The organism is Variovorax sp. GW821-FHT10C12 (assembly GCF_059415405.1).
Genome location: NZ_JBWKNE010000001.1, coordinates 610839 through 722298 on the forward strand (window position 1 = coordinate 610839; position 111460 = coordinate 722298).

Here is a 111460-nt window from a genome sequence, read left to right on the forward strand (position 1 = left end):
GCGTACTCGCCCTGCGAGCCCGCGTTGGGCTGCAGGCTGATGCCCGCGTAGCCGGTGGCCTCGCACAGCCAGGCGCGCAGCTGCGCGTCGAGCTGGGCGTAGCCCTGCAGCTGGTCGGCGGGCGCGAAGGGGTGGATGTTGGCGAACTCGGGCCAGGTGATGGGGATCATCTCGCTGGTCGCGTTGAGCTTCATGGTGCAGCTGCCCAGCGGGATCATGCTGCGGTCGAGCGCGAGGTCCTTGTCCGACAGGCTGCGGATGTAGCGCAGCATCGCCGTTTCGCTCTTGTGGGTGTTGAACACCGGGTGCGTGAGGAAGGCGCTGGTGCGGCGCAGGTCCTCGGGAATCAGCGGCGTGGTGTTGGCGGCCAGCTCGTCGAAGCGCGGCATCGCGGTGCCGGCGGGCACGAACAGGGCCCACAGGGTTTCGATGTCGGCGCGCGTGGTGGTCTCGTCCAGCGAGATGCCCAGGTGCTGCTGCAGGCGCTGGCGCAGGTTGACGCCGCCGGCCTGCGCGCGCTCGATGATCGCGGCCGTGTCGTCGCCGGTGCGGATCGTGAGCGAGTCGAAGGCGGTGGTGTTCACCGGCTCGCGGCCCATCTGCGACAGGCCCTTGGCGAGGATGGCAGTGAGCACGGCCACGCGCTGTGCGATGCGCGTGAGGCCGTCGGGGCCGTGGTACACGGCGTACATGCTGGCGACCACGGCCGGCAGCACCTGCGCGGTGCAGATGTTCGAGGTGGCCTTCTCGCGGCGGATGTGCTGCTCGCGCGTCTGCAGCGCGAGGCGGTAGGCGGGCTGGCCGTGCGTGTCGACGCTCACGCCGACGAGGCGGCCGGGCAGCGAGCGCTTGAACGAATCGCGGCAGGCCAGGTAGGCGGCGTGCGGGCCGCCGTTGCACAGCGGCATGCCCAAGCGCTGCGTGGTGCCGCAGACGATGTCGGCATCGAACTCGCCGGGGGCGACCAGCAGCGTCAGCGCCAGCAGGTCGGCCGCGACGATGAAGGCGGCGTCGCACTGGTGCGCGTGGCCCGCGAGCGGGCGCAGGTCGTGCACGTGGCCGGTGGTGGCGGGGTACTGCGCGAGCACGCCGAAGAACTCGCCGCTCACCATCAGGTGCGGCAGCGTTTCCGACACGGTGCTCACCTTGACCTCGATGCCCAGCGGCGCGGCGCGCGTCTTGATGACTTCGATGGTCTGCGGGTGGCAGTCGCCCGACACCAGGAACACGTTGCTCTTGCTCTTCACGCTGCGCTTGGCGAGCGTCATGGCCTCGGCGGCGGCCGTGGCTTCGTCGAGCATCGAGGCGTTGGCGATGGCCATGCCCGTGAGGTCGCACACCATCGTCTGGAAGTTGAGCAGGGCTTCCATGCGGCCCTGCGAGATCTCGGCCTGGTAGGGCGTGTAGGCGGTGTACCAGGCGGGGTTCTCCAGGATGTTGCGCAGGATCACGCCCGGCGTGTGCGTGCCGTAGTAGCCCTGGCCGATGAAGCTCTTGAACACCTTGTTCTTCGACGCCAGCGTCTTCAGCTCGGCCAGCGCGTCGGCTTCGGTGACCGGCGCGGGCAGGCGCATCGGCCGGGCACGGCGGATGGCCGCGGGCACGATGCCGTCGATGAGCTCCGCGCGCGTTTCCGAGCCGATCACCGGCAGCATGCGCGCCTCGTCCGCCGCATCGATGCCGATGTGGCGGGCGAGGAATTCTTCGGCGTTCTCTAGTTCTTGCAAAGAGGGAAGGGCGGGAATCGGCATGGCGGTGAAGGCTCGGGGGAGAAGGAACGAAGGTGCGAGGAAACGGCTGTTCAGCGGATCAGGATTCGGCGGCGAACTTGTCGTAGCTGGCGGCGTCGAGCAGGGCGTCGAGCTGCGCGGGCTCGCTCAGCTTGACCTTGAAGAACCAGCCGGCGGCCAGCGGGTCGCTGTTGGCCAGCGACGGGTCGGCGCGCAGCGCTTCGTTGACTTCGGTGATCTCGCCCGACACGGGCATGAACACATCGGCGGCGGCCTTCACCGACTCGACCACACCGGCGACCTCGCCCTGCGCGAAGGTCTTGCCCACTTCAGGCAGGTCGACGAACACCACGTCGCCCAGCGCGTCCTGCGCATGCACGGTGATGCCGACGGTGGCGGCGCCGCCTTCGGCCGCCACCCATTCGTGGTCCTTGGTGTATTTGATGCTCATGAAAAAACTCCTCGTGGAAAAAATGGAATCGGGGTGCAGAGCCTAGCCGGGTCTGCGGTGTTGAGTTGCGGTTAGCCGCGGTAGTAGCGCGTCGGCACGAAAGGCATCGTCGACACCTCCATCGGCACCGGCTTGCCGCGCACGATGGCCTGCACGCGCGTGCCGGGCTCGGCGAAGGCGGCGGCCACGTAGCCCATGGCCACGCAGCGGTCGGCCGTGGGGCCGAGCAGGCCGCTGGTGACGGTGCCGATGTCGTGGCCTTCGAGCGACTGCAGCAGCGTGCCGTCGCGCACCGGGATGCGTTCGAGTGCCACGAGGCCGACGCGCTTGCGCGTGAGCGTCTTGTGGTCGGTGTGGCCGGCCGCGCCCGAGGCGACGGCGGCCAGCTGGGCCAGCACCTTGGCCGCGCCTGGAAAACCGCCTTCGCGCGCACCGCCGGCGCGGCGCACCTTCTGGATCGCCCAGTTGAGCGAGGCTTCGACCGGGGTGGTGGTGGTGTCGATGTCGTTGCCGTACAGGCACAGGCCGGCTTCGAGCCGTAGCGAGTTGCGTGCGCCCAGGCCGACGGGCTTCACCTCAGGCTGCGCGAGCAGCAGGCGGGCGAGGGCGTCGGCGTCTTTTGCGGCCACCGAGATCTCGAAGCCGTCTTCGCCGGTGTAGCCGCTGCGGGTGACGAAGGCGGCGATGCCGCCGATCTGCACTGCGCCGCCGGTCATGAACACGAAGCGCTCGATGCCGGGCGACAGGCGCGCCAGCGTGGCCGCGGCCTGCGGGCCTTGCAGTGCCAGCAGCGCGTGGTCGGGCAGGGGCTGCACTTCGCAGCGCGCGCCGATCCTGGCCTGGATGTGGGCGATGTCGGCCACCTTGCAGGCGCCGTTCACGATCACGAAGAGCGAACCGTTGCCCTCGTTGAAGAACATCAGGTCGTCGAGGATGCCGCCCTCGTCGTTCAGCAGCAGGCCGTAGCGCTGCTTGCCGGCGGGCAGGTCGACCACGTCGACGGGCATCAGGGTTTCGAAGGCGGCAGCGGCATCGGGGCCGACCAGGCGCAGCTGGCCCATGTGCGAGATGTCGAACAGGCCGGCCGCATCGCGCGTGTGCTTGTGCTCGGCCATGAGGCCGGCGGGGTACTGCACGGGCATGGAATAGCCGGCGAAGGGCACCATGCGGGCGCCGAGCTCCACGTGCAGGTCGTACAGCGGGGTCTTGAGAAGTTGGGCGTCAGAAGCGGAAGAAGCGGCCACGGGGCACTCCAAAGGGGCAGTCGAAATCCATGGCTGCAACGCCACGGGCCACCCCTGCTGTCCGCTTTACCTGAGAGATTCGCCCCACGATCGGGGTTTGCTCCTTCGGTGGGCCGCATGCAATGCCACGGCCTCTCTCCAGCAAGGAAACGCCGGTGGTTGCCGGCGTCTTGTCAGTCCTTTTGCCTGAGCGTTCGGGGAACCCCTGCGCCTTCGGCGGCCCCGTCGCGCGGGGCTCTCTCCTGACCCGGCGAGTGTAGTGGATCGCGGGGCTGGGGCTGGCGGCTCAGTGCACGGTTTCTGCCGGCGGCAGCAGCTTGTCGATGCGCTCGCGCAGCGAGTCGGCGCGCTCGGGGCCGGCGGTCTTCTCGATCTCGGAGAGCATCAGCGCGGCGATGGTCAGCATGGCCTCGCGGTCGCGGGCCTCGCGCAGGGCGTCGCGCATCTGGTTGGCGAAGCGCGGGTCGCGGCGCACGAACATGCGCTCGCAGATGTCGAACAGGAACATGCGCGTGGTGGCCAGCGAGCGCTTGCCGTCGAAGCTGTCGGCCGACGTGGCGACCTGGATCGGCTCGGCGGCGGGGACGGGCGTGGGGGCCGGTGCGGGCGGTGGCGCGACCGGGCGTGCGACCTGCAGGTAGCCGCGCTGCATCAGCCCCTGGATCGCCTGCTCGGCCTCGACGCGGCTGGGGAACAGCGGGCTGAAGTCGGTCAGCGAGCGCCGGCCGTCGGCCATGAGCAGCAGGGCGCGCTCACGCTGGCTGAGCGTGCGCTGCCCGGCCTGGAGTTCGTCGCGTGCCTTCTCGGTCTTGGTGGGGAACATGGCGGCCACAGCTTTCGGAGGTCGAAGGCTGCAGCATCGTTGCAAGTGGTGACATCTTCGTGAACCATTTGCCTTACAGGGACAAGGGGGTGCGCGTCAGTTGCCCGCGCTCTCCTTGCGGATCAGCCAGCGCGGGCCCACGCGCTGCAGCTCGAGCGTCTTGCGGTCGGTCTCGGTGAGCGCGTCGGCGCGGTAGACCTGCCGGAACTGCGCGCTGGCCGAGGTGCCCTGGACGCTGATCACCAGCCCCTCGATGCCCACGCTGATGCGCGACTTGCCCGTGATGCGGGCGCGCCGGTCGGCCTCCCAGCGCTCGCGGGTCTGGCCGCGCGCGGGGGTGAAGTCGGGTGCGTAGGCGGCGAGGTAGCGCTCCACGTCGCGCGCGGACCAGGCGGCGGCCCAGGCGCGCACGGCGCTTTCCACTTCGGCGAGGTGGGTGACGGGATTGGTGGGGTTTGTGGGGGCGGCTGCTGGTGCAACGGCTGCAACGGGCGCGGCGGCCGGCGTGGCCGCGATACCGGCGGTGGCCAGCAAGCCGGCAGCGACAAGGCTGCTGCCCTGGGCGACGATTCGGTGCATGGCGTCCTTCTCTTTCCTTCTTCTTGTCTGTCAGGCTCGACGTCGAAGCTTGCGTCGATTCTGGCAGTGAAAGAGAGCGCGTGCGGCGTGGAATTGCCCACGGATTTCGGTGGTCCTTTGTTCAGGGCGCGTGCACAGGACACCGGGTACTTCCCTCCGCGAATGTCCCCCGCCTTCGGCTCCTCCTTGATTTCGCTGCGGGAAGCACCCAGTGCCCTGTGCACGATGGGCGCTGCCGCTGTGCGGGCACGGAACTCAATTCAAGCCGCCGCAGCCTCACCTGTCATCACCTGTACCGTCCGGTTGCGCAGCCGCAAGGCCAGCACGGTCGCGACGCACAGCACGCACAACACCACCGTGAGCGTCACGCCGAGCCCGCGTGCATCCGACAGCAGGCCGAACAGCGGCGACACCAGTCCGCCGACCGAGAGCGCGAGACCGAGCGTGATGCCGCTGGCGGTGGCCGGGTTGCGCGGCAGGTAGTCCTGCGCGAGCGTCACCTGCGCGGCGAAGGGCAGGAACATGCTCATGCCGAGCCACGCGGTGCAGGCCAGCGCCGCGCCGGGCGTGGAGGCGAGCACGAGGCCCGCCATGGCCGGCAGCGCGAGCAGGTAGCCGCTGCGGATCGTGCCCATGCGCCCGATGCGGTCGCCGAGCCAGCCGCCGGCCAGCGTGCCCACGGCCCCTGCGGCGGTGAAGGCGGTGAGCGCCGCGGCGCCCTGGAAGGTGCTGCCGTGAAGGTCGCGCGTGATGCGCAGCGAAAGCATCGACAGCACCGTGACGTACGGGATCGACCAGCCCACGATGGTCGCCACCAGCAGGCTGAAGGCGCGCCAGTCGTTGTGCGGTTTGAGCACCTGGGCGCGGGCCTGCGCGGCGCGCGCCGCCGTGGCCGCGTGCTGGGCGGCCGCACCGCGCCGCGCGTTGGCCGCGACCCACACCACGCCCATCGCCAGCGCGGGAATGCCCAGCAAGTAGCTGCGCGACAGGCTGCCGCCACCGACCACCGTGGCCGCCAGCACGGGCGCGAACGAGGCGCCGATGGTGCCACCCACCGAGAACACGCTCATCGCCTTCTGCGAAGCGCCGCCGGCCGCGCGCGCGGCCACGGTCGCGGGCGGGTGGTAGGCCGCGATGCCCAGCCCGCACAGCGCAACCGCGATCCAGGTCAGCAGGTAGCTCTGGCTCAGGCCCGCCAGCACCACGCCCAGCGCCGCCACTAGGAAGCCCACGGGCACCAGCCAGGCGCGCGGGTGGCGGTCGGCGTACAGGCCGAACAGCGGCTGCACCACGCTCGACAGCCCGGTGGCCGCCAGCATCAGGCCGCTCACGGCCGTGTAGCTGTAGCCGCGCTCCAGCACCATGAAGGGCAGCAGCGCGGGCACGAGGCCCTGGTAGAGGTCGTTGACGGCGTGGGTGCCGGTGAGCAGCCCGAGTCGGCGCGTGTTCATGCGATGGCTTCTTTCCTGGATGTCCGGTTGGAGAAAAAGAGGGAGAAAAGCCATCGTAGGAAGCCAGGAGAATATGTTCTCGCTACGAATGTGCAAACATCGTCGTGAAATGGACAAACTGAATCTGCGCCCCGACGAGGGCGAATCGACCCCGCGCGCCGTCGCCGTGCTGGCCACCGATCCGGCGGGCGACGCCTTCATTCCGCCGCATGCGCACCGGCGCGGGCAGCTCATCCACGCGATCTCGGGCGTGATGATGGTCGGCGCGGCGGCCGGCAGCTGGGTGGTGCCGCCGGGGCGCGGCGTCTGGGTGCCGCCGGGCATGACGCACCAGATCCGCATGGCGGGCGAGGTGAAGATGCGCACCGTCTTCGTCGAGCCCGGCACGCGCGCCGACCTGGGTGCCGAGTGCCGCGTGATCCATGTGGGCGCGTTGCTGCGCGAGCTGATCGTGGCGGCCGTGTCGCTGCCGCTGGACTACCCGCCGGGCGGGCGCGACGAACGCGTGATGGAGCTGATCCTCGACGAGATCGAGGCCGCGCCCGCGCTGTCGCTGCATGTGCCGATGCCGCGCCATGCGCGCCTGGCCGCGCTGTGCGAGGCGCTGATCCGCGACCCCGCGCAGCCCGCCACGCTCGACGGCTGGGCCGCGCGGCTGCACATGAACGCGCGCACGCTGGCCCGGTTGTTCGAACGCGAGACCGGCATGACCTTCGGCGCGTGGTGCCGCCAGGCGCGGCTGCTGCTGAGCCTGCCGCGGCTGGCCGCGGGCGCGTCAATCCTGGAGGTGGCACTGGCGCACGGCTACGAGAGCCCGAGCGCCTTCACCGCGATGTTCCGCCGCACGCTCGGCGTGCCGCCGAGCCAGTACCTGCACCCGCCGGCCTGAAGCTGGGGGTGCGGGCGGGAGCGGCCCGTGCCGCTACTTGAACCCGAGCGCGCGCGGCAGCCAGGTGCTCAGCATCGGCACGAAGGTCAGCAGGACCAGCACCGCGCCGTGCGCCCACAGGAAGGGCACCAGTTCCTTCACCAGCGCCGACATCGGCACCTTCGACACGTTGCAGGTGACGAACAGCAGCCCGCCCACCGGCGGCGTGATCATGCCCAGCGTGAGGTTGAAGATCACGATCATCGCGAAGTGCACCGGGTCGACGCCCAGCTTGATCGCCACCGGCGCAAGGATCGGCGCCAGCACCATCACGCCCGGCAGCGGCTCGATGAAGATGCCGAACAAGAGCAGGAACACGTTGACGATGATCAGGAACATCCACGGCGAGAGGTTCATGCTGATGAGCCATTCGGCCATCTGCTGCGGAATGCCCTCGATGGTCAGCACCCACGCGAACGAGGCCGACAGCCCGATGATGATCAGCACCGACGCCGACAGCAGGGCCGAGCGCGACAGGATGTCGGGCAGCATCTTCCACTCGAGCGTGCGGTAGATGAACTTGCCGCACACCAGCGCGTAGAACACCGCCACCACCGACGCTTCGGTGGGCGTGAACCAGCCGGCGCGCATGCCGCCCAGGATCACCACCGGCAGCAGGATGGCGGGAATCGCCTTCCATGTCGTGATGAGGATCTCGCGCAGCGGCGGCGTCTGGCCGTCGCCCTTGTAGTTGCGCTTCTTCGAGACGTAGAAGTTCACGACGCACATCGCCACCGCGATCAGGATGCCCGGCACGATGCCGGCCACGAACAGCTGGCCGACCGACACGGTCTCGTCCTGCAGCGCGTAGATGATCATGATGATCGAGGGCGGAATGATCGGCCCCACGATGGCCGTGGAGGCCGTCAGCGCCGCCGCGTACGAGCGGTCGTAGCCGGCCTTGTCCATCATCTTGATGAGCATCGAGCCGGGGCCGGCCGCATCGGCCAGCGCCGAGCCCGAGATGCCCGAGAAGAAGGTCAGCGACACCACGTTGGTGTAGCCCAGCCCGCCGCGGCGGTGGCCGACGAACTGGCCCGCGAAGCGCAGCAGCACCTCGGTGAGCGAGCCGCCGCTCATGAGCTCGGCGGCCAGGATGAAGAAGGGCACGGCCATCAGCGGAAAGCTGTCGATACCGGTGAAGGTTTCCTTCAGCAGCACCATCAGCGGGTAGCTTTCCGCGAGGATCAGGGTGGCGGCCGTGGCCAGGCCGAGCGCGAAGGCCACGGGCACGCCGATGGCCAGGAACACGCAGGCGGAGACGATCAGGACAATGCTGGCATCCATGGTCTTCTCCTTACAGCGAGGCCGACGCGTTGGCGTCGAAATGCGCGTCCGACGCGAACTCGCGGTTCAGCACGTAGCCGCGCACCACCAGCAGCCAGTGCACGATCAGCAGCACGCCGCCGATCAGCATCGCGCTGTAGATGTAGGCGAACGGAATCTGCGTCACGGCGGTGAGCTGGAACATCGTGCGTTCCATGTAGAGCCAGCCGTACCAGACCATGAAGCCGAAGAAGGCGAACAGCAGCCCGGCCACCACGAGGCGCACCGCCACGGCCGCGGGCCGGGGCAGGGCGTCCTGCAGGTTCTCGACGGCGATGTGGCCGCCGTAGCGCAGCACGGGCCCGGCGCCCAGGAAGGTGAGCCAGATCATCATGTGGCGCGACACTTCTTCGGCCCATTCGATCGACTGGTTCGTGGTGTAGCGCAGCACGACGTTGGTGAAGATGATGACGGACATGGCCGCCAGCAGGAGGATCAGCGCCCACCGGTTGGCGGCGAGAAAGTAGCGCTCGAAAGCTTGCACGTTGTGGTTCTCTGTGGTGTCGGAAATGCGAAGCGCCCGGCCCACTGAGGCGGGCCGGGCGCGGTCGGGTCGCAGCAGTCTTACTTGACGTCCGTGATCTTCTTGATGTTGTCGGCGCCGAATTCCTTGGCGTAGCCCACGTAGGCCGGCTTCAGGGCGTCGCGGAAGGCCGCGCCGTCGACGGTGCGCGTGACCTTCATGCCGTCTTTTTCAAGCTGGGCGATGCCGTTGTTCTCGTCGTCGTTGACCTTCTTGCGCTGAGCGATCGAGGCCTTCTTCGCCGCTTCGGTGAACACCTTCTTGTCGGCGTCCGAGAGCTTGTTCCACACCTTGGGCGACAGCAGCAGCAGCGCCGGCGAGTAGACGTGGCCGGTGAGAGACAGGTGCTTTTGCACCTGCGAGAACTTCGAGGACAGGATCACCGGAATCGGGTTTTCCTGGCCGTCGACCGTGCCTTGCTGCAGCGCGCCGAACAGTTCGGGGAAGGCCATCGGCGTGGGCAGGATGCCGAAGGTGCGGTAGCCGTCCATGTGCACCTTGTTTTCCATGGTGCGCATCTTCAGGCCGGCCGCGTCGGTGGGCTTGACGATGTCGCGCTTGCTGTTCGTCATGTGGCGGAAGCCGTTCTCCGTCCAGGCCAGCGCGATGATGCCCTTGCTCGGGAACTTGGTCAGGATGTCCTGGCCGATGGGGCCGTCCATGACCTTGCGGGCGTGGTCGTAGTCGCGGAACAGGAAGGGGATGTCGACGATCTTGACCTCGGGCACGAAGTTGCCCACGGGGCCGGTCGAGGTGTTCAGCAGGTCTTGCGTGCCGAGCTGGATCGCTTCGATCTGCTCGCGCTCGCCGCCCAGCGCCGAGTTGGCGAAGTGCTGGCACTTGAAGCGGTTCTGGGTGTTCTTTTCGACCTCTTCGCAGAACACGGTGGAGCCCACGCCGTAATGCGATTCCTTGGACGTCGCATAGCCGATCTTGAGAACGGTGGGTTGCTGCGCGAAGGCGGCGGTGCCCAGGGCGAGCGAAAGGCAGGCGGCGGCGATGTGGCCGAATTTCATGGTGTCTCCGGGGAGTTGGGGGTCGAAAGCGCGTCAGGCGCAGGTCAGGAAATGACTATGCACCAATAACCAGTTTGACCGCGTCGGGACTTTCACGGACGTAGGCGCGGATCACCGCGTCGAAGCTCTCGTCGGCCGTGAGACCGAGGGCGCGGGCGCGTGGCGTGTCGAAGCGCCCGGGCCAGGTTTTCACGATGCGGCGGATGGCGGCGTCGGGTGTGCGGTCGAGCAGGTCGGTGGCGGCGCGGCCGGCCACGCGTTCGAGCGCGGCGGCCATCTCGCCCACGGTGGTGGCCAGCGAGGGCAGGTTGAGCGCGGTGCGCGGGCCCCAGTCGGCGTCGCTCGCTTCGGCGGCGCGCACGATGCCTTCGATGGTCCGGGCCGGCGAGGCGATGGCCACGGGCGTCTCGTCGGGCACCGGGCAGGCCGCGCGCAGGCCGGCGAGCGGCTCGCGGATCATGCCGCTGAAGAAGCCCGAGGCCGCGCCGTTCGGTTGGCCGGGGCGCACGCTCACCGTCATGAGGCGCACGCTGCGCCCCTGCACGAAGCCCTTGCGGGTGTAGTCGGCCACCAGCTGCTCGCCGATGAATTTCTGGATGCCGTAGCTGGTTTGCGGCGTGGGCAGCGTGTGGTCGTCGATGAGCGCGGGCAGCGGCTGTTCGGGCGAATCGCCGAACACGGCGAGCGAGCTGGAGAACACCAGCACCGGCCGCGTGCCGAGCGCGCGCAGCTTCTCGAGCAGGCCGTGCGTGGCGGCGAAGTTGCTGCGCATGCCCAGGTCGAAGTCGGCCTCGCATTCGCCGCTGACGGCGGCCGCCAGGTGGAACACCGCGTCGGCCTCGCGCCAGAAGGCGGCGCCGTTGTCGGCCAGCTGGGCGTTGAGGTCGCCGGTGGCGGCTGCGATGCGCGGGTTGGCCGCGAGGTCGGGCGGCGGCGGCGCGCGGTCGACCAGCGTGATGCGGGCGATGTCGCGGGCGGGGGCGCCGGCGAGCGACAGCTGGCCCAGGGCCAGGAGGGTGCGCGCCAGGCGCGCGCCGAGAAAGCCGGAGCCGCCGGTGATGACGATGTGCATGGGGTCCTGTCTCCTTGTGTCCTTGTGTCGCGAGGATAGCGTCGGTGGTATCGCACAATTTGCGCATGCCCATGCTGCCCCCCGATCTCCTCGCCACCCTGCGTTTGCCTGTGCTGCAGGACGCCGACCTCGACACCCAGGCCTCCTTCTTCAAGCGGCCGGAGGTCCGTGGGCTCTACTTCGAGGTGGTGGAGGGCTCGGCGAAGGACGAGGTGCTGCGGGCCGCCGTCGCGCAGCTCGGCGAGCTGCATCCGCACCGGGCCGCGTTGCTGGCGGTGTTCTGCGGCGCGCTGGTCGAGAACGGCGCCGATCCGCAGCTCATGTTCGACGCCGTGCGGCAGCTGGCCGGGCGCCTGCTGGCGTCGCTGGCGCCGTACTGCGCGGCGCAGCCGTACGAACCCGATGAGGACGACGAAGAACCGCAGGACGAGGCAGAACTCGCCGCCTGGCAGGCCGCCGAAGCGGCGCTCGCGGCGCTGTCGCCGCAGGCCCGTTTCGAGGTCGATGCGCTGCAGCGCGCGGTCGACCTGCTGGTGCTGCCGCTCATGACCATGGTGGTGCGCGATGTGCGCAACCACCAGTCGCTGGTGGCGGACGCGGGCCTGCTCGCGCAGGTCGAGGCGATGTACGCCAACGACTCGCTGCCCTTCGAGGCCTTGCACTTCCTGCGCGCCGCGGCCCAGCTGTCGTACGAGGACGAGCTGGTGGTCCTGCTGCCGGCGTCGCGCGCGGGCATGGTCGTTCGCGCCCAGGGCATCAACAACAACTTCCACGCCTTCTCGCTGCTGCAGGACCTGATGGAAACGCACGCCCAGACGCTGGGCATCCGGCAGCCGCCGCGCACGCGCCGCGACGAGGACAGCGATGCCGCCGCCTTCCTCTGGCTGCAGGCGACGGCCTTCGCCCAGGGCGAGCTGGTGGATCACATGGCGTGGTCCTGGGGCGAAGGCACGCTGCGCGAGAACGCGCGCCGGCAGGGGCGGCTGGTGCTCGTCGCGCTGGAGACGGACGACAAGCCCGCGCGCGGCTGGAACGGATTCACCCACGTGCTGCATGCCGAGCAGAACCCGCAGGTGTCGCTGGTGCACTTCCTCACGCCCGACGAGGTCGCCGCGTACCTCGCCTGAGCCCCATGAAGAAAGCCCTCCGAAGAGGGCTTTCATGCATCGACGCGGCGGGGCTTACATGCCCACGTAGTTCGGACCGCCGCCGCCTTCGGGCGTGACCCAGACGATGTTCTGCGTCGGGTCCTTGATGTCGCAGGTCTTGCAGTGCACGCAGTTCTGCGCGTTGATCTGCAGGCGTTCCTTGCCGGCGCTGGCTTCGTCAGGCACGAACTCGTACACGCCGGCCGGGCAGTAGCGGCTTTCGGGGCCGGCGAACTTGGCGAGGTTGACGTTGACCGGCACCGACGCGTCCTTCAGCGTCAGGTGGGCGGGCTGCTGCTCTTCATGGTTCGTGTTGCTGATGAACACGCTGGAGAGGCGGTCGAAGGTGAGCTTGCCGTCCGGCTTCGGATAGACGATGGGCTTGCACTCGGCGGCCGGCTTCAGGTACTGGTGGTCGGGCTTGTTGCGGCGCAGGGTCCATGGGATGTGGCCCTTGAGCAGCCACTGCTCGACGCCGTTCATGACCGTGGCGATGCCCAGGCCCTTCTTGAACCAGGCCTTGAAGTTGCGCGCCTTGTTCAGCTCGGTGTAGAGCCAGCTCTTCTCGAACGCGGCCGGGTAGGCCGTGAGTTCGTCGTGCTGGCGGCCGGCCATGACCGCGTCGAAGGCGGCCTCGGCGCACAGCATGCCGGTCTTGATGGCGGCGTGGCTGCCCTTGATGCGGCTCACGTTCAGGTAGCCGGCCTCGCAGCCGACCAGCGCGCCGCCCGGGAACACCGTCTTGGGCAGCGACATCAGGCCGCCGGCCGTGATGGCGCGCGCGCCGTAGCCGATGCGCTTGGCGGGCTTGATGCCCTTGGCTTCGTCGCCCTCGAGGTACCAGCGGATGTTGGGGTGCAGCTTCCAGCGTTGCATTTCCTCGAACGGGCTCAGGTACGGGTTGCTGTAGTCCAGGCCCGTGATGAAGCCCATCGTGACCTTGTTGTCCTCCATGTGATAGAGGAACGCGCCGCCGTAGGTGTTGTTGTCCATCGGCCAGCCGGCCGTGTGCAGCACGAAGCCGGGCTGGTGGCGCTTGGGATCGATTTCCCAGACTTCCTTGACGCCCAGGCCGTAGGTCTGCGGGTCGCGGCCTTCGTCGAGCTTGAACTTGGCGATCAGCTGGCGGCCCAGGTGGCCGCGCGCGCCTTCGGCGAACACCGTGTACTTGCCCAGCAGCTCCATGCCGAGCTGGAAGTTCTCGGTGGGTTCGCCGTCCTTGCCCACGCCCATGTTGCCGGTGGCGACGCCGCGCACCGAGCCGTTCTCGTTGTAGAGCACTTCGGCCGCCGGGAAGCCCGGGAAGATTTCCACGCCCAGGTTCTCGGCCTGCTGCGCCAGCCACTTGGTGAAGGCACCCAGGCTGATGATGTAGTTGCCGTGGTTCTGGAAGCAGGCCGGCAGGAAGGCGTTGGGCGTGCGCAGGCCCGACTTTTCGCTCAGGAACACCATGGCGTCGTCGGTCACCGGCTGGTTCAGCGGGGCGCCGAGTTCCTCCCAGTCGGGCAGCAGCTCGTTGAGCGCGCGCGGGTCCATGATGGCGCCCGACAGGATGTGCGCGCCGGGCTCGGAACCCTTCTCGAGCACCACGACGGAGATTTCCTTCTCCTGCTGGGCGGCGAGCTGCTTGAGGCGGATCGCGGTCGAGAGGCCGGCGGGGCCGCCGCCGACCACGACCACGTCGTATTCCATGGCTTCGCGAGGGCCGAACTGGGCGAGGATTTCGTCGTGCGTCATGTGGGTTGGGTCGATAATGATTTTTAGAGGCGCGGGGGCGTCCCGGTTCGCCGGGCATTTTATGCGGCGTCCGGCGGGGGCCTTGTCGCCCGCGGGCGAGGCGCCTTGCCCGTACTGCGCGTCACCTGCGCGACTCCACAGGATTCAGCTCATGGCTTACAGCATCGATCTCTCCGGCCGCGTGGCTTTCGTCACCGGCGCCTCCAGCGGACTGGGCGCCCAGTTCGCGAAAACACTGGCCCGTGCCGGCGCCGCCGTGGTGCTGGCCAGCCGCCGCGTCGAGAAGCTCAAGGAGCTGCGCGCACGCATCGAAGGCGAGGGCCACGACGCCCACGTGGTCGAACTCGACGTGACCGACATCGGCAGCATCAAGGCCGCCGTGGCGCGCGCCGAAACCGAAGTGGGGCCCATCGACATCCTGGTCAACAACTCGGGCGTGAGCGCGACGCAGCGCCTGCAGGACGTCACGCCCGACGACTACGACTACATCTTCGACACCAACGTGAAAGGCTCCTTCTTCGTTGCGCAAGAGGTCGGCAAGCGCATGCTGGCGCGCGCCCAGGGCACGGCGCCGGGCACCTACATCGGCGGGCGCATCATCAACATTGCCTCGGCGGCGGCGCTGAAGGTCATGCCGCAGATCGGCACCTACTGCATGAGCAAGATCGCCGTGGTGCAGATGACCAAGGCCATGGCGCTGGAGTGGGGCCGCTTCGGCATCAACGTGAACGCGCTGTGCCCGGGCTACATCACGACCGAACTCAACGAAGAGCACTGGAGCACCGAGGGCGGCGCCAAGCTGGTCAACATGCTGCCGCGCAAGCGCGTGGGCAAGCCCGAAGACCTCGACGGCCTGATCGTGCTGCTGGCCAGCGGCGAGAGCCATTTCGTGAACGGCGCCGTCATCGCGGCCGACGACGGGTTCGCGATCTGAGCCCCCGGGCCTGGATCGGCATTGCCGCCGGCCTGGGCGCCGGCGCGCTCTGGGGCCTGGTGTTCGTGGCGCCGCGCATGGTCGGCCACTTCGGCATGGTCGACATCACGGCGGCGCGCTTCGCGGTGTTCGGTGCGGTGTCGGCGCTGGCGGTGTTCGTACGGCCCGCGGCCGTGCGCTGGCCGACGGGCCGGCAGGCGCTCGCGGCGCTCGGCCTGAGCGTGCTGGGCTTCAGCGGCTACTACCTGCTGCTGGCCTTCGGCATCGCGGCGGCGGGCACCGAGGTGCCCAGCCTCATCATCGGCACGATTCCTGTCTGGATGATGCTGCTGGGCCGGCCCGCGGGCCTGCACATGCGGGCCTTGCTGCCCGGCCTGCTGCTCACGGGCGCGGGCATCGCACTGATGATCTGGGGCGCGTGGTCGGCGCAGCATGGCGCGGGCGGTGGTGGCGGTGCGCGCTTCGGCTGGGGCATCGCGCTGGCGCTGTGTTCGATGGTGAGCTGGACGGTCTACGGCCTGCTCAACGCCGCCTGGCTGCAACGGCACCGCGAGGTGCATGCGGCCGACTGGGCCAACTGGCTGGGCATTGCGACCGGCCTGGGCGCCTTGCTGCTGTGGGCGGTGGCGGGCAGCGATGTCGCCACGCTGCAGTCGCAGCCCGACGGCATGCTGTTCATCTGGATCGCGCTGGCGAGCGGCTTCGGCTCGTCGTGGCTCGCGACCATTCTCTGGAACGTCGCAAGCCAGCGCCTCTCGGCCAGCCTGTGCGGCCAACTGATCGTGAGCGAGACGCTGTTCGCCTTGCTCTATTCTTTCCTCTGGGACGGCCGCTGGCCGCAGGCCACCGAGTGGGTGGCGGCGGCGCTGTTCGTCCTGGGCATCCTCGCATCCATCAAGGCCCACCGATGAGAATCGAAATCCCTGAAAAGAAGAAGCTCGTGTACGAGATGTCGATCCCCATCCGCTGGGGCGACATGGACGCCATGGGCCACCTGAACAACGGCACCTACTTCCGCTACCTCGAGACGGCGCGCATCGACTGGATCCGCTCGCTCGGCGTCGAGCCCACGCCGGGTGGGGAGGGCATGGTGATCGTCAACGCCTTCTGCAACTTCTATCGGCAGATCGAGTACCCGGGCAACGTGCGCATCAAGATGTACGTGAGTGACCCGGGGCGCACCACCTTCGAAAGCTGGGCCACCATGGTCCGCGAAGACGCGCCGGACGTGCTCTGCGCGGCCGGCGGCGCGACCACCATCTGGGTCGACTTTCCGAAGCAGAAGGCGCTGGCGCTGCCCGACTGGCTGCGCGAGATCGTCAGCGACTGAAGACGCGCTGACGCGTCGACGCAAAAGGCTCAGGCCGGCCGCAGCACGATGCGCGCCTCGAAGCCGCGCGCCATGCCGGGCGGCGGCGAGGCCAGCTCCAGCGTTGCGTTGTGTTTCTCGACGATGGTGCTCACGATCGACATGCCCAGGCCGTAGCCGGCGCGGTCCGAGCCGTGGCGCACATGGCGATGGTGCAGCGACTGCAGCTGTTCGGGGCTGACACCCGGGCCGGCATCGCGCACCGCGAGCACGCAGGGCGCCGCCACCTCGATCGTCACGCGGCCGTCGCCGCTGTAGCGCAGCGCGTTCTCCACGAGGTTGCGCAGCGCGATCGCCAGCGCATCGACGTCGCCGAAGGCCACGGGCGCCGCGCTGTCGGGCACCTTGAGCTTCAGGCGTTCGTTGATCTGCGGGTCTTGCCAGAACTCCTGCGCCACCGTGCCCGCCAGCTGCACCAGGTCGACCCGCGCCCGCGTGAGCGAGGCGCCCGATTCGGCGCGCGACAGCTGCAGCAGCTTTTCGGCGCGGTGGCTCAGCATCTGCAGCGCCTGCAGCGCGCCTTCGACGTCGGCGCGCTTCAGGTCGTGGTCGAGTGCGGTCTGCAGCCGCAGGCGCGCGGCGGCCAGCGGCGTGCGCAGCTCGTGCGCAGCATTGGCGGCCAGCGCGCGCTCCACGTCCAGCGACTGCGACAGCCGTTGCAGCAGCCGGTTGACATGGTCGCCCACCGCGCGCAGCTCCTGCGGCAGGCCGGGCAGGGTGATCGGGCGCAGGTCGGCGCCGTTGCGCTTCTCGATCTCGCCGGCCAGCTGCTGCAGCACGCGCAGCTCGGTGCGCGCGACCCGGCGCAGCACCAGCGCCAGCAGCGGCAGCACCGCGCCGAGCGGGATGATGAGGCCGAACAGCGTGCGGTTCAGTGCGCGGCGGCGTTCGTCCAGCGGGTCGGCCACCTGGAAGTACAGGCCCAGCGTGGGGTGGCGCACGGTGTAGATGCGCCAGGTCTGGTTGTTGGCGAAGCCGGCGGCCAGCGGCACGTCGAAGGCGTCGTCGGGGGCCTCGGCCGAGCGCAGCAGCACGTGCTCGTGCACGTCGACCACCTGGTACATCACGGCGTCTTCGGAGAACAGCTGCTTGGGCGCGATCAGCGGCGTGTCCTGCTTGCCGTTCTCGTGGTGCAGGCGCAGCTTCTCGAGCTCCTGCACCGCCATGTCGAACATGCGGTGCGACACCTCCACCAGCTCGTTGTCGAAGTTGTGGTTGATCTCGCGGTCCACGTACCAGACCACGGCGAGCACGCACAGCAGCCACACGCCGCCGACCCACAGGATCAGCGTGCGCGTGAGGCGCCCGGCCAGCGAATCGCGGCGGTCGCGCAGCAGGGTGCCGGTCATTCCTCGTCGTCCGCCGAGAACGACAGCCGGTAGCCCAGGCCGCGCAGCGTCTGGATGTGGCTGCGCCCGAGCTTACGCCGCAGCCGGCTGATGAACACCTCGAGCGTGTTGCTGTCGGCCTCGTCGCCGAAACCGTAAAGCGCGTCGGCCAGGTTGTCGCGCGTGTGGATGCGCTCGGGCCGCGTGGCCATCACGCGCAGCAGCGCCCATTCCTTCTGCGTGAGCACGACGGGCACGCCGTCCTTGCGCACGCGGTCGTGGGCCAGGTCGATCTCCAGCGTGCCCAGCTGCAGCACCGGCGAGGTGTTGGCGCTGCGCCGGCGTTCCACGGCGCGCAGCCGCGCCAGCAGCTCGGCCGGGTCGTAGGGCTTGATGAGGTAGTCGTCGGCGCCGGCATCGAGCCCGCGGATGCGGTCGGTGACCTGGTCGCGGGCCGTGAGCACGATGACGATGGGCGGCTCGCGCAGCGCGCGCACCTGCGGCAGCAGAGACAGGCCGTCGCCGTCGCCCAGGTGCAGGTCGAGCAGCACCGCCGCGTACTGCACCGAGAGCAGCGCGCCGCGCGCCTCGGCCAGGCTGGGGGCCACGTCGACGACGAACGCCTTGGCGACCAGGTAACTGCAGACCGCGTCTGCCAACGAACTGTCATCTTCGACCAGCAAGATTCGCACGCGGTGGCCCTTACAAAAACTCGAAGTCTATAGCGCCGCCCCCTGGCCGGGAAACCGAGTCAGGAATCGTTCAGGTCCCTTCAGACTGGGTTCATCCCGCGTGCGTAGGCTCGCGCCAGTCTGTTCCGAGGCCTGTTTTTCTTCATGACCCGTTCCCCGAATCTCCGTCTCGGAGCCCTGACCTTGCTTGCCCTGGCCCTGCTGATGATCTGGGACGCCCTTGGCGGCGACCTGCCGCTGGCCCGCCTGGCCGGCACGCCGATGGGCTTTCCCTGGCGCGAGAACCCTTTCCTGGTGCACGTGATGCACGAGGGCGCGAGAAACCTCAGCTGGCTGCTGGTGTTCGGCCTGTTCGCCGCCATCCGCTGGCCCGTGGGCGTGCTGCGGCGCCTGGACACGGGCGCCCGCGTGCAGCTGGCGCTGACGGTGCTGGCCTCGGTGCTGGCCGTGAGCCTGATCAAGCATGCGAGCGACACCAGCTGCCCCTGGGACCTGAAGGAGTTCGGCGGCGCGGCGCGCTACGTGTCGCACTGGGCCTGGGGCCAGGACGACGGCGGGCCGGGCGGCTGCTTCCCGGCCGGCCATGCCTCGGCCGCCTTTGCCTACCTCGGCGGGTATTTCGTGCTGCGGCGCGTGGCACCGCGCGGGGCTGTCGTGTGGCTGTGCGTGGCGCTGGCCGCCGGCCTCGTGCTCGGCGTGGCGCAGCAGATGCGCGGCGCGCACTACATGAGCCACACGCTGTGGACCGCCTGGGTCTGCTGGAGCGTCGGTTTCCTCATCGATCTGGTGGCGACGCGCCGCCGGACTGTCCCTCCCGTCGAGCGCACCGCGCCGCTGCATGCAAGTCCTTGATTTCGCCCTGTTCAGCTGGATCAACGCCTCGGCCTCGGCGCCGGCGTGGGGCATCCGGTTCGCGGTGTTCGCCTCGAACGTGCTGCCGACGCTGCTGGCACTGTCGATCGCGCTGGCAGCCGCCTTCGACCGCCGCTGGCGCCACGCCTTCTTCACCGCGCTGGTCAGCGTGCTCGTGGTGTGGCTGGTGGTGAACGTGTTCCGCACGCTGCTGCCGTTTCCGCGGCCGGCGTTCTATGGCCTGGGCATCCAGTGGGTGCCGCAGGGCGTGCGACCGGGCTTTCCGAGCCTGCATGCGGCCGGCACCTTTGCCGCGGCCTTTTCGCTGCTGTGGTGCCTGCCGTGGCGCGCACCGGCGTGCGCCGCGCTTGCGGTGGCGGCGCTGGTGGGCTGGAGCCGGCTCTACCTGGGCCTGCACTTCCCGTCCGACATTGCCGGGGCCGCGATCCTCGGGGCGCTCGTCTCGATGGCCGTGGCGCATGCCGTCGCGACCCGGCCGTTCGTGCGCTCGTCGCGCCGGATTCGCCAGGCCCGTTGGCGCGCGCGTGCGCGGCGCGGCGTCTAGGCCGATTTCTCGCCGGAGGGGGAGCGGCGGTTCAGGCTCCCTTCAGATGCGCTTTTTACATTTGGCGCATGTCTCTTTCGCGTATAGAGTCCGCGCCTGTGCCGGGCCACCTCCTGTCTGAAAACCACTCGTCTGCGTTTCCCGACGCGCGCAGCACTTCCGACTCCTTGTGGGCACGCTTCGATCGCTGGATCACGCGGCCCCGCTCGACCCGGCAGGTGATCGTCTGGCTCAGCGTGTACCTCGGCCTCACGGCCAACTGGCCGTTGCTGAACGACCTGGCCCGCCTGGGCGGCGCGCCCAGCACCTACATGCCGACCGTCGCCGCGTTGGGGATGCTCACCTTCTGCGGCACCGTCGCGATGCTGTCGCTCACCGCCTGGTCGCGCTGGATGAAGCCGCTGTGGCTGGCCGTGGTCGTGATCGCCGCGGTGGCGCAGCACTACATGCTCCAGTACCGCGTGGTGATGGACCCGAGCATGATCGCGAACGCGTTCCAGACCGACCCCAACGAGGCGCGCGACCTGCTGAGCTGGCGCATGGCCTTCAACGTGCTCGTGGTCGTGCTGCCCGCGGCCTGGGCGATCTGGCGCGTGCGCATCGTGCGGATGGGGCTGCTGTCGCATTTCTGGCGCAACGCGCTGCTGCTGGCGCTGGCCGCCATCGTGGCCGTGGGCACGGCCGTGGCCATGAACCGGCAGCTCGCGCCGCTCATGCGCAACAACGTGCACCTGCGCTACATGATGAACCCGATCGCCAGCCTGTACTCGGCCAGCGCCGTGGTGCTGCGCCCGATGTTCAAGCGCAGCAGCAAGCTGATTCCCATCACCGCCGGCACCGCGCTCGGCGCGAGCTACGCAGGTCAGGCGCGGCCGCCGCTGTTCATCGTGGTGGTGGGCGAAACCGCGCGCGCCGACCACTTCGGCCTGAACGGCTACGCCCGCGACACCACGCCCGACCTGGCCAAGCGCAAGGTGCTGAGCTACCGCGAGGTGCGCTCGTGCGGCACCAACACGCTGGCCTCGGTGCCGTGCATGTTCTCGCCGCTGGGCAAGGACGGCTACGAGTCGCGCAAGGACGAGTACGAAAACCTCATGGACGTTCTGCAGGCCTCGGGCCTGGCCGTGTTCTGGCTCGACAACCAGGCCGGCTGCAAGGGCGTGTGCGCGCGCATCCCGAACGCCTCGGCCTTCGACGGCCTCGACGCCGCCACCAAGAAAGCGCTGTGCGACGGCGACGAGTGCCTCGACAACGTGATGCTCAAGGGCCTCGATGAACGCATCGCCGCGCTGCCCGCCGAACGCCGCGCCAAGGGCGTCGTGCTCGTCATGCACCAGATGGGCAGCCACGGCCCGGCCTACTACAAGCGTTCGTCGCCCGAACTGAAGCGCTTCACGCCCGAGTGCAAGACCAACGCGCTGGCCGAATGCGCGCATGCCGAGCTGATGAACGTCTACGACAACTCGATCGCCCAGACCGACCACTTCCTCGGCCAGACCATCGACTGGCTCCAGACCCAGTCCAAGCAGTACGACCCGGCACTGCTGTACATCAGCGACCACGGCGAGTCGCTGGGCGAATACGGCCTGTTCCTGCATGGCGTGCCCTACAGCTTCGCGCCCGATGCGCAAAAGCACGTGCCCATGGTCACCTGGTTCGGCGACGGCATGAGCGAGCGCCGCAAGCTCTCGCGCTCGTGCATGGAGGCGGGCCTGGACGCACCGCTCACGCACGACAACCTTTATCACACGGTGCTGGGCCTCATGGACGTGACCACGCCCACCTACAAGCCCGCGCTCGATGCGCTGGCCTCCTGCCGCGGCAAGGGCTGAGCTCGCTACCGCAGCGTCTTACTTCTTTTCGCGTGGCAGACGGCCCATCAGGAAGAACTCCGGGTTCGGCTGCATGCCGCTGAAGCTGGCCAGGCGGTTGCTCAGGCCGAAGAAGGCGGTGATGGCCGCGATGTCCCAGATGTCTTCGTCGTCGAAGCCGTGCGCGTGCAGTGGCCCGAAGTCGCGGTCGTCGATCTCGTGCGAGCGTTCGCAGACCTTCATTGCAAAGTCGAGCATCGCGCGCTGGCGCTGCGTGATGTCGGCCTTGCGGTAGTTCACCGCCACCTGGTCGGCCACCAGCGGTTTCTTCTCGTAGATGCGCAGCAGCGCGCCGTGCGCCACCACGCAGTACAGGCATTGATTGACCGCGCTGGTGGCGGTGACGATCATCTCGCGGTCGCCCTTGGTGAGCGAGCCTTCTTCCTTGAGCATCAGCGCGTCGTGGTACGCGAAGAACGCCCGCCACTCGGCGGGGCGGCGCGCAAGGCCGAGGAACACGTTGGGCACGAAGCCGGCCTTTTCCTGCACGGCAAGGATCGCGGTGCGGATGTCGTCGGGCAGGTCTTTCAGTTCGGCGAGGGGGTAGCGGGGGGCGGTCATCTGCTTGTCTCCTGGGGATCGGTCCCGGGATCATAGGCAACGGCGTGCGGGCCTGCAGCCAGCACCGCCAGGTCGCTCTCGTCCTTGAGCCCCACGCCGCTCAACCCCCGGCGCAGCGATTCGCGCACCAGCCACGCGAGCTTGAAGGCCGCCTGCGCGTACGACAGCCCCTCGGGCCGCACGTTCGAGATGCAGTTGCGTTCGGCGTCGTGCCGGCCCCGGCGGGGCGAATGGGTCAGGTAGATGCCGAGGCTGTCGGGCGAACTGAGGCCCGGGCGCTCGCCGATCAGCATGATCGACAGCGCCGCGCCGACCGCTTCGCCCAGTTCGTCGGCCAGCGCGACGCGCGCCTGCGTGGCGATGAACACGGGCGACAGGCGCGTGCCGGGAGGCAATTGCGGGCGCAGCGCGGCGAGCAGCGGCTCGGCGTGGCGCGCGACCGCCAGCGAGGAAAGGCCGTCGCCGATCACCAGGCAGACGTCGCAGCCGCCTGCAGGCCGATCGTCGCGCAGGCGCGCGGCGTCTTCGGCATCGAGCTGGCGGCCGAGGTCGGGGCGGCGCAGGTAGGTGGTGCGGTCGGGGGCGCGGCTGTGCACGCGGCTCACGTCCCATCGGTCGGCGCGCAGTGCGGCATCGAGCGCGTCGACATCGAGCGCCGCATGGATCGCGTCGCGCGCCATCGCGTGGGCCCAGCCGAAGCGCAGCGTTTCGTCGGTGGGCATGCCGGCGCCCGCGCGGCCCAGCGCGAGCCGCGCGGGCGTGGCGGCGCGCCATTGCGCCCAGGGGTTCGGGGTGACGGGTGAATCGCTCATGGCGCCAGCGCGGACAGCCCGCCCATGTCGCGCAGCAGTCGGTTGGCCGAGGGCGGTGCGAGCCGCCCGGCGGTGTCGGTGATCTGCATGCGCTGCAGCCAGGCCTCGAACTCGGGTGCGCGCTTCAGGCCCAGCGTCTCGCGCAGGAAGAGGGCGTCGTGGAACGAGGTGCTCTGGTAGTTGAGCATCACGTCGTCGGCGCCCGGGATGCCCATGATGAAGTTGATGCCCGCGGTGCCCAGCAGCACGAGCAGCGTGTCCATGTCGTCCTGGTCGGCTTCGGCGTGGTTGGTGTAGCAGATGTCGCAGCCGATCGGCAGGCCCATCAGCTTGCCGCTGAAGTGGTCTTCGAGCCCGGCGCGGATGATCTGCTTGCCGTCGTACAAGTACTCGGGGCCGATGAAGCCGACCACGGTGTTGATGAGCAGCGGCTGGTAGCGCCGCGCCAGCGCATAGGCGCGCACCTCGCAGGTCTGCTGGTCGACGCCGAAGTGGGCGTTGGCCGAGAGCGCGCTGCCCTGGCCGGTCTCGAAGTACATGAGGTTGTTGCCGACGGTGCCGCGCGCAAGCGATTGCGCCGCGGCGTGGGCCTCGTCGAGCAAGGCGGGCGTCACGCCGAACGAGAGGTTCGCTTTCTCGGTGCCGGCGATCGACTGGAACACGAGGTCGACCGGTGCGCCGGCCTCGGCGAGCTTCAGCGTGTTGGTCACGTGCGTGAGCACGCAGCTTTGCGTGGGAATCTCGAAGCGCTGGATCACCTCGTCGAGCATGTGCAGCAGGCGCCCGAGCACCGGCAGGCTGTCGGACACGGGGTTGATGCCGATCACTGCGTCGCCCGCGCCGTACAGCAGGCCGTCGAGCGTGGAGGCGGCCACGCCGCGCAGGTCGTCGGTGGGGTGGTTGGGCTGCAGGCGCACGGCCAGGTGCCCGGGCAGGCCGATGGTGTCGCGAAAGCGCGTGACGACGTGGCACTTCTTCGCGACCGCGACCAGGTCCTGGTTGCGCATGAGCTTGGACACGGCCGCCACCATCTCGGGCGTGAGGCCCGGTGCGAGCGCGGCGAGTGCCTCTGTGGTGGCTTGTTCCGACAGCAGCCAGTTGCGGAAGTCGCCGACCGTGAGGTGCGCGACCGGTGCGAAGGCCTGCGCATCGTGCGTGTCGATGATCAGCCGCGTGATGTTGTCCTGCTCGTAGGGAATCAGCGCCTCGGTGAGGAACTGCTTCAGCGGCGTGTCGGCCAGCACGTGGCGCGCGGCCATGCGCTGCTGCGCGGTCGCCGCGCCAAGGCCCGCGAGGTAGTCGCCCGAGCGCGCGGGGCTGGCGCAGGCGAGCACCTGCCGCAGATCGTCGAAGGCGAACACCTGGCCGGCAATGGTGGTGCGGTAGCGCATCGTGTCGTTGGATCTTTTCAGGGCGTGGACGACAGCATCTCGTCCGGCGCGGCGGCGTCGCGCTGCGCCGAGGTGAGCAGGAAATAGCCGTAGGCGGCCGCCATCAGCATGAGGAAGAGCACCGTCAGCATGGTGTTGAACCAGACCATCGCGCCCAGGCACACCAGACCGAGCCCGAGCGCGATGGCCGGGAACACGGGGTAGAAGGGCGCGCGGTAGGTGCGCAGCAGGTCGGGCTCGGTGCGCCGCAGCTTGAACAGCGCGGCCATCGAGATCAGGTACATCACGATCGCGCCCAACACGGCCATGGTGACGATGTTGGCCGTGAGCGTCTGTCCGCCGAACTGCACCCACTCGTCGCTGAAGATGGCGGCGATGCCGATCATGCCACCGGCCAGCAGCGCGCGGTGCGGCGTGTCGAAGCGCGGACTCAGGCCGGCGAAGTAGCTCGGCAGGTAGCCGGCGCGGGCAAGCGCGAAGATCTGGCGCGAGTAGCCCATGAGGATGCCGTGGAACGACGCGATGAGTCCGAACAGGCCGATCCACACCAGCATGTGCAGCCAGCCGCTGTTGGCACCCACCACCGCCTTCATCGCCTGCGGCAGCGGGTCGTTGATGTTCGCGAGCTGGCGCCAGTCGCCCACGCCGCCCGCGAAGATCATCACGCCGAAGGCCAGCAGCACCAGCGTGACGATGCCGGTGGTGTAGGCCAGCGGAATCGTGCGGTGCGGATCGCGCGCCTCTTCGGCCGCCATGGCCGCGCCCTCGATGGCCAGGAAGAACCAGATCGCGAACGGGATCGACGCGAAGATGCCCGACACCGCCGCGCCGTTCAGCACATTGCCGCCGGCCCATCCGTGGGCCACGAAGTTCGCCATCGACCAGCCCGGCGCGACCACGCCCATGAACACCAGCAGCTCGAAGATCGCGAGCACGGTGACGAACAGCTCGAACGCCGCCGCGATGCCGATGCCGATCCAGTTCAGCCCGATGAAGACCACGTAGGCCCCCACCGCGAACCACTTCGGGTTGATGCCCGGGAACTGCACGTTGAGATACGCGCCGATCGCCAGTGCGATGGCCGGCGGCGCGAAGACGAACTCGATCAGCGTCGCGAAGCCCGCCACGAAACCGCCGCGCGGCCCGAAGGCGCGCCGCGCATAAGCGAAGGGGCCGCCCGCATGCGGGATGGCGGTCGAGAGCTCGGTGAAGCTGAAGATGAAGGTTGTGTACATCGTCGCCACCAGCACCGTGGCGACCAGGAAGCCGAGCGTGCCGGCCGTGTTCCAGCCGTAGCTCCAACCAAAGTACTCACCCGAGATGACGAGGCCGACCGCGATGCCCCACAACTGGACGGGACCGAGGACTTTCTTGAGATGGCCGGTGCCGGCGGCGGGGGCCGGCGAAGCGTCGTTGGCGCGCATGGGGGCTTCCTCTCTGGGCGGATGGTGACAGTGCGCCCGTCCCAAAGCAAGGGCCGTTCCACCGGATACATCGGCGTACAGGTGGCTTCACGGGGGCTGTCCATAATCGGCAGCTTTTCAACCACCGAGGTGTTTCGTGAAGTCATTTGTCTGTGCCGCGCTCGTGTCCGTCTTCGCCATTCCCGCAGCCTTTGCGCAATCCGCCGCCGTGACCACGCCCAGCGGCCTGATCTACCAGTCGCTCAAGGAAGGCACCGGCGCATCGCCCGCCGCCACCGACGTGGTCAAGGTGCACTACCGCGGCACCTTCCCCGACAGCGGCAAGGAGTTCGACAGCTCGTACAAGCGCGGCGAACCCACCGAGTTCCCGCTCAACGGCGTGATCCCGTGCTGGACCGAAGGCGTGCAGAAGATGAAGCCGGGCGGCAAGGCGAAGTTGACCTGCCCGCCTGCGATTGCGTACGGCGCGCGTGGCGCGGGTGGTGTGATTCCGCCGAATGCGACGTTGAATTTCGAAGTCGAGCTGGTGTCGATCACGAAGCGCTGAGGCTTCGTGAAATTCAACCTGGCTGGTACTGATACAGCCAGGTCTCCGTCAACGTCTGGTCCCCGTTCTTCAGATACAGCCGCATGTCGACCGGCTCCGTGCCTTCGGGCGTGAAGTCGAACTGCGCGCGCCAGTGGCCCGGCACGCCATTCGGCACGGCTTCGGCGAAGACGTAGGAGAACTTGCCGCGCGGCGCGGTGAGCACCAGTTCGGGCTTGACGCCGAAGGGCACCGTGGTGAGCGGCTGCCCGATGAACTCCACCATGAACTTGCGCACGCCCTGCGGACGCGGTTGGCCCGGCTGGCCGCCGCGGCCGATGCGGGTGGCGACGCAGCGCGCGAGCGGTGACGGAAAGGGCTCCTGGTCGGTCCAGTGCAGCCGGTATTGCAGGCTGTAGCTTGCCCCGGCTTTTGCATCGGCCTTCGGCACCCAGAAGGCGACAGTGTTGTCGTGGATCTCGTCGTCGGTCGGGATCTCGATGAGTTGCACCGAGCCTTCGCCCCAGTCGCCCAGCGGTTCGATCCACAGGCTGGGGCGCTTCTCGTAGTTGACGCCGTCCTGGTAGTGGTCGAAGTTGCGGTCGCGCTGCAGCAGGCCGAAGCCGCGCGGCCGGGTGTCGGCGAACGCTGACGCGCGCGTCTGCGTGGGGTTGTTGAGCGGGCGCCAGATGCGCTCGCCCGCGCCGTTCCAGATCGCGAGGCCGTCGGAGTCGTGCACCTCGGGACGCCAGTCGATGGCGGTGGGTTTGATGGTCTCCGAGTACCAGTACATCGACGTGAGCGGCACCAGGCCCAGGCGCGACACGTCGCGGCGCAGAAAGATGCGCGCGTCGATGTCCATGATCACGGCCTTGCCGCGCTGCATGACGAACTTGAACACGCCCGTGACGCTCGGCCCCTCGAGCAGTGCGTAGACGGTCATTGCCGTGGTGTTGCCCGCGGCCGGCGTTTCGAAATAGAAGCGCGTGAAGTTCGGAAACTCCTCGGGCTTGTCGGGCACCGCGACGTCGAGCGCGATGCCGCGCGCCGACAGGCCGTACTGGTAGAGCTCGCCGATGGCGCGGAAGTACGAGGCGCCGAGAAAGGCGACCCAGTCGTTCTTCTGCCAGTCGAGCTTGCCCTGGTCGCCCAGGCGGCTTTCCTGCAGGCGAAAGCCCGCGAAGCCGGCGCCTTCGGGCAGCGCGCGCGCGGGGCTGTCGGCGGGCATCGAGAAGTACGACGGGCTGTAGAGCACCTCGCGCGCAAAGCTGTCGCCGCCGGCGTTCTCCAGCACGTGCATGCGCACCGGGGTCTGGAAGAAGCGGCCGAGGTGGAAGAACGTGACCGGAAAGGCGCCGGGCCCGTCGCGGAAGAGGGCGTTGGCGGGGTCGAAGCGGATCTTGCCGTGCGCGTCGTAGTCGATGCGCTCCAGCACCTGCGGCGCCAGCGGCGCGGCGGCGGTGTAGGGGCGGGCGGCCAGGCGCTTGGCCTGCGCGACGAGCGCATCGAAGGAGAAGGGCGCCGGCTGGCTCAGTTGCAGGCCGTTGGCGGCCAGCGCCTCTTCGGGCAGTCCCAGGGCAGCGAGTGCGGCGGCGGCACTGCCGGCGGCGAGGAAGGATCGGCGATCAAGCATGGGTTCTTGAGGGGGCGAAAGCCTTTGGAGGAGAAGGGAAAGGAAGGAGCGTCGGGGAGACGGGAAAAACAACGCCAAGCATGCCCCGGACCACAGGGTAAGGCGCGTCAGCCATTCCGCGCAAACGGGGCCGGACAAGGCCCCGCGCTGTCTTGCGGCAGCGGGTGCCGATCGGGCCCTTTTCGGGGCGTCGCCGGGTATTCTCGCGCCATCGAAAGTGCCAGGAGACCGCGGACATGTACACGGAACAAGGCGGCGAAGGCCCGGACCTGCTGGTGCTGCTGCACGGCATGGGCGCGACAGGCGCGGTGTGGGCGCCGCTGTGCGCGCAGGCGGGTACGCGATGGCGCGGCCGTTGGCTGGCGCGCGACCTGCCTGGGCATGGCACATCGGACCGACAGACCTCTTACGCCATCGGTCAGCACGCGGCGACCGTGGCGCGTGCGGTGCTGCCGCATCTGCAGCCCGAAGGCCGACTCGTGGTGCTCGGACATTCGCTGGGCGGTGTGATCGGCCTTGCGCTCGCGACGGGGTGGTTCGGCGTCGTGCCGCACGCGGTCTTCGCGGCGGGTATCAAGGTCGGATGGAGCGATGAAGAGGTCCGCCGCATGGAGGCGCTGGCGACGCAGCCCGCGAAGAAGTTCGCTACGGAAGAAGAGGCTCGCGACCGCTATCTGAAAGTCTCCGGTCTCGCGGGGATCGTCGATGCGACATCGCTTGTCGTGGCGCGCGGCGTTGCGCAAGATGGCGAGGGATGGCGCCTTGCCATGGACCCGCGCGCCAATGCCGTGGGCAAGCCGCCGCTGTCCGAACTCGTCGGACTGGCGCGCTGCCCGATTCACCTCGGCCAGGGCCGCCACGATGCGTTGGTCACCCTCGAGCAGACCCGCTCCCTCGACCCCGACGCCCGCGACCTGGGCCCGCATGGCCACAACGTGATGGTCGAGGCGCCCGGCGCAGTGTGGGACTGGATGGCCTCGCTCAGCTGAGCCGCTCGTCGGCCCGGCGGATCGGCACGCTCACCCGCACTTCGGCCGCGCGCGCCCGCAGCTGGCCGCAGCCGCCATCGACGTCCTGGCCGGCCGAATAGCGCAGCTTCGTGAGGATGCCGCGTTCGTGCAGCGTGCGGGCCATCTGCTCGCAGCGCTCGCGTGACGGGCGGCCGAAGTCCACGCCCTCCACCGTGTTGAACGGGATCATGTTCAGCACGCCGTACTTGCCCGAGAGCAACCGCACGATGCCTTCGACTTCCTCGGGCCCGTCGTTCACGCCTTCGAGCAGTGTCCACTGGTACTGGATCGGGTAGCCGGTCGCGCGGGCATAGCGCTCGCCTGCGTCGATGAGGGCTTCAGGCGTCAGGTTCGGCGCGCGCGGAAGGAGTTTGCGGCGCAGATCCGCATTGGTCGTGTGCAGCGAGAGCGCCAGCGCGGGCCGCACGCGCGCCTGCAGCAGCCGCTCGAACACGCGCGGATCGCCGACGGTGGAGAACACCAGGTTCTTGTGGCCGATGTTGCCGACCGTGCCGAGCAGCTCGATGGCCTCGATCACGTTGTCCAGGTTGTGCGCCGGTTCGCCCATGCCCATGAACACCACCTTGCGCACCGGCCGGCGCAGGCGCGCGAGCGCGACCTGCGCAATGATCTCGGCGCTTTCGACCTGGCGCAGCAGGCCGTCGCGACCCGTCATGCAGAACTGGCACCCGACGGCGCAGCCGACCTGCGACGAGACGCACAGGCCGTCGCGCGGCAGCAGCACGCTTTCGACGGTCTGGCCGTCGGCCAGCGCAACGAGCAGCCGTTCGGAGCCGTCGGCGCCGGGATGAACCGCGTGGATGCGCGCCAGGCCCGCCAGTTCGGCCTCGATGGCCGGCAGGGCCTCCATCAGCGACGACGGGAAGAAGGTGGCCGGCAGGCGCCTGCCGCTGTTGCGCGGCAGCGCATGCGACCACAGCCGCAGGATGCGCTGCTCGTGGCTGGGGCCGGCCCCGGCCTCGCGGAGTCGTCGTTTCAGTTCGTGGATTCGCATGCGCGGCGTGGGGCAAAGGGGCTCGGGGGAGCACCAATTGTGCACGGCAGGCATGCGAAGGCGCGGCGCGCCGGAGCGGGCGCCGCGCCTGCGGTGCGTGAGAAAGCGTGTGAAGGGGAGGGCCGTTGCCGGCCGCTCCCGCCTTCGGTCAGCCCAGCAGGCCGTGCAGGATGTTCGTCACGGGCGCCAGCGCGGAGCCGGTGCCGCTGTGGTCGAGCAGGCTGGTGATCGGGGCCACGACCTCGCACACCAGCGGCGTGACCGCGTGCTCGACGGTGTTCACCACTTCCGCGACCACCGGGGCGACCGCCGAGCTGGCGCCGGCCAGGATGTCGGCCGCAGGCACCGCGGCGCCGGATGCGGCCTGCGTGGCCCCGGCCGCGACGGGTGCCACGGCATCGCTTGCATGGCCGAGCACCGACGACACCGGCTCGAGGATGTCCGCGACGGGGCTCTTGCCTCCGAGCAGGCCGCCGAGCAGGCTGCCCACGAGGCCGTCTTCACCGACGATGCCGCCGAGCAATCCGCCTTCGCCGCCGCCGAGGACGCCGCCCAGCACGCCGTCTTCACCGAGCACGCCGCCGAGCAGGCCACCGTCGCCGCCGAGGACACCGCCCAGGAGGCCGTCGTCGCCGAGCACGCCGCCGAGCAAACCGCCGTCGCCGCCAAGGACGCCACCCAGCAGACCGTCGTCGCCGAGCACGCCGCCAAGCAAGCCACCGTCGCCGCCGAGAACGCCGCCCAGGAGGCCGTCGTCACCCAGCACACCGCCGAGCAAACCGCCATCGCCGCCGAGGACACCGCCCAGCAGGCCGCCGTCACCGAGCACGCCGCCGAGCAGACCGCCGTCGCCGCCAAGGACGCCACCCAGAAGGCCGTCGCCGCCAAGGACACCACCCAGAAGGCCGTCGTCACCCAGCACACCGCCGAGCAGGCCACCGTCGCCGCCGCCGAGCAGGCTGCCCAACAGGCCTTCATCACCCAGCAAGCCACCGAGCAGGCCACCGTCACCGCCGAGGACGCCACCCAACAGACCGTCGTCACCCAACACGCCGCCAAGCAGGCCACCATCGCCACCGAGGACACCGCCCAGCAAACCGTCATCACCCAGCAATCCGCCCAGCAGACCTCCGTCACCACCGAGCAGACCGCCCAGCAAACCGTCGTCACCCAGCACACCGCCGAGCAGGCCACCGCCGTCGCCGCCGAGGACGCCACCCAACAGGCCGCCGACCGGACCCTCGGCACCGAGGATGCCGTCGTCGCCGAGAACACCGCCCAGCAGACCGTCGTCGCCGAGGAGCCCGCCCAGAAGGCCGTCATCGCCCAGCACGCCGCTCAGCAAGCCGTCTTCGCCGCCGAGCAGGCCGGCCAGCGGGGTGGCGCTCAGCAGGGAGCCGACCGCGCCGTCCGGGCCTAGCAGGCTGTCCACGAGACCATCGCCGCCGAGCAGTCCGCCGGTGAGGCCTTCGCTGCCGAGCAGGCCGGACAGTGCGCCGTCGCCGCCGAGCACGCCGCCCAGGATGCCTTCGTCGCCGAGCAGGCCGTTGACCAGGCCGCCGTCGCCCAGCACACCGCCGAGCAGGCCGCCGTCGCCCAGCACACCGCCGAGCAGGCCGCCGTCGCCACCGAGCAAGCCGCCCAGCAGGCCGTCGTCACCCAGGACGCCACCGAGCAAGCCGCCGTCGCCACCCAGCACGCCGCCGAGCAAGCCACCGTCGCCACCGAGCAGACCACCCAACAGGCCATCGTCACCCAGCACTCCGCCCAGCAAGCCGCCTTCGCCACCAAGGACGCCGCCCAGCAGGCCGTCGTCACCGAGCACACCGCCGAGCAGGCCACCTTCGCCGCCCAGCAAGCCGCCCAGCAGACCACCGTCGCCACCGAGCACGCCTCCCAGCAGGCCGTCGTCACCCAGTACACCGCCGAGCAAGCCACCGTCACCGCCGAGCAGGCCGCCCAGAAGACCATCGTCACCCAGCACACCACCGAGCAGACCGCCGTCGCCACCGAGCACGCCACCCAGCAAGCCACCGTCGCCGAGCACACCACCCAGCAGGCCGTCGTCTCCCAGCAGTTGTCCGATCAAGCCGTCTTCGCCGAGCACGCTGCCCAGCAGGCTGCCATCACCCAGCAACCCGTCGAGCACCCGGCCGACGACACCATCCGTGCCGAGCAGGTCGTCCACGAGGCCGTCCAGGCCCAGCGGAACGGTGATGCCGCCGAGCAGGCCTTCGCTGCCCAGCACGTTCTCGAGCGCGTTGCCCAGCGCGTCGGTCAGGTAGTCGACCTGGCCGATCAGCGAGCCGACCAGCGCATCGGTCAATCCGTTGCCGAGCAGGCCGTCGACCACCGGGGTCAGCACGCCGCCGACGTGGATGGCGATGTTCTCGACCGCGTTGTCCACGGCCTCGAATTCGTTCGGATCGTCGGGCCGGAACTCCTCGCCGGTGACCGGCGAGAGCAGGTCGTCGACCAGATCCGTGAGGCCATCGGCCACGGGCATCAGGGAACCCAGCGTGCCCGACGAGTCGGACGCGCCGCGCGCCGCTGGGTTGCTTGCGCCGCCCAGGCCGAGGGCGTTGTCGAGTGCGCCGAGCAGATGGCCCGCGAGGCCGTCGCCCGGATCGAGCAGGTGGTCTGCGTCGGCATCGGCGTCCGCATCGGCATCCGCATCAGCGTCTGCATCCGAGTCGGCATCGGCATCCGCATCCGCGTCGCTGTCGGCGTCTGCATCCGCGTCGGCATCCGAGTCTGCATCCGCGTCGGTGTCTGAATCGGCGTCCGCATCGCTGTCGCCGATGCCCGAGACGAACAGCGGGAACCCGCCGCTGTCGCCGCCACCACCACCGCTCAGTGCAGCGCCCAGGCCGATGGCGCCCAGCGCGCCGAGTGCGAATTCACCCAGGCCGATGCCGCTGCCGGCCGCGGTCTTCTTGCTCACGGCGAGCGCTGCGGCTTCCGCGTCGCTGTCGGGCGAGGTCACATCGAGGTTGCCCGAGGCCACGTCGACGTTCACCTGCTCCAGGCCGCTGGACAGCTTGGTCGAGGTGATGGTGGCGTCGGTGCCGCTGGCGAACACACCGGACAGCGGCGCCTTGTTGGTGGCCGAGCCGGGGAACAGCACGTTGGCCTGCCCGCCGTCGGGCACGATCACGCGGTCGCCTGCAATGAGGGTCTGGTTGCCGTCCACCGGCATCCGCAGTCCGTCGCGCATGACGACCGTGCCGGGGGTGGCGTTGGACAGCGTGCCCAGGCTGGTCGGCGCGGCGGGTGCGGCCATGGGCGCCGACCCGACGGGGCCCAGGGGCGTGACGCTGGCCTGCGCAAGCACCACGGGAGCGCCGCTTTCGGCGGCGGCGGGGATCGAAGCGATCGGCGATACGGTGGTGGTCATGCGGCCTCCTCGTCAAATAAATGACTACAGAGGGCAACATGCGTGCCGCCTTTGCTTTCAGCCGTCAGCGCGTGGCCGAAAACGCCGTATCTCGTTGATTCGAAAAGACTTTTGTGCGAATGGCCTCATCGGCCTCGTGGTGCAAAAGAGGCAGCTGTCGCCACTCGTTACGTAACACGGCGCAATTTTTTATCGGAACGTCCGCGGCGTTCAGGGGGCTCAGTTGCGCAGCCGGGCCTGCAGGCTTTTCAGGTTCGCGAGCCACGCGAGGTAGTCCTCGTCGTCCTCGCCCAGCTCGGCCCAGGTGTCGTGTCCGTCGGCATCGGGGTCGTCGAGGATGGCCTGCAGGGCGTCGGCGGCGGCATGGCGCAAGGCGGCGGGCGGGGCGGCCTTGCCGGTGCACCAGTCGACCGCGTCCGGGTGCGCATCGGCGCTGCCTTGGCCGGCGAGCAGTGCCAGTATTTCGCCCGCAGCGACGGTGCCTTCCGTCGAACCTGAATCCAGCGTCTCCTGGATGAATGCGAGCGCGTCATCGGCTTCCTGCAGTTCAGCCAGCCAATCGAGTGCCTCGTCGTTGCCGAAGCCTGCCGTGGACCATGTACCCATTCGTTTGACTCCCGTGTGTGGCGTGGCCACGGTTTGCAGATTCAGTGATGCTAGCGGCCCGATGGCGTGATCGCGCGCCCTCTCAGAATTCGTCAGAATGCCGAACGACGCTTCCAAGTAGCATGGCCGCGCCTCTGAAAAAGGGGCGTGATCATCCAGTCCGTGAGCCGCCGGGGACCACCTCCTTCGGGCCGGCATTGCGGCAATGTCCTTCCAGGGCATTCCGCGGTCACGACCGATCTGCCGTGCATTGCCAACGGAAGCACAGGTCGGGCCGCATACCAATTCACATGTCCACGGTTTCAGGGAGAGATTCAGCATGTCATTCGTTTTTTCGTCCTTCACCGATCACCTGGGCGCGCTGCCGCCCGAACGCTCGCGCCACGGCGATGCGTTGCGTGCACGGGTCCAGCAACAGGTGCAGGCGCCGCTGCATGCCGACCTGTCGGGCTTCGCTTTCCTGCCCGACCAGACCGACCACCCCGACCATGTAGACGCACCGCAGGTGTTCGCGCAGGCGGTCGAGCAGATGTACCTGCCCAAGCCCTGGCTGGGCGACGAGATCCCGCTGTTCTTTCTCGGCTACCACGCCATGAACCGGCTCAGCGGCAAGCGCACCTCGCAAGGGCTGCTGCTGACCGACCAGGCCGTGTATGTGCAGGACGACTTCACCGTGCTGTCGGCCGCACCGCCGCCGGCGCAGGGGCATGCCTTGCCGGCGCGTGCGGACGACGCGCCTTCGTTCGTCTCGATGCTGCTCGCCCGTTACAAGGCGTGGAAGGACTGGTCGGGTATCGCCGACGAACCCGAGCCGGTGCTGCTCAAGCGCTGCGGCGAACTGCTGACGCCAGCGGTCGCGGCGGTGCTCGCGTACCACGCGGAGAACGGCAGCCAGCGGCAGGCGCAGCAGCGCGTCTGGACGCTGGCCGAGCTGGTGGCCGACTACGGCGCGGCCGACACCTTGCTCGACCCCGCCAACCCGAAGCTGGCCAAGAAGCTGGGCAAGGTGACGGACAAGTTCCAGATTCCCGCGGGCGAGACGCTGCAGTTCGCGTTGGCCGACTTTCCGCTGTTCGGCGGCCCCTACGGCGTGGCGCTGACTGCGCAGGCCCTGTACGGCAAGGACCTGATGGAGTCGCCGCTGCGCATCGCGCTGGAGCGTGTGGAGGCGCGCGCGCTGCAGATCGGGGAGAAGGGCGACCAGCTGCTGACCGGCTCGACCCCGCCGATGGCGTTGCCCGCGCACATGAAGGAATCGCTGCGCGCACCGTTCCTCGCGTTCCTGCAGCAGGAAGTCGTGCGGCTGCAATCGCGGGCCTGATCGATCTGCCCGCGCGCCATTCAACAAATTTCGGAGGGGTTTTCATGGGGTTCAAGGACACGCTCGCGCACGCGATGCTCGACAACGACAAACTCAAGTTCGACGCCGCCGCGCCGGCGCTTTCCGCGCAGGAGCAATGGCTGGTCACATTGAGCACGCCGCTGTCGGCCTTCAACGGCGACTGCGTGAACGCGGTGCTCACCGGCAAGGACAACGACACCCTGCGCGAGGGCGTCGCGCAGGTGTGGAACGTGACCGATCGCGCGAGCTTCGAGCAGACCGCGCGCTGGCTGACCGAAGAAGGGCAGCGCGCGAAGTACCTGCCGGCCTGGAAGGCCATCGGCGCGATCGATGCGGCGGTGTTGTCCACGCCCGGCGTGCTGCGCCTGGTCATGGACGCGTGGTTTCCTGCGTTCTTCCAGATCAAGGCGCGCGAGCATCTGGACATGCGTGCGCTGTCTGCGCAGACCGGACATTCGAGCGCCGAGCTGAGCCAGTTGATGACGGGCAGCCAGAGCTGGGTCAATGCTCTGCGCAAGCACTTCGGCGTGGCGCCGGCGCAGTTGACCAGCCTGGTGGCCTGGGACGCGGTGCGTCTGGCCAATCTGTCGCGTTGGGCGGTGCAGCTGGGCTACATCGAGCGCGCGGAGTTCGCGGGTTTTGCTGGCGGCCTGGAGTCGCAGGTGCGCGCGGCCCATGCCAACTGGTCGCAGGTGAGTGCCGCGTACATCGCGGGCGGCCTGATCTGGCAGTACTCTGACGCACGCGAAGAGCACCTGCTGCGCACCAACCGCCTGCTGCTGAGCGACACGCGCAGCCCGTGGCGCAGCGTGCCTTTCGCCTGAACAGGCCCTAGTCCTTCGCCTTCAGCGCGTACACGGCGTAGACCGGCACGCCCAGGAAGAACAGCACCATCGGCGCGAACAGCGTGTAGGGCCAGCCGTAGCCTTCCATCACGCGGTAGGTGCCGTCCAGATGCAGGCGCGGATGGGGCTGCGTGAGGTCTTCGTACCGGCGCAGGCCCCAATGGAACTCCGCACCCGTCGCGCGCACGGACGGATGTTGGCGCGCGCGGCCCACGGCCAGCCAGCACATCGCGTCGAAGGCCAGCACCGAGCCCGCAGGCGCGCGTTCGCCGAAGGTGGCGAGCACGGCGTTCACCTGCTCGGGCGTGAGGTACATCAGCACGCCCTCGGTGAACAGGAAGACCGGCTGCGCCTGGCGCTTGCGCGGCAGGCCGAGCTGCTCCCACCAGTCGGGCGCCGTCAGGTCGAGTTCGCGCAGGTCGTGGCGCGGATGGGTTTCGGGCAGCAGCTCGCGGCGCAGCTCGAGCACCTCGGGCAGGTCGGCGTCGGTCATGCGCGACTTGCCGTCGTCCAGCCATTGGAAGTAGTGGCTCAGGCCGCAGCCCATGTTCACGATGCGCGCGCCCGGGTGCAGCTTGAGAAAGTCTTGCGCCAGGCTGCGAAAGCGCCGCGTGCGCGCGAGGATGCCGTAGATGGTCGTGCGGTCGTCGGGCAGGGCGTGGTCGTCGTCGCGGATCTGCTCGAGGATGCCGGCGGCGTAGGCGTCGCGCACGGCCATCTGCGGAAACAGCGCATCGCCCGAGGCCCGCGCGGCCAGCGGAATCCGCAAGGTGGACGGCACGGCCGAGAGCTTGCGCGCGGGTTTGCCGGTGGTCATGAATGCGGGAGCAGGGCCATGCGCAAAGTCTGGCCGGTCCCGCGCGCGCGGGCAAGTCAGTCTTTGGTGTTGCCCGCGGGCGGGCGCTGGCGCGCGAGATGGCGGTACACGGTGGCGCGGTGAACGCCGAGCCGGCGCGCCGCGCGCGCCACGTCGTGGTCGCAGGCGCGCAGCGCTTCGTCGATGGCGTGGCGCGTGATGGTCTGCAGGGGCGCGTTGGGTTGCGACGCCGTGGCTTCGCTGAAGTCGGCGACGGGCGCGGCGTCGTGCAGGTGCGCGGGCAGCGCATCGGCCGTCACCGCGTCGCCCGGGTCGGCCAGCGCGACCAGCGCACGCAGCACGCTGCGCAGCTCGCGCACGTTGCCGGGCCAGCGGTAGGCGGCCAGGCGCTCCAGCGCGTCGTTCTCCAGGCACAGGTGCTTGGCGGCACCGCCCGATTCGAGAAACAGCCGCGCGATCAGCGCACGCCGGTCGGCACGTTCGTGCAGGGCGGGCAGGGCGACGGTGAAACCGGCCACGCGGTACATCAGGTCGGCGCGAAAGCGCCCGGCCTCGACCAGCGCGGGCAGGCCGGCGTGCGTGGCGCAGACCAGATCGAAATCGACCGCCACGCCCTGGCCGCCGCCCAGCGGCGTGACCACGCGGCCTTCGAGCACGCGCAGCAGGCGTGTCTGCAGCGCGAGCGGGATCTCGGCGATCTCGTCGAGAAACAGTACCCCGCCGTGCGCTTCGCGGATGCGCCCCGGCATGCCCTTGCGGCGCGCGCCGGTGAAAGCGCCTTCTTCATAACCAAACAGCTCGGCCTCGATCAGTGTCTCGGGCAGCGAGGCGCAATCGACCGCCACGAAGGGGCCTGCGCTGCGGCGGCTGGCGGCGTGCAGGCGGCGCGAGAACACCTCCTTGCCGCTGCCGGTCTCGCCGTTCACCAGCACCGGCACGCCTTCGTTGAGCACGCGCACGGCGCGCGCCAGCAGCGGGCGCACCACGTCGTCGTTGTCGACAGGGGCGGCGTTGGCGGCCATCACCTGTCGTGCGCCGGTGCGGCCCGTGCCGCTGTTCGCCGTGCCGGTGCGCTCCATGACCGTCGCGATCTGCCGTCCGCCCGGCAGCGTGAGCAGGCTGCGCCGGTGCTCCATGCGCGGCCATTGCGCGCCCAGGAATTCTTCGGCGTCGAGGTCGAGCAGGCCCTCCCATGTGCGGCCGAACAGGTCGAGCGCCACGCGGTTGGCCGCCACGATGCGGCCGCCCTCGATCACCATCAGCCCTTCGCGCGCGGTGCCGATCAGCGCCGGCCGCGCATGGAAGCGCAGCACGTGGCCCGAGGCCTCGGCCAGCAGCATGCGGTGCTCGACCTGCTGCGCCGCCATGCGCACCAGGCCCAGGGCGTGGTGGTTCACGCGCGCGGTCTCGCCCGAGATGTCGAGCGCACCGGCCAGCTCGCCGCGTCCGCTGAAGATGGGCGCCGCCGCGCAGCCCAGCCGGCCGTTCTGCGCCAGGTAGTGCTCGCCGCCCAGCACCATCAGCGCCGCACGCTCGGCCAGCGCGGTGCCGATGGCGTTGGTGCCGCGGTGGCTCTCCGACCATGCCACGCCGGGCTGCAGCGCTACGCGCTGGGCCTTGGGCAGGAAGTCGGGGCTGCCGATTTCTTCGAGGATCAGGCCGGTCGCGTCCGACAGCGCGACGATGCAACCGTTGCCCACCGCATGCTCGGCGAGCCCGTCGAGCTCGGGCTGTGCGCAGCTGAGCAGGCGCATCGCCTGCTCGCGGCGTTCGTTGAGCAGCGAAGGTGCCATCGGCGTGGGGTCGATGCATTGCGGATCGACCGGCCGGCTGCGCTGCCACGAGCGCGAGATGTGCGGCGCGATCCACGGCGCCGGGTCGCGGCCCTGCGCGAAGAACAGCTCACGCGCCTGTGCGACGCTGACCGAAGGTGCGGAGGCTTCACTCATCTTGCGGAACTCCGTTGGCGGGATTGCCGGCGATTCGCCTTGTGCGACATCGTAGTCGCCGTATTCGCGCAAACATGTCGCAGATTGCGAATGGAAACCCTCTGCGCGGGCCGCGCCCCTCTGGCGCGGGGCTTGGGGATTGTCCCGATCCCGACGGGTATGCCGCTTGCGGTGCCTGTGCGGGCCGCCGCATGTCGTGGTGCCGCCCGTTCACACCTTACCCAACGGAGACAACCCATGGACATGCTCGAACCGGGCAAATTCGGTACCGCAGTGCCTTTCAAGGCGCGCTACGGCAACTACATCGGCGGCGAATGGGTCGCGCCGGTGGAGAACCAGTATTTCGGCAACATCACCCCCGTCACCGGCAAGGTCTTCTGCGAAGTGCCGCGCTCCAGCGCCGCCGACATCGAGCGCGCGCTCGACGCCGCCCACAAGGCCAAGGGCGCCTGGGGCCGCACCTCGACCACCGAGCGCGCCAACATCCTGAACCGCATCGCCGACCGCATGCAGGAAAACCTGGCCATGCTGGCCGCGGCCGAGACCTGGGACAACGGCAAGCCGATCCGCGAAACGATGGCCGCCGACCTGCCGCTGGCCATCGACCACTTCCGCTACTTCGCCTCGTGCATCCGCTCGCAGGAAGGCGGCATCAGCGAGATCGACCACGAGACCTTCGCGTACCACTTTCATGAGCCCATCGGCGTGGTCGGCCAGATCATTCCGTGGAACTTCCCGATCCTCATGGCCGTGTGGAAGCTCGCGCCCGCGCTGGCGGCCGGCAACTGCGTGGTGCTCAAGCCCGCCGAGCAGACGCCGGTGTCGATCCTGGTGCTGCTGGAGGTCATCGGCGACCTGCTGCCGCCGGGCGTGCTCAATGTGGTCAACGGCTTCGGCGTGGAGGCGGGCAAGCCGCTGGCGTCGAGCAATCGCATCGGCAAGATCGCTTTCACCGGCGAGACCACCACGGGCCGGCTGATCTCGCAGTACGCGAGCCAGAACCTCATTCCGGTCACGCTGGAGCTGGGCGGCAAGTCGCCCAACATCTTCTTTGCCGACGTGATGGAGCGCGACGACGCCTTCTTCGACAAGGCGCTCGAAGGCTTCACGATGTTCGCGCTGAACCAGGGCGAGGTCTGCACCTGCCCGAGCCGCGCGCTGATCCAGGAGTCGATCTACGACCGCTTCATGGAACGCGCACTGAAGCGCGTGGCCGCCATCAAGCAGGGCAGCCCGCTCGACGCGGCCACCATGATCGGCGCGCAGGCCTCGAGCGAACAGCTGGAAAAGATCCTGTCGTACCTGGACATCGGCCGGCAGGAGGGCGCGCAGGTGCTCATCGGTGGCGAGCGCCAGCAACTCGACGGCGATCTGGCCGACGGCTATTACGTGAAGCCGACCGTCTTCCGCGGCCACAACAAGATGCGCATCTTCCAGGAGGAGATCTTTGGACCGGTCGTGTCGGTCACCACCTTCAAGGACGAGGAGGAAGCGCTGGCGATTGCCAACGACACGCTCTACGGCCTGGGCGCCGGCGTGTGGAGCCGCGACATGAACCGCGCCTTCCGCATGGGCCGCGGCATCCAGGCCGGCCGTGTGTGGACCAACTGCTACCACCAGTACCCGGCGCATGCGGCCTTCGGTGGCTACAAGCAATCGGGCATCGGGCGCGAGAACCACAAGATGATGCTCGACCACTACCAGCAGACCAAGAACCTGCTCGTGAGCTACAGCGAGAACAAGCTGGGCTTCTTCTGATGACCGGCGAGGTCCTGCGCGTCACCGCGACCGATGCGGCGCTCGCGCTCATCGACGACCTCGCCGCCCGGCACGGCCCGCTGATGTTCCATCAGTCGGGCGGCTGCTGCGACGGCAGCGCGCCCATGTGCTACGCGCAGGGCGAGTTCATCGTGGGCGACTACGACCGGCTGCTGGGCCGCATCGGCGGCATGCCGTTCTACATCAGCGGGCCGCAGTTCGAGTACTGGCAGCACACGCAACTGATCATCGACGTGGTGCCGGGACGCGGCGGCATGTTCTCGCTGGAAGGGCCGCTGGGCGTGCGCTTCCTGACGCGCTCGCGGCTGTTCACGGAGGCGGAGTGGGCGGTGCTCGAGGCGGAGGCGGCGGGGTAGGGGCCCGGCCGGTCGTCAGTTCGACGAAGCGAGCAGCTGCCGCACCAGCAACTGCGTCGCCGGCGTCAGCGCCGCGCCCGCCTTCGTCGCCATCAGCAGGCGCCGTGTGGCCCAGGCGTCCTTCAGGTGCACCACCTTCAGGTCGAGCGCGGCCACCTGCGCCTTGCAGGCGGCCAGCGGCACCACGCCGATGCCGAGGTTGGCCGCGATCATGTGACACATCGCATCGAAGCTGCGCACCTGCACGCGCAGGCGCATCGGGATGCCGGCCTGCTCGGCCGCGCGCGAGGTCAGTTCGAGCAGGGAGCTGCTGCGGTTCAGCCCCACGAACTCGTGTGCGAGGCAGGTCTTGAAGTCGACCTGCTTCGCGCGCAGGCGCGCCAGCGGATGTGGCTTGGCGCACAGCACCACGAGCTCGTCGGTCTGGAAGGGCGCGACGTCGAGGCCGTAGGCGGGTGTGTTCTCGGCGAACACGCCGACGTCGGCGAGGCCGTCGACCAGCGCGCGCACGATGTCGCCGCTCAGTTGTTCCTCGACCTCGACGCGGATATCGGGATGCTGTCCCAGGAAAGTCGCCAGCGTGGTCGGCAGGAACTCCGTCAACGCCGACATGTTGGCCCACAGCCGCACATGGCCGCGCACGCCGCTGGCGTAGTCGCCCAGCTCGTTGCTGAACTGCTCGAAGCCCTGGAACAGGCGCATCGCATGCTGCATCGCCACGTGCCCGGCGGGCGTGAGCGCGATGCCTTGGGCGCTGCGTTCGAGCAGCTTCGAGCCCGTGGCCGCTTCGAAGTCGGACAGGCGTCGGCTCGCCGCCGAGAGGGCGAGGTGACACGCCTCCGCGCCCTTGGTGATGCTGCCCGACTGGGCCACAGCGCAGAAGAGGCGCAGCGTCACGAAATCGACACGCGCGGGGTTGATGGTGCTGGCCATCGGCGGATTCTAGAGAGCGCGCCAGTGCCGAAAGTCATGCGCATGGGTTCAAATAATTTTTGACATGTTATGTCGCTGCACCTATAGTGAATCCATCGAAGCATCGTGCGCTTCCCACGGTAGACAACCCCAAGGAGAGGTATGCAATCACTGCTGGATCAACTCGAAGGCCTCGATGTGCTGGCCGGTGCCGCGATGGGCGGACTGCCCGTGCAGTTGCAGCCGATTCCGGGCAGCACGCCGGTGGTCCAGGTGAGCATCGAGGGGCGTGACGAGCTGCCGATCTTCGTCACCAGCTCCGACATGCAGATCATCTGCATCTGCTACCTCTGGACCGAGGAAGACGTGAAGCCCGCGCGGCGCACCGAGCTGCTCGAATCGCTGCTCGACCTCAACCCGTCGGTGCCGCTGTCGTCCTTCGGGCGCGTCGGTGGTCGCTACGTACTCACCGGGGCGCTGGGGCGCAACGCGAGCGTCGAAGACATCGCACGCGAAGTGGCCGTGCTCAGTGACAACGCGCTCGATGCACTCGACGCCTTGTCCGAATTCCTGAATTAAGCGGAGATCATCATGACAGTCATCAAGAAGCTGGTCACCTTGCTGCGCGGCAGCGCCCGCGAAATCGGCGAGAGCGTGATCGACAGCAATGCCACGCGCATCTACGAGCAGGAAATCATCGACGCCAAGCACAGCATCGAGAAGGCCAAGGGCGACCTCACCGGCGTGATGGCCAAGGAGATGCAGTCGGCCCGCGAAATCGAACGCCTGAAGGGCGAGGTCGCGCGCTACGAAGGCCTGGCGCTCGAAGCGCTCAACAAGACCCAGGAAGGCCTCGCACTCGATGTGGCGGCCAAGGTCGGCACGCTCGAGCAGGAGCTCGAGGAGCAGGCCAAGGCCCACGCCTCGTATGCGCTGCAGGTGTCGCGGCTCAAGGACCTGATCAAGTCGGCCGAGGCGCGCATCCGCGAGCACGAGCGCGAGATCGGCATTGCCAAGACCACCGAGAGCGTCTACCGCGCCACGCAGTCGATCTCCGAGAACATCGGTAGCGGCGGCTCGCGCCTGGCCAGCGCGCGCGAGTCGCTGGAGCGCATCCGCTCGCGCCACGAAGACCTGTCCGATCGCATGGCGGCGGGCCAGCAGCTCGAAGACGAGTTCGGCCACAGCGCGCTCGAAAAGAAGCTGGCCGCGGCGGGCATCGGCAACGACGCCGACCGCACCGGCAGGGTGATGGAGCGCATCCGCGCCCGGCAGGCCAAGCCGTCCGAACCGTCCAAGCCGGTTCAGGAGTGACGATGGTGCGGGTCAAGCCGGTACGCTGGCAGGGCTCGGACGAGGCGATCCGCGCGGTCCAGGTGGCCTTCGACGTGGAAGAGGCCGTGCTCGAGGCCGTGCGCACCGCGGCGTTCGAGCAGCATGTGTCCACGCCCGACCAGATCCGGCAGGTGCTGGGCCTGGCGACCACCTCGAAGCCGAAACGGCCGCGCCTCACGGTGTCGTTGAACACGGCCGACTACGAATTTCTGGCGGCGCGTTATGGTCTGTCACCTGACGACCGCCTGGCCATCAAGGAGAGGGCCACGCGCGAACTGATTGCCTTTGCAGGCAAGGCGAACAAGAAGAACACCGGCACGAGGAAGCCGGGCGGCAGGTAAGAAGAAAAGAGAACAACAACCAACCCGCACGCGGGAGGATCAATGGGCGATTTCATGGGAGCGGTGACGGGGTACCCCACCGCGATCTACACGGTGCTGCTGGGCGTCGTGGTGATCTATTGGGTGCTCGCGGTGGTCGGCATGGTCGACTTCGAGAGCAGCGGGATCGACGTCGACCTGCAGACGCATGCCGACGGCGACACCAGCGACATGGGCCAGATCGCGAGCTACGTGGTCGCCTTCGGCCTGAACGGCGTGCCGTTCTCGGTGGCCGTGAGCCTGCTGGTGCTCGTGGCCTGGACGCTCTCGTGCCTGGGCGGCGAGTGGCTGCTGCCGCTGGTGCCGACGATGGTGCTCAAGCTGGTGGCCGGCACGGTGCTGCTGGTGGTCAGCGCGGCCCTTGCCATTCCGGTGACGGCGGTGGCCATCCGTCCGCTCAAAGGCCTCTTCGTGAGCCACACGGCCGTGAGCAACGCGGCGCTGGTGGGCCAGGTCTGTCGCGTCGTCACCGGCGTGGTGAACGAGAAAGACGGCCGCGCCGAAGTGGCGCGCCGTGGCGCCAGCCTCAACATCCGCGTCTGGGCGCCCACGCCCAACGCCCTCAAGCGCGGCTCGCACGCGCTCATCCTCGAATACGACGAGGTGGCCGCGCGCTACCTCATCGCGGCGCACGAAGACATCGTCTGAGAAGGCGTGAACGAACCCGCCATGTCCGTTCATCGGCCACGCCGGATTCGTTCACACCTTCTGACTGCGCGCATCTCTCACCCAAGTTCGTTCGCTCGCTCTTAAAGCATCTGGAGAAAAAATGGAGCCCATCATCTTCGCCGTGGTCATACTGGCCGTCGTCATCCTCGGCCTGTTCGCGATGTTCGCCAAGTTCTATCGCAAGATCGAACAGGGCCACGCCCTCATCGTGAACACGCTGCGCGCCGAGCCCGAGGTGACCTTCACCGGCCGCATGGTCTACCCGATCATCCACAAGGCCGAGCTGATGGACATCTCGGTCAAGACCATCGAGATCGACCGCTCGGGCAACGAAGGCCTCATCTGCCGCGACAACATCCGCGCGGACATCAAGGTGAAGTTCTTCGTGCGCGTGAACAAGACCGCCGACGACGTGCTGAAGGTGGCGCAAGGCATCGGCTGCGCGCGGGCCTCCAACCACGAGACGCTCGAAGAGCTGTTCTCCGCCAAGTTCTCCGAAGCGCTCAAGACCGTGGGCAAGTCGATGGACTTCGTCGACCTGTACCAGGCGCGCGACGGCTTCCGCGACGAGATCATCAGCCAGATCGGCAACGACCTGTCGGGCTACGTGCTCGAAGACGCCGCCATCGACTACCTCGAGCAGACCCCGCTGTCGGAGCTGGACGCCAACAACATCCTCGATGCGCAGGGCATCAAGAAGATCACCGAACTCACGGCGGTCGAGCACGTGCGCACCAACGAGCTGCGCCGCAACGAGGAAATGCAGATCAAGAAGAAGAACGTCGAGACGCAAGAAGCGCTGCTTGAGCTCGAGCGCCAGCAGGCCGACGCCACCGCGCGCCAGCAACGCGAAATTGCCAGCGTGCGCGCCCGCGAAGAAGCCGAAACCTCCAAGATCCAGTCCGAAGAGCGCACCAAGTCCGAAACCGCGCGCCTGATGGCCGAGCAGTCGGTCTCGGTGCAGCAGGAGAACGTGCAGCGCGAGAAGGAAGTGGCCGAGAACAACCGCAAGCGCGCGGTGGCCATCGAGGAAGAAAAGGTCACGCGCGCCCGCGACCTCGAGATCGTCGATCGCGAGAAGGAAGTGACCCTGCAACGCATCGAGAAGGACAAGGCCGTCGAAGTGCAGAAGAAGGCCATTGCCGACGTGATCCGCGAGCGCATCGTGGTCGAGCGCACGGTGGCCGAACAGGAAGAAGCCATCAAGGAACTGCGCGTGGTGGCCGAAGCCGAGCGCACCAAGAAGTCGGTCGTGATCATGGCCGAGGGCCAGGCCGAAGAGAAGATGGTGCTCGACGTGAAGGCCGCCGAAACGCAAGAGAAGCGCGCCCGCCACAAGGCCGCCGAAGAACTCACGCTGGCCGACGCCAAGCTCAAGGTGGCCGAGCGCGACGCCGAATCGAAGAAGCGCGAAGCCGAGGGCGTGGAAGCCATTTCCGCCGCACCGGGCCTGGCCGCCGCCAAGGTCGAAATCGCCACGGCCCAGGCCAAGCTCGCAAGCTTCGAAGCCGAGGCTTCGGGCAAGGAAAAGCTGGGCCTGGCCGACGTGCATGTGCGCCAGGCCGATGCCGACGCGATCCTCAAGGCCGGCCAGGCCGACGCGCAGGTCATCGAGGCCCGCTCGCAGGCCGAAGCGGCCGGCATGCGGGCCAAGTTCGAGGCCGAGGCCTCGGGCAAGGAAAAGCTGGGCCTCGCCGAAGTCAACGTGCGCACGGCCGACGCCGAGGCCACGCTCAAGTCGGGCCAGGCCGATGCGCAGGTCATCGAAGCGCGCTTCAACGCCGAGGCCAAGGGCCTGCACGAGAAGTTCGAGGCCATGAAGTCCATGAGCCCCGAAACCCGCGACCACGAAGAGTTCCGCATGCGCCTGGAAAAGTCGCACATCGAAACCATGAAGGGCATCGACGCGCAGACGTCCATTGCCAAGGAACAGGCCGACGTGCTGGGCACCGCGCTCGCCAACGCCAAGATCGACATCGTGGGCGGCTCGGGCGACTACTTCGACAGCTTCGTGCGCTCGCTCTCCGTGGGCAAGGGCATCGACGGCGTCATCTCCAAGAGCCAGGCGGTGCAGGTCGCCTTCAAGGAACAGCTCTCGGGCGAGCGCGACGTGGTGAAGGACCTGCGCGACATCGTCGGCGCGCTGGGCAATTCGTCGGGCGAAATCCAGAACCTCAGCGTGGCCTCGCTGATGAGCAAGATCGCCAACGACGGCACCGAAAGCCAGAAGTCGGCGCTGCAGAACCTGATCTCCTCCTTCCGCAACTGAGCCGGGGGCGCGCGATGAACCCGAACCTGAAGTGCAGTTGCGCCGCCCATGCCGCGATGCAGCCCGTCGCACTCGCCGAAGCCCTGCTCGGCGTGCAGTGCGGCGACTGCCACGGCATGGTGATGGACATGGACGACTGGCGCAGCTGGAAGGCCGCCGACCCGAAGCGCGTGCCGCACGAGGTCGACGACGAGGTGATCGAGGTGTTCGACATCGCCGCCGTGCGCCACTGCCCGGAATGCGAGCGCCTGATGCAGCGCCTGCGCGTGAGCGCCGGGCCCGACTTCCGCATCGACCGCTGCGTGGCCTGCCAGAACCTCTGGTTCGACCAGGGCGAATGGCGCGCCCTCGTGAGCCGCGGCCTGGCCGGCCGGCTCGACGAGCTGCTGTCCGACGGCTGGCAGCGCCGGCTGCAGACCGAGGAGGTGCGCGAGGCGCGCCTGGCCGCGCTGCGCCGCCGCTACGGCGACGACTGCATCGACGAGCTGGACCGCATCCGCGCCTGGCTCGACACCCAGCCTCACCGCGACGAATTGCTCGCACTGCTGCGCGCGGACTGACCGCGCCGATCCATGCAACCCACCGACGACACCGCGGCGCCGCCCGGCGCCCAGGCCCCCATCGACCCCACCGAAGCGCTGGTCTCCGGCAGCGGCAGCTACGACCTGCTGAAGAAGCGGCTCGAAACCCAGGGCGAGGGCCTGCTCAAGAAGACGCAGGCGCTCAATGAGCAGCGGCTGGCCGAGTTCGGCCGCTCCGACCAGACGCTGATCCTGCGCACCCGCGCGCGCACCGAGAACAACGCGGTGGCGCGCGACATCGTGCGCATCGGCGACCTGCTGCTGTTCGGCTACAACGTCTTCATCGGCCTGCGCAAGGAAACGGCCGTGGGCGACGTGTTCGGCCTGTACCGGCTCGCATCGCCGGGCGAAGCCGCCACCGAGAACGACGAGCTGCAGCCCGTGCCGCTGGCCGGCACCTTCCTGGAAGACGCGCGCTTCGCCTCCGACTTCCGCGAGCTCTACGCCTACTACAAGCAGGCCACGCTGCTGCAGCTGCGCGTCACGCAGGACAAGCTGCTGGCCTCGTTCCAGATCGGCCAGCAGCTGCACGACGTGCGCGTGTTCCGCTGGGCCATCGAGCGCAACGGCAACATCAACTACATCGACAACCGCGGCGAGCGCGACATCGCCTTGCCCGCGAGCCACGATTTCGAGTGGACCGTGGCCACGCGCGAAGACCACGTGGGCGGCAAGCATCCGCACGTGAACGTGCTCGACACCGTGTTCGTCGAGACGCTGGGCGGCGACCTCACGGTCAAGATCGAGAACAACACCGAGACCGGGCTGGGCATCTACAGCGAGCCGGTGGAAGACAAGAGCCAGTCGCTCACCGACGCCGAGATTGCCTGGGCCAAGCTGGGCATGCTGATCCTGCTGCGCGTGAAGCCCTACCGCGAACAGGTCACGCGCTACCTGGTGTTCAACATCCGCACGCAGCAGGTCGAGCGCATCGACGCCATCGGCGGTTCCTGCGTGCAGCTGCCCGAAGACCACGGCATCATTTTTCCGGGTGGCTACTACCTGCAGTCGGGCGAGTACAAGCGCTTCGACCTGCCGGCCGAGGTGGTGGAAAACCTGCGCTTCAAGCGCATGCTGCGCTCGCCCAACGGCGAGGACGTGGCCTATGTGTTCTACGACCCGAAGCCCGGGCGCTATGCGCTGTTCAACTACAACCTGATCGACAAGAAGCTCGCCACGCCGATCATCGCCAACGGCTACGCGCGCTTTGCCGACGGCCGCATGCTGGTGTTCAATGGCGACGACGTCGAGCCCACGCGCGTGCACCCGATGCAGCTGTGGCAGACGCCCTTCGCCAGCGAAGAGCATGTGAGCGCGCAGCCGCCTTCCACCGGCTTCTTCGGCAAGATCGGCAATGCCGAGCTGGTGCGCGGCGTGAGCGATCTCATGGGCATTGCCCGCGCGGTGCGCGAGCAGGCGCCCACGCGCGCCGCCTACGAAGACCTGATCCGCCAGTGCACCCGCGTGAGCGACGCCTACTTCTGGCTCGACGCACCCGAGGCCACCGGCCTCATGGGCGAGCTGCGCAGCATCGCCGAGGTGGCGCGCAGCACGCTGGGCGAATTCGAAAAGGTCGACACCATCCGCCGCGAAACCGCGCGCGCGCTGGCCCGCGCGGAAGACGAGCAGCATGCGCTGCTGGTCGACATTGCCAGCACCCTCTGGCGCGCACCCGACGATTTCGTGAAGGCGCTAGGCCGGCTGCGCGAGCGGCGCGGCGCGCTGCAGATGCTCAAGGAGCTGCGCTACGCCGATCTGCCGCGCATCGCCGCGATGGACGCCGCACTCGAGGTCGAGCAGCAGCGCATCGGCGAGCGCGCGATGCAGTTCCTGGCGGCCGACACGGCCTTCCACGGCCAGCGCCAGGCGCTGGACAAGCTCGCGCTCGAACTCCCCAACCTGGCCACCTCGCCCGCGCTCGGCCAGATGCTGGCCACGCTCGACGAGCAGGCGGCCGGCCTCGACCTGCTGACCGAGCAGCTGGGCAGCCTGCCGGGCGGCGATGCGGTGATTCGCACGTCCATCCTCGACCGCATCTCGCTGATCTACGCCGACATCAACCGCATGCGCGCCGATGCGCGCGCGCGGCGCAAGTCGCTGGGTGCGACCGAGGCGCGTGCCGAGTTCGGCGCGCAGTTCAAGCTCTTCAGCCAGGCGGTCGAGAACGCGCTGGAGTTCGCCGACACGCCCGAGAAGTGCGACGACGCGCTCACGCGCCTGCTGGCGCAGCTCGAAGAAATCGAAGGCCGCTTCGCCGAGCAGGAAGACTTCCTGGCCGACATCGCCGAGAAGCGCGAGACCGTGTACGAGGCGCTGTCCGCGCGCCGCCAGAGCCTGGTCGACGCCCGCCAGCGCCGCGCGCAGGGCGTGGTCGACGCGGCAGGGCGCATCCTCGACGGCATTCCGCGCCGCATCGCGCAGTTCGGCGACCTGACCCAGGTCCACAGCTACTTCGCGGCCGACCCGATGATCGGCAAGCTGCACACGCTGATCGCCGACCTGCGCACGCTGGGCGCCGCGGTGCCGGCCGACGAGCTCGACACGCGCCTGAAGACCGCGCGCGACCAGGCGCTGCGTTCCATCCGCGACAAGCGCGAGCTGGTGAGCGAGGGCGGCGACACGCTGCGCCTGGGCCGCCACGCCTTCACCGTGCACCGCCAGCCGGTCGACCTGACGCTGGTCGCCCGCGACGAAGGCATGGCCTACCAGGTGACGGGCACCGACTACCAGAGCCCGGTCGATGAGCCCCGGCTGCTGCCGCTGCAGCGCTACTGGGACCAGTCGCTGGTGTCGGAAACGCCTGAACTGTCGCGCGCCGAATACCTCGCCGGCCGCCTGTTGGAGGCGCTGCTCGACGGCAAGGCCGAGCGCACCTGGGGCGAGGTGCTCACGCTGCTGGCCGAAGACCCGCTGCATCCGCAATTGCTCGACATGGTCCGCCGCTTCGCTGCGGCGCGCTACCAGGAGGGCTATCAGAAGGGCATCCACGACGACGACGCGATGCGCCTGCTGGGCGCGCTCGTCGGCATGCAGGACCAGGCGGGCCTGCTCGCCTGGGGACCGACCGAACGCGCGCTGGCCTTGCTCTACTGGCAGCACGGCCACTTGATCGCGCACCGCGAATCGATGCTGCGCCGCGCGCGTGCCGCGATGCAGATGCTGGCGCTGTTCGGCCGGCGCGATGCGTTGGCGCAGCTCGAAGCCGACATCGCGCGTGCACTGAACCACTTCGCCCGCGACGTGGTGCCCGACCTGCTGCCGCAGGCCGACACCGCGAACGACGAAACGCGCGACGCGCACGACGGCCGCGTGACCACCCTGTGCGACCAGGCCGCCGCGTACCTCGTGCGCGAACTCGCCGGCCCGCATGGCGGCGAGACCTGGGCCGTGTCCGGCGCCGGCGAGGACCTCGCGGCGGCGTTGCTGCGCGAGCTGGAGCGCGGCGGCCGGCGCGATGCGTGGCAGCACGACCTCGACGCCGCACCGCCGGCCGAGCGCTGGCGCCTGGCGCGCGACTGGGTGCGTGCCTACGCGACGCACCAGGCCCCGCAATCGGTCGACTGGACCGACGACGCGGCCAGCGTGCTGGCCATGCCGTTGCAGCGCACCCGCGTCAACGCGGCGCTCGACCGCACCGTCGAAGGCCTGCGCGGGGAGCACCCGCGCGTCGCCGAAGGGCGCCTCACGCTGAACCTCAACGACTTCTGGCGCCGCTTCCTGTTCCACACGATGCACGCGGTGCCGGGCTACGAGGCGCTGCACAGCCTGCGCCACGAGCTGCTCGAACGCGAGAAGGCGCGGCTCAAGCTGAGCCAGTTCCAGGCCAAGCCGCTCTCGACCTTCGTGCGCAACCAGCTGATCGACGAGCTGTACCTGCCCCTCATCGGCGACAACCTCGCCAAGCAGATCGGCTCGGCGGGCGAGGGCAGCCGCACCGACCGCATGGGCCTGCTGCTGCTGATCTCGCCGCCCGGCTACGGCAAGACGACGCTCATGGAGTACGTGGCCGACCGCCTCGGGCTCATCTTTGTGCGCATCAACTGCCCGGCGCTGGGCCACGGCGTCACGGCCATCGACCCGGTGAACGCGCCCAACAGCGCCGCGCGGCAGGAGCTGGAGAAGCTCAACCTGGGCCTGGCCATGGGCAGCAACGTGATGCTGTACCTGGACGACATCCAGCACACCAGCCCCGAGTTTTTGCAGAAGTTCATCGCGCTGGCCGACGGCACGCGCCGCATCGAGGGTGTGTGGAACGGCGAGCCGCGCAGCTACGACATGCGCGGCAAGCGCTTCGCGATCGTGATGGCGGGCAACCCGTACACCGAGTCGGGCGACGTGTTCAAGATCCCCGACATGCTGGCCAACCGCGCCGACATCTACAACCTGGGTGACGTGCTCTCGGGTCGCGAGGCGGCGTTCGCGCTCTCGTACATCGAGAACAGCCTGACCTCCAACCCCACGCTGATGCCGCTGGCCTCGCGCGACCCGAAGGACGTGCAACTGCTGGTGAAGATGGCGCAGGGCCACGACGTGCCGAGCAGCGCGCTCTCGCACGCCTACAGCGCGGTCGAGCTGGAGGAAATCAAGGCGCTGCTGCAGCGCCTGTTCCGTGCGCGCGACCTGCTGCTGAAGGTGAACCTCGCGTACATCGAATCGGCCGCGCAGCAGGAGACCTATCGTGTCGCACCGCCGTTCAAGCTGCAGGGCAGCTACCGCAACATGACCAAGCTCGCGGGCAAGATCACCGCGCTGATGCGCGACGACGAGCTGGATGCGCTGTTGCGCGACCACTACCGCGGCGAGGCGCAGACGCTGACCACCGGCGCGGAAGAAAACCTGCTGCGCCTCGCGCAACTGCTGGGCAGTCCGACGCCGGAGGAAAGCGCGCGCTGGACCGCCATCTGCGAGGAATTCGTTCGCCAGCGCAAGCTCGGCGGCGCCGACGTGGACGGCAGCCAGCGCATCGCGAGCAGCATGCTCGACGTGGCGCGCGCGGTCGACGCGCTCAAGCCCGAGCCCAAGCCTGTCGCCGAGGGTCCGAACGAGAGCCAGCGCCTGGCCGACGCCATGCTGCAGATCGCCGTGACCTACCGCGAGCTGATCCTGCCGCTGGTGACCGCCACCGAGCGCCGGCTCGAACTCGACCGCTCGATCAAGCAGGACATGGAGCGCCTCGCCGCCGAGGTGCAGGCCACGCGGGCCGCGCCCAGGCGCGTGCCACCGCCGCCATCTCCGCCCAAAGCCGACAAGGATCAGTGATGTCCGCATTGCCCGAACTGCTGGCCCAGCTCGACGCGACGATGGCCGACGCGCGCCTGAGCGACGACGAGCGCCGCGTGCTGGTCCACACCCTGCGCGAAGCCTCGCCGCCCGAAGACGGCCTGCGCCAGCTGCGCAACCGCGCCTTCGACCTCGTGCGCTCGCGCACCGCCGACCCCGAGCAGCTGTCGCTGCTCAAGTGGCTCGAAGGCGTGGTGCGCGCGATCGACACCGGCCGTTCGCCCGACAGCGTCACGGTGCGCTCGCAGGCCTACTTCAGCCCGGGCACGGCCTGCCTGCAGGCGATCAACCAGCAGCTGCGAACGGCGAAGCACGCGGTCGACCTGTGCGTGTTCACGCTCTCGGACGACCGCATCACCGCCGAGGTGCTGGCGGCGCACCGGCGCGGCGTGACGGTGCGTTGCATCAGCGACAACGACAAGGAGTTCGACCGCGGCAGCGACGTCGGCCAGCTGCGCGCGGCCGGCATTCCGGTGGCGGTGGACCGCACCGACGCCCACATGCACCACAAGTTCGCGATCTTCGACGGCGCGCGGCTGCTCAACGGCAGCTACAACTGGACCCGCAGCGCCTGCGAGTACAACGAGGAGAACCTGGTGCTGAGCAACGACCCGTCGCTGGTGCGCCGCTTCGCGGACGAATTCGACACCTTGTGGAAAGAACTGCAGGCCCCCTGATGCCAAGACGAATCGACTACGACTGGGAACTGCCCGCCGCCATGCAGCAGCGGCTGGGCGGCAGCACCTACGGCGCGCAGCGCATCATCCACGAGCAGGAGCACCTGATGGTGATCCTGCACGAGCCGCCCTCGGGCACCGGCGCCGAGCGCAAGCCCGTGGTGTTCCTGCGCAAGCCCGACGGCGCGTGGCTGCACAAGGGCAACAACCCCGGCGAGCGCGCGCTCGCCAAGCTGCTCGAAAGCTACCGCGCGGCATTCAGCACCTTCGAGATCCGCCACCAGGCCGCCGAGACCTCGGAAGACCTGTTCCAGATCCTCGGCCCGTTGATCCCGCTCACCCGCGCCGCGCGGAACATGCAAGACACCCTGCAGGCCGCGCGCGATGCGGTCAAGGGCGACCTGATGCTCATCGACCAGCGCGACCTCGCGGTGGAAATTGCACGCGGCTTCGAGCTGCTGCTGGCCGACACGCGCATGTCGCTCGACTACCGGCTCGCACGCGCCGCCGAGGCGCAGGCGCACTCGGCCCTCGAGATGAGCCGTGCGCAGCACAAGCTCAACACCATCGCCGCACTGACCTTTCCGCTCATGGCCATCGGCGCGGCCTTCGGCATGAACCTGCACAGCGGCGTGGAGAACCTGCCGTCGTGGGTGTACTGGCTCGTCTTTGCGGCCGGCATCTGCCTGGGTGTGATGCTGCGCGGCTGGGTCAAGACGCCGGCCGAGCCGCCGGTGGTTGCCAGGCCTGCGTCCACGCTGAAGAAAAAGTAGGGCGCACCGCAGGGTCTTCGCGTTTCGCGAAGGCCTGCTGCCATCCGAGCAATTCCGTTCGTCGCCATCTGTTCCTAGAGTCGGGGCAACCCACCTGGAGACAGAGAAAGATGAACGCACTCGAAGGCCTGAAGGTGCTGGAGCTCGGCCAGCTCATCGCCGGCCCCTTCGCCGGCAAGACGCTCGCCGAGTTCGGCGCCGACGTGATCAAGGTCGAGCCCGCCGGCGTCGGCGATCCGCTGCGCAAGTGGCGGCTGCTGCGTGACGGCACCTCGGTGTGGTGGGAGGTGCAGTCGCGCAACAAGCGCTCGGTGTGCCTCGATCTGCGCAGCGTCGAAGGGCAGGAGGCCGTGCGCGCACTGGCGCGCGAAGCGGACGTGCTGATCGAGAACTTCAAGCCCGGCACGCTCGAAGGCTGGGGCCTGGGCTGGGAGCAGCTGCACGCACTGAACCCGCGTCTCATCATGCTGCGCATCTCGGGCTACGGGCAGACCGGCCCCTACCGCGACAAGCCGGGCTTCGGCGTGCTCGGCGAATCGATGGGCGGGCTGCGCTACCTCAGCGGTGAGCCGGGCCGGGTGCCGGTGCGCGTGGGCGTTTCGCTGGGCGACACGCTGGCCGCGCTGCATGGCGTGATCGGCGTGCTCACGGCGCTGCACCACCGCACGGCGCACGGCGGCGAGGGCCAGTTCATCGACGTGGCGTTGTACGAGTCGGTCTTCAACGTGATGGAAAGCCTGCTGCCCGAGTACGACGCCTTCGGTGCCGTGCGCGAACGGGCCGGCAGCGCCTTGCCGGGCATCGCGCCGACCAACGCCTACCGCTGCAGCGACGGCCACTACGTGCTGGTGGCGGGCAACGGTGACAGCATCTTCCGCCGGCTGATGCGCGCCATCGACCGCGCGGACCTGGAGAACGACCCGGGCCTCGTGCACAACGACGGTCGCGTGCTGCGCGTGGAAGAGATCGACGCCGCCATCGAAGCCTGGACCCTGCAGCGCAGCCGCGACGAGGTGCTGGCCGTGCTCGATGCGGCGGGCGTGCCGGTCGGGCGCATCTACACGGTGGCCGACATCGCGACCGATCCGCAGTACCTGGCGCGCGAGATGATCGTGCAGGCGCGCGGCTCCGACGGCGCGCTGCTCAAGGTGCCGGGCGTGGTGCCCAAGCTCAGCGCCACGCCAGGGCGCATCGCGCATGCGGCGCCGCGGCTGGGCGAGCACACAGCGGACCTGCAAGGCGCCGGCTGGCCCGTGCGCAACACCGACAGCGAGGCCGTCGTATGAAAGACGGCAACGGCACGCGGCTGTTCATCAACGAGGTCGCCACGCGCGACGGTTTCCAGATGGAAAGCCGCTTCATTCCCACCGACGACAAGGTCGCGCTGATCGACCGGCTCGGCACGCTCGGTTACGCCAAGATCGAGGTCACTTCGTTCACCTCGGCCCAGGCTATTCCCGCGCTGCGCGATGGCGAAGAGGTGATGCAGCGCATCGCACGCCGGCCTAGCGTGGTCTACACCGCGCTCGTGCCCAACGTGCGCGGCGCCGAGCGCGCACTGGAAAGCCGCATCGACGAGTTCAACATCGTCATGTCCGTCAGCGAGACGCACAACCTCAGCAACCTGCGGATGATGCGTGAGCAGTCGTTTGCGCAACTGACAGACGTGATCGCGCTGGCCAAGCAGGCGAGGGTGCCGGTGAACGTGTCGCTCTCGTGCGTGTTCGGCTGTCCGATGGAAGGCGAGGTGCCACTCGCAGCGGTGCTCGGCTGGACCGACCGCTTCGCTGCGTTGGGCGTGCACGGAATCACGCTGTGCGACACCACCGGCATGGCCTATCCCACGCAGGTGCAGGCGGTGTGCGAGGCCGTGCGCGCGCGGCATCCGGCATTGGAATGGACGGCGCATTTCCACAACACCCGCGGCATGGGCCTGGTGAACACCATCGCCGCGGTCGAGGCGGGCATCCGCCGGCTCGACATGTCGCTCGGCGGCATCGGCGGCTGCCCCTACGCGCCGGGCGCGACCGGCAATGTCGCGACCGAGGACGTGGTCCACATGTTGCAGTGCATGAGCTACGACACCGGCATGGACCTCGAAGGCCTGATCGGCGCTGCGGCTGAACTCGAGTCACTGGTGCAGCACGAACTGCCCGGTCAGGTCTCGCGCGCCGGACACCGCCTCACGCGGCACGCGCCGCCGGCCGATTTCAACGCCATCGTCGAGCGCGCAAAGGCGCGCCCCATCAAGAAGGAGAGCGCATGATCGACCACCTGGATCACCTGGTGCTCACCACCGCGAACCAAGAGGCCTGCGTGCGTTTCTACGTCGAGGTGCTGGGCATGACGCTGGAGGTCTTCGGCGCCGGCCGCAGGGCCTTCCGCTTCGGCAACCAGAAGATCAACCTGCACGTGAAGGGCCACGAGTTCGAGCCCAAGGCCGAACTGCCCACGCCCGGTTCACTCGACCTGTGTTTCATCGCCAGCGTGCCGCTCGAAGAGGTCGTTGCGCGGCTGCAAGCGCAGGGCGTGCCGATCCTCGAGGGCCCCGTGATGCGCACGGGCGCCACGTCGCGCATCCGCTCGGTCTACGTGCGTGACCCCGACCTGAATCTCATCGAGATTTCGGAGCTGGCGTCCTAAGACATCCACAAAAAACCACCGGAGACAAACCCATGAAACCCGTTCACCGCCTGCTCGCGGTCGGCCTCGCGCTGGCCGCCGCCGCCTCGCAGGCCGACACCTGGCCTTCCAAACCCCTGACCTTCGTGGTGCCCACGGCACCCGCGGGCTCCACCGACATCATGGCGCGGCTGGTCGCCGACCCGCTGCAGCGCGCGCTGGGCCAACCGGTCGTGGTCGACAACAAGCCGGGCGCCAGCGGCAACATCGGCACCGAGTTCGTGGCCCGCGCCGCGCCCGACGGCTACACGCTGTTGCTGCAGTACTCGGGCTACCACGTCGGCAACCCGTCGCTGTACCCGAACCTGCGCTGGAGCCCGACCAAGGACTTCGTGCCGGTGGCGATGGTGATGCGCGCGCCGCACGTGGTCGCGGTGAGCGGCAAGCTGCCGGTGAGCTCGATGAAGGAGCTCATCGAGTACGGCAGGAAGAAGGAGGGCGGTCTGTTCTATGCCTCGTCGGGCAACGGCTCGATCCAGCACATCGCCGGCGAGCTGCTGTCGCGCCAGACCAAGCAACCGGCCACGCACGTGCCGTACAAGGGCTCGGGGCCGGCCATCAATGACCTGGTGGCGGGCAATGTCGACATCTTCATCACCACGCCGCCCTCGGTCATCGGCCACTTCGCGGGCGGGCGCATCAAGGCGCTGGCGTACACGGGCAGCAAGCGGCACGCGTCGATGCCGAACGTGCCGACCTCGGCCGAGGCCGGGTTGCCGGGCTACGAGGTCGAGTCGTGGTTCGCGGTGTTCGCGCCGGCGAAGACGCCGCCCGAGGTGGTGAACAAGCTCAGCGCCGAGATCAGGAAGATCGTCGAGAGCGAGGCCTTCCGCAAGAAGGTGGACGAGCAGGGCGCCTTCGCGACCTACATGGACCCGGCCACGCTGGGCCGGTTCGTCGACCAGGAACTCGCGGCCTGGTCGAAGGTGATCAAGGGCGCCGACATCAAGCCGGAGTGAACGCCCCCGGCCAGGTTCAGGGCTTGACGCCCAGCACCGACAGGATCACCGCCGCGAGGCCGAGCGCCACGGGCACCTGGTGCCCGGCCAGCGCGCGGGCCTGGGCCACGGACAGCCTGGTTTGCTGAAGGAGGTTCTTTTCCGAATGAAGGGGTGTGGACATGGTGTCTGCTCCTGTGTGGGGCGAACGGTGTGTTCGCGTGGGTTCCACGATAGGCCTCTCAACCGGCGATGGCGCATGGGTTTTGTCGACACGGCGTTTCCGTTTTCGCAACGATCCGGGGCCTCTGGCAGGGAACTTCTGCCCAGAACTCAGAATGGGGTCATGCAACGGAAAGAACGAAACACTCACATGAAGGGCTTGACGATGCGCAGGGCCACCGCGGCGGATGCCGTGCCCTGGCCGCTCCTGTTCGACGCGGACGGCCCGCGCCCCGAGATCGAAAAGTACTTGCTGCGCGGCGAGCAATGGCTGGCCGAACAAGCGGGCGAGGTCGTCGGCCAGATGGTGCTCATGGCCACGCGCGTCGACACCTGGGAGATCATGAACATCGCCGTGGCCGAAGCCCACAAGGGCCAGGGCATCGGCACCGCGATGCTGAAGAAGGCGAAAGCTCTTGCCAGGCAGCGCGGCGCGCACCGGCTTGAAGTCGGCACGGGCAACAGCAGCCTGCGCGAGCTGGCCTTCTACCAGCGCTTCGGATTTCGGATCGTCGGCGTCGACGTCGACTACTTCGTGCGCCGCTGGGGCAAAGCGACGAAGCAGAACGGCATCCCGCTGCGGGACCTGGTGCGCATGGAGATGGTGCTGTCGCGCGACGCGAGCTGATCGCCCCGCAGCACGACAGCGCACACGCCCTGAAAAGAATCACCCTGCGATCAGCTTCTGCACCAGCTCCGCAGTCGTCGCCGCCGCGTACTTGCGCATCAACCGCGCCCGATGCAGTTCGACTGTGCGATGGCTGATGCCCAGCGCCTTCCCGATCTCCTTCGACGTCAGCCCGCGCATCACCTGCGCCGCCACCTCCCGCTCGCGCGGCGTGAGCTCGGCCTTCACCGCACGGCGCGAACCCAGGTCCTCGAAGGTCCAGATGCCGGCCTCGTGCGGCGCCGCGCGGTTCATCGCGTGTCCGGTGACGTGGCACCAGAAGGTCTCGCCGGCCAGCGCACCGTGCAGCCCGCCCAGGCGCTTCATCATGCGGTTGTCGGCGTAGTGGCCGCTGGCGTTCAGAAAGGGCTCCATGCGCTTGCCGATGCGCTCGAACTCCGCCACGCTGGGGTACAGGATGCTGAACGAATGCCCGACCAGCGCGGAGGGCTCTGCGCCGAAAATTTCGCACACACGCTGGTTGCAGGCGACGATGGTGCGGTTGCTCGAGACCACCATGCCGACGGGTGCATGTTCAAAAGCCAGCCGGTAATCGATCTCGGGCATCGGGTGTCACCACTACGAAATACTACGTATACGAGTAGGTAGTATCGTTGAAGCCTTTCCCACCCACTCTCCACCACCCATCAAGGAGCCCGAGTGAACAAGATTTATCCCTCCGCAGACGCGGCACTCAAGGGGGTCGTGGCCGACGGGCAGACGCTCGCGGTCGGCGGCTTCGGCCTGTGCGGCATTCCCGAAGCGCTGATCGACGCGCTCAAGGATTCCGGCGTGCAGAACCTCACCGTCATCTCGAACAACGCGGGCGTCGACGGCTTCGGCCTCGGCAAGCTGCTCGAGACGCGCCAGATCAAGAAGATGATCGCGTCGTATGTGGGCGAGAACAAGGAGTTCGAGCGCCAGTACCTGGCCGGTGAACTCGCCCTCGAATTCACGCCCCAGGGCACGCTGGCCGAGAAGCTGCGCGCCGGCGGCGCGGGCATTCCGGCCTTCTTCACGAAGACCGGCGTGGGCACGCAAGTGGCCGAAGGCAAGGAGCTGCGCGAGTTCGGCGGCGAGACCTACGTCATGGAGCACTCGCTGGTGCCCGACGTGGCACTGGTCAAGGCCGACGTGGCCGACAAGGCCGGCAACCTGCGCTTTCGCCTCACCGCGCGCAACTTCAACCCCGCCGCCGCCATGGCCGGCAAGGTCTGCATCGTCGAGGTCGAGAAGATCGTCGAAGTGGGCGAGCTGGCCCCCGACGACATCCACCTGCCGGGCATCTACGTGCACCGCCTGGTGCTCAACGCCACGCCCGAGAAGCGCATCGAGAAGCGCACCGTGAGCGCCTCGGTCGATGCCGCCGCCGCCAAGGTCGAGGCCCAGACCGCCATCGCCCAGGCCGCCGCCGCCGGCAGCGAATCGGCCGTGAAGGCCGTCAACAAGAAAGAAGGAGCCTGAGATGCCCTGGACCCAAGACCAGATGGCGGCCCGCGCCGCCCAAGAACTCGAAGACGGCTTCTACGTCAACCTCGGCATCGGCATTCCGACCCTGGTGGCAAACCACACAGGCACCAAGGAAGTCTGGCTGCAGAGCGAAAACGGCATGCTCGGCATCGGCCCGTTCCCGACAGAGGACAACGTCGACGCCGACCTGATCAACGCCGGCAAGCAGACCGTGACCACGCTGCCCGGCAGCGCCATCTTCGGCAGCCATGACAGCTTCGCGATGATCCGCGGCGGCAAGATCAACCTGTCGATCCTCGGTGCGATGCAGGTCAGCGCCAAGGGCGACCTCGCCAACTGGATGATCCCCGGCAAGATGGTCAAGGGCATGGGCGGCGCCATGGACCTCGTGGCCGGCGTGAAGCGCGTGATCGTGCTGATGGAACACGTGGCCAAGAAGAAGGACGGCACCGAAGACCTGAAGATCCTCGAGCAGTGCTCGCTGCCGCTGACCGGCGTGGGCGTGGTCGACCGCATCATCACCGACCTGGCCGTGATGGACGTCGTGCCCGAAGGCCTCAAGGTGATCGAACTCGCGCCGGGCGTGAGCTTCGACGCGCTGCAGGCCAAGACCGGTGCGAAGCTGATCCAGTAAGCAACCCGCACAAGGTCGCGAACGCAACGACACACAACACAGGCAGGGCCGCGCAAGCGGACCCTGCCTTTTTCATTTCTTCTTTTTCCCCGAAGGGGCGACGCATGGCAACGAGTGAAGAAGTCCTGGCCGGTCTCTGGCAACTGGCGGGGTTGCCCGCCGAGGCGCTGGCCTTCGCGCGGCTCACGGGCGCCGACCCGGTGCTGCCCTCGTCCTTCGCGGTCGGCCTCGCGGCGCAGGCCAGCATCGCCGCCGCCGCGCTCGCGGCCTGCGAGCTGGGGCACCGGCGCGGCGTGGCGCGGCAAGAGGTCGCGGTCGACACGCTGCACGCCGCGCTCGACTGCACGGGCTGGTTCAGCCTCGACGGCCGCGTGCCCGATCTGTGGGACACCTTCTCGGGCGTGTACCGCTGCGCCGACGGCTGGGTGCGCATCCACGCCAACTTCAAGCACCACCGCGAAGGCGCGCTGCGCCTGATGAAGCTGGACCCGGCCAGCGCCACGCGCGCCGACGCCGAGGCCGCGATGGCCGGCTGGCGCGCGGTCGATTTCGAATCGGCCGCCGCCGCGCAAGGCCTGGTGGCGACCGCACTGCGCCGCTTCGATGAGTGGGACGCGACGCCGCAGGGGCAGGCGGTCGCGGCGCAGCCGCTCTTCACCATCGAGCGCATCGGCGATGCACCGCCGCGCGCGCTGCCGCCGCTGCAGGGCGACCAGCGCCCGCTCGAAGGCCTGCGCGTGCTCGACCTGACGCGCATCCTCGCGGGACCGGTCGGCGGCCGGGCGCTGGCGGCGTACGGCGCCGACGTGATGCTGGCCAATTCGCCGAACCTGCCGAACATCGAATCGATCGCCGACACCAGCCGCGGCAAGCTCTCGACGCACGTGGACCTGTGCACGGACGAAGGTCGCGCGGTGTTGCACGGCCTCGTCGCCGATGCGCATGTCTTCGTGCAGGGCTACCGCCCCGGCGGCATCGCGGCGCTGGGCTTCGGCCCCGAGGCGCTGGCGCGCGAGCGGCCGGGCATCGTCTGCGTCTCGCTCACGGCCTACGGCACGCAGGGGCCGTGGGCCGGGCGGCGCGGCTTCGATTCGCTGGTGCAGACCGCCATGGGCTTCAACCATGCCGAAGGCGAGGCCGCGGGCGACGGCAAGCCGCGCCCGATGCCGATGCAGATCCTTGACGAAGCCAGCGGCTACCTGATCGCCCTCGGTGCCGCCGCGGCGCTGTGGCGGCAGCAGCAGGAGGGCGGCAGCTGGCATGTGCAGGTGTCGCTGGCGCAGACGGGGCAGTGGCTGCGCGGGCTGGGGCGTGTGGACGGCGGGCTGTCGATCGCGCGGGCCGATGTCGCGCCGTACGTCGAGACCTCCGCCTCGGGCTTCGGCGAACTGGCAGCGGTGCGCCACAGCGCGCAGCTGTCGCGCACGCCGGCCGCCTGGCCGCGGCCGTCGATGCCACCGGGCAGCCATCCGCCGGCGTGGCCTGCCGTTGCCGGGGAATGAGAAACTGGGCGCATGGCCTATCTAGACATCGACAACCTCCAGAGCATTTTTCTTGACGACGAGGCGCTGCGCGCACGGCATCTGCAGCGCCAGCCTTGCGGTGCCCTGCACCTCACGAGCGGCCGCATCGTGGCCTGCGATCCACTGGTGCAGCCCGAGCGCGAGCCTTTCGTTCGCAGCGTGAGCGGGCGCGGCGCATTCCCCGTCGAGGTGCTGCAAGGCGGAGGCCGCCATGCGCTGGCCGTGCTGTGGCTGCGTGAGCGAGGCAGCCTGCAGGCAAGCGACCTGCACTGGAAAGCGGCGCTGCTCGAAGGGCAATCGCAGGACGAACTCGGCAGTGACGAGTTCTACGGCTACCCGGTCGATGCCGGCGTCGGCTGCTTCATGGACGCCGACGGCGCCAAGGCCATGGCCGAGCGCGAGGCGCGCGAGTCCGCCACCAACCCCGAGTACGTGAGCTACTACGACGACGTGCTCGGCGCTGACCTCGCCTCGGCCGACATCGCCGATCACTACCCGCTGGGCGCGGGCAGCGCGAACAACGTGCTGATCTTCAGCGCGGGTTGGGGCGACGGCAGCTACCCGAGCTTCTGGGCGCTCGACGCCGCGGGCGAGCCCGTGGCGCTCGTGACCGACTTCATGACCATGCAGGGCGGCGACGCGCGCGACGAGGACGACAAGCGCAGCGACGCCTACCTGGCCAGCCTTTCGCCAGAGAAGCTGGCGGCGCTCGAGGCCTTGGGCGCGGCGGCGGTCCAGGGCGATGCGGCGGCGATCCAGCCCCTGCTCGCCGGCGGGCTCGCGCAGCCCAACGAGATCATTCCCTCGCTCGGCGAGACCGCGATCATGAGTGCCATCCGCATGAACCAGCTGGACGCGCTGCGCGTGCTGCTGGCGGCGCTGCCAGGCCAACTGCCGATGCCGCCGCAGTTCTATCGCATGGACGAGGAAGAGAGCTACATCGACTACGCGCGCCGGCTCAAGAAGCCGCGCGTGGACGGGTTGATCGAACTGCTGGAAAAGGCTGCTGCACCGGCGGCCAAGCCTGGGTTCCTGAAGCGCCTGTTTTCCTGAGCGCGCGAGCCGGTCACCTGGCGTTCGCCGCGCTGTCAGGCAACAGCACCTGCTGCTGCGCCGCTGCCGTCGCGCGCAGGAATTCCCACACCGTCTGCATGCGCGCCAGGTGCTTCGTTTCCGCCGGCATCGACATCCAGAAGGTCCGCGTGAAGTTCGCTGCGTCCGGCAGCACCGGCTTGAGCGCACGGTCGTCCTGCGCGATGAACGCCGGCAGCACCGCAATCCCCGCACCCGCCGCCACCGCCCGGTGCTGCGCCAGCACGCTGGTGCTGCGCAGCGCAAAGCTGTCGGGGCGGTGCAGTTCGTCCAGGTACTGCAGCTCCTTGCTGAACAGCAGGTCGTCCACGTAGCTGATGAAGGTGTGGCCGCGCAGGTCTTCGCGCGTCTTGATGGGCTTGTGCGCGGCCAGGTACTGCTTGGATGCGTACAGGCGCAGCGTGTAGTCGGTGAGCTTGGTGACCACCACCGGCCCGCGCGCCGGCCGCTCGAGCGAGATCACGATGTCGGCCTCGCGCCGCGACAGGTGCACGAGCCGCGGCATCGCGAGTAGGTCGATGGTGAGCTTGGGGTGCTGCACCGCGAACAGCGCCAGCTGCGGGGCCAGCACCACGGTGCCGAAGCCCTCGGTGGCGCCGATGCGCACCAGTCCCGACAGGCCTTCCTGCGAGGCCGGTGCGGTGCTCTCCACGGCCTGGAAGGCGCTCTCCATCGCCTCGACCTGCGGCTGCAACCGGCGGCCTGCCTCGGTGAGCCGGTGGCCGCCGGCCTCGCGCGAAAAGAGGGGCGCACCCACCTCCTTTTCGAGGGCCTGGATGCGCCGCGCGACGGTGGTGTGGTCGACCTCCAGCCGGCGCGCCGCGCTCATCAGCGTGCCCGAGCGGGCGAGTTCGAGAAAGTAGCGCAGGTTGTCCCAGTCCATGTGCGTGCGGCCTCGTGCGGGGTGGCGTTCGGTGCTTTGCATTTTTGCAAAGCGATGACGCATATTTGTCTATTGTCATGGCAAATCTGCAAAGCTAGGATGCAGGCTGCACCGGCCCATACCGGCACCGTATTCACAGGAGACAAACCCCCATGGACGCCACCACCACCCCCTCGACGCAGGTCGCCACCGTCAAGCTGCTGATCGGCGGCAAGTTCGTCGAATCGAAGACCACCGAATGGCGCGACGTCGTCAACCCGGCCACGCAGCAGGTGCTGGCCCGCGTGCCCTTCGCCACGCAAGCCGAACTCGACGCCGCCGTGGCCTCCGCCAAGGAAGCCTTCAAGACCTGGCGCAAGACCCCCCTCGGCGCCCGCGCCCGCATCTTCCTGAAGCTGCAGCAGCTCATCCGCGAGAACATGGGCGAGCTGGCCGCGATCCTCACGGCCGAGCAGGGCAAGACGCTGCCGGACGCTGAAGGCGACGTGTTCCGCGGCCTCGAAGTGGTCGAGCACGCCTCGAACATCGGCAACCTGCAACTGGGCGAGCTGGCCAACAACGTGGCCAACGGCGTCGACACCTACACGCTGCTGCAGCCGCTGGGCGTGTGCGCCGGCATCACGCCGTTCAACTTCCCGGCCATGATCCCGCTGTGGATGTTCCCGATGGCCATCGTCACCGGCAACACCTTCGTGCTCAAGCCCTCCGAGCAAGACCCGATGGTCACGATGCGCCTGTGCGAACTCGCGCTCGAAGCCGGCGTGCCGCCCGGCGTGCTGAACGTGGTGCACGGCGGCGAAGCCGTCGTCAACGGCATCTGCGACCACAAGGACATCAAGGCGATCAGCTTCGTCGGCTCGACCAAGGTCGGCACGCACGTCTACAACCGCGCCACGCTGGCCGGCAAGCGCGCGCAATGCATGATGGGCGCGAAGAACCACGCCATCGTGATGCCCGACGCCAACAAGGAACAGACGCTCAACGCACTGGCCGGCGCGAGCTTCGGTGCAGCCGGTCAGCGCTGCATGGCCGTGTCGGTCGCGGTGCTGGTGGGCGAGGCGCGCAACTGGGTGCCCGAGCTCATCGAGAAGGCCAAGACGCTGAAGATCGGCGCGGGCACTGAAAAGGGCGTGGACGTGGGCCCGCTGGTCTCGTGCGCCGCCTACGATCGCGTGAACAGCCTGATCGAACGCGGCGAAGCCGACGGCGCCAAGCTCGTGCTCGACGGCCGCAAGCCCACCGTGCCCGGCTACGAGAAGGGCAACTTCGTTGGCCCGACGATCTTCACCGGCGTGAAGCCCGGCATGACGATCTACGAACAGGAAGTGTTCGGCCCCGTGCTGTGCATCGCCGACGCCGAGACCATCGACGAGGCCATCGACCTGATCAACAGCAACCCGAACGGCAACGGCACGGCGATCTTCACGCAGTCGGGCGCCGCGGCGCGTCGCTTCCAGGAAGACATCGACGTGGGCCAGGTGGGCATCAACGTGCCGATTCCGGTGCCGGTCCCGATGTTCTCGTTCACCGGTTCGCGCGCTTCCAAGCTTGGCGACCTGGGCCCGTACGGCAAGCAGGTCATCATGTTCTACACGCAGACCAAGACCGTGACGGCACGCTGGTTCGACGACAGCACCGTGAGCCAGGGCGTCAACACCACCATCAGCCTCAAGTGAGGCAGGGGCTTCGCGTCGCAGCCTGGGCCGCCGCGGCGGCGCTTGCCCTGCTGGCCGGCGGGGCGCAGGCGGCCGGCTCCGACGAGCCGGTCGACTGCAACCCCAACGGCAATCAGCAGCAGATGAACGACTGCGCGCTGCGCGATTTCCGCGCGGCCGACGCCGAGCTCAACATCCGCTACGGCGAGGTGATGAAGACGCTCTCGCCGCAGATGCGCGTCGCGCTGCGCACCGAGCAGCGGACCTGGCTCAAGGGCCGCGACCCGGGTTGCAAGCGGGCCGCGAAGGCGAACGAAGGCGGCTCGATCTGGTCGCTGGTTTTCAACGCGTGCCTGGAAAAATCGACCCGCAAACGCACCGCCGAACTGGACCTCTGGAAGGGTCGTCAATCATGAATTTCGAACTGTCCGAAGAACAGAACGCCTTTGCACAGACCGCGCGCGATTTCGCGCAGGCCGAGTTCGCACCGCACGCCGCGCAGTGGGACGCCGAGGCGGTCTTTCCGCGCGAAGCCATCGCCAAGGCCGGCGAGCTGGGCTTTTGCGGCCTGTACGCGCCCGAGCGCATCGGTGGCCTGGGCCTGCCGCGGCTCGACTCGGCGCTGGTGTTCGAGGAAATGGCCGCGGTCGACCCGTCGACCACCGCCTTCATCACGATCCACAACATGGCGACGTGGATGCTCGGCACCTGGGCCACCGATGCGGTGGCCCAGCAATGGGGCGAAGACCTCACGAGCGGTCGCAAGCTGGCGTCGTACTGCCTGACCGAACCGGGCGCGGGCTCCGACGCGGGTTCGCTGAAGACGCGCGCCGAACTGCAGGGCGCCGAATACGTCATCAACGGCGGCAAGGCCTTCATCTCCGGCGCCGGCTCGACCGACGTGCTGGTGCTCATGGCCCGCACGGGCGGCGCGGGCGCCAGCGGCATCTCGGCCTTCGCGGTGCCGGCCGACGCGCCGGGCGTGAGCTACGGCAAGAAGGAGCACAAGATGGGCTGGAACAGCCAGCCCACGCGCACCATCAACTTCGACAACGTGCGCGTGCCGGCGCAGAACCTGCTGGGCAAGGAAGGCGAGGGCTTTCGCATCGCCATGAAGGGCCTGGACGGCGGGCGCATCAACATCGCGACCTGCTCGGTGGGCGCGGCGCAGGGTGCGCTCGACGCGGCGCGCCGCTACCTGCACGAGCGCCAGCAGTTCGGCAAGCCGATCGCGAGCTTCCAGGCGCTGCAGTTCAAGCTGGCCGACATGGCGACCGAGCTGGTCGCCGCGCGGCAGATGGTGCGGCTGGCCGCCAGCAAGCTCGATGCGGGCCATGTGGATGCGAGCACCTATTGCGCGATGGCCAAACGCTTCGCGACCGATGCGGGCTTCAATGTCTGCAACGATGCGTTGCAGCTGCACGGCGGCTACGGCTACCTGAGCGAGTTCCCGCTCGAGCGCCTGGTGCGCGACACACGCGTGCACCAGATCCTTGAAGGCACCAACGAAATCATGCGCGTCATCGTTGCGCGAAAATTGCTGGAAGGCGACAGCGACATCCGCTGACTCCGCCGCACCCAGGACCTGAAAACAATGACCGACAACGTAGTTCTCTTCAACGAAATCAAGACCGCCGGTGGCCAGCGTTTTGCCGTGGCCACGCTCAATGCGCCGGCTTCGCTCAACGCGCTGTCCGTGGACATGGTGCGCCTGCTCACGCCCAAGCTGCGCGAATGGGCGGCCGATGCCGGCATCGTCGGTGTGCTGCTCGACGCGGCGGGCGAAAAAGCCTTCTGCGCCGGCGGCGACCTGCGCCAGCTGTACCAGACGCTGCTCGACTGCGGCCCCGCACGCAACACCTACGCCGAAGACTTCTTCCGCGAGGAGTACGAGCTCGACCACCTGATCCACACCTTCCCCAAGCCCTTCCTGTGCTGGGGCCACGGCATCGTGATGGGTGGCGGCGTGGGCCTGCTGGCGGGCGCCTCGCACCGCGTGATGACGCTGCAAAGCCGCATCGCCATGCCCGAGATCAACATCGGCCTGTACCCCGACGTGGGCGGCAGCTGGTTCCTGCGCCGCACGCCGGGCCGCACGGGCCTGTTCCTGGCGCTCACGGCCGCCAACATCAACGCGCACGACACCATCTTCTGCGGCCTGGCCGACGTGCTGGTGCCGCAGGAGCGCAAGGGCGACGTGCTCGCGGCCATCGCGACCACGCAGTGGGCCGGCGGCGACGCCCGGGCCGACCGTGCCACGCTGTCGCGCATCCTGGCCCAGGCGGGCGAGGGCGCCGAAATGCCCGCGTCGAAGGTGCGCGAGCACTACGACACCATCAACGCGCTGATGGCCGGCGACGACCTGCTCGACATCGCCAAGCGCCTGCGTGACGTGCAAAGCGACGACGCCTGGCTGCAGACTGCGTCGAAGACCTTCACCAAGGGTGCGCCGAGCTCCATCGCGCTGAGCTTCGAGCTCTGGCAGCGCGTGCCGCGCATGTCGCTGGCCGAGGTGTTCCGCCTCGAGTACTGGGCCTCGCTGGGCTTCTGCGCCAACAAGGATTTCGCCGAAGGCATCCGCGCCGTGCTGGTCGACAAGGACCGCAACCCGCGCTGGAACCCCGCCACGCTCGAAGAGATCACGCCGGCCTTCGTCGACGACCACCTGCGTCCGCGCGGCGAGATGCCGGCGGAACTGGCGTCGCTGACCTGATCGGCCCCATTCCCTGCACAGAACAACGGAGACAAGACACATGAAGATCGCATTCATCGGCCTGGGCAACATGGGCGGCCCGATGGCCCTGAACCTGCACAAGGCAGGCCACACGCTCAGCGCCTTCGACCTCTCGGCCGACGCCTGCAAGAAGTTCGCTGCCGAGGGCCTGCCGATCGCGAAGTCGGCGGCCGAGACCGTGGCCGGCGCCGAGGTGGTGATCAGCATGCTGCCCGCCAGCGCGCACGTCGAGGGCCTGTTCCTTGGCGGCGCCGGCAAGCCCGGCCTGCTCGACAGCATCCAGGCCGGCACGCTCGTGATCGACAGCAGCACCATCGCCGCCGCCACCTCGCGCAAGGTGGCCGAGGCCGCTGCCGCCAAGGGCGTCGCGATGATCGATGCGCCCGTGTCGGGCGGCACCGGCGGCGCCATTGCCGGCACGCTGACCTTCATGGTCGGCGGCGACACCCAAGACCTGGAGCGCGCGCGCCCGGTGCTCGAGAAGATGGGCGCCAACATCTTTCACGCCGGCGCGGCCGGTGCGGGCCAGACCGCCAAGATCTGCAACAACATGCTGCTCGGCATCCTGATGATCGGCACCTCGGAAGCGCTCGCGCTGGGCGTGGCCAACGGGCTCGACCCGAAGGTGCTGTCCGAAATCATGCGCCGCAGCTCGGGCGGCAACTGGGCGCTCGAGAAGTACAACCCCGTGCCCGGCGTGATGGAAGCGGCGCCGGCCTCGAAGAACTACGCCGGCGGCTTCGGCACCGACCTGATGCTCAAGGACCTGGGCCTGGCGCAGGAAAACGCCACCGCCGTGCGCGCGGCCACGCCGCTGGGCGGCCTGGCGCGCAGCCTGTACGCGGCGCACAGCCTCGCGGGCCACGGCGCGCTCGATTTCTCGAGCGTGCTGAAGCTGGTTCAGAAAGCCGGCTGAACGGCGCGCCGGCCGCGCCGCGCCATCGCGAGCAGCAGGCCGGCCGCCACGAGGTTGGCACCGATCGCCACGAGGATCGGCAGCAGGTAGCTGCGCGTGAGGTCGAAGGCGAAGCCCGCGGCGCTCGGCCCGATCAGCGTGCCGATGGCCACGCTGGTGTACAGGATGCCAATGACCGCGCCGATGTGGCGCCCGCCGAACCAGTCCATCACCAGCGCGGGCAACAGCGCCACGAAGCCGCCGTAGAACACGCCGTAGGCAAAGGCGAACAGGGCCAGCCCCCAGAACCCGCCCGACACGGCCCACACCACCAGCGACAACGCCATGCCCGCCGACATCAGCGGCAGCGCATGGTCCCGGCCCATGCGGTCGGCCAGCCCGCCCAGGAAGAAGCGGCCCGCCGTGCTGCCTACGCCGATCGCGCCGAGCAGCAGCACCGCCGACGATGCGGCCACGCCGTGGTCGAGCGCGTAAGGCACCAGGTGCACGAAGGGCACGAACAAACCGAACGAACTGATCAGGCAGGCCGCGTACAGCCCCGCGAAACGGCCCGAGCCCACGGCCTCGCGCACCGAGGCGCCGGGCGGCAGCGCGGTGGAAGCCTGCGCCTGCGGCGGATCGCCGTCGGGCCCGAGGCCGCGTGCGCGCGGATCGTTCTCGACCAGCAGCGCCATGCCCACGCCCACCACGGCCGCGAGCACGCCGAGCGCCAGGTAGGCGTCGCGCCAGCCCAGCGTGTCGATGAACCACGAGGCCAGCGGCGGCATGGCCAGCGTGCCCACGCCGATGCCGCTCACGGCGAGCCCCGAGGCGAAGCCGCGCTGGCGCACGAACCAGCGCTGCACCGCGCCCAGCACGGGCACGTACGAGGCCCCCACGCCGAGGCCGACCCCGAGCCCATACGCCCAGAAGATCTGCGTCAGGCTGCGCGCCTGCCCCGCGAGCACCAGCCCGAGGCCGACCAGCACCATGCCCGCGACCGCCAGCCGCCGCGCGCCCCAGCGGTCGGCGAGCGGGCCGCTGAACACGCCGAGCCCGAAGTACAGGAAACCGGCGAGCGAGAACACCAGCGACACCTCGCCGCGCGAGGCGCCGAAGTCGCGCTGCAATGCATCGAGGAACGCGCTGAAGGTGTAGGCGCAGCCGAAGCCCACGAACATGACGGCGAAGGCGCCGGCGACCACGAGCCAGCCGTGGAAGAAGCGGTGGGGTGGGGCGGCAGGGGCGTCGAGGGTCTTCGGAGAGGTCATGGGGCGGTCCGTGGTGGTGGTCGATCTTCAGGCCGTGCACTACCCTGCACTGGCCGGATTCGGACGTGATCCTCCCGCCATCGGGCTCACAGGGCTCACAGCAATTCGATCCCCGGCAGGCTCTTGAAGCAGCTCTCGCGCGTGACGCGCACGAAGTCGTCCAGCCAGGGCCGCGCCGAGGTGGCCTGCGTGCAGGCCATGTACAGCCGCCCCGTCAGGCCCCGGGCGCCCACGCGGCGCGCCGTGACGTAGCCGCGGTCGAGGTAATTCTGCACCGCCCACAGCGGCAGCGTGGCCACGCCGCGCCCGCTGGCCACCAGCTGCAGCATCGCCACCGTGAGCTCGGTCGTGCGCCGGTGCGCGGGCTCGATGCCGGCGGGCGCCAGCACCTGGCGCACGATGTCGAGCATCTCGTCGGGCACGGGGTAGGTGATGAGCGTCTGGTCGGCGAAGTGCCGGGCCGTGAGGTACGCCTTGGCCGTCAGCGCGTGGTCGTTGGCCAGCAGCGCGACGATCTCGAAGCGGAACAGCGCGTGGTAGTCGACCGTTTCATCGGGGTCTTCCTCGGAGACGATCGCCACCTCGGCGCGGTTCTGCATCACGAGCGCGATCGGGTCGGGGTGGAAGCCCGAGACGATGTCCAGCTCGATCTCGGGCCAGCGCTGGCGGAAGGCGTCCATCGCGGGCATCAGCCAGTCGAAGCAGGTGTGGCACTCGACCACGATGCGCAATTGCCCGCTGCGCCCCAGCGCCAGCCGCGCCACGTCGCGCTCGGCCTCTTCGACGAGCGGCAGCGCGGTGTCGGCCAGCTGCAGCAGCCGCAGCCCCGTGGTGCTGAACTGCGGCGGCACCGACTTGCGTTCGAAGAGCTGCGCGCCGTAGCGCTCTTCGAGCAACTTGATCTGGTGCGACAGCGCCGACTGCGTGAGGTTGAGCAGCTGCGCCGCGCGCACCAGGCTGCCGGTGTCGCGCAACGCGGCCAGCGTGCGCAGGTGGCGGATCTCGAGGATGGACTGCATCATGAAAATGATTCAAGCGAACGGGCAAAAGGTTTCGTTTGAATCATATGCGCCAAACGCCGACGATCACCGGTTTCCAAGACCAGCGACCGGATTACCTGCAATGACCACCCGTACCCACATCCTCGGATTTCCGCGCATGGGCGCCCACCGGGAACTCAAGTTCGCCCTCGAGAAGCACTGGCGCGGCGAAACCGGCCACGCCGCGCTCGAAGCCGTCGGCGAGGCGCTGCGCGCGCGGCACTGGCAGGCGCAGCGCGACGCGGGGCTCGACTTCGTGACCGTGGGCGACTTCGCCTTCTACGACCACGTGGCCAACCACATCCAGCTGCTGGGCTGCGAGCCGGCGCGCTTCGGTTTCAGCGGCGACGAGCCCGAACTGTCGCGCTACTTCAAGATGGCGCGCGGCGTGGAAGACGAGGCGGGACACGTGCACGACGACAGCTGCACCCACGGCGCCGAAGGCACCTTCGCGCTCGAGATGACCAAGTGGTTCGACACCAACTACCACTACCTCGTGCCCGAGTTCGATGCGGCCACGCAGTTCAGGCTCGCATCGACGCGTCTGTTCGACGAGGTCGCGCAGGCGCAGCAGGCTGGCCACGCGGTCAAGGCCGTGCTGCTCGGGCCGCTGAGCTTCCTGTACCTGGGCAAGGAAAAGGCGGCCGGCTTCGACCGCTTCTCGCTGCTCGAATCGCTGCTGCCCGTGTACGAGCAGGTGCTCGGCCGGCTCAAGCAGCAGGGCGTGGAATGGGTGCAGATCGACGAGCCGATCCTGGGCCTCGACCTGCCCGAGGCCTGGCGCAATGCCTTCGAACGCGTGTACTGGCAGATCGCGCGCAATGCGCCGAAGCTGCTGCTGGCGAGCTACTTCTCGCCGCTGTCCGAGAACCTGCGCCTGGCCTGCCAGCTCCCGGTGGCCGGCCTGCACGTCGATGCCGTGCGTGCGCCGCAGGAGCTGACCGGCGTGGCCGACTGGCTGCCGGCGCACAAGGTGCTGTCGGTCGGCGTGGTCGACGGCCGCAACATCTGGCGCACCGACGTCGATGTGGCGTTGGGCAAGCTCAGGCCCGTGGCCGAGAAGCACCAGGGCGAGCTGTGGATCGCGCCGTCGTGCTCGCTGCTGCATGTGCCGTTCAGCCTCGCGGCCGAGACGAAGCTCGACACCGAACTGAAATCGTGGCTCGCCTTCGCGATCGAGAAGCTCGACGAGCTGCGCGTGCTGCGTGCCGCCGTCGAGGGCAACGAAGCCTCGGTGGCCGCCGATCTCGCAGCCGCCCGTGCCGCCGTGGCCGCGCGCCGCGCCAGCCCGCGCGTGCACCGCGCCGACGTGGCGCTGCGCCTGGCGCGCAGCGTGGCCGGCGATGACCGCCGCGCGTCCGCTTTCCCGCAGCGCCAGCAGCTGCAGCGCACGCGCTTCGCATTGCCCGCGCTGCCGACCACCACCATCGGCTCGTTCCCGCAGACCGCCGAGATCCGCGCGGCCCGCGCCGCCTTCAAGCGCGGCGAGCTCGATGCCCCCGGCTACCGCGAGAAGATGCGCGCCGAGATCGCACTGGCCGTGCGCAAGCAGGAAGAACTTGGCATCGACGTGCTGGTGCATGGCGAGGCCGAACGCAACGACATGGTCGAGTACTTCGGCGAACAGCTCGACGGCTTCACCTTCACGGCCAACGGCTGGGTGCAGTCGTACGGCTCGCGCTGCGTGAAGCCGCCGGTGATCTTCGGCGACGTGGCACGCCCGGCGCCGATGACGGTCGAATGGACGGCTTACGCGCAGAGCCTCACGACGCTGCCGATGAAGGGCATGCTCACCGGCCCGGTCACCATCCTGCAGTGGTCCTTCGTGCGCGACGACCAGCCGCGCGCCACCACCTGCGAGCAGATCGCGTGGGCGATCCGCGACGAGGTCAACGACCTCGAGGGCGCGGGCATCGGCATCATCCAGATCGACGAGCCCGCGATCCGCGAAGGCCTGCCGCTGCGCCGCGCGGGCTGGCCGGCCTACCTGAAGGCGGCCACGCGCGCCTTCCGCATCAGCGCCTCGGGCGTGCGCGACCAGACGCAGATCCACACCCACATGTGCTATTCGGAGTTCAACGACATCCTGCCGGAGATCGCCGCGATGGACGCCGACGTGATCACCATCGAGACCAGCCGCTCGGACATGGAGCTGCTGCGCGGCTTTGGTGGCGAGGGCGGCTTTCGCTACCCGAACGAGATCGGCCCCGGCGTGTACGACATCCACTCGCCGCGCGTGCCCTCGGTCGACGAGATCGTGCGCCTCATGCGCAAGGCCGCGCAGGTGGTGCCGGGCGAGAACCTCTGGATCAACCCCGACTGCGGCCTCAAGACCCGCGGCTGGCCCGAGACCGAGGCGGCGCTGTCGAACATGGTGGCGGCTGCGAAGCTGCTGCGCGGGGAGCTGGCGCAGGCCTGATGAAGGGCGCGGGATCGCGGCGTGCCAATAATGTGGGATGTCCTTGCTGTCCCGCCTGTCGTCGCCCCGTTGCCTCTTGTTGCTGTCGTTGCTTCTCGCCCCCTTGACGGGGTGGACGCAGGACCGTGCGCAGGCCCTGCTCCAGTTCGAGGGCGTGCAGGCGCGCTACCAGGCCGCCTACGGCCCGGGCGCCGTGTCGCGCGGCGCGCGCGAGCTGCTGGAACCGCCCGACCTGGCCATTGCCGACAAGGCTTTGCAGTCGCTCGACGTGGCGGCCGGCCGCGCCTTCGATGTGAACGCCTCTGTGGCCGCGATCCGTCAGGACGTGGCGGCGGCCGGGCAGGGCGCCGCCGCGCCGGGGCCCCTCGTGCTGGAGGCCGTGGCACGCCTGGCGAAGCTGCGCGCCGACTACGCCGCGATGGACGAGCCCGCCAAGGTGGCGTTCTTTCATCAGCAGCACGCGCGGCCGGCCGATCCGGCGCGCGTCGAGCTGCTGTCGCGCATGACGGTGGCCGAGGCGCGCGAGATCGATTTCTCGAGCCAGCTGCTCATGAGTGCGGTGGTCAAGCAGCTGGCGCGCGGGAATGCCGGGCAGTTCAGTTCGCTGCCCGACCGCACGCTCGACACTGCGCTCGATTCGCTGTGGTCGCGCGGCGTCACCTCGCCGCGTCCGCGCAACCTGATGACCGTGGCGCGCGAGTTCGAAAAGCTGGTCACGCAGGCGCTGCTGCTGGCGCTGCCCGACGCCGACGTGGCCGCCTTGCTCGCCTGGCGCAACGAACCGCAGGCCGCCGCCGAGCGCGAGGCGCTGCTCGGCAGCTACCGCGCCGAGGTCAAGGGCAGCGGCGCGGTCGCGATCCGCACGCTGGTGCGCAGCTGGGGGCGGCCCTGAGACTTGACGACAGCGCGCCAAAGTTTGCAAACTCGGGGGCGTTTGTACGAAAAAGTTTCACGCGAACCCCGCATGTCGGAAAGTTCCCCGTGATTGTTTCAATTCCGTGAACACTGCGATTCAGAATGACTGGGGTTTACCCTAGGAATTTGGCGCACACTTCAGGGCATCCAAAGCCCAATCAAGAAGGAATTGAAATGAAGACCTCGAACATCCTCGCCGCCGCCGCTCTCTCCCTGCTCGCCGCCGCTGGCGCCGCCCACGCAGAGACCTACGAAGGCGTTCACGCCGTGACCTCCGGCTACAGCCGTGCCGACGTGGCACCGCAAGCCGTGGCCGCCGCCCGTGCCGGCAACGAATACAGCGACGCCGTGTCGGCCAGCGTGGCCCCCGTGCTGGCCTCGTCGGTGGACCGCGCTTCGGTCCGCGCCGAAGCCGTGGCAGCCGCCCACGCTCCCGGCCAGAACCTGCGCCGCGAATCCTTCGCCGGCAGCGTGATCCCCTCGCAGGCACGCAGCTTCACGCGCCAGGCTGGCCTGTGATCGACGGCGGCGCAAGCCGCCTCGGTTAGCAAGACCACCACCCGAAAAGACCGGACCGTGCAATAGCACCGTCCGGTTTTTTCACGTTGGTGCTGTGCTCAGGCGCGCCGATGGCTGCGGTGGCAATGGCAGTCGGGCGCGTGGTCGTCGACGATGCCCGTGGCCTGCATCCAGGCATAGACGATCACCGGGCCGACGAACTTGAAGCCGCGCTGCTTCAGCGCCTTGGACATCGTTTCGGACAGCGGCGTCTGCGTGGGCACCGTGCCCGTGGTGTTGACGACCGGCTGGCCGCCCGCCAGGCCCCAGACGAAATCGGAGAAGTCTTCGCCCGCCGCCTGCATGGCCAGGTAGGCCTTGGCATTGCCGATGGCGGCCTCGATCTTGGCGCGCGAGCGCACGATGCCCGCGTCCTGCATGAGGCGCTCGACGTCGGCCGGCGTGAAGCGCGCCACCGTCTCGGGCACGAAACCCTCGAAGGCCGCGCGGAAGGCATCGCGCTTGCGCAGGATGGTGAGCCACGACAGGCCGGCCTGGAAGCCGTCGAGCATCAGCTTTTCCCACAGCGCGCGGCTGTCGCGTTCGGGCACGCCCCATTCGGCGTCGTGGTAGCTGGCCAGCAGCGGATCGGTGCGGGCCCAGGCGCATCGCGGGGGTGAGGAAAGGCTGTCGTCTTGAGGCATGGCTCGGCTATCGTCGGGGAATGTTTTCGGAATGAGGGGGTGACCCTGATGCAGCAGTCTCGTTTTTCATTGTCGGCGCTTTCGCTGGCCCTCATGGCGCTCGCCGTCGCTGTCCCGGCCGGTGCCGAGACCCTCAAGAAGCCCGCGCTCGACCAGCTCGCCGCCGCTTGGAAGGGCGGCCGCACGGCGCCCGATTTCAAGGCCTTCCTGGCCCAGGCCGCGCAGGCCCAGCCCGCGCTGCAGGCCAGCGTGGCGGCCTACACCGGCGGCAAGGCGCTGGCGGGCGACGACCTCGTCAACATCGCGCGCCTGCTCGGCCTGTACAACCGGCTGCAGAACCAGCAGGCCGTGATCGCCAGCATCGGCACCATGGTCGCCTTGCCCACGGTGCGCAACGTGCAGGTGCCGCCGCACGAGAGCCCGCCGATGGTGGCGTTCGGCCAGTTGGTCGAGAAGATGGCGAAGGACTTCGGGCTGGGCTACCGCAACGTCGACGGCCGCATCTTCGAAGTGAGCCTGAAGGGCCGCGGCAGCGAGGAGTTCGGCATCCTCACGCACGCCGACGTGGTGCCGGCCGTGCTGTCCGAATGGGTGCTCGACGACGGCACGCGCCTCGATCCCTTCGCGATGACGCGCGTGGGTGACTTCCTCTACGGGCGCGGCACCATCGACGACAAGGGCTCCATCGCCGCCGTGCTCTACGCCATGAAGGCCGTGAAGGACAGCGGCCTGCCGGTGGAGCGCGGCGTGCGCCTGATGATCGAGACCACCGAGGAAACCGGTGGCGACGCGATGCAGTACTACCGCGACAAGACGCCGCTGCCGGCCTACAACATCGTGCTCGACAGCAAGTACCCCGCGGTCGTGGCCGAGAAGGGCTCGGGCGCGCTCAAGGTGTTCTTCCCCGCGGAAGCGGCCGACCCCGCCGCGACCGCCATCACCGCGATGAGCGGCGCCGCCTCGGCCAACGCCATTCCGCAGACCGCGACGGCCACGCTCAAGGGCGGCGACCTCGCGGCCGTGGCCGCGAAGCTCGAGGCCGCCAAGGCCGCCTTCGTGCGCAAGTACGAAAGCCAGGGCGGCAAGTTCGCGATCGACATCGTGCGCGGCGCCGAGGCCATCGAGCTGAAGGTCACGGGCACCTCGGCCCACGGCTCGCGGCCCGAAGAGGGCGTGAACCCCGTGCCGCGCCTGGCGCTGTTCCTGAAGGAGTCCGGCGTGCCGCTGGCCGCCAACCCCTACCTGCGCGCCGTGCAGTACATCGACGCGCTCTACGGCACCGGCTACCTCGGCGAGAAGATGGGGCTGGGCTACCAGGACGACTTCATGGGGCCGCTCACGATGTCGCCCACGCTGGTGCGCATGGGCGCCGACGGCCGCCTCGAGGTGACGGCCAACGTGCGCATGCCGCGCGGCCGCACGCCCGACGAACTGAAGACGCAGGTGGCGGCCAAGATCAACGGCTGGGCCACGGCCAGCCAGGTGAAGCTGGAGCTGGCCTACGACCAGGGCAACTGGATGGCGCGCGACCCGAAGGGCGCGTGGCTCTCGACCCTGCTCAACATCTTCGGCGACACCACCGGCCTCGAAGCCAAGCCTGTGCCCACCGCCGGCAGCACCACGGCCAAGCTGATGCCCAACGCCATCAACTTCGGCCCCGCGATGCCCGGCAAGAAGTACACGGCGCACAACGCCAAGGAGTACAAGGAAGTGCCCGACCTCGACGCCGACATGCAGATGTTCACCGAGATGCTGGTGCGCATCGGCAACCTGCAGCAGATGCAGTAGCGGCCCGGGCCGGGCTGCGGCGCGTCAGGACTTCGATTTCGCAAGGGGCACCAGGGGTGCCCCGTTTTTCTTCTTGGCCTGAATCTCCGCGATCGTGCGCCGCATCGCGACGAAGCGCTTGGCGGAGCTCGGCGGGGCGCTCATGAAGCCCTTCTTCTTCGCGCCGGCCGTGTGCACCCCGAGCTCGCGCCAGATCCGTTCGGCGCCCTCGATGTCGTAGCCCGCCGCGGCCACCATGTAGAGGCCGAGGTAGTCGGCCTCGGCGTCGAACTGCTGCGAGAACGGCGACGACAGGGCTTCTTCCGCCATCCCGGTGCCGCCCAGCGCGCCATCCACGAGGCTGGCCGCGATGCCCACCGCGCGCGTCTTGCCGCCATGGGACAGCACGCCGTTGGCCAGCTCGTGCCCCAGCACGATCGCGAGGTCGCGGTTGTCGGGAAAGAAGCGCATCAGCGCCGAGTTGACGAGGATCTCGTGCCCGTCGTTCTCCGCATGGACCTCGTTCTTCATCCGCGTGATGGCCGTGTAGTTGCACGCCGTGGTGTACGGCAGGCGCAGCGCCGTCGACTGGCCCTCGCGCTGCACCACGGCCTCCAGCCAGCCCTCGCGTTTGGCGGGCTTGGTGCGCGCGGCGTCGATCAGCACCGCGTTGAGCCGATCGATCCCTTTCTCACCGGCGGGCAGCGGCTTGCCGCCGACGGAAAGCAGCACGTCTCCGGCGCGCAGGGGCGTGGCCGGCGCCTGCTTCCTGTCGAGCGTCCACAGCACGGTCAGCCGGTCGTCCAGGTGCAGGGCCTGCTTTGCCGCCGCGCGTTCTTCCTTCTCGAAGCTCCACAGGCTGGCGATGTGCGCGCCCAGGCTGGCTCGCACGTCGCCGCCGCAGAACGGCGCGCTGTGCTCCAGGAGCGGGATCGCCACGTCGTCGAGCCGGCGCTGCAGCGTCATGCGGTGGTTCAGCGACAGCGAGTGCTGCAGGGCCTGCTCCTGCACGACGTCAGGGTCGTCGCTGGCCGGCCGGATGGAGGCGGCGCAGGCCGTGAGGACAAAGGTGGCTGCGATCGACGCGCAGGCCGGGAAGAAGGACGGGCGAGGGTTGTTCATTCGCTCAAGAGGTGCTGGGCATCGGTCGCATCCAGGCGCGGACGCGATGCCAGATGCCATCGAGGGAAGGGGAGTTGCCCGGTGGCGATGGCGACCGGGCGTTCCAGGCAAGGCGAGGTGCCGCGCCCGCTTGGCATTGTGGGAGCGCGAGCGCGCTCCAAGCTGAAGATCAGATGAAGGCTCAGCCCGTCTTGCGTGAACGCAGCGTGGCCGAGGGCAGCTCGCCGAAGCGCTGCTGGTAGGCCGCGGCGAACAGGCCGAAGTTGGCGTAGCCCCACGCCTGCGCCACAGAGCGCACCGTTGCGACGGCGTCGGCCATCAGCAGTTCGGCGCGCACGCCCTGCAGGCGCTGCTCGCGCAGCGCGCGCATCGGCGTGGCCTGGCGGTATTCGCGAAAGGCGCTGTTCAGCGTGCGCACGCTGACGCCCGCCACGCTCGCCAGTTCGCCGAGCGTGGGCGCGTGCTGGGCGTGCTCGCGGATGTGGCGCTCGGCCGCCAGCACATGCCGCGGCGCCATGCGGTGCTGCACCGCCTCGGCAGGGTGCTCCAGCTGCGCGCGCCACTGGGTCAGCACGTGCACGCCGATCATCTCCTCGAGGTGCCGCCCCAGCGGGCCGGTGTCGACCGCCTCAGGCAGCTCGGTGACGCAGCGGCATGCATACGACAGCAGCGCGATCCAGCTCGAATGGGCGCCGCCGAACTTGAACTTGCGCGTCCACAGCCGCTCGTCGGCGGGTGCGCCGAACCAGCGCGCGTGCAGCGCGGCCAGCGCGTCGTGCGAGAAGCTGAGGTTGACCTGCAGGTGGTTGGCATCGAAGTCCACCCAGTAGTGCGTGCGCGAGGTGTCGACCACGAAGGCGTCGCCCACGCCCGTGTCGGCATAGGCGTTGGCTTCGGACCAGTGGCGGCCCGCGCCGCGCACGGTCGTCAGCACCATGCCGACGCCGCTGTCGGGCGAGAAGTCCTTGATGTTCACCGGAATGCCGTAGTGGAAGCGGCTCAGCGTGAAGTGCCCGATGCGCGTGGCGTCCAGCACCGAGTCGGGCGTGCGCGCCCGCCCGATGGGCGTGACGCGGTAGGGCATGTAGATGCGGTCCGACCAGCGCCGGATGTCGTCCCAGTCGTGCGAGGCCACCAGGCGGTGGCGCTCGCTCGGCTGCCCGCGGGCGTCGGTGACCAGCACGTTGCGGATCGCATCCATCGCGCACCTCGGTTCAGAAAGAAGAAGGTGCCCGCCCCGGGGCGGGCACCGCTCGACGGCTCAGCGGTGATGGTAAACCGCGGTCTCGAAAGCCACGAAGCCCGGGTAGCTCGCGCAGTCCTGGAACGGCAGGATCTGCGTCGCCCAGTAGCCGCCGATGCCGTTCTCGCGGTCGATCCAGAAGAAGCTGTTGGCCAGGCCCGCCCACATCAGCGAGTTGGCCGGGCGGCCCGTGGGCGTGCGCTCGCGGTTGGTCATGAAGGTGTAGGACCAGCCCTTGTCGGTGCCGGGCAGGAACTCGCCCGTGTTGCTCAGCGCGGGCACCGACGTGCGCCAGCCGCCCACCGACAGGTCCATGGCGGCCAGGCCGTCCTGCGCCATGCGCTGCACCGTGTCGGCCTTCAGCACACGGCCGTGCGGGCCGGCGCCGTCGTTCAGCACCATGCGGATGAACTTCATGTACTCGCCCACGGTGGCATACAGGCCGTGGCCGCCCATGTCCATCGGCGGCGGCTCGGGCAGCACCAGCTCGGGCAGCGGCGTGAGCCGGCCGTCGGCCGCGCGGTCGTGGATGGTCACGCGGCGCGCCTTCATCGACTCGGACATGCCGAAGCCGATGTCCTGCATGCCCAGCGGCTCGAAGACGCGTTCCTTCATCACCTCGCCCAGGCGCTTGCCGCGCTGCTGCTCGACGATGCGGCCCAGCCAGTCGATGTTGGCGCCGTAGGTCCAGGCCGCGCCCGGCTCGTGCAGCAGCACGGTGCGGATCGATTCGAAGCTGCCCGACACCACCGTGGGAATGTTCAGCGCGGCGCGGTACTTCAGGTCGTCTTCGCTGAAGAACTCGTAGCCCAGGCCCGAGGTGTGCAGCATCAGGTCGTTGACCGTGATGCGCCGGCGCGGCGCGCGCGTGCGCGGCCGGCCGTCGGCGTCGAAGCCGTCGAGCACCTGCAGTTCGTCGATCTCGGGCACGTAGGCGCCGGCCGGGTCGGTGAGGGCAATCTTCCCTTCTTCGACCAGCTGCATCACGCAGGTGCCCGTGATCGCCTTGGTGGTCGAGAAGATGGCGAACACGCTGTCGGTGGCCATCGGCCGGTCGTGCCCGAGTTCGCGCGTGCCGGCGGCGCCTTCGTAGAAATTGCCCGTGCGGTCGGTCGCCATCGCGACGACGCCGGGGGCGCCGCCGTGGCGGTGAACGGTCTGGTGCAGCGTTGCGTCGAGCGCGGTCTTCAGCCTGTGCGAGGTCATGCCTTCTTGTCTCCTGTGTGAGGAGGCCGGGCGGTGTGTGAAGGGTTGCCTGCGCGCCGGCCTGCCATGCGAAATTCCGCAGGCAGCGGCAATCTAGGGCCGAGGGCTCACCGATCCTGTTCGCAAATGGCGGGCGGCTGTCCAGGTCTGGCAGTCATTGCACGCGCGTGACCCGCGACGCGCGTGTGGCGCCCTTCAGCCCACGCCGTGCGCCTGCAGCACCGCCTTCAGCCGTCGCACCTCGTGCTGCAGGTCGAGGATCAGCGCGGCGGCGTCCAGGTTCACGCCGAAGTCGCGTTCGAGCCGTCGCGCTTCGAGGGCGTGCTGCAGGTCGGTGCTGGAAAACTCCCAGCGCTCGGGCGGTGCGTCGGTCGTGGTGACCTGCACGATGCCCACTTCGACCAGTTGCACGACCCAGGCGGTGTCGGCGCCGCAGGCGTGCGCCAGTTCGTTGGCGGCCAGCGGGTGCGAGACGCCGATGGCCGTGGTGGTGGTCACGGAAGAAAAGTTCGCCATGCTCAGACTCCCAGGTGCTGGCGGGGGTTGAACGAGGAGGTCGCCTGCGCGAGTTGCGCGTAGGCGTTGCGTGCGGCCTCGCTGTCGGCGGGCGGCAGTGCGATCTCGAGCAGCAGGTACAGGTCGCCGGGCGTCTTGCCTGCAAAGCCGCGGCCCTTGAGGCGCAGCTTCATGCCGCCGCGCGCGTTCGGCGGCACGGTGACCTCGACCACGCCGCCGGTGGGCGTGGGCACCTGCACCTGCGCGCCCAGCGCGGCCTCGGCGGGCGTGACGGGCAGCGTCATGTACAGGTCGCGCTCTTCCACGCGGTACAGCTTGTGCGGCGCGATGCGCACCTCGAGGTACAGGTCGCCGGCCGGCTCGCCGCCGTGGCCGGGCATGCCCTGGCCCGCGAGGCGGATGAACTGGCCGGGGTGCACGCCGGGCGGGATCTTCACGGCGAGCGTGCGGTTCTCCCACTGCGGGTGGCCCTGCGCGTCGAGTGTCTGGGCGCGCAGCGTGAGCTCGCGCTCGGCGCCGTTCAGCGCGTCTTCGAGCGTGATCTCGATGGCCGCATGGTGGTCTTCGCCGCGCGCGCGGTAGTTCTGGCGCGTGGCGCCACGGCGCTCGGCGTCGCCGAACATCGAGGAGAAGAACTCGCTGAAGTCGGCGTGGTCGGCCGGGCCCTGGCGCGGGCCGCGGTGAAACTCGTAGCCGGTGTCCCAGCCGGGCGGCGGCTCGAAGCTGCCGTCGGGCCGGCCGCCGCGTGCGACACGGTCGGCCAGCGCGTCGTAGGCGGCGCGCTTGTCCTTGTCGCCGAGCACGTCCTTGGCCTCGTTGATGTCGCGCATGCGCTGCTCGGCGTCGGGCTCCTTGCTGACGTCGGGGTGGTACTTGCGGGCGAGCTTGCGGTAGGCCTTGCGCACCTCGTCGTCGGACGCGGTGCGTTCGACGCCCAGTGCGCTGTAGTAGTCCTTGAATTCCATGGTGGTGGTGATTCCTTTCGGTGGACGGCGTACAGGGCGACCGGGCGCTGGTTCAGGCCAGGGCGGCTCCGCCGTCGGCGTGCCGCTGTTGCAGCGGCGTCACGGCCCATGTGGGGCCGGCACGTGTGAAGCGCAAGGGTTGCGCGTTGCCGAAGATGCTCGCATCGACCGCCACGCCCAGCAGCGCGGCCAGCGCGTAGAGCGTGCCACCGTGCGCCACCACCAGCACCGGCGCGGGCTGCGCGGCGAGCGCGGCGGCCAGTGCCTGGCGCTTGCGGTCGACGAACTGCGCCAGCGTCTCGCCGCCCTCGGGCTCGCAGGCCCAGTCGATGTTGGCGGACGAGGTGCCGATGAGCGCGCCGAAGTTGCGCTCGCGCAGGTTCTCGTGCGCGCTGGGCACGAGGCCCAGGGCGCGCGCCACGGTGTGGGCGGTGTCGAAGGCGCGGCGCGCGTCGCTGCACACGATGGCGCCGATCGGCTCGCCGGCCAGCAGCTCGGCCGCCTGCACCGCCTGCTGCTCGCCGAGCGCGCTCAGGGGCTCGTCGGGCGCCTGGAAGACGCGCAGCGCATTGCGCCCGGTCTGGCCGTGGCGCAGGAAGTAGAAGTGGTCGCAGGCCGGGGCGAGCGGCTGCTCGGCGGCCAGGCGGTTCAGCAGGTCGATGCCCGTGGCGGCGTGGGCGGGAAAGGGAACGGGGCTCAAGGACATGGTTCAGTACGCCAGCTGCAGCGGCTTGCCTTCGCGCTGCGCCTGCACGTCGGCCGGGTGGAAGGGCAGCGGATGCCACTGCTTGGCCGCGAACAGCGGCAGTTGGTCGTAGGCGCGCGGCGAGGCCGGGTCGCTGCTCTGGCCGTAGGTGAGCAGGCCTTGCGCCACGGGGCCGCGCGCGTCGAAGGTCACGACCTGCATGTAGCTGCTGCCGTAGTTGACGGCGTAGCCCTTCGGGTCGATCTGCGGCTGGCCCTGCGATTCGAGCTTGTTGAGCACGCCCTCGAACTCGTCGCCGCCGGGCAGCGCGATCTTCTGGCCGCGCACGGTGCGCGACTGCGGCACGCCCAGCGCCACGTCGGGCGCGAAGCCGGCGGTGCGCACGATGCCGACCGCGTCGCCCAGCGCCTTGAACACCGCCTCGCGCGTGGCGGGCGTGGCCATGTCCAGGCCGGTGGGCGTGGTCACGGGCTGCGCCGGGTCGAAGGGCACGCGCCAGACCTTGGGCAGGTCCTTGGTCTTGCGCCAGAACTCGCGGAACAGCGCCGCGCCCTTCGACTCGGCGTTGCTGGTGCGGTCCCAGGCGGAAAGCACGCGGCAGCCCAGGGCCTGGTCGGCGCTCAGCGCGGCGCCGGTGGCGGTGCACGCGGCCTTCAGGTCGTCCATCACCAGCATGCCGGCGAGGTTCCTGTCGCGGAAGATCACGCTGCGCAGCTCGGCCGCGCCCATGCGGTTGCCCGGCAGGCCGTCGGTGCCCGCGAGGCGGCCGCGGATTTCCATGATGGCGCTGCGTGTGCGCAGCCGCTGCGGCACGCCGACCGGGCCGACCAGCGGTGAGACGCCCGCCATCGGCGCCGTCTCGGGGTTGCTGAGCCAGAAGCTGTCGTTGCTGTTCTGCACGTAGTCGGGCGTGATGACGACCGGCATGCGGGCCGGCGCGATGATGCCGGGCGCGGCGGCGCTGGGGTCGCGGTGCCAGGCGCAGGCGCTGCGCGAGCCGTCGAGCACGGGCAGGCCGGCGGCGTTGAGCAGCGCGGCGGCGGCCGGCGAGGGTGCGCAGGCCTTGAGCATCTCGGCCGACACGTCGGGCACCACCGACAGGTCGGCGTACATCGCGTTGCCTTCGCGGTCGGCCGCCAGGGTGTTGATCCACGGGATGCCCTGGTTGCCCATGGCGGCGCGCAGCTCGGCGACGTTGCGCGCCCGGCCCATCTTCATCCAGCTTTCGGCCGAGCGCACGTTGAGCGTGTTGGCGTCGCGGATCGCATAGGCCTTCTGGGCGGTCCAGCCCAGGCCGGCGCGCGGCAGCGAGACCACGGGGCCCCAGTCGGTGGCGTAGAAGGTGTGCTGCACGGGCGCCCCGCCGGCCGTGGCGGCGGCCGGCAGTGCGACGGTGCGCGCGACCATCTTCTTCGGCTGCCCGTCGACCCAGTACACGGTCGGGTCGTTGGGGTCGAGCTTGAGTTCGTACAGCGTGAAGCGCTTGCCGGTCGACACGGTGTGGGTCCAGGCCACGTCCTTGTTGAAGCCGATCGACACCACCGGGCTCAGGCCGCCGGTGGCGCCCATCACGTCGAGCTGGCCGGGGATGGTCAGGTGCATCTGCCAGAAGCGGTTGGTGCCGTTCCAGGGGAAATGCGGGTTGCCCAGCAGCAGGCCCTTGCCGTCGGGCGTGGCGTTGCGCCCGAAGGCCCAGCCGTTGGAGCCCAGCTCGCCGCCTTCGGGGTTGGCGTTGAAGCTGTGGCGGCCGATCTCGGCCACCGCCTGCTCGAGCGCGACCGGTGCCGCGCCGGTTTTTGCGCCCGGGGCGGGCGGCACGGCGGCCAGCACCGCGCCGGCCAGTGCGCCCAGGCCGCCCTGGATCATCGATTGCTCGGTGGCGCGCGCCAGGTCGGCGGCCGTCATCGGGCGCACCCAGGGCTTGCCGCGGCAGGCTTCGGGCAGGCCATTGGGGCCCGCATCCTGCAGGTAGCGGTTGTAGCCCGCCACGTAGCCGCGCAGCGCGGCCTCCACCTCGTCGTTGGTGGTGGCCGCTGCGCGGGCCAGCGCCGCGTCGTCCATGTGGTAGCGCACGAACAGGTCGATCTGCGCGTTGGGCATGCGGCCCAGGCCGAAGTCGCCGGTGTTCTGCGCCCCGAGGAACTGCGCGCGGTCGCCGCGCAGCGTCAGCAGGTGCTCGGCGGTCTGGCAGACGTTGTCCTGCGCGTGCGCGTAGGCGGTGCCGTAGGCCAGGCCTTCGTAGTCGGGCGCCGTGATGTGCGCGATGCCGAAGGTGGTGCGCTCGATGCTCACGCTGCGGCTGCCGGGCGGCGGCGTGCTGGCACAGGCCCCGAGCAGGGCGACCAGGCCCAGGGAGAGGGCCGTCAACGAGAACCGGGAGCGCGAGGTGTTCGAAGTCATGGGGCGGGCGTGAGGTGGGAAAAAGGTCGAAAAAGAGGGACCGATTAGAGGATGAACCTCCGCCGCGCACTGTCGCCAGCGCGGCACGCCTTGCCACTTACCTCAACCGAACTTCATGCCCCTGGGCCGTGCCTGCAGCCTGTGGATGTAGGCGTCGAGCTTCGGGCGGTTCGTGCGCCCGCCGAAGGCGCGGTGCCAGATGAGCATCGAGCCGATCATCACGTCGGCGGCCGTGAACTGGGCGCCGAACAGGTAGGGACCGTCGCCGAGCTCGCGTTCGACGGCGTCCTTGGCCTGCTCGAAATCGGTCCAGCCGCGCGCGCTGTTGTTGCTCTTGATCTTCAGCAGGCTGTCGCCCATCGAGGGCTCGAGCTGCGCGGTCGAATAGACCATGAGCGACAGGTAGCGCCCGCGCTCGGGCGTGCCCACCGCCGGCGCCAGGCGCTTGCCGGGGTACTTCTCGGCGATGTACATGCAGATGGCCGCGTTCTCGAAGATGCGGGTGCGGCCGTCGACCAGCGCGGGCAGCTTGCCGGCGGGGTTGATCTTCAGGAACTCGGGGCGCTTGTGGGCGCCCTCCCGGATGAGGGTGGGCACGATCTCGTAGTCGACCTCGGCCTCGTCGAGCATCCACTTGGCGACCTGCGCACGGCTGCGCGGGTCGAAATACAGCTTCATCGCCATGCGGGGTCCCCTTTGTCAGGTGGGTGAGATGGGCGGGTTGTCAGAACTTGGGAATGCGCAGGGTCTTGCTGATCATCAGCGTGCCCGAGAGCGCGAACAGCAGCACCAGCGGGTGCAGCTGCCAGGGGCCGAGCGTCCAGGCGCCGCCCCACACGTTGGCGCCGAGGGCGCCCTTCGAAGCCGCGTAGGCCAGCACGCCCACCAGCACCACGCTGGTCGGGATCGGCGTGCCTTCGAAGTACTTCACCTTGTCGGCGCCGGCCGAGAGGGCCTCGGCCGTCACGTTGTAGCGCGCGAGCCGGCTCACGCCGCAGCCGACGAAGTAGATGAGCACGGCGCAGTCCCAGCCGCCGTCCAGGCCGGCGGCGAAGCCGAGCGCGGCGGGCAGCACGCCGAACGAGATCACGTCGGCCAGCGAGTCGAGTTCGCGTCCGAGGGCCGACTGGGTCTGGCGCCAGCGCGCGATGCGGCCGTCGAGCACGTCGAAGATGAAGGCCGCCGGGGCGAGCGCCGCGGCCCAGTAGAAGTGCGCGAGCGACTGGCTGCGCATGAAGGCCATCGCGAAGAACACCGCCCCGACGCCGCAGGCCGCGTTGCCGAGCGTGAAGACATCGGCCAGGTGAAAGCCGCGGATCATCGAGAAGTGCTTGCGGGCCGGCGGGGACGAAGGCGTGGTCATGAAGGCGGGGAAAGCTGCGAAAGGAACCGCACCTTAACCCAAGCGCGGCCCGCTTTTTGTAGTCGCGCGCCGACGCCCCGTCGGCGCCCCGTCGGCGCGCTCAGGCGGCTGGCTGCGCCTTGGCCTCGACGATCCGCGCGAAGCGCCCGAGCAGGCCCGCCGCCGCGTCGGTGGGGCGAACGCCTTCGCGCAGCGCCGCGGCGTCGAGCCCGTCCGCGGCGAGGTCGCGGGCCAGCAGCTCGATGTAGCCGCCCATGGTCTGGGCGTCGAACTCGGGATGGAACTGCAGGCCCCAGGCCTGCGCGCCCACGCGGAAGGCATGCACGGGCTCATGCGCGCTGTGGGCCAGCTTCACCGCGCCTTCGGGCAGGCGCAGCGCGCTCTGCCAGTGGATCGCCTGCGCCGGGAACTGCGCGGGCAGGTCGCCCAGCAGCGCGTCGCTGGCGGCGGCCGCGTCGAGCGTGACGGTGACCGTGCCGACCTCCGGGCCTTGCGGGTGGTGCCCGGCCTCGCCGCCGAGCGCGTGCGCCAGCAGCTGGTGGCCGTAGCAGATGCCGAGCACGGGCGTGTCGCGCGCGACCAGCTCGGCGAGCCAGGCGGCGGTGGTTTCGCTCCAGGGTTCGCGGTGCGACACCATCGCGTGCGAGCCGGTGACGACCACGCCCGCGACCTGGCCGGGCGCGGGCAGCGTGTCGCCGCGGCGCGGGTCGACCACCACGAGGGGCAGGGTCTGCGTGCCGAGGCCGGCGGCGATCCAGTGCTCGAAGTCGCCGCGGCCTTCGCGCAGCGCGTCATGGGTGTCACCGACCTTGACGATGACCAGGGGATACGGGGGCGTGCTGTGCATGGCGTCGATCATGCCGCAGCGCACCGTGCGCCGGTCAGCTGCGGGTCGATTCCCGACGGTGCAGCAGGTCCATGAAGGCACGGCCCACGGGCGAGGGCGAGCGCCCCGCGCGCGTGACCAGTCCGATGGGCCGCGACATCAGCGGGCGCTGCAGCGGCACGGTGGCCAGCTCGTCGTTCTGCGACAGCTGCAGCGCGAGCCGGGGCAGGGCGGTGAGCCCCAGCCCGGCCGCCACCAGCGCGCCCGCCACGGCCACGCTCGGGTATTCGAGCGCGGGCTGCACCTGCAGGCCGCGCTGCAGGAAGGCGGCGTCGGTGATCGGCCGGATGCTGCTCTGGAAGCTGCTCGCGATGAAGGGGCGCGTCGCGAACACCGACCACGACACCGAGGCGCGCGCGGCCAGCGGGTCGTCGCGCCGGCACAGCAGCACGAAGGGGTCGTCGCGCAGGTGGCGGTACAGCAGGGGTTCGTGCGTGCCGGGGCGCACGCTGAGGCCGAAGTCGGCGCGGCCTTCGTCCACCGCGGCGCGCACCGCATCGGCCGGCCCTTCGATCAGCGAGAACTGCACCTGCGGATGCTGCAGGCGGAACTCGGCGATGGCGCCGGGCAGCAGCGCCACGCCGGTCGAGGGCAGCGCCGCGATGGTGAGGTGGCCGCTGCGGCCTTCGAGGAACTGCGACAGCTCGCTGAACGAACTGTTGAAGTTCTCCAGGATGCGCAGCGCAATCGGCAGCAGCTCGCGCCCCGCCGGCGTGAGCTCGACGTGCCGCGTGTCACGGTCGAACAGGCGCGCGCCCACCAGCTCCTCGACGATGCGCACCGTGCGGCTCAGCGCCGGCTGCGACACGTGCAGCGCCTGCGCGGCGGCACGGAAGTTGGTGGTCTTCGCGACTTCGACGAAGGCCTCGAGCTGCTGCAGCGTGATGTCGACTCGCACGGACGCGGCTCCCTCGGGGTGGCTGTGGATTGATCCATCCAAGTTATCACAGATATAGGAATATTGTTCTTCACAGATCAATGAGCGACGCCGAGACTGGCGCATTCGATACACGGAGACAAGGGGCCCCCGCGCCCCCGTGACATGGACACCAAAATTCTGGAAGGCATCCGGGTGCTCGAGCTCGGACAGGTGCTGGCGGGGCCCTTCGCGGGCGCGATCCTGGCCGACCTCGGCGCCGACGTCGTGAAGCTCGAGCGCGTCGAGGGCGGCGACGACGCGCGCCACATGGGCCCGGCCTTTCGCCACGGCGACGCGCTCAACTTCCACGTCTTCAACCGCGGCAAGCGCTCGGTCGCCATCGACCTGAAGAGCGAAGAGGGCATGGCCGCCTTCGAGACCCTGGCGGCCGGCGCCGACATCCTCATCCACAACCTGCGCCCGGGCGTCACGCAGTCGATGGGCATCGACGGCCCCTCGCTGTGCGCGCGCCATCCGCGGCTCATCTACTGCGAAATCTCGGCCTTCGGCCACACCGGCCCGCTGCGCATGCAGCCGGGCTACGAGCCGCTGATCCAGGCCTTCAGCGGACTGTCGAGCATCAACGGCGGGCCCGACGATCCGCCCATGCGCACCGGCGCCTCGGTCTGCGACCAGGGCACCGGCATGTGGGCCGTGATCGGCGCGCTGGCGCTGCTGCAGCGGCGCCACCTCACGGGGCGGGGCGGCGTGGTGAGCACCTCGCTGCTGGAGACCGCGCTGGTCTGGACCGGCCAGAAGGCCGACGCCTACGTCAACGAAGGCCGGCTGCCCGATCGCCACCGCTCGGGCCATCCGGGCTTCGTGCCCTACGAGGCCTTCGACACCGCCGATGCGCCGCTCCTGATCTGCTGCGGCAACGACCGGCTCTTCGCCAAGTTCGCGCACGAACTCGGGCGCGACGACTGGACCACCGACGCGCGCTTTGCCAACAACCGCCAGCGGCTGCAGCACAAGGCGGCGCTGTTCGACGAGATCGGCCCGCTGCTGCGCGCGCGCACCCGCGCCGACTGGATGGCGCGCTTCACCGCGGCCGGCGTGCCCTGCGCGCCGGTGCACACCGTGCCCGAGGCCGTCGCGCACCCGCAGGTCGAGGCACTGGGCATGCTGCAGGCCGTGCCGGGCGAGGACTTCCGCCTCACGGCGCTGCCGATGTCCATCGACGGCGTGCGGCCCGCGCACCGCGCGGTCGCGCCCCGGCTGGGCGAGCACAACGCAGCGCTCGGCGCGCCGCCGGTGCCTGAGCGATCGCACCCTTTCCCTTCTTAAAAACTACATCCCACCGGAGACATCACCCATGTGCACTTCCATCTTCCGCCTCGGCGCGGTCCTGGCCTTCGCGGTCGCGGCGGCGGCACCTGCCCACGCGCAGGACTACCCCGCCAAGCCGCTCACCGTCGTCGTGCCCTTCGCGGCCGGCAGCGGCACCGACCAGCAGGCGCGCAGCATCGCGCAGGCCCTGACCACCGAGTACAAGGTGCCGGTGATCGTGGAGAACCGCGCCGGCGCCAGCGGCTTCCTGGCCGCGCAGTACGTCGCCAAGGCCGCGCCCGACGGCTACACGCTGCTGATGACCACCAACACCACGCACGCCGCCAACGAGCACCTGTACAAGAAGCTGCCCTACGACCCGGTGAAGGACTTCACCCCCGTCGCGCTGCTGTCCAAGGGCCACATGCTGCTGCTGGTGGGGGCCGATTCGCCGATCAAGTCGGTGGCCGACCTCGTGGCGGCGGCGAAGAAGTCGCCGGGCAAGCTCAACTTCGGCAGCGGCAGCTCGTCCAGCCGCGTGGCGAGCGAGCTGCTCAAGCAGATGGCGGGCATCGACATGGTGAACGTGCCCTACAAGAGCAACCCGATGGCCATCACCGACCTGCTGGGCGGGCAGGTCGACTTCATGTTCGCCGATGCGCCCACGGCGCTGCCGCACGTCAAGAGCGGCAAGCTGCGCGCGCTGGCCGTGAGCGGCGACAAGCGCCTGGCCGCCGTGCCCGCGCTGCCGACCGTGGCCGAGGCGGGCGTGAAGGGCTACGACATGTCGTACTGGACGGCCGTCTACCTGCCGCCGGGCGCGCCCGCGGCCGTCACGCGCAAGCTCAACGAGATGCTGGTGAAGGTGTCGGCCTCGCCGGCCATCGTCGCCTACCAGGCCATCTCCAGCGGCGAGGCCGCCACCGGCACGCCCGAGGCGCTTGCGAAGTTCCAGGCCGACGAGTCGCAGAAGTGGGGCCGCGTGATCCGCGCCGCCGGCATCGAGCCGGAGTGAGTCGTTGAGGACGCCGGCGCGGCGTGCCGGGGTTTCCTTTGTGCCGTCTTCGACGGCTTTGTTCTCGCTTTCAGCGCCGGCTCATCCCGGCGGGCTTTTCTTTCGGATTCGTCCGATGGCCGGCCGCGGCTGATTTTCCTAGAGTGCTTCGTTCCCTGTGCGCGGGCCGTTGTCCGGCCTGCCTGCGCTTCTTTCCCTTCGTTCGATGGCGGCCTTCTTTGAATGAAGGCGCCCGAAGCACTCCATGTCTTTGTCCCGATTCTTTTCTTTCCCTCCGCGCCTGCGCGCGGGCCGCTGGGTGCTCGCCGCGACCATGGGGGTCGCGGGCTGTGGCCCGGTCGCGGTCACGCCTTCCGTGCCGCTGCCTCCTCTGCCGCCGCCCTCCGAGCCGATGCACATGGTCGCGCCGGTCGCGGTGTCTTCTGCTGCGGTTGCACGCAAAGGGGGCGTGTACCGGACGACACCGGCCGTGGCGCCCGAGCTGGCGCAGGTCGTGTTCTTCCGCCCTGCGACGTCCACCCCCAGCGCAGGCGCCGCCCATGTGTATGTCGACGGCGAGTTCCATGCCGCGCTGATGCCCAACGGCTTCACGCGCCTGTGCGTGGCGCCGGGTGCGCATTCGCTCGAGGCCTACATCGACGACGCGCCGCTGTACGCGGGCAAGTCGCAGCCGAAGACGCAGGCGGTGCTCGAAGGCGGGCGGACGGTGTTCGTGTCCGTGTCCGAAATGGGCGAGGGCGCGCCAGTGCCGCATGGGAAGCGCACCGCCGAGCGCATGCTCAAGGGCGCGCGCGAGCAGCGGCAGGTGATCAGCCGTGCAACCCGCGTGCAGCCTTGCCGCGAACCTTCCGAGCAGGCCCGCCGGGCCTGACGCGACCGACGGTCTTCATTCAGCGGATGTGCGTCGCGTAGGCCGCCTCGGCGGCTTCCAGCTGCGTCCAGAAGCCTTGCGGCGCGCGCCCGTGCAGCACCTCGTCGAGCACGCCCAGGTGCGCGTGCCAGCCGCTGGCCACGCTCAGCGTTTCCTTGCGGTCGGGCAGGCGGCGGTGCGTGAGCACCAGATGGGTGGCTTGCGCACCCTGCGGCGACAGTTCGAAGCTGACCTCGGACGCGTCCTCGCGCTCGCTGCCCCAGCTGATGACCAGCAGGGTCGGCGGCTCGATGCGCAGCACGCGCGAGTGCTGCACGTGGGTCTCGCGGTAGGCCGCGAAGCGCTCGGGCGCCACCTCGCCCGACAGCTCGGTGTGCTGGAAGCGCAGTTCGAACACCGCGCCCGGCGCCTGCGCCATGGTGCCGCCGGCCAGCCAGCTGCGACGCTTCTCCGGGTCGACGAGGTAGGTCCACACGCGGTCGATGGGGCCGGGCAGGGTGCGCTCGATGCGCAGGGTGCCGGGCTCGGTCTGCGTGCCCAGGCTGTGCTTCAGGGTCGTGGTCATGGGGCGGTGCTCCTTGGGTGAATGAGGGGAGAGAAGGCGCTCACGCGCGGCCGTGGCCGTCGTCGTGGGCATCGCGCCGCAGCGCATCCGCCAGCGCGTCCAGGCGGTGGTTCCAGAAGACTTCGTACGCGCGCAGCCAGGCATCGGCCGTGGCGAGCGCCGCCGGTTCCAGCCGGCACACGTGCGCGCGGCCCTGCACGGTGCGCGACACCAGCCCCGCGCGCTCCAGCGTCTTGACGTGCTTGGAGGCGCCCGCGAAGGACATGCGAAACGGCGCGCCCAGCTCGCCCACGCTGCATTCGCCCTGCGCGAGCAGCTGCAGCATGGTGCGCCGCGTGCTGTCGGCCAGGGCGTGGAACACGGCGTCGAGCCGTTCGTCTTCGATTTCAAGTTCAACCATGAAGTTGAATATAGATCGGTTCCAAAGAAAACTCAACCTGAAGGTTGAATGAGATGGATGGCGTTACACCTGATACACCCGGGACGCCGTGCACGCCCCGGGCGCTGGAAGCGCGGGGGCGGCGCTCCTACGATGCCTTTCATTCCATCCACTCGCGAAAAGAAAGACGCACGCATATGAACCCTCTGATCCAGCGCCGCACCCTGTTGCTCGCCGCCGCCGTGACCCCGCTCGCCGGCGCCTGCAGCGCATGGCCGAAGAAGGGCGCGTCGTCGGACGCCGAAACGCAGCTCGCCGAACTTGAGCGCGCCTGCGGCGGGCGCCTGGGCGTGTCGGGCTTCCACACCGGCAGCGGCGCGCGCCTGCAGCACCGTGCGCACGAGCGCTTTCCGCTGTGCAGCACCTTCAAGATGGTGCTCGCCGCGGCGGTGCTCGAACGCAGCGCGACCGACGCCAGCCTGCTCGGGCGCCGCATCAGCGTCGGCAAGGGCGACCTGGTGTCGCACTCGCCGGTCGCCGAGAAGCACCTCGCCACCGGCATGACCGTGAACGAGATGTGCGCCGCCACCATGCAGTACAGCGACAACGCCGCCGCCAACCTGCTGCTGAAGGTGCTGGGCGGGCCGTCCGCTGTCACAGCCTTTGCGCGGCGCATCGGCGACACCACCTTCCGCCTCGACCGCACCGAGCCCGAGCTGAACACCTCCATTCCCGGCGACCCGCGCGACACGACCACGCCCGCGGCCATGTCTGACACGGTGCAGCGACTGGCGCTGGGCGATGCGCTCGGCGCGCCGCAGCGCGAGCAGATGCGCGAATGGCTGCTCGGCAACACCACCAGCACCGAGCGCTTCCTGGCCGGCGTGCCCAAGGGCTGGCGCGTGGGTGACAAGACCGGCGCGGGTTCTTACGGCAGCACCAACGACGTCGGCGTGCTGTGGCCGCCGTCGGGCGCGCCGCTGGTGCTGTCGGTCTACCTGACCTTCCCCGACAAGGACGCGAAGAACCGCAACGACGTGGTCGCCGAGGCCACGCGCATCGCAGTGAAGGCCCTCGCAAGCTGAGTTGGCGACGGGGCCACAATGGGCGCCCCATCTTTCCCCGGCCGCCCCATGGACCTGAGGTCTCTTCGCTATTTCATCGCGGTGCTCGAAGCCGGCAGCCTGTCGCGCGCGGCGGCGTCGCTGTACGTGGCGCAGCCCGCGCTGACCGCGCAGATCAAGAAGCTCGAGGCCGAACTCGGCACGCAGCTGTTCGACCGCTCGCACGTGGGCGTCACGCCCACGGCCGCCGGGCTGCAGCTGTACCAGGACGCGCGGCGCCTGCTGTCGGATGCCGCGGCGATGCGCGAGCGGCTGCAGCGCGCGCCCGACGGGCCCGAGGGCTCGGTCACGGTGGCGGTGCCGTTCCTGCTGGCCTCGCTGCTGCTCGGGCCGGTGCTGGCGCGGCTGAAGCAGTCGCACCCACGCATCCGCGTGTTCGTGATCGACGACCTGAGCCTGATGGTGCGCAAGGCGATGGTCGATCGCCGGGCCGACATCGGCCTGCTGGTCGATACCCCGAGCGTCGAGGGGCTCGATGTACGCCCCTTTGTGCGTGAAGGCATGTTCCTCTGCGGCTTCGATGTCAAGGGCGAGGTGGCGGCACTGCTCGGAAAAAGTGCGAAGGGCGGGCGCGCGAAGAAGGGTGCGCCCGCGCGTCCGACGGTGCCTTTCGCACGCGCCGCGAACCTGCCGCTGGTGCTGCAATCGCGCCGCTTCAGCATCCGCCAGCGCGTCGAGGCGGCGGCCGAGGCGGTGGGCGTGGAACTCAACGTGGTGCACGAGCACGACTCGGCGCGCGTGCTGCGCTCGCTGTACCTGGCGGGCGCGGGCTTCACGGTCACGCCCGCCTGCGCGCTTGCGGACGGGCCAGGCGATCAGCCGAACTGGTTGATCGCACGCATCGTCGAGCCCGAGCTGGCGCGCACCTACCACCTGGCCACGCCGGCCGGCAAGGTGCCCGACGCGGCCACGCAGGTCGTGAGGCAGGCGCTGGCCGACGAGGCGCGATCGATGATCGCCTCGGGCCGCTGGGACGCGCAGTTCCTGGGCGACGGCAAGGCGTAGCCATCGCGCACGGCGGTGCCGTGCGCCGGGGCCATCATCTTTTGTGATGGCCGCGCATCAGCAATCGGTATTTGTTGTGCGGCGGCGTTGTTTGCGAAAGTTCTCCCCACGGTGCACAGGCACCGGCCTCAAGGAGACAACTTGCCCTCACTTTCGCCCGAGGTCGCCAACGTCGGCGAACTCGCATCCCGCGCCGCCCGCCTGCATGCGCGGCAGATCGCCGTGACCAGCCCGCAGCGCGCCTGCACCTACGAACAGCTCGACCGGCGCGCCAACCGCCTGGCCAATGCCCTGCGCGGGCTCGGCTTGCAGCGCGGCGACCGCGTGGGCGTGTACCTGCCCAACTGCATCGAGATCGTCGAGCTGGAGCTGGCCTGCTACAAGGCCGCGCTGGTGAAGGCGCCGATGAACGCACGGCTCGCGCCGGTCGAGGTGGCCGAGGTCATCGAGAACAGCGACGCCGCGCTGATCGTCACCACCGCCGCACGCGCCGAGACCTTCCTGCCGCTCCTGAAGGGCGCGGCCCCGAAGCTGTTGCTGCTCGACGCCGCCGAAGGCACGCCCGCTTCCTATGAAGGCCAGCTGGCGCGCGCGAGCGACGCCTTCACCTGCGAGCGCGTGCGCGCCGACGAGCTGGCGGTGCTGCACTACACCTCGGGCTCCAGCGGCGTGCTCAAGGCTGCGATGCAGACCTTCGGCAACCGGCTGGCCCAGCTGCGCAAGTTCCTCTCGCGCAGCGAGGGCCTGCGCCCCGGCGACCTGCTGGGGCTGGTGGGGCCGATCACGCACGCCTCGGGCATGCAGATCGTGCCGGCGCTGTGCAGCGGCGCGACCATCCGCCTGTTCACCGGCTTCGAGCCCGCGCGCTTCCTGGACGACATGAGGAAGGAGCGCGTGACCCACACCTTCATGGTGCCCACCATGATCAACATGCTGCTGGCCGAGCTGCAGGGCCGCTACCGGCCGCTGCCCGATCTGCAGCGCCTGGGCTACGGCGCCGCGCCGATGGCGCCCGCGCGGATCATGCAGGCGATGGACGTGTTCGGTCCCGTGCTGTCGCAGGGCTACGGCGCGGGCGAGACCACCTCGGGCGTGTGCGGTCTCTCGGTGGAAGACCACCTGTTCGCGCGCGCCGCCATGCCCGAGCGGCTGGCCTCGTGCGGGCGGCCCTTCCTCGAATCGCTGGTGGAGATCGTCGACGACGAAGGCCGGCCGGTCGCGCCCGGCGAGGTGGGCGAGATCGTGGTGAGCGGCGAGGACATCTTCGCCGGCTACTGGCGCGCGCCCGAGCTCACGGCCGAGGTGCTGAAAGATGGCCGCTACCACACGGGCGACCTCGCGCGCGCCGACGACGAGGGCTACATCTACATCGTCGACCGCAAGAAGGACATGGTGATCAGCGGCGGCTTCAACGTGTACCCCTCGGAGGTCGAGGCCGTGCTGTACCAGCACGCGGCGGTGGCCGAGGCCTGCGTGTTCAGCGTGCCCGACGACAAGTGGGGCGAGGCGGTGGCCGCGCACATCGTGCTGAAGCCGGGCGCCTCGCCCGACACGGCCGGGCTCGACGACTTCTGCGCCGCGCGGCTGGCGGGTTTCAAGCGGCCGCGCCGCATCGAGTTCGTCGAGTCGCTGCTGAAGAACGCCAACGGCAAGGTCGCGCGCAAGGCGATCCAGACGCCGTACTGGGCCGGCCACGCGCGGCGCGTCAATTGAACAAGAGCGAAGAGAACGACATGGACACCACGCTGACCCCTTCCGCTGCACCCACCGAGGCTTCGGCCATCCGCGCGCCGCTGTTCGACGGCCCCTTCGAGGGCTCGCCGCGCGCGGCCGAGCTGATCGCCCGCATCGGCGACTTCCTGAACGGCGAGCTGGCCGAGCTGGTGCGCGAGAAGGGCATCGACCACGAGCACGGCCCCGACAGGGAAACGCTGCGCCACGTCTGGCGCCGCTCGCACGCGATGGGCTTCTACGGCATGACGCTGCCGCCGGCGATGGGCGGCCTGGGCCTGTCGTTGCTTGACCATGTGCTGGTGAAGGAATCGATCTACGCCAGCGGCTCGCCGCTCGCGCCGCATGTGTTCGGCGAACTCAGCGGGCCGCCGCGTGTCGGTGCACTGGCCAAGTTCGCGACGCCCGAACAGATGGCGAAGTTCATCCGTCCCGTGGCGCAGGCCGAGAAGGCGATCTGCTTTGCGCTCACCGAGGCCGAGGCCGGCTCCGACGCCGGCGCGGTGCAGACGCAGGCGCGGCGCGAGGGCGACGTGTATGTGCTCAACGGGCGCAAGCGCTTCATCTCGGGCTCGCCGTTTGCCGATCTCGCGGTGCTCATGGCGTCCACTTCGGACGATCCGGCGCGCCGCGAGGTGACGGCGTTCTTCGTCGACCTGACGCAGCCGGGCGTCGAGGTGCAGGCGGGCTACAAGACCATGGCGGGCCAGTCGACCACGGGCGACATCGTGCTCACCGATTGCCGCGTGCCCGCCGCGAACCTCATCGGCGAACCCGGCAAGGGATTGGCGCTGGCGCTGGGGCGCATCACCGTCAACCGGCTGCTGCACTGCCCGGGCATGGTGGGGCTGGCGACCGTGGCGCTGAAGGATGCGCGCGACTACGCGCGCACGCGTCGCCAGTTCGGCCGCGCCATCGCGCAGTTCCAGGCGATCCAGCATTCGCTGGCCGACATGGCGACGCAGCTGTGCGCGGCGCGCGCGCTGATGCTGTCGACCGCGCGGCAGATCGACGCCGGCGGCGACCCGCGCGCCGAGGCCTCGATGGCCAAGCTGTTCTGCTCGGAGGCTGCGTTCCGCGTGGCCGACGCGGCGGTGCAGATCCACGGCGGCGAAGGCATCGTGCAGGGGCGGCGCGTGGAGTTTTTGTTCCGCATGCTGCGCATGTACCGTGTGCTCACGGGCACGAGCGAGATCCAGAAGAACATCATCGCGCGCGAGCTGATCGGCGATGCGGCCTGAGGCCGAACCAGACAATCAGGAGACAAGACAAACCATGACTATCAATGCCAATCGCCGCGCGCTGTGCGGTGCGATCGCGGCCTCGGCGCTGCTGCCGGCCATCGCGCGCGCAGCGGGCGCGAACGCTTCCGCCTGGCGGCCGACCCGCCCGGTCAAGTGGGTCGTGCCGTACCTGGCCGGTACCGGCCCGGACAACGGCGCGCGCATCCTCGCGGAAGCGCTCGGCCCCTTGCTGGGGCAGCCGGTCGTCATCGAGAACCGGGGCGGCGCGGCCGGCAACATCGGCGCGCGCCAGGTCGCACGGGCCGCGCCCGACGGCTACACCTGGATCTACTCGAGCGCGCCCATGGCCGCCAACATGCGCATGCAGCAGAACCCGGGCTACGACGCGCTCAAGGACTTCCGCCACATCATGCGGCTGACCACCTCCGACGTGCTGCTGGTGGTGAATGCGGGCTCGGGCATCCAGACCCTGCAGGAACTGGTGGCACGTGCGCGCGCCAACCCCGGCAAGCTCGACTACGCCTCGGGCGGCGTCGGCACGCCCTCGCACCTGGGCGTGGAGCTGTTCCTGCAGGCCGCGGGCGTGCAGGCCACGCACGTGCCGTACAAGGGCGCGTCTGAAATCGTCAACGCGGTGCTGGGCAACCAGGTGAACTTCGGCATGCCGATCTTCTCGGTGGCGCTGCCGCACGTGCAGGGCGGCAAGCTGCGCGCCCTGGGTGTGGCCGGCGCCAAGCGCAACGCGGCCTTGCCGCAGGTGCCGACGCTGGCCGAGCTGGGGCTGCGCGGCGTCGAGCTCACGTCGTGGGGCGGCGTCTCGGTGCCGGCGGGCACGCCCGATGCGATCGCTGCGCGCATCTACGAGGTGTTCGGCCAGGCGCTGAAGCAGCCGTCGGTGATCACTGCGCTGACCGAGCTGGGCAGCGAGGTGAGCCCGTCGACGACCGAGGCGTACGTGCAGGGCTTCGCGAGCGAGATGGAACTGACCGAGCGGATGATGAAGACGGCGAAGCTGCAGCCGTTGTAGGCGTCAGAGCACGAACCACCCCACGGCCACATAGTGGCTCGCGGTGCCGGCCAGCACGAACAGGTGCCAGGCGCCGTGCGCGTGGCGCAGCCCCCGCCGGTTGCGATAGAACACCGTGCCCACCGTGTAGAGCACGCCGCCCGCGACCAGCCAGGCCAGGCCGGTGGCGTGCAGCTTGGCCGCCAGCGGCGCGGCGGCCAGCACGCCGAGCCAGCCCATGCCGATGTACAGCGGCAGCGAAGGCTTCTTCGCCGCGTCGGCTGTCGCGGGTTTCAGCTCGCGCCAGATGCCGAAGCACGCCGCGCTCCAGATCGCTGCGAGCAGCAGCCAGCCCCAGGGGCCTTGCAGCGTGACGAGCGCGAAGGGCGTGTAGGTGCCCGCGATGAGCAGGAAGATTGCGCAGTGGTCGGCGCGCTCCCACAGGCGCTTGCTGCGGCCGCGCGTGCTGTGAAAGAGCGTGGAGGCCGCGTACAGCGCCACCGCCGAGAGCGAGAACACCAGCCCGCCCGCGATGCGCGCCGGGTCGCCCGTGGGCAGCGTCTTGGCGAGCAGCAACGCGGCCGCCGGCAGCGCGAGCAGCAGGCCGAACAGGTGGCTGTAGCCGTTGAGTCGTTCGCCGGGGTACATGGGATGGAATGGAGTGGGCGCGTCGGGCGCCCGCGATCCTAGGCAACCCCCATGACTGCCCCGTGACCGGGCAAACCCTGTCTGGATTCTGGTTGCAAATGTTTACATTCAGCGGCCGGGACGCATTCCCGACACCCGCCGCGTGCTTTGGCGCACCCGCGCCGGCGGGCCTTCTCACCGTGAGGGACTGCCGATGAAAAAAAGTTTGATGTCGTGGCGCCGGGCTGCTGCCCTGTGCGTCGCCGTGGGGAGCGCCGCTGCCGCTTGTGCGCAAGTGCAGCAGTTCAAGTGGGGCCACATCTACGAGCCCGCGAGCATCTTTCACCAGCAGGCCGAACTGGCGGCGCGCAAGATCGCCGAGCAGTCCGAGGGCAAGATCAAGATCGAGGTGGTGCCCGCCTCGAAGCTGGGGCAGGAGCGCGACTACGCGCTGATGCTCGCCAACGATTCCATGCAGATCGCCTACGTCGGGCAGGCCACGCTGGCCGAGGGCTATCCGCCGCTGGGCCTGGGCAGCTACCCCTTCGCCTTCAAGGACCTGGACCACGTGCGCAAGTACCTCGCCAGCCCGCTGCTCGCGGACCTGATGAAGGGCTACAACGAACGCAGCGGCAACCGCATGGTCGCGTCGGTCTACTACGGCGCGCGGCAGGTGACCTCGGGCAAGCCGCTGCAACGCCCCGAGGACTTTCGCGACCTGCGCCTGTACGTGCCCGACGCCGCGGCCTACCAGCTCTTCGCCACCGCGCTCGACGCCAAGCCCGTGTCGCTGCCGTTCAACAGCCTGTACGGCGCGCTCAAGAAGAACGAGGTCGAGGCGCAGGAGCATCCGCTGGGCACGGTGCGCGCCAAGCAGCTGTACGAGGTGCAGAAGTACGTGCAGCTCACAGGCCACATCTACGACACGCTGGGCATCGTCATCGGCAAGGCGGCCTGGGCCCGGCTCACACCGGCGCAGCAGGCCATGGTGGAGAAGACGCTGGCCGACACGGCCAAGTGGACCAACGTCGGCGTGATCGCCAGCGAGCTCGAAGACGAGCAGTTCCTGCGCGGCAAGGGCATGACGGTGCAGCCGGTCAACCGCCTGCCGCTGCTGGAGCGCGTGACGAAGCGCTCGACGCCCGAGCAGATGGGCGCGCGGCCAGGCGACTTCGCCAAGCTGCAGGCGCTGGCCGGCGCAGCGAACTAACCAGCCCGCTGCCGGTAGCCGCGCGGCGTGCTGCCGGTCCACGTTCGAAAGGCGCGGTGGAAGGCCGGCGTGTTGTCGAAGCCGACCGAGGCGGCGATGCGGTCGATGGGCTCGCGCGTCTTCACGAGGCGCTGGATCGCGAGGTCGCGCCGCACCTCTTCCTTCAGTGCGCGAAAGCTGGTGCCCTCGGCCGCGAGCTGGCGCGACAGCGCGCGTTCCGACATGTGCACCGCGCGCGCCGCCGCGCCCAGCGTGGCATCCGAGGCGAGGTGCGCGGCGACGAACTCGCGCACCGTGGCGCTGGTGGTGCCGTGGTCGAAGGTGACGAAGATCCAGTCGTCGGGCGCGCGGCGCACGAAGTCGAGCAGCTCGGCGCGCGTGCGCTGGAAGGTCTGGCGCAGTACCGGTTCGGCAAAGCGCACGGAAGATGTGTCCTGCTCGAACTGCAGCGGGCCCGGGAACAGGTTGGCGTACTCGTCGAAGCGCGCGGGGCGCGGGAACGCAAAGCCGACGCCCAGAACCGGCAGCTGCCGCCCCATGAGCCACGAGGCCACGCCGTGGATCAGCTTGACCATCAGCGCATGGCCGAAGGGCGTGGTGGGCCGCGCGGCGGCTTCGGGGTGCGGCGCGATGGCGATCGTGGCCACGCCGTGGGCGCGCGTCATGCGCAGGCGGTGGTCGTCCAGCAGCAGGTTCCAGAAGCGCGCGAAGCGGTACATGGCGACCATGAGCGAGGGCGCGTCGAGCAGGCTGAGCCCGAGGTACTTGAGCGCGCCCGCGCGGATCGGGCGCGACCACAGGCCCAGCATCTCGTCGCCCATGAAGAGCGACACGCACTCGTACATGCGCACGAACTGCTCGCGCGTGACGCGTGCGCCGTCCTGGCGCAGCAGCTGCGGCGACAGGCCGGCCTGCGCGGCCAGCAGGTCGATGTCGCGCGGGCTGAGCTGGCGGCGTGCGCCGCTCAGCAGGTGCTGCAGGAAGCTGACGGCGACGGTAGCGCGCTCTGGCGGCATGACGGGTTCAAACGACGGTTGGCGGAATCTGCAAATGAATGGGCGCGATCTGCAAGCAATGGCGCGGCGCCTAGGGCTATCTTAGCCCTGAAGCGCCCCATTCCGGTGGCGGAACCCGCAACAACCCAAGGAGCCCTGCCGTGATCGAACGGAACGTCACCCTGCACATGGACGAAGAGGTCGCCGTCGTGACCCTGAACCGTCCCGCCAAGCGCAACGCCATCGACGAGGCCACGCTGGCCGCGCTGGACGCCGTGTTCTCCGCACTGCCGCGCGAGGCCAAGGCCGTGGTGCTGACCGGCGCGGGGCCGCATTTCTGTGCCGGGCTCGACCTCAAGGAACACCATGACAAGGAACGCACGGCGGTCGACTTCATGCGCGTGTGCCAGCGCTGGCACAGCACCTTCGACAAGATCCAGTACGGCGGCATCCCGGTGGTCGCGGCGCTGCACGGTGCGGTGGTCGGCGGCGGGCTGGAGCTGGCGGCGGCCACGCACGTGCGCGTGGCCGACCCGTCGACCTACTTCGCGCTGCCCGAGGGGCAGAAGGGCATCTTCACGGGCGGCGGCGCGACGGTGCGCGTGGCGCGCATCATCACGCCGGGCCGCATGGTCGAGATGATGCTCACCGGCCGCGTGCTCGACGCCCGCGCCGGCAAGACGCTGGGCCTGGCACACGAGATCGCCGCACCCGGCGAGAGCCTGCGTGCCGCGATGGTGCTGGCCAAGCGCGTGGCGAAGAACGCGGCACTGTCGAACTACGCGATGGTCACGTCGATCAGCCGCATCGCCGACATGTCGGCCACCGACGGCATGTTCGCCGAGTCGCTGATGGCGGCGGTGGTGCAGACCGGCGGGGAAGTGCAGACGCGGTTGGGGGCGTTTGTCGACAAGTCATTGGCGAAAGTAACGCCAGAGCAAGTGGCGGGCTGAGGCCCGGCGTCAGGCGTCGAAGGCGCGCCGCAGTTCGCTCGACAGCGTGCCGGCCAGCGCCTCGCGCTGCGGTGCGGGGCGCCAGAAGCTGCGCGTGAGGGCGCCGGTCGATTCCCATTCGGGATGGCTGCGCGCTGGTTGCACCGCACGCACCGCGCCCGCGGCGGCACGCATGAGCGTGTCGTCCTCGTCCGCCGACGGGGCCTCGGCCCGGATGCGCTCGACGGCCGCATGGCCGCGCCGCTCCAGTGCCTGCGCCAGCTGCAGCTGCCATGCCGCCAGCGTGAACAGCACGCTGTCTTCCACCGTGAGCTCGTGCATGTCGCGCAGCTTGTTGGCCAGCTTGCGCCCGAGCGGCCCCCAGCCCTGCGACACCGCACCGCCGATGGCGCCGCCCAGCGCCGCGCCCGCGCCCAGCGACAGCCCCGCCACCGCGAGGTCGGCCACCACGCCAACGGCCGCGCCGATGACCGCGCCCTTGCCCAGGCGCAGGCCCGCGTCCTTCATCGCCTCGGGGTTGAAGAAGTCGAGCGTCCAGCGGCCTTCGATGATCGGCAGCGGCGCTTCGTCGGCGTCGCCCTGGCGAAAGCCGTAGAGCGCGAGCAGGTCGTCGGTGCAGCGCTGGGCCTTGTCGAACACGTCCTTCTGCACGCCGGCGACCAGCGCCTGGCGGCGCGTGGCGTCGGCGAACTCGGCGGCGGGCACGGTGCGGCGGATGGCCGCGGCATCGACCAGCAGGTCCGCGATGCGCGTGCAGGCCGACTGGCGGCGCGCGTCGGCCTCGGCATCGAGCGCGTCGACCACGCCGCGCAGCGCGTCGCGGCGGTCGCGCAGCAGGGTGGCCAGGTCGTTGTAGAGGTCGTGCTCGGCGCCCACGAACGGCGCCGCCGCATCGAAGCGCACCTGCACGTGCAGGCCGTAGGCCGAGAGCAGTTCTTTCCAGGCCGGCTCGCGGCTGGCGGCATCGCGCACGAAGTTGAGCACCGGCAGCACCGGACGCGCGCAGGAGTTCAGGAGCTCGATCTCGTCGCGGAACTTGGGCAGCACCGGCTCGCGCACGTCGATCACGAGAAAGGCGGCGTCGATGTCGAGCATCGCGCGCAGCACCTTGGCCTCCTGCTCGAACACGCCGTGCGCCTCGGGGCCCTGCAGGAAGCGGCGGATGCGCTCGGGCGGCGTGGCCTGCTGGGCGGCGTCGAGGCCGGCCAGGTGCTCGCGCAGCGCGACCGCGTCTTCCAGGCCCGGCGTGTCGAGGAAGCGCACGGCCGGCTGGCCGTTCACCTCGAGATCGACCGACTCGACATGGCGCGTGGTGCCCGGGCGCTGCGACACCTCGCCGAAGTTCACGCGCCGCGTGAGCGTGCGCAGCAGCGAGGTCTTGCCCGCGTTGGTGTGGCCGACGACGGCAATGCGGATCGGGGTCGGGGAGGTCATGCGGTCGCGGTGCCTTCCGTGAAGACGGCATCGAGCCGGTCGCTCGCGACCACATGGGCGAGCCCTGCGTCGCGCAGCCAGTCGCGCCAGCGCTGCGTGGCGGCGGCGTTGGGCGCGTCGGCCAGCCAGAGGCGGCATTCGCCGCAATGCGTCAGCACCTCACGCAGGAAGCGCTCGGTGCCGCGGTCGGGGCTCGAGGCCGCATGGCAGACCAGCAGCACGGTGCGCGGGTGGACCTGCGCGAGCTGGTCGAGCAGTGCGCGGCGCGCCGGCGCGCTGCCGTCGATGCGGACCGCCGATGCCGGCAAGCCGGCGGGCGGCCAGGGCAGGTCGGGCGGCAGTTCGAAGCCGACGACGAAGAGGCCGTCGTGCTGCTCGGAGGCCGGCAGGCCGGTGGGTGCGGCGGGGTGCGCGCGGCCCGGGTCGGCATCGACGATGGCGGGTGGCGCCAGCGCGGCGAAACGGGCCAGCAGCTTGCGGTAGTAGGGCGCCTGCCAGTCGGGCTGCAAGGCGGGGCGGCGATGGCGGCAGACGGCGGCGCTCAGCAGCACCAGCGCCAGGCGCGGCAGCAGGCCGTACACCGCGATGCAGCCGGTGAGCCACAGCGCCCAGGTGCGCTGGGCCGCGGCGACTGGGGTGGCCGATTGCACGGTGGCCGCATCGGGCACGGGAAAGCCGAGTTGCGCCGGCAGCCAGCCCAGCGCCTGCACCACGCGTACGAAGAAGGCGGGTTCGAGGATGGTGGTTTCCCAGCTCAGCGTGTAGCTGCGAAAGGCCAGGGCGAACAGCATCGCGGCCAGCACCACGGCGAACGACAGCGCCCAGATGCCGTGGCTCACGAGCCCGAAGGCCCAGGGCAGCAAACGCGCACGCGTCAAGAGCCCCGTGGCCGCGCGCACCAATTGCGGCGCCTGCCCGCGCTGGCCGCCCGCCACGCGCGCCGTGAGCGACAGCCACAGCCAGCCCAGCGAGGCCGTGCCGAAGGTGCCCGACGGCAACCACAGGCCGGCCAGCCACAAGAGCAGCGTGAGCGCGTGCAGGCCCAGCAAGCTCACGAGCGCGACGATCACGTTGATGTGGCGGTCGTTGCCGCCGACCACCTGGCCGGCGAGGCCCAGCCCCGCGATCACGACCAGCGCCACCAGCGCCAGCAGCACCCACGGTGCCCATTGCCGGCCGCGCGCGAGTTCGGCCTGCAGGCCCATGCGCTCGCCGAGCTGGCGGGCGCGTTCAACGATGCGGGTGGGGCCGTCGGCTGCGCGCGAGGCCGCGGTGCGAAGGGCCGACGCGTCGTCGAGCGGGCCGTTCTGTTCGGTCCATCGGACCGCCTCGGTGATCACCGCATCCGGAAAAGCAGGTGCGCGCAGCGCGGTGGTGGTGATCAACAGGGTCCCTTCTTCTTCGCCAATGACGCCCCGGCGCAGCAAAGCGGCGGCGGGGCGCGCAAATTATGCCCGGCGCATGCAGAAGGCCTGCCCAAGAGAAACGGGGCCGCGAACGGCCCCGTGGCGCTGCGCTTGCGGTTTCAGCGCAGGCCGAAGAACGACAGCACGGCGACGACGACCACGACCAGGCCGACGATGTAGATGATGGAATTCACGCGAAGGCTCCTTGTGGTTGGCGATGACCCAGCATCGGCCGCCCATCGGCACGTGGGTGTCGGCGAGAGACGGTGCGTGCTGTAGGACTTGCGAAGCGTGAACGCGACGACAAATGCCCGGTGCGGGCGTGCGCGTGCGCGCCCGACCCCGCTGTGTGACCATTGTTTGCAATGAGCGGCGGGCATCCACGCAAGACTCTGCCCCTTCCAGAAAAGGCCAGGTCATGCGGCTCACCGAGCAATCCCCGTTCACAGGTTCCCACCCCGCGCACCCCGGCGCCCGCGCGCCCCGCGGGCCCGATGCACCCGCCGCGCCGCGCGTCAACGCGCAGCTGCTGCCCACGCTGTTCGACCGCCTGCGCGACGAGGCGCCCAGCCGCACCACCGAGCTGCCGTCGGAGTACACGGCCACGCCGGCCCGGATGCGCGAGATCATCCAGCGCGACCTGGCCCTCCTGTTCAACACCACCAACGCCGAAGACCTGATCGACCGCGTGCGCCATGCCGACGCGGCGTCTTCCACCGTCAACTACGGCGTGCCGCCGCTGGCCGGCAGCTACCTGTCGGAGCGCAAGTGGGCGGACATCGAACGCATCATCCGCCGCGCCATCCACGACTACGAGCCGCGCCTGATTGCCGACAGCGTGCAGGTCGTGCCGCTCATGAAGGAAGACGGCGCGGCCGAGGCCTACAACGTGCTGCTGTTCGAGATCCGCGCGCTCATTCACCTGAAGCCGTACCCGCTGGCCTTCACGGTGCAAAGCGCGGTCGACCTCGAGACCAACCGCATGCGCATCGTCGGCGCGGCGGACTGAAGCCTGTCTGTCTTTCATTTCTCCTTTACTTCAACCACGCCAGGGAAGGCTCACCGTCATGGACCCGCAACTCCTCGAGTACTACAACCGGGAACTCGTCTACATGCGCGAGGCGGCGAGCGAGTTCGCCGCCTCGCACCCCAAGATCGCGCGCCGCCTGGGCATGCACGGCATCGAGGTGGCCGACCCGTACGTGGAGCGGCTCATCGAGTCGTTCAGCTTCATGTCGGCGCGCATGCAGATCAAGCTCGACGCCGAATTTCCGCGCTTCACGCAGCGCCTGCTCGAGGTGCTGTACCCCAACTACCTGAGCCCCACGCCGTCGATGGCCGTGGCGCAGCTGCATCCCAGCGTGAAGGAGGGCGACTTCACGCGCGGCTTCGTGGTGCCGCGCGGCACGGCCTTCCACGCGCGCGTGCCCGCGGGCGAGCAGACGCCGTGCGAGTTCCGCTCCAGTCAGGACGTGACGCTGTGGCCCTTCGAGATCGTCGAAGCGCGTCTCACCGGCGCGCCGCCCGACATCCCGGCGCTGGAGCGCTACGTGCCGCCGCATGTGCAGGTGACGGGCGCGCTGCGCCTGCGGCTGCGCATCGTGGGCGAGATGGGCTTCTCGGCACTGTCGGGGCTCGACCGGCTGCCCATCTACCTGCGCGGCAACGAGCAGGTGGCGTCGCACCTGTTCGAGCTGCTGCACACATCGGCGGTCGCGACCTTCATTGGCGAGCCGGGCCAGCTGATGGACCGGCCGCACGTCGTGACCGAAGGCGCGCTGGTGCACGAAGGGCTGGGGCCGGGCGAAGGCCTGCTGCCGCTGGCGTGGAACACCTTCCACGGCCACAACCTGCTGCACGAATACTTCGCGTGCCCCGAGCGCTTCTACTTCTTCACGCTCACGCAGCTCGCGCCGGGGCTGGCGCGCATTCCCGGCAAGGAGGTCGAGATCGTCGTGCTGCTGAGCAAGCCGCCCGGCGCGCTGGGGGCGCTGGTCGATGCGGCGCAGTTCGCGCTGTTCAGCACGCCGGTGGTCAACCTGTTCGAGCGGCGGACCGACCGCATTGAACTCGACAGCGCGCAGACCGAGTTCCACCTCGTGCCCGACCGTTCACGGCCGATGGATTTCGAGGTGTATTCGGTGCAGCGCATCGCCGGCCAGCAGGCGCGCACCACGGCCGAGATCGACTTCCGCCCGCTCTACCAGACGCTCAACGAAGACGAAGGCAACCACGGCCGCTACTTCTCGGTGCGGCGCGAACCGCGGCTGGTCTCCGAAACGGCGCGCAAGTACGGCACGCGCACGCCGTACATCGGCACCGAGGTGTTTCTGTCGCTGGTCGACCAGCAGGAGGCACCGTACCCCGAGAGCCTGCGCTACCTGTCGGTGAAGGCGATGCTCACCAACCGCGACCTGCCGTGCCTCGTGCCGCGCAACGGGCAGGCCGACCTCGCGGTGGCCGATTCGATCCCGGTGTCGGCCGTGGGCCTGATCCGTGCGCCGAGCACGCCCAAGTCGCCGTTCGCACAGCGCGAGATCGCGTGGCGGTTGATCCGCCAGCTGGGCTTCAACCACCTGCCGCTGGCCGACATGCCGCACCGCGAAGGCGCGCAGGCGCTGCGCGACATGCTGCGGCTGTTCGTCACCGCCGACAACGACGTGCTGCGCCGGCAGATCGACTGCCTCGTCGGCTCGCGCATCGAACCCGTGACGCGGCGCCTGCCGGGCGCGGGGCCGCTGATCTACGGGCGCGGCGTGCAGTGCACGCTGAGCGTCGATGAAGAAGGGTTCTCGGGCACGAGCCCGTACCTGCTGGGGCTGGTGCTGGAGCACTACCTCGCGCGGCATGTGAGCATCAACGTGTTCACGCAGACCACGCTCGAATCGATGCAGCGTGGCACCGTCGCCAAGTGGCCCGTGCGCATGGGCGGGCGAGGCGCGGTCTAGTTTCTCCTGGGCGGGAGCGCCTGCTCCAGCAGCCACAGCATGGCGGCCCGCACCTTGGCGGCATCGGCGCCGGCATCGATCTCCAGGGCCGCGCGGTCGAAGGCGGCCGACAGCAGGCGGGCGAGGGCGTCGAGCGACACCTCGCCCCGGCCCATTCCGGCGCGCGCCAGCCCCTGGCGCAGCGAGTTCGCCGAGGTGGCGTCGTCCATCGACATCATTTCCGCCAGGCCCAGCACGGCGGGCCCGTCGATCAGCAGCAGCCGGGTGCGCCCCGGCACCGTCATCGCCTTCAGGTAGGCCTCGCTGCCCACGAGCAGGGCCTCGCGCGGGCCGAGCTCGTCGGGCGTGGCGGCATCGATGTCGGCCGCGACCGCCTGCGCCTCGAGCAGCAGCACCTGGCGGAACAGGTCGCGCTTGTCGTTGAAGTGGTGGTACAGCGCCCCGCGCGTGATGCCGGCGGCCATGGCGATCTCGGGCGTGGAGGTGTCACCGTAGCCCTTGCTGACGAAGAGCGTGCGGGCCGCCTCGGTCAGCGCGAGGCGGGTGGTTTCGGTGCGTTCGCGGTTGGTGCGTGCCGGGGTTTTGGCCATGACCCTAATTTACATGCAGTCTGTTTGTGGATTAATATTTAACTTACATGCAGTTTGTATGTTTAATCCAAGAAGGAGCCACCCCATGAAAGTGACGAGCTATTACCCGGTGATCATGACCAACGACGTGGCCGGCACCGCGGCCTTCTACCAGGCGCATTTTGGGTTCGTGTCGCTGTTCACGACCGACTGGTATGTGCACCTGCAGCTGGCGGACGATGCCTCGGTGAACCTCGCCGTGCTCGACGGCACGCACAAGACCATTCCCGCCGAAGCGCGCGGGCAGGTGGCGGGCGGGCTGCTGTTGAACTTCGAGGTGGAAGACCCCGACGCGGTGCACGAGCGCCTGAAGGCGGCCGGCCTGCCGATCCTGCTGTCACTGCGCGACGAGGCCTTCGGCCAGCGCCACTTCATCACGCGCGACCCGAACGGCGTGCTGATCGACATCATCAAGCCGATCCCGCCGTCGGGTGAGTACGTCGCGCTGTACGAGGCCGGCACGTCGCCGAGCTAGGCTCTCCCCCAGGCTTCGCGCACTTCGTGTCGCTGCGCCAACCCCCTTCCGGGGGCAACACCTGCGGCCCGGCAAGGCCGGTTCCGCGGTGTTTCACGAAGGAGCCCGCTCAGGCGCGAAGGGCTTCGTCTTCTTCGAGCCCGTCGCCCAGGAAGCCGCCGCTCTGGTGCGCCCACAGCCGCGCATACAGGCCGCCTTGGGCCATCAGCGTGCGGTGGTCGCCTTCTTCGACGACGCGGCCTTCGTCGAGCACGATGAGCCGGTCCATCGCGGCGATGGTCGAGAGCCGGTGCGCGATGGCGATCACGGTCTTGCCTTCCATCAGCGTGTACAGGCTCTGCTGGATCGCGGCTTCGACCTCGGAGTCGAGCGCGCTCGTCGCTTCGTCGAGCAGCAGGATCGGTGCGTCTTTCAGCATCACGCGCGCAATCGCCACGCGCTGGCGCTGGCCACCCGACAGCTTCACGCCGCGCTCGCCCACGTGCGCCTCGTAGCCGCGCCGACCGCCCGCATCGCCCAGCGTCTGGATGAAGTCGTGCGCCTCGGCGCGCCTGGCGGCGGCTTCGATCTGCGCCAGCGTCGCGTCGGGCCGGCCGTAGGCGATGTTGTCGGCCACCGAGCGGTGCATGAGCGAGGTGTCCTGCGTGACCATGCCGATGTGCATGCGCAGCGAATCCTGCGTGACCTTCGAGATGTCCTGTCCGTCGATGAGGATGCGGCCGCTTTCCAGGTCATGGAAGCGCAGCAGCAGGTTCACCAGCGTCGACTTGCCGGCGCCCGAACGGCCGACCAGACCGATCTTCTCGCCGGGCCTGACCACGAGGTTCAGGTCGTCGATCACGCGGCGGCCCGCATCGCCGTAGCGGAAGCTCGCCTGCTCGAAGCGCACCTCGCCGCGCGGCACGTCGAGCACCGCGGCATCGGCCGCGTCCAGCACCGTGCGCGGGCGCGACAGCGTCTTCATGCCGTCCTGCACCGTGCCGATGTTTTCGAACAGGCTGGTCATCTCCCACATGATCCAGTGCGACATGCCCTGCAGCCGCAGCGCCATCGCCGTGGCGGCGGCCACCGCGCCCACGCCCACCGTGCCGTGCGACCACAGCCACAGCGCCATGCCCGCCATGCCGGCCGTGAGGCCCATGCTCAGCGTGTGGTTGACGATCTCGAAGGCGCTCACCAGCCGCATCTGGCCGTAGCCGGTCTTCATGAACTCGCGCATCGCGTCGCGCGCAAAGCCGGCCTCGCGCTGCGTGTGCGAGAA

At 69.4% G+C, this 111460-nt stretch carries 103 protein-coding genes and 2 riboswitches (2 of these 105 only partly in view); of the genes, 54 read left to right on the top strand and 49 right to left on the bottom strand.

Annotated features, from left to right (window positions below):
• The 6 genes from gcvP to AC07OH_RS02915 all read right to left on the bottom strand — a co-directional run.
• On the bottom strand, nucleotides 1-1751 hold the 5' portion of the coding sequence (gene gcvP / locus AC07OH_RS02890; RefSeq protein WP_495299514.1) for an aminomethyl-transferring glycine dehydrogenase. Its footprint begins 1159 nt before the window's first position; 1751 of the gene's 2910 nt are visible here — the first part of the coding sequence; the start codon lies at nucleotides 1749-1751; its stop codon lies beyond the left edge, outside the window.
• Nucleotides 1752-1809: 58 nt separating this feature from the next.
• A complete protein-coding gene (gcvH, locus tag AC07OH_RS02895; protein ID WP_062474411.1) occupies nucleotides 1810-2181 on the bottom strand; it encodes a glycine cleavage system protein GcvH in 372 nt (123 codons plus the stop codon).
• Between the two features lie 71 nt (nucleotides 2182-2252).
• On the bottom strand, nucleotides 2253-3425 hold the full coding sequence (gcvT, locus tag AC07OH_RS02900) for a glycine cleavage system aminomethyltransferase GcvT (RefSeq protein ID WP_495299515.1): 1173 nt from the start codon (nucleotides 3423-3425) through the stop codon (nucleotides 2253-2255).
• Between the two features lie 47 nt (nucleotides 3426-3472).
• Nucleotides 3473-3577: riboswitch (glycine riboswitch) on the bottom strand.
• 12 nt (nucleotides 3578-3589) lie between these two features.
• Nucleotides 3590-3680, bottom strand: a riboswitch (glycine riboswitch).
• A gap of 31 nt (nucleotides 3681-3711) precedes the next feature.
• Nucleotides 3712-4248: a hypothetical protein gene (locus AC07OH_RS02905; RefSeq protein WP_495299516.1), complete on the bottom strand. Its 537-nt coding sequence runs from the start codon at nucleotides 4246-4248 to the stop codon at nucleotides 3712-3714.
• A gap of 96 nt (nucleotides 4249-4344) precedes the next feature.
• On the bottom strand, nucleotides 4345-4827 hold the full coding sequence (locus AC07OH_RS02910) for a L,D-transpeptidase Cds6 family protein (protein WP_495299517.1): 483 nt from the start codon (nucleotides 4825-4827) through the stop codon (nucleotides 4345-4347).
• A gap of 260 nt (nucleotides 4828-5087) precedes the next feature.
• A complete protein-coding gene (locus AC07OH_RS02915; protein ID WP_495299518.1) occupies nucleotides 5088-6278 on the bottom strand; it encodes an MFS transporter in 1191 nt (396 codons plus the stop codon).
• A 109-nt stretch (nucleotides 6279-6387) separates the two neighbouring features.
• On the opposite strand from AC07OH_RS02915, the gene AC07OH_RS02920 reads away from it, so the two are divergent.
• Complete coding sequence (locus AC07OH_RS02920; RefSeq protein ID WP_062474418.1) at nucleotides 6388-7167, top strand: AraC family transcriptional regulator; 780 nt, start codon at nucleotides 6388-6390, stop codon at nucleotides 7165-7167.
• A 33-nt stretch (nucleotides 7168-7200) separates the two neighbouring features.
• Here AC07OH_RS02920 and AC07OH_RS02925 read toward each other — a convergent pair whose 3' ends face one another.
• The 4 genes from AC07OH_RS02925 to denD form a co-directional block, all read right to left on the bottom strand.
• The gene (locus tag AC07OH_RS02925; RefSeq protein WP_354346482.1) at nucleotides 7201-8493 is read right to left on the bottom strand and encodes a TRAP transporter large permease; all 1293 of its coding nucleotides are present in this window, start codon (nucleotides 8491-8493) and stop codon (nucleotides 7201-7203) included.
• Between the two features lie 10 nt (nucleotides 8494-8503).
• The gene (locus AC07OH_RS02930) at nucleotides 8504-9016 is read right to left on the bottom strand and encodes a TRAP transporter small permease (protein ID WP_095947438.1); all 513 of its coding nucleotides are present in this window, start codon (nucleotides 9014-9016) and stop codon (nucleotides 8504-8506) included.
• A gap of 80 nt (nucleotides 9017-9096) precedes the next feature.
• Complete coding sequence (locus AC07OH_RS02935) at nucleotides 9097-10071, bottom strand: TRAP transporter substrate-binding protein (RefSeq protein WP_489057209.1); 975 nt, start codon at nucleotides 10069-10071, stop codon at nucleotides 9097-9099.
• 55 nt (nucleotides 10072-10126) lie between these two features.
• Entirely contained in the window at nucleotides 10127-11143 is a 1017-nt protein-coding gene (gene denD, locus AC07OH_RS02940) for a D-erythronate dehydrogenase (protein ID WP_495299519.1), read from the bottom strand.
• Between the two features lie 65 nt (nucleotides 11144-11208).
• Here denD and AC07OH_RS02945 point away from each other — a divergent pair, with 65 nt between their 5' ends.
• Nucleotides 11209-12270, top strand: a complete 1062-nt coding sequence (locus tag AC07OH_RS02945) for a hypothetical protein (protein ID WP_495299520.1) — start codon at nucleotides 11209-11211, stop codon at nucleotides 12268-12270.
• Nucleotides 12271-12324: 54 nt separating this feature from the next.
• Here AC07OH_RS02945 and AC07OH_RS02950 read toward each other — a convergent pair whose 3' ends face one another.
• The gene (locus AC07OH_RS02950; RefSeq protein ID WP_062474428.1) at nucleotides 12325-14028 is read right to left on the bottom strand and encodes an electron transfer flavoprotein-ubiquinone oxidoreductase; all 1704 of its coding nucleotides are present in this window, start codon (nucleotides 14026-14028) and stop codon (nucleotides 12325-12327) included.
• A gap of 151 nt (nucleotides 14029-14179) precedes the next feature.
• Between AC07OH_RS02950 and AC07OH_RS02955 the strand changes: the two genes are divergently transcribed.
• From AC07OH_RS02955 to AC07OH_RS02965, 3 genes are all read left to right on the top strand, one after another.
• Complete coding sequence (locus AC07OH_RS02955) at nucleotides 14180-14962, top strand: SDR family oxidoreductase (RefSeq protein WP_489057206.1); 783 nt, start codon at nucleotides 14180-14182, stop codon at nucleotides 14960-14962.
• Nucleotides 14963-15039: 77 nt separating this feature from the next.
• On the top strand, nucleotides 15040-15873 hold the full coding sequence (locus AC07OH_RS02960) for a DMT family transporter (protein ID WP_495299521.1): 834 nt from the start codon (nucleotides 15040-15042) through the stop codon (nucleotides 15871-15873).
• Nucleotides 15870-16292, top strand: a complete 423-nt coding sequence (locus AC07OH_RS02965; protein ID WP_070059373.1) for an acyl-CoA thioesterase — start codon at nucleotides 15870-15872, stop codon at nucleotides 16290-16292. The genes AC07OH_RS02960 and AC07OH_RS02965 overlap by 4 nt, the downstream gene beginning before the upstream one ends.
• A gap of 29 nt (nucleotides 16293-16321) precedes the next feature.
• Here AC07OH_RS02965 and AC07OH_RS02970 read toward each other — a convergent pair whose 3' ends face one another.
• Both AC07OH_RS02970 and AC07OH_RS02975 read right to left on the bottom strand, forming a co-directional pair.
• The gene (locus AC07OH_RS02970; RefSeq protein ID WP_495299522.1) at nucleotides 16322-17680 is read right to left on the bottom strand and encodes a sensor histidine kinase; all 1359 of its coding nucleotides are present in this window, start codon (nucleotides 17678-17680) and stop codon (nucleotides 16322-16324) included.
• The gene (locus AC07OH_RS02975) at nucleotides 17677-18351 is read right to left on the bottom strand and encodes a response regulator (protein WP_062474437.1); all 675 of its coding nucleotides are present in this window, start codon (nucleotides 18349-18351) and stop codon (nucleotides 17677-17679) included. Before AC07OH_RS02975 ends, AC07OH_RS02970 begins: the two co-directional genes overlap by 4 nt.
• A gap of 144 nt (nucleotides 18352-18495) precedes the next feature.
• Between AC07OH_RS02975 and AC07OH_RS02980 the strand changes: the two genes are divergently transcribed.
• From AC07OH_RS02980 to AC07OH_RS02990, 3 genes are all read left to right on the top strand, one after another.
• Nucleotides 18496-19203 carry a phosphatase PAP2 family protein gene (locus AC07OH_RS02980; RefSeq protein WP_495299523.1) on the top strand — a complete coding sequence of 236 codons (708 nt, stop codon included), beginning with the start codon at nucleotides 18496-18498 and terminating at the stop codon, nucleotides 19201-19203.
• Entirely contained in the window at nucleotides 19190-19768 is a 579-nt protein-coding gene (locus AC07OH_RS02985; protein ID WP_495299524.1) for a phosphatase PAP2 family protein, read from the top strand. The genes AC07OH_RS02980 and AC07OH_RS02985 overlap by 14 nt, the downstream gene beginning before the upstream one ends.
• 68 nt (nucleotides 19769-19836) lie before the next feature.
• Entirely contained in the window at nucleotides 19837-21600 is a 1764-nt protein-coding gene (locus tag AC07OH_RS02990) for a phosphoethanolamine transferase (RefSeq protein WP_495299525.1), read from the top strand.
• Nucleotides 21601-21618: 18 nt separating this feature from the next.
• Here AC07OH_RS02990 and AC07OH_RS02995 read toward each other — a convergent pair whose 3' ends face one another.
• Genes AC07OH_RS02995 through eat form a run of 4 tightly spaced genes read right to left on the bottom strand, consistent with a single transcriptional unit; the run spans nucleotide 21619 to nucleotide 25827 of the window.
• A complete protein-coding gene (locus AC07OH_RS02995) occupies nucleotides 21619-22200 on the bottom strand; it encodes a peroxidase-related enzyme (RefSeq protein ID WP_099796473.1) in 582 nt (193 codons plus the stop codon).
• Nucleotides 22197-23012, bottom strand: coding sequence for an ethanolamine ammonia-lyase subunit EutC (gene eutC, locus AC07OH_RS03000; RefSeq protein ID WP_495299526.1), 816 nt, complete (start codon nucleotides 23010-23012; stop codon nucleotides 22197-22199). The genes AC07OH_RS02995 and eutC overlap by 4 nt, the downstream gene beginning before the upstream one ends.
• Nucleotides 23009-24403: an ethanolamine ammonia-lyase subunit EutB gene (locus AC07OH_RS03005; RefSeq protein WP_495299527.1), complete on the bottom strand. Its 1395-nt coding sequence runs from the start codon at nucleotides 24401-24403 to the stop codon at nucleotides 23009-23011. Before AC07OH_RS03005 ends, eutC begins: the two co-directional genes overlap by 4 nt.
• A gap of 17 nt (nucleotides 24404-24420) precedes the next feature.
• A complete protein-coding gene (gene eat, locus AC07OH_RS03010; RefSeq protein ID WP_495299528.1) occupies nucleotides 24421-25827 on the bottom strand; it encodes an ethanolamine permease in 1407 nt (468 codons plus the stop codon).
• Between the two features lie 136 nt (nucleotides 25828-25963).
• Here eat and AC07OH_RS03015 point away from each other — a divergent pair, with 136 nt between their 5' ends.
• Nucleotides 25964-26374, top strand: coding sequence for an FKBP-type peptidyl-prolyl cis-trans isomerase (locus AC07OH_RS03015; RefSeq protein ID WP_495299529.1), 411 nt, complete (start codon nucleotides 25964-25966; stop codon nucleotides 26372-26374).
• Nucleotides 26375-26387: 13 nt separating this feature from the next.
• On the opposite strand, the gene AC07OH_RS03020 is transcribed toward AC07OH_RS03015, so the two are convergent.
• Entirely contained in the window at nucleotides 26388-27986 is a 1599-nt protein-coding gene (locus tag AC07OH_RS03020) for an OpgD/OpgG family glucan biosynthesis protein (protein WP_495299530.1), read from the bottom strand.
• A gap of 236 nt (nucleotides 27987-28222) precedes the next feature.
• Here AC07OH_RS03020 and AC07OH_RS03025 point away from each other — a divergent pair, with 236 nt between their 5' ends.
• Nucleotides 28223-28975: an alpha/beta fold hydrolase gene (locus AC07OH_RS03025; RefSeq protein ID WP_495299531.1), complete on the top strand. Its 753-nt coding sequence runs from the start codon at nucleotides 28223-28225 to the stop codon at nucleotides 28973-28975.
• Here AC07OH_RS03025 and AC07OH_RS03030 read toward each other — a convergent pair.
• From AC07OH_RS03030 to AC07OH_RS03040, 3 genes are all read right to left on the bottom strand, one after another.
• Nucleotides 28968-30011 carry an RNA methyltransferase gene (locus AC07OH_RS03030; protein WP_495299532.1) on the bottom strand — a complete coding sequence of 348 codons (1044 nt, stop codon included), beginning with the start codon at nucleotides 30009-30011 and terminating at the stop codon, nucleotides 28968-28970. The genes AC07OH_RS03025 and AC07OH_RS03030 overlap by 8 nt on opposite strands.
• 148 nt (nucleotides 30012-30159) lie before the next feature.
• The gene (locus tag AC07OH_RS03035; protein WP_495299533.1) at nucleotides 30160-33408 is read right to left on the bottom strand and encodes a hypothetical protein; all 3249 of its coding nucleotides are present in this window, start codon (nucleotides 33406-33408) and stop codon (nucleotides 30160-30162) included.
• Nucleotides 33409-33627: 219 nt separating this feature from the next.
• The gene (locus tag AC07OH_RS03040) at nucleotides 33628-34014 is read right to left on the bottom strand and encodes a DUF4259 domain-containing protein (protein ID WP_495299534.1); all 387 of its coding nucleotides are present in this window, start codon (nucleotides 34012-34014) and stop codon (nucleotides 33628-33630) included.
• A 319-nt stretch (nucleotides 34015-34333) separates the two neighbouring features.
• On the opposite strand from AC07OH_RS03040, the gene AC07OH_RS03045 reads away from it, so the two are divergent.
• Nucleotides 34334-35335 (top strand): hypothetical protein, encoded by a 1002-nt coding sequence (locus tag AC07OH_RS03045; RefSeq protein WP_495299535.1) that lies wholly within the window; start codon nucleotides 34334-34336, stop codon nucleotides 35333-35335.
• A 44-nt stretch (nucleotides 35336-35379) separates the two neighbouring features.
• Nucleotides 35380-36180 carry a DUF1266 domain-containing protein gene (locus AC07OH_RS03050; protein ID WP_495299536.1) on the top strand — a complete coding sequence of 267 codons (801 nt, stop codon included), beginning with the start codon at nucleotides 35380-35382 and terminating at the stop codon, nucleotides 36178-36180.
• Between the two features lie 7 nt (nucleotides 36181-36187).
• Here the strand turns inward: AC07OH_RS03050 and AC07OH_RS03055 are convergent, their stop codons facing one another.
• A complete protein-coding gene (locus AC07OH_RS03055) occupies nucleotides 36188-37018 on the bottom strand; it encodes a class I SAM-dependent methyltransferase (protein WP_495299537.1) in 831 nt (276 codons plus the stop codon).
• A gap of 56 nt (nucleotides 37019-37074) precedes the next feature.
• Nucleotides 37075-38967, bottom strand: coding sequence for a sigma-54-dependent Fis family transcriptional regulator (locus AC07OH_RS03060; RefSeq protein ID WP_495299538.1), 1893 nt, complete (start codon nucleotides 38965-38967; stop codon nucleotides 37075-37077).
• Between the two features lie 237 nt (nucleotides 38968-39204).
• Between AC07OH_RS03060 and adh the strand changes: the two genes are divergently transcribed.
• The gene (gene adh / locus AC07OH_RS03065) at nucleotides 39205-40725 is read left to right on the top strand and encodes an aldehyde dehydrogenase (RefSeq protein ID WP_495299539.1); all 1521 of its coding nucleotides are present in this window, start codon (nucleotides 39205-39207) and stop codon (nucleotides 40723-40725) included.
• Nucleotides 40725-41102, top strand: coding sequence for a DUF779 domain-containing protein (locus tag AC07OH_RS03070; protein ID WP_062476386.1), 378 nt, complete (start codon nucleotides 40725-40727; stop codon nucleotides 41100-41102). The genes adh and AC07OH_RS03070 overlap by 1 nt, the downstream gene beginning before the upstream one ends.
• A gap of 15 nt (nucleotides 41103-41117) precedes the next feature.
• On the opposite strand, the gene AC07OH_RS03075 is transcribed toward AC07OH_RS03070, so the two are convergent.
• A complete protein-coding gene (locus AC07OH_RS03075) occupies nucleotides 41118-42035 on the bottom strand; it encodes a LysR family transcriptional regulator (protein WP_495299540.1) in 918 nt (305 codons plus the stop codon).
• 141 nt (nucleotides 42036-42176) lie between these two features.
• On the opposite strand from AC07OH_RS03075, the gene AC07OH_RS03080 reads away from it, so the two are divergent.
• The 13 genes from AC07OH_RS03080 to AC07OH_RS03140 all read left to right on the top strand — a co-directional run bounded on the left by AC07OH_RS03080 (nucleotide 42177) and on the right by AC07OH_RS03140 (nucleotide 57619).
• Nucleotides 42177-42593, top strand: a complete 417-nt coding sequence (locus tag AC07OH_RS03080) for a YjfI family protein (protein ID WP_489057180.1) — start codon at nucleotides 42177-42179, stop codon at nucleotides 42591-42593.
• 12 nt (nucleotides 42594-42605) lie between these two features.
• On the top strand, nucleotides 42606-43328 hold the full coding sequence (locus AC07OH_RS03085) for a PspA/IM30 family protein (RefSeq protein WP_495299541.1): 723 nt from the start codon (nucleotides 42606-42608) through the stop codon (nucleotides 43326-43328).
• Between the two features lie 2 nt (nucleotides 43329-43330).
• Complete coding sequence (locus AC07OH_RS03090; protein WP_495299542.1) at nucleotides 43331-43690, top strand: hypothetical protein; 360 nt, start codon at nucleotides 43331-43333, stop codon at nucleotides 43688-43690.
• Between the two features lie 42 nt (nucleotides 43691-43732).
• Nucleotides 43733-44377: an OB-fold-containig protein gene (locus AC07OH_RS03095; RefSeq protein ID WP_070059349.1), complete on the top strand. Its 645-nt coding sequence runs from the start codon at nucleotides 43733-43735 to the stop codon at nucleotides 44375-44377.
• 121 nt (nucleotides 44378-44498) lie between these two features.
• Entirely contained in the window at nucleotides 44499-46667 is a 2169-nt protein-coding gene (locus AC07OH_RS03100; RefSeq protein ID WP_062476401.1) for a flotillin family protein, read from the top strand.
• Nucleotides 46668-46681: 14 nt separating this feature from the next.
• A complete protein-coding gene (locus tag AC07OH_RS03105) occupies nucleotides 46682-47227 on the top strand; it encodes a TFIIB-type zinc ribbon-containing protein (RefSeq protein WP_095947463.1) in 546 nt (181 codons plus the stop codon).
• 12 nt (nucleotides 47228-47239) lie between these two features.
• Nucleotides 47240-52507: a DNA repair ATPase gene (locus tag AC07OH_RS03110; RefSeq protein WP_495299543.1), complete on the top strand. Its 5268-nt coding sequence runs from the start codon at nucleotides 47240-47242 to the stop codon at nucleotides 52505-52507.
• Complete coding sequence (locus tag AC07OH_RS03115; protein ID WP_495299544.1) at nucleotides 52507-53205, top strand: phospholipase D-like domain-containing protein; 699 nt, start codon at nucleotides 52507-52509, stop codon at nucleotides 53203-53205. The genes AC07OH_RS03110 and AC07OH_RS03115 overlap by 1 nt, the downstream gene beginning before the upstream one ends.
• Complete coding sequence (locus AC07OH_RS03120) at nucleotides 53205-53978, top strand: magnesium transporter CorA family protein (RefSeq protein WP_495299545.1); 774 nt, start codon at nucleotides 53205-53207, stop codon at nucleotides 53976-53978. Before AC07OH_RS03115 ends, AC07OH_RS03120 begins: the two co-directional genes overlap by 1 nt.
• Before the next feature lie 110 nt (nucleotides 53979-54088).
• The gene (locus AC07OH_RS03125; RefSeq protein WP_495299546.1) at nucleotides 54089-55264 is read left to right on the top strand and encodes a CaiB/BaiF CoA transferase family protein; all 1176 of its coding nucleotides are present in this window, start codon (nucleotides 54089-54091) and stop codon (nucleotides 55262-55264) included.
• Nucleotides 55261-56244 (top strand): hydroxymethylglutaryl-CoA lyase, encoded by a 984-nt coding sequence (locus AC07OH_RS03130; RefSeq protein WP_495299547.1) that lies wholly within the window; start codon nucleotides 55261-55263, stop codon nucleotides 56242-56244. The genes AC07OH_RS03125 and AC07OH_RS03130 overlap by 4 nt, the downstream gene beginning before the upstream one ends.
• Nucleotides 56241-56621 (top strand): VOC family protein, encoded by a 381-nt coding sequence (locus AC07OH_RS03135; protein WP_495299548.1) that lies wholly within the window; start codon nucleotides 56241-56243, stop codon nucleotides 56619-56621. Before AC07OH_RS03130 ends, AC07OH_RS03135 begins: the two co-directional genes overlap by 4 nt.
• 32 nt (nucleotides 56622-56653) lie before the next feature.
• Nucleotides 56654-57619 (top strand): Bug family tripartite tricarboxylate transporter substrate binding protein, encoded by a 966-nt coding sequence (locus tag AC07OH_RS03140; protein ID WP_495299549.1) that lies wholly within the window; start codon nucleotides 56654-56656, stop codon nucleotides 57617-57619.
• 16 nt (nucleotides 57620-57635) lie between these two features.
• On the opposite strand, the gene AC07OH_RS03145 is transcribed toward AC07OH_RS03140, so the two are convergent.
• The gene (locus AC07OH_RS03145) at nucleotides 57636-57782 is read right to left on the bottom strand and encodes a hypothetical protein (RefSeq protein WP_167395007.1); all 147 of its coding nucleotides are present in this window, start codon (nucleotides 57780-57782) and stop codon (nucleotides 57636-57638) included.
• 204 nt (nucleotides 57783-57986) lie between these two features.
• On the opposite strand from AC07OH_RS03145, the gene AC07OH_RS03150 reads away from it, so the two are divergent.
• Nucleotides 57987-58448 (top strand): GNAT family N-acetyltransferase, encoded by a 462-nt coding sequence (locus AC07OH_RS03150; protein ID WP_495299550.1) that lies wholly within the window; start codon nucleotides 57987-57989, stop codon nucleotides 58446-58448.
• A gap of 39 nt (nucleotides 58449-58487) precedes the next feature.
• On the opposite strand, the gene AC07OH_RS03155 is transcribed toward AC07OH_RS03150, so the two are convergent.
• Nucleotides 58488-59054 carry a LuxR C-terminal-related transcriptional regulator gene (locus AC07OH_RS03155; RefSeq protein WP_062476432.1) on the bottom strand — a complete coding sequence of 189 codons (567 nt, stop codon included), beginning with the start codon at nucleotides 59052-59054 and terminating at the stop codon, nucleotides 58488-58490.
• A 93-nt stretch (nucleotides 59055-59147) separates the two neighbouring features.
• On the opposite strand from AC07OH_RS03155, the gene AC07OH_RS03160 reads away from it, so the two are divergent.
• From AC07OH_RS03160 to AC07OH_RS03175, 4 genes are all read left to right on the top strand, one after another.
• Nucleotides 59148-59951: a CoA transferase subunit A gene (locus AC07OH_RS03160; RefSeq protein WP_062476435.1), complete on the top strand. Its 804-nt coding sequence runs from the start codon at nucleotides 59148-59150 to the stop codon at nucleotides 59949-59951.
• A 1-nt stretch (nucleotide 59952) separates the two neighbouring features.
• Nucleotides 59953-60591, top strand: a complete 639-nt coding sequence (locus AC07OH_RS03165) for a 3-oxoacid CoA-transferase subunit B (RefSeq protein ID WP_056573812.1) — start codon at nucleotides 59953-59955, stop codon at nucleotides 60589-60591.
• Nucleotides 60592-60695: 104 nt separating this feature from the next.
• Entirely contained in the window at nucleotides 60696-62093 is a 1398-nt protein-coding gene (locus tag AC07OH_RS03170) for a CoA transferase (RefSeq protein WP_495299551.1), read from the top strand.
• A 12-nt stretch (nucleotides 62094-62105) separates the two neighbouring features.
• Nucleotides 62106-63167 (top strand): DUF4241 domain-containing protein, encoded by a 1062-nt coding sequence (locus AC07OH_RS03175; protein ID WP_495299552.1) that lies wholly within the window; start codon nucleotides 62106-62108, stop codon nucleotides 63165-63167.
• A 13-nt stretch (nucleotides 63168-63180) separates the two neighbouring features.
• Here AC07OH_RS03175 and AC07OH_RS03180 read toward each other — a convergent pair whose 3' ends face one another.
• Entirely contained in the window at nucleotides 63181-64089 is a 909-nt protein-coding gene (locus AC07OH_RS03180; RefSeq protein ID WP_495300954.1) for a LysR family transcriptional regulator, read from the bottom strand.
• A gap of 152 nt (nucleotides 64090-64241) precedes the next feature.
• On the opposite strand from AC07OH_RS03180, the gene AC07OH_RS03185 reads away from it, so the two are divergent.
• The 5 genes from AC07OH_RS03185 to mmsB are packed head-to-tail and all read left to right on the top strand — an operon-like array spanning nucleotide 64242 to nucleotide 69394.
• A complete protein-coding gene (locus AC07OH_RS03185) occupies nucleotides 64242-65765 on the top strand; it encodes a CoA-acylating methylmalonate-semialdehyde dehydrogenase (RefSeq protein ID WP_070059334.1) in 1524 nt (507 codons plus the stop codon).
• The gene (locus AC07OH_RS03190) at nucleotides 65762-66160 is read left to right on the top strand and encodes a lysozyme inhibitor LprI family protein (protein ID WP_495299553.1); all 399 of its coding nucleotides are present in this window, start codon (nucleotides 65762-65764) and stop codon (nucleotides 66158-66160) included. Before AC07OH_RS03185 ends, AC07OH_RS03190 begins: the two co-directional genes overlap by 4 nt.
• Nucleotides 66157-67311 (top strand): acyl-CoA dehydrogenase family protein, encoded by a 1155-nt coding sequence (locus AC07OH_RS03195; RefSeq protein ID WP_369647469.1) that lies wholly within the window; start codon nucleotides 66157-66159, stop codon nucleotides 67309-67311. Before AC07OH_RS03190 ends, AC07OH_RS03195 begins: the two co-directional genes overlap by 4 nt.
• Nucleotides 67312-67338: 27 nt before the next feature.
• A complete protein-coding gene (locus AC07OH_RS03200) occupies nucleotides 67339-68457 on the top strand; it encodes an enoyl-CoA hydratase/isomerase family protein (RefSeq protein ID WP_495299554.1) in 1119 nt (372 codons plus the stop codon).
• Between the two features lie 40 nt (nucleotides 68458-68497).
• Nucleotides 68498-69394, top strand: coding sequence for a 3-hydroxyisobutyrate dehydrogenase (mmsB, locus tag AC07OH_RS03205; RefSeq protein WP_495299555.1), 897 nt, complete (start codon nucleotides 68498-68500; stop codon nucleotides 69392-69394).
• On the opposite strand, the gene AC07OH_RS03210 is transcribed toward mmsB, so the two are convergent.
• Together AC07OH_RS03210 and AC07OH_RS03215 are read right to left on the bottom strand one after the other, a co-directional pair.
• The gene (locus AC07OH_RS03210; protein ID WP_495299556.1) at nucleotides 69379-70644 is read right to left on the bottom strand and encodes an MFS transporter; all 1266 of its coding nucleotides are present in this window, start codon (nucleotides 70642-70644) and stop codon (nucleotides 69379-69381) included. The two genes, mmsB and AC07OH_RS03210, sit on opposite strands and share 16 nt — an antisense overlap.
• A gap of 95 nt (nucleotides 70645-70739) precedes the next feature.
• On the bottom strand, nucleotides 70740-71666 hold the full coding sequence (locus tag AC07OH_RS03215) for a LysR family transcriptional regulator (protein WP_495299557.1): 927 nt from the start codon (nucleotides 71664-71666) through the stop codon (nucleotides 70740-70742).
• 100 nt (nucleotides 71667-71766) lie between these two features.
• Between AC07OH_RS03215 and metE the strand changes: the two genes are divergently transcribed.
• The 3 genes from metE to AC07OH_RS03230 all read left to right on the top strand — a co-directional run bounded on the left by metE (nucleotide 71767) and on the right by AC07OH_RS03230 (nucleotide 75537).
• Nucleotides 71767-74103, top strand: a complete 2337-nt coding sequence (gene metE, locus AC07OH_RS03220) for a 5-methyltetrahydropteroyltriglutamate--homocysteine S-methyltransferase (RefSeq protein WP_495299558.1) — start codon at nucleotides 71767-71769, stop codon at nucleotides 74101-74103.
• Nucleotides 74104-74140: 37 nt separating this feature from the next.
• Nucleotides 74141-74995, top strand: coding sequence for a hypothetical protein (locus tag AC07OH_RS03225; RefSeq protein WP_495299559.1), 855 nt, complete (start codon nucleotides 74141-74143; stop codon nucleotides 74993-74995).
• A 197-nt stretch (nucleotides 74996-75192) separates the two neighbouring features.
• Complete coding sequence (locus AC07OH_RS03230; protein ID WP_062481853.1) at nucleotides 75193-75537, top strand: hypothetical protein; 345 nt, start codon at nucleotides 75193-75195, stop codon at nucleotides 75535-75537.
• Between the two features lie 98 nt (nucleotides 75538-75635).
• Here AC07OH_RS03230 and AC07OH_RS03235 read toward each other — a convergent pair whose 3' ends face one another.
• Nucleotides 75636-76220, bottom strand: coding sequence for a DNA-3-methyladenine glycosylase I (locus AC07OH_RS03235; protein WP_495299560.1), 585 nt, complete (start codon nucleotides 76218-76220; stop codon nucleotides 75636-75638).
• A gap of 48 nt (nucleotides 76221-76268) precedes the next feature.
• On the opposite strand from AC07OH_RS03235, the gene AC07OH_RS03240 reads away from it, so the two are divergent.
• The gene (locus tag AC07OH_RS03240) at nucleotides 76269-78008 is read left to right on the top strand and encodes a dipeptidase (protein ID WP_495299561.1); all 1740 of its coding nucleotides are present in this window, start codon (nucleotides 76269-76271) and stop codon (nucleotides 78006-78008) included.
• Nucleotides 78009-78032: 24 nt separating this feature from the next.
• Here AC07OH_RS03240 and AC07OH_RS03245 read toward each other — a convergent pair whose 3' ends face one another.
• The 11 genes from AC07OH_RS03245 to AC07OH_RS03295 form a co-directional block, all read right to left on the bottom strand.
• A complete protein-coding gene (locus AC07OH_RS03245) occupies nucleotides 78033-79109 on the bottom strand; it encodes a M48 family metalloprotease (protein ID WP_495299562.1) in 1077 nt (358 codons plus the stop codon).
• Nucleotides 79110-79290: 181 nt separating this feature from the next.
• Nucleotides 79291-80310: an AraC family transcriptional regulator gene (locus tag AC07OH_RS03250; RefSeq protein WP_495299563.1), complete on the bottom strand. Its 1020-nt coding sequence runs from the start codon at nucleotides 80308-80310 to the stop codon at nucleotides 79291-79293.
• 60 nt (nucleotides 80311-80370) lie between these two features.
• Nucleotides 80371-81558, bottom strand: coding sequence for a serine hydrolase domain-containing protein (locus AC07OH_RS03255; RefSeq protein WP_495299564.1), 1188 nt, complete (start codon nucleotides 81556-81558; stop codon nucleotides 80371-80373).
• A gap of 195 nt (nucleotides 81559-81753) precedes the next feature.
• The gene (locus AC07OH_RS03260) at nucleotides 81754-82074 is read right to left on the bottom strand and encodes a chaperone modulator CbpM (protein WP_062481866.1); all 321 of its coding nucleotides are present in this window, start codon (nucleotides 82072-82074) and stop codon (nucleotides 81754-81756) included.
• Between the two features lie 2 nt (nucleotides 82075-82076).
• The gene (locus tag AC07OH_RS03265) at nucleotides 82077-83039 is read right to left on the bottom strand and encodes a DnaJ C-terminal domain-containing protein (RefSeq protein WP_070059322.1); all 963 of its coding nucleotides are present in this window, start codon (nucleotides 83037-83039) and stop codon (nucleotides 82077-82079) included.
• Nucleotides 83040-83091: 52 nt separating this feature from the next.
• Nucleotides 83092-83739: a histidine phosphatase family protein gene (locus AC07OH_RS03270; RefSeq protein WP_495299565.1), complete on the bottom strand. Its 648-nt coding sequence runs from the start codon at nucleotides 83737-83739 to the stop codon at nucleotides 83092-83094.
• Nucleotides 83740-83748: 9 nt separating this feature from the next.
• Nucleotides 83749-86145, bottom strand: coding sequence for a penicillin acylase family protein (locus AC07OH_RS03275; RefSeq protein ID WP_495299566.1), 2397 nt, complete (start codon nucleotides 86143-86145; stop codon nucleotides 83749-83751).
• Between the two features lie 102 nt (nucleotides 86146-86247).
• Nucleotides 86248-86829, bottom strand: a complete 582-nt coding sequence (locus AC07OH_RS03280; protein WP_070059319.1) for a glutathione S-transferase family protein — start codon at nucleotides 86827-86829, stop codon at nucleotides 86248-86250.
• Between the two features lie 40 nt (nucleotides 86830-86869).
• The gene (locus AC07OH_RS03285; protein ID WP_062475593.1) at nucleotides 86870-87508 is read right to left on the bottom strand and encodes a CDP-alcohol phosphatidyltransferase family protein; all 639 of its coding nucleotides are present in this window, start codon (nucleotides 87506-87508) and stop codon (nucleotides 86870-86872) included.
• A 100-nt stretch (nucleotides 87509-87608) separates the two neighbouring features.
• Nucleotides 87609-88355 (bottom strand): glutamine amidotransferase, encoded by a 747-nt coding sequence (locus tag AC07OH_RS03290; protein WP_495299567.1) that lies wholly within the window; start codon nucleotides 88353-88355, stop codon nucleotides 87609-87611.
• 34 nt (nucleotides 88356-88389) lie between these two features.
• Nucleotides 88390-89292, bottom strand: coding sequence for a LysR family transcriptional regulator (locus tag AC07OH_RS03295; protein ID WP_495299568.1), 903 nt, complete (start codon nucleotides 89290-89292; stop codon nucleotides 88390-88392).
• Between the two features lie 144 nt (nucleotides 89293-89436).
• Here AC07OH_RS03295 and AC07OH_RS03300 point away from each other — a divergent pair, with 144 nt between their 5' ends.
• The 3 genes from AC07OH_RS03300 (at nucleotide 89437) to AC07OH_RS03310 (ending at nucleotide 92468) form a co-directional block, all read left to right on the top strand.
• Entirely contained in the window at nucleotides 89437-90600 is a 1164-nt protein-coding gene (locus AC07OH_RS03300; protein ID WP_495299569.1) for a CaiB/BaiF CoA transferase family protein, read from the top strand.
• A gap of 28 nt (nucleotides 90601-90628) precedes the next feature.
• Nucleotides 90629-91597, top strand: coding sequence for a Bug family tripartite tricarboxylate transporter substrate binding protein (locus AC07OH_RS03305; RefSeq protein ID WP_495299570.1), 969 nt, complete (start codon nucleotides 90629-90631; stop codon nucleotides 91595-91597).
• 244 nt (nucleotides 91598-91841) lie between these two features.
• The gene (locus AC07OH_RS03310) at nucleotides 91842-92468 is read left to right on the top strand and encodes a hypothetical protein (protein WP_495299571.1); all 627 of its coding nucleotides are present in this window, start codon (nucleotides 91842-91844) and stop codon (nucleotides 92466-92468) included.
• 19 nt (nucleotides 92469-92487) lie between these two features.
• On the opposite strand, the gene AC07OH_RS03315 is transcribed toward AC07OH_RS03310, so the two are convergent.
• Together AC07OH_RS03315 and AC07OH_RS03320 are read right to left on the bottom strand one after the other, a co-directional pair.
• Nucleotides 92488-93033 (bottom strand): SRPBCC family protein, encoded by a 546-nt coding sequence (locus tag AC07OH_RS03315; protein ID WP_095744932.1) that lies wholly within the window; start codon nucleotides 93031-93033, stop codon nucleotides 92488-92490.
• 40 nt (nucleotides 93034-93073) lie between these two features.
• Entirely contained in the window at nucleotides 93074-93433 is a 360-nt protein-coding gene (locus AC07OH_RS03320) for an ArsR/SmtB family transcription factor (RefSeq protein ID WP_095744933.1), read from the bottom strand.
• Nucleotides 93434-93609: 176 nt separating this feature from the next.
• On the opposite strand from AC07OH_RS03320, the gene bla reads away from it, so the two are divergent.
• From bla to AC07OH_RS03345, 5 genes are all read left to right on the top strand, one after another.
• Nucleotides 93610-94497, top strand: a complete 888-nt coding sequence (bla, locus tag AC07OH_RS03325) for a class A beta-lactamase (RefSeq protein WP_495299572.1) — start codon at nucleotides 93610-93612, stop codon at nucleotides 94495-94497.
• A 48-nt stretch (nucleotides 94498-94545) separates the two neighbouring features.
• Entirely contained in the window at nucleotides 94546-95541 is a 996-nt protein-coding gene (locus AC07OH_RS03330) for a LysR family transcriptional regulator (protein ID WP_495299573.1), read from the top strand.
• Nucleotides 95542-95682: 141 nt separating this feature from the next.
• A complete protein-coding gene (locus AC07OH_RS03335) occupies nucleotides 95683-97254 on the top strand; it encodes an AMP-binding protein (protein ID WP_495299574.1) in 1572 nt (523 codons plus the stop codon).
• 20 nt (nucleotides 97255-97274) lie between these two features.
• Nucleotides 97275-98513: an acyl-CoA dehydrogenase family protein gene (locus tag AC07OH_RS03340; RefSeq protein WP_495299575.1), complete on the top strand. Its 1239-nt coding sequence runs from the start codon at nucleotides 97275-97277 to the stop codon at nucleotides 98511-98513.
• A 34-nt stretch (nucleotides 98514-98547) separates the two neighbouring features.
• Nucleotides 98548-99543 (top strand): tripartite tricarboxylate transporter substrate binding protein, encoded by a 996-nt coding sequence (locus tag AC07OH_RS03345; protein ID WP_495299576.1) that lies wholly within the window; start codon nucleotides 98548-98550, stop codon nucleotides 99541-99543.
• Nucleotides 99544-99546: 3 nt separating this feature from the next.
• Here the strand turns inward: AC07OH_RS03345 and trhA are convergent, their stop codons facing one another.
• The gene (gene trhA, locus AC07OH_RS03350; RefSeq protein WP_495299577.1) at nucleotides 99547-100170 is read right to left on the bottom strand and encodes a PAQR family membrane homeostasis protein TrhA; all 624 of its coding nucleotides are present in this window, start codon (nucleotides 100168-100170) and stop codon (nucleotides 99547-99549) included.
• A 193-nt stretch (nucleotides 100171-100363) separates the two neighbouring features.
• Here trhA and AC07OH_RS03355 point away from each other — a divergent pair, with 193 nt between their 5' ends.
• The gene (locus AC07OH_RS03355) at nucleotides 100364-101359 is read left to right on the top strand and encodes a sialic acid TRAP transporter substrate-binding protein SiaP (protein ID WP_495299578.1); all 996 of its coding nucleotides are present in this window, start codon (nucleotides 100364-100366) and stop codon (nucleotides 101357-101359) included.
• On the opposite strand, the gene AC07OH_RS03360 is transcribed toward AC07OH_RS03355, so the two are convergent.
• The gene (locus tag AC07OH_RS03360; protein WP_495299579.1) at nucleotides 101356-102375 is read right to left on the bottom strand and encodes an AraC family transcriptional regulator; all 1020 of its coding nucleotides are present in this window, start codon (nucleotides 102373-102375) and stop codon (nucleotides 101356-101358) included. The two genes, AC07OH_RS03355 and AC07OH_RS03360, sit on opposite strands and share 4 nt — an antisense overlap.
• Before the next feature lie 140 nt (nucleotides 102376-102515).
• Here AC07OH_RS03360 and AC07OH_RS03365 point away from each other — a divergent pair, with 140 nt between their 5' ends.
• A complete protein-coding gene (locus tag AC07OH_RS03365; protein ID WP_255221122.1) occupies nucleotides 102516-103307 on the top strand; it encodes a crotonase/enoyl-CoA hydratase family protein in 792 nt (263 codons plus the stop codon).
• A gap of 9 nt (nucleotides 103308-103316) precedes the next feature.
• On the opposite strand, the gene AC07OH_RS03370 is transcribed toward AC07OH_RS03365, so the two are convergent.
• Nucleotides 103317-104741, bottom strand: coding sequence for a GTPase/DUF3482 domain-containing protein (locus tag AC07OH_RS03370; RefSeq protein ID WP_495299580.1), 1425 nt, complete (start codon nucleotides 104739-104741; stop codon nucleotides 103317-103319).
• Nucleotides 104738-106126, bottom strand: coding sequence for a DUF2868 domain-containing protein (locus AC07OH_RS03375; protein ID WP_495299581.1), 1389 nt, complete (start codon nucleotides 106124-106126; stop codon nucleotides 104738-104740). The genes AC07OH_RS03370 and AC07OH_RS03375 overlap by 4 nt, the downstream gene beginning before the upstream one ends.
• Before the next feature lie 439 nt (nucleotides 106127-106565).
• Here AC07OH_RS03375 and tssE point away from each other — a divergent pair, with 439 nt between their 5' ends.
• Nucleotides 106566-107156, top strand: a complete 591-nt coding sequence (tssE, locus tag AC07OH_RS03380) for a type VI secretion system baseplate subunit TssE (protein ID WP_495299582.1) — start codon at nucleotides 106566-106568, stop codon at nucleotides 107154-107156.
• Nucleotides 107157-107214: 58 nt separating this feature from the next.
• Nucleotides 107215-109095, top strand: coding sequence for a type VI secretion system baseplate subunit TssF (gene tssF / locus AC07OH_RS03385; RefSeq protein WP_495299583.1), 1881 nt, complete (start codon nucleotides 107215-107217; stop codon nucleotides 109093-109095).
• Here tssF and AC07OH_RS03390 read toward each other — a convergent pair.
• The gene (locus AC07OH_RS03390; RefSeq protein WP_139706177.1) at nucleotides 109092-109685 is read right to left on the bottom strand and encodes a TetR/AcrR family transcriptional regulator; all 594 of its coding nucleotides are present in this window, start codon (nucleotides 109683-109685) and stop codon (nucleotides 109092-109094) included. The genes tssF and AC07OH_RS03390 overlap by 4 nt on opposite strands.
• 85 nt (nucleotides 109686-109770) lie before the next feature.
• On the opposite strand from AC07OH_RS03390, the gene AC07OH_RS03395 reads away from it, so the two are divergent.
• Nucleotides 109771-110199 (top strand): VOC family protein, encoded by a 429-nt coding sequence (locus AC07OH_RS03395; RefSeq protein ID WP_495299584.1) that lies wholly within the window; start codon nucleotides 109771-109773, stop codon nucleotides 110197-110199.
• Nucleotides 110200-110308: 109 nt separating this feature from the next.
• On the opposite strand, the gene AC07OH_RS03400 is transcribed toward AC07OH_RS03395, so the two are convergent.
• Nucleotides 110309-111460, bottom strand: partial view of an ABC transporter ATP-binding protein gene (locus AC07OH_RS03400; protein WP_495299585.1) — the 3' portion only. 705 nt of this gene lie beyond the right edge of the window; only the last 1152 of its 1857 coding nucleotides appear in the window; its start codon lies beyond the right edge, outside the window; its stop codon occupies nucleotides 110309-110311.

Coding starts and splice junctions, on each gene's coding strand:
- AC07OH_RS03225 (WP_495299559.1), top strand. CDS start 74,141: ATGTCCTTGCTGTCCCGCCTGTCGTCGCCCCGTTGCCTCTTGTTGCTG.
- AC07OH_RS03045 (WP_495299535.1), top strand. CDS start 34,334: ATGTCATTCGTTTTTTCGTCCTTCACCGATCACCTGGGCGCGCTGCCG.
- AC07OH_RS03360 (WP_495299579.1), bottom strand. CDS start 102,375: ATGCCGCCAGAGCGCGCTACCGTCGCCGTCAGCTTCCTGCAGCACCTG.
- AC07OH_RS02915 (WP_495299518.1), bottom strand. CDS start 6,278: ATGAACACGCGCCGACTCGGGCTGCTCACCGGCACCCACGCCGTCAAC.
- AC07OH_RS03150 (WP_495299550.1), top strand. CDS start 57,987: ATGCGCAGGGCCACCGCGGCGGATGCCGTGCCCTGGCCGCTCCTGTTC.
- AC07OH_RS03330 (WP_495299573.1), top strand. CDS start 94,546: ATGGACCTGAGGTCTCTTCGCTATTTCATCGCGGTGCTCGAAGCCGGC.
- AC07OH_RS03175 (WP_495299552.1), top strand. CDS start 62,106: ATGGCCTATCTAGACATCGACAACCTCCAGAGCATTTTTCTTGACGAC.
- AC07OH_RS03060 (WP_495299538.1), bottom strand. CDS start 38,967: ATGAGTGAAGCCTCCGCACCTTCGGTCAGCGTCGCACAGGCGCGTGAG.
- AC07OH_RS03090 (WP_495299542.1), top strand. CDS start 43,331: ATGGTGCGGGTCAAGCCGGTACGCTGGCAGGGCTCGGACGAGGCGATC.
- AC07OH_RS03135 (WP_495299548.1), top strand. CDS start 56,241: ATGATCGACCACCTGGATCACCTGGTGCTCACCACCGCGAACCAAGAG.
- AC07OH_RS03290 (WP_495299567.1), bottom strand. CDS start 88,355: ATGCACAGCACGCCCCCGTATCCCCTGGTCATCGTCAAGGTCGGTGAC.
- AC07OH_RS03040 (WP_495299534.1), bottom strand. CDS start 34,014: ATGGGTACATGGTCCACGGCAGGCTTCGGCAACGACGAGGCACTCGAT.
- eutC (WP_495299526.1), bottom strand. CDS start 23,012: ATGAGCGATTCACCCGTCACCCCGAACCCCTGGGCGCAATGGCGCGCC.
- AC07OH_RS02995 (WP_099796473.1), bottom strand. CDS start 22,200: ATGACCGCCCCCCGCTACCCCCTCGCCGAACTGAAAGACCTGCCCGAC.
- AC07OH_RS03110 (WP_495299543.1), top strand. CDS start 47,240: ATGCAACCCACCGACGACACCGCGGCGCCGCCCGGCGCCCAGGCCCCC.
- AC07OH_RS03310 (WP_495299571.1), top strand. CDS start 91,842: ATGTCTTTGTCCCGATTCTTTTCTTTCCCTCCGCGCCTGCGCGCGGGC.
- AC07OH_RS03105 (WP_095947463.1), top strand. CDS start 46,682: ATGAACCCGAACCTGAAGTGCAGTTGCGCCGCCCATGCCGCGATGCAG.
- denD (WP_495299519.1), bottom strand. CDS start 11,143: ATGCACATCGTCATCACCGGCGGCTCCGGCTTTCTCGGCGCGCGCCTG.
- AC07OH_RS02935 (WP_489057209.1), bottom strand. CDS start 10,071: ATGAAATTCGGCCACATCGCCGCCGCCTGCCTTTCGCTCGCCCTGGGC.
- AC07OH_RS03265 (WP_070059322.1), bottom strand. CDS start 83,039: ATGGAATTCAAGGACTACTACAGCGCACTGGGCGTCGAACGCACCGCG.
- AC07OH_RS03085 (WP_495299541.1), top strand. CDS start 42,606: ATGACAGTCATCAAGAAGCTGGTCACCTTGCTGCGCGGCAGCGCCCGC.
- AC07OH_RS03250 (WP_495299563.1), bottom strand. CDS start 80,310: ATGGATGCGATCCGCAACGTGCTGGTCACCGACGCCCGCGGGCAGCCG.
- bla (WP_495299572.1), top strand. CDS start 93,610: ATGAACCCTCTGATCCAGCGCCGCACCCTGTTGCTCGCCGCCGCCGTG.
- AC07OH_RS02970 (WP_495299522.1), bottom strand. CDS start 17,680: ATGACCGGCACCCTGCTGCGCGACCGCCGCGATTCGCTGGCCGGGCGC.
- AC07OH_RS03020 (WP_495299530.1), bottom strand. CDS start 27,986: ATGCTTGATCGCCGATCCTTCCTCGCCGCCGGCAGTGCCGCCGCCGCA.
- AC07OH_RS02965 (WP_070059373.1), top strand. CDS start 15,870: ATGAGAATCGAAATCCCTGAAAAGAAGAAGCTCGTGTACGAGATGTCG.
- AC07OH_RS03235 (WP_495299560.1), bottom strand. CDS start 76,220: ATGCCTCAAGACGACAGCCTTTCCTCACCCCCGCGATGCGCCTGGGCC.
- AC07OH_RS03230 (WP_062481853.1), top strand. CDS start 75,193: ATGAAGACCTCGAACATCCTCGCCGCCGCCGCTCTCTCCCTGCTCGCC.
- AC07OH_RS03300 (WP_495299569.1), top strand. CDS start 89,437: ATGGACACCAAAATTCTGGAAGGCATCCGGGTGCTCGAGCTCGGACAG.
- AC07OH_RS03140 (WP_495299549.1), top strand. CDS start 56,654: ATGAAACCCGTTCACCGCCTGCTCGCGGTCGGCCTCGCGCTGGCCGCC.
- AC07OH_RS03245 (WP_495299562.1), bottom strand. CDS start 79,109: ATGAACAACCCTCGCCCGTCCTTCTTCCCGGCCTGCGCGTCGATCGCA.
- AC07OH_RS03180 (WP_495300954.1), bottom strand. CDS start 64,089: ATGGACTGGGACAACCTGCGCTACTTTCTCGAACTCGCCCGCTCGGGC.
- AC07OH_RS03130 (WP_495299547.1), top strand. CDS start 55,261: ATGAAAGACGGCAACGGCACGCGGCTGTTCATCAACGAGGTCGCCACG.
- AC07OH_RS03280 (WP_070059319.1), bottom strand. CDS start 86,829: ATGGCGATGAAGCTGTATTTCGACCCGCGCAGCCGTGCGCAGGTCGCC.
- AC07OH_RS02955 (WP_489057206.1), top strand. CDS start 14,180: ATGGCTTACAGCATCGATCTCTCCGGCCGCGTGGCTTTCGTCACCGGC.
- AC07OH_RS03035 (WP_495299533.1), bottom strand. CDS start 33,408: ATGACCACCACCGTATCGCCGATCGCTTCGATCCCCGCCGCCGCCGAA.
- AC07OH_RS03145 (WP_167395007.1), bottom strand. CDS start 57,782: ATGTCCACACCCCTTCATTCGGAAAAGAACCTCCTTCAGCAAACCAGG.
- tssF (WP_495299583.1), top strand. CDS start 107,215: ATGGACCCGCAACTCCTCGAGTACTACAACCGGGAACTCGTCTACATG.
- AC07OH_RS03075 (WP_495299540.1), bottom strand. CDS start 42,035: ATGGCCAGCACCATCAACCCCGCGCGTGTCGATTTCGTGACGCTGCGC.
- AC07OH_RS03320 (WP_095744933.1), bottom strand. CDS start 93,433: ATGGTTGAACTTGAAATCGAAGACGAACGGCTCGACGCCGTGTTCCAC.
- AC07OH_RS03115 (WP_495299544.1), top strand. CDS start 52,507: ATGTCCGCATTGCCCGAACTGCTGGCCCAGCTCGACGCGACGATGGCC.
- tssE (WP_495299582.1), top strand. CDS start 106,566: ATGCGGCTCACCGAGCAATCCCCGTTCACAGGTTCCCACCCCGCGCAC.
- AC07OH_RS03390 (WP_139706177.1), bottom strand. CDS start 109,685: ATGGCCAAAACCCCGGCACGCACCAACCGCGAACGCACCGAAACCACC.
- AC07OH_RS03355 (WP_495299578.1), top strand. CDS start 100,364: ATGAAAAAAAGTTTGATGTCGTGGCGCCGGGCTGCTGCCCTGTGCGTC.
- AC07OH_RS03095 (WP_070059349.1), top strand. CDS start 43,733: ATGGGCGATTTCATGGGAGCGGTGACGGGGTACCCCACCGCGATCTAC.
- AC07OH_RS02950 (WP_062474428.1), bottom strand. CDS start 14,028: ATGACGCACGACGAAATCCTCGCCCAGTTCGGCCCTCGCGAAGCCATG.
- AC07OH_RS03340 (WP_495299575.1), top strand. CDS start 97,275: ATGGACACCACGCTGACCCCTTCCGCTGCACCCACCGAGGCTTCGGCC.
- AC07OH_RS03370 (WP_495299580.1), bottom strand. CDS start 104,741: ATGACCTCCCCGACCCCGATCCGCATTGCCGTCGTCGGCCACACCAAC.
- AC07OH_RS02960 (WP_495299521.1), top strand. CDS start 15,040: ATGGTCGGCCACTTCGGCATGGTCGACATCACGGCGGCGCGCTTCGCG.
- AC07OH_RS03240 (WP_495299561.1), top strand. CDS start 76,269: ATGCAGCAGTCTCGTTTTTCATTGTCGGCGCTTTCGCTGGCCCTCATG.
- AC07OH_RS03070 (WP_062476386.1), top strand. CDS start 40,725: ATGACCGGCGAGGTCCTGCGCGTCACCGCGACCGATGCGGCGCTCGCG.
- AC07OH_RS03185 (WP_070059334.1), top strand. CDS start 64,242: ATGGACGCCACCACCACCCCCTCGACGCAGGTCGCCACCGTCAAGCTG.
- AC07OH_RS03195 (WP_369647469.1), top strand. CDS start 66,157: ATGAATTTCGAACTGTCCGAAGAACAGAACGCCTTTGCACAGACCGCG.
- AC07OH_RS02910 (WP_495299517.1), bottom strand. CDS start 4,827: ATGCACCGAATCGTCGCCCAGGGCAGCAGCCTTGTCGCTGCCGGCTTG.
- AC07OH_RS03275 (WP_495299566.1), bottom strand. CDS start 86,145: ATGACTTCGAACACCTCGCGCTCCCGGTTCTCGTTGACGGCCCTCTCC.
- AC07OH_RS03315 (WP_095744932.1), bottom strand. CDS start 93,033: ATGACCACGACCCTGAAGCACAGCCTGGGCACGCAGACCGAGCCCGGC.
- AC07OH_RS02990 (WP_495299525.1), top strand. CDS start 19,837: ATGTCTCTTTCGCGTATAGAGTCCGCGCCTGTGCCGGGCCACCTCCTG.
- AC07OH_RS03285 (WP_062475593.1), bottom strand. CDS start 87,508: ATGACCACGCCTTCGTCCCCGCCGGCCCGCAAGCACTTCTCGATGATC.
- AC07OH_RS03170 (WP_495299551.1), top strand. CDS start 60,696: ATGGCAACGAGTGAAGAAGTCCTGGCCGGTCTCTGGCAACTGGCGGGG.
- AC07OH_RS03005 (WP_495299527.1), bottom strand. CDS start 24,403: ATGCGCTACCGCACCACCATTGCCGGCCAGGTGTTCGCCTTCGACGAT.
- AC07OH_RS03165 (WP_056573812.1), top strand. CDS start 59,953: ATGCCCTGGACCCAAGACCAGATGGCGGCCCGCGCCGCCCAAGAACTC.
- AC07OH_RS03200 (WP_495299554.1), top strand. CDS start 67,339: ATGACCGACAACGTAGTTCTCTTCAACGAAATCAAGACCGCCGGTGGC.
- AC07OH_RS03215 (WP_495299557.1), bottom strand. CDS start 71,666: ATGATGCAGTCCATCCTCGAGATCCGCCACCTGCGCACGCTGGCCGCG.
- AC07OH_RS03125 (WP_495299546.1), top strand. CDS start 54,089: ATGAACGCACTCGAAGGCCTGAAGGTGCTGGAGCTCGGCCAGCTCATC.
- AC07OH_RS03030 (WP_495299532.1), bottom strand. CDS start 30,011: ATGCGAATCCACGAACTGAAACGACGACTCCGCGAGGCCGGGGCCGGC.
- metE (WP_495299558.1), top strand. CDS start 71,767: ATGACCACCCGTACCCACATCCTCGGATTTCCGCGCATGGGCGCCCAC.
- AC07OH_RS02920 (WP_062474418.1), top strand. CDS start 6,388: ATGGACAAACTGAATCTGCGCCCCGACGAGGGCGAATCGACCCCGCGC.
- AC07OH_RS03155 (WP_062476432.1), bottom strand. CDS start 59,054: ATGCCCGAGATCGATTACCGGCTGGCTTTTGAACATGCACCCGTCGGC.
- AC07OH_RS02905 (WP_495299516.1), bottom strand. CDS start 4,248: ATGTTCCCCACCAAGACCGAGAAGGCACGCGACGAACTCCAGGCCGGG.
- adh (WP_495299539.1), top strand. CDS start 39,205: ATGGACATGCTCGAACCGGGCAAATTCGGTACCGCAGTGCCTTTCAAG.
- eat (WP_495299528.1), bottom strand. CDS start 25,827: ATGCGCGCCAACGACGCTTCGCCGGCCCCCGCCGCCGGCACCGGCCAT.
- gcvH (WP_062474411.1), bottom strand. CDS start 2,181: ATGAGCATCAAATACACCAAGGACCACGAATGGGTGGCGGCCGAAGGC.
- AC07OH_RS02925 (WP_354346482.1), bottom strand. CDS start 8,493: ATGGATGCCAGCATTGTCCTGATCGTCTCCGCCTGCGTGTTCCTGGCC.
- AC07OH_RS03345 (WP_495299576.1), top strand. CDS start 98,548: ATGACTATCAATGCCAATCGCCGCGCGCTGTGCGGTGCGATCGCGGCC.
- AC07OH_RS03025 (WP_495299531.1), top strand. CDS start 28,223: ATGTACACGGAACAAGGCGGCGAAGGCCCGGACCTGCTGGTGCTGCTG.
- AC07OH_RS03120 (WP_495299545.1), top strand. CDS start 53,205: ATGCCAAGACGAATCGACTACGACTGGGAACTGCCCGCCGCCATGCAG.
- mmsB (WP_495299555.1), top strand. CDS start 68,498: ATGAAGATCGCATTCATCGGCCTGGGCAACATGGGCGGCCCGATGGCC.
- AC07OH_RS02945 (WP_495299520.1), top strand. CDS start 11,209: ATGCCCATGCTGCCCCCCGATCTCCTCGCCACCCTGCGTTTGCCTGTG.
- AC07OH_RS02985 (WP_495299524.1), top strand. CDS start 19,190: ATGCAAGTCCTTGATTTCGCCCTGTTCAGCTGGATCAACGCCTCGGCC.
- AC07OH_RS03255 (WP_495299564.1), bottom strand. CDS start 81,558: ATGACCTCGCACAGGCTGAAGACCGCGCTCGACGCAACGCTGCACCAG.
- AC07OH_RS03395 (WP_495299584.1), top strand. CDS start 109,771: ATGAAAGTGACGAGCTATTACCCGGTGATCATGACCAACGACGTGGCC.
- AC07OH_RS03055 (WP_495299537.1), bottom strand. CDS start 37,018: ATGACCACCGGCAAACCCGCGCGCAAGCTCTCGGCCGTGCCGTCCACC.
- AC07OH_RS02980 (WP_495299523.1), top strand. CDS start 18,496: ATGACCCGTTCCCCGAATCTCCGTCTCGGAGCCCTGACCTTGCTTGCC.
- AC07OH_RS03210 (WP_495299556.1), bottom strand. CDS start 70,644: ATGACCTCTCCGAAGACCCTCGACGCCCCTGCCGCCCCACCCCACCGC.
- AC07OH_RS03260 (WP_062481866.1), bottom strand. CDS start 82,074: ATGGCGAACTTTTCTTCCGTGACCACCACCACGGCCATCGGCGTCTCG.
- AC07OH_RS03305 (WP_495299570.1), top strand. CDS start 90,629: ATGTGCACTTCCATCTTCCGCCTCGGCGCGGTCCTGGCCTTCGCGGTC.
- AC07OH_RS03050 (WP_495299536.1), top strand. CDS start 35,380: ATGGGGTTCAAGGACACGCTCGCGCACGCGATGCTCGACAACGACAAA.
- AC07OH_RS03100 (WP_062476401.1), top strand. CDS start 44,499: ATGGAGCCCATCATCTTCGCCGTGGTCATACTGGCCGTCGTCATCCTC.
- trhA (WP_495299577.1), bottom strand. CDS start 100,170: ATGTACCCCGGCGAACGACTCAACGGCTACAGCCACCTGTTCGGCCTG.
- AC07OH_RS03080 (WP_489057180.1), top strand. CDS start 42,177: ATGCAATCACTGCTGGATCAACTCGAAGGCCTCGATGTGCTGGCCGGT.